Source organism: Klebsiella sp. K-Nf6, from assembly GCF_002806655.1.
GTDB lineage: Bacteria > Pseudomonadota > Gammaproteobacteria > Enterobacterales > Enterobacteriaceae > Klebsiella > Klebsiella variicola.
In genome coordinates, this window is the sequence record NZ_PIBN01000016.1 from 1 (window position 1) to 112,462 (window position 112,462).

At 55.4% G+C, this 112,462-nt stretch carries 119 protein-coding genes, 1 other RNA gene and 4 pseudogenes (1 of these 124 cut by a window edge); 61 read left to right on the plus strand and 63 right to left on the minus strand.

The features are described 5' to 3' along the window. The 4 genes from CWM61_RS21905 to CWM61_RS21920 form a co-directional block, all read right to left on the minus strand. On the minus strand, positions 1-151 hold a 151-nt coding region (locus tag CWM61_RS21905), incomplete at its 3' end, for a phage tail protein I (RefSeq protein ID WP_100631929.1). A 7-nt stretch (positions 152-158) separates the two neighbouring features. Beyond that, a complete protein-coding gene (locus tag CWM61_RS21910) occupies positions 159-1,067 on the minus strand; it encodes a baseplate assembly protein (protein WP_061891789.1) in 909 nt (302 codons plus the stop codon). Between the two features lie 4 nt (positions 1,068-1,071). Further along, a complete protein-coding gene (locus tag CWM61_RS21915) occupies positions 1,072-1,419 on the minus strand; it encodes a GPW/gp25 family protein (protein WP_004175173.1) in 348 nt (115 codons plus the stop codon). Next, a complete protein-coding gene (locus CWM61_RS21920) occupies positions 1,416-2,009 on the minus strand; it encodes a phage baseplate assembly protein V (protein ID WP_241780034.1) in 594 nt (197 codons plus the stop codon). Before CWM61_RS21920 ends, CWM61_RS21915 begins: the two co-directional genes overlap by 4 nt. 416 nt (positions 2,010-2,425) lie before the next feature. Here CWM61_RS21920 and CWM61_RS21925 point away from each other — a divergent pair, with 416 nt between their 5' ends. Next, the gene (locus CWM61_RS21925; RefSeq protein ID WP_061891787.1) at positions 2,426-3,589 is read left to right on the plus strand and encodes a RelA/SpoT domain-containing protein; all 1,164 of its coding nucleotides are present in this window, start codon (positions 2,426-2,428) and stop codon (positions 3,587-3,589) included. A gap of 557 nt (positions 3,590-4,146) precedes the next feature. Here the strand turns inward: CWM61_RS21925 and CWM61_RS21930 are convergent. From CWM61_RS21930 to CWM61_RS21980, 11 genes are all read right to left on the minus strand, one after another. Further along, entirely contained in the window at positions 4,147-4,596 is a 450-nt protein-coding gene (locus CWM61_RS21930; RefSeq protein ID WP_061891786.1) for a phage virion morphogenesis protein, read from the minus strand. After that, entirely contained in the window at positions 4,589-5,056 is a 468-nt protein-coding gene (locus CWM61_RS21935; protein WP_100631930.1) for a phage tail protein, read from the minus strand. Before CWM61_RS21935 ends, CWM61_RS21930 begins: the two co-directional genes overlap by 8 nt. After that, on the minus strand, positions 5,019-5,270 hold the full coding sequence (gene lysC, locus CWM61_RS29975; protein WP_227521396.1) for an Rz1-like lysis system protein LysC: 252 nt from the start codon (positions 5,268-5,270) through the stop codon (positions 5,019-5,021). Before lysC ends, CWM61_RS21935 begins: the two co-directional genes overlap by 38 nt. Further along, positions 5,152-5,583 carry an Rz-like lysis system protein LysB gene (gene lysB, locus CWM61_RS21945; protein ID WP_061891784.1) on the minus strand — a complete coding sequence of 144 codons (432 nt, stop codon included), beginning with the start codon at positions 5,581-5,583 and terminating at the stop codon, positions 5,152-5,154. The genes lysC and lysB overlap by 119 nt, the downstream gene beginning before the upstream one ends. Then, a complete protein-coding gene (locus CWM61_RS21950) occupies positions 5,580-6,077 on the minus strand; it encodes a glycoside hydrolase family 104 protein (protein ID WP_061891783.1) in 498 nt (165 codons plus the stop codon). Before CWM61_RS21950 ends, lysB begins: the two co-directional genes overlap by 4 nt. Then, positions 6,064-6,354, minus strand: a complete 291-nt coding sequence (locus CWM61_RS21955) for a phage holin family protein (protein ID WP_004195910.1) — start codon at positions 6,352-6,354, stop codon at positions 6,064-6,066. Before CWM61_RS21955 ends, CWM61_RS21950 begins: the two co-directional genes overlap by 14 nt. 4 nt (positions 6,355-6,358) lie before the next feature. Beyond that, positions 6,359-6,562 (minus strand): tail protein X, encoded by a 204-nt coding sequence (locus tag CWM61_RS21960; protein ID WP_061891782.1) that lies wholly within the window; start codon positions 6,560-6,562, stop codon positions 6,359-6,361. Continuing rightward, the gene (locus CWM61_RS21965; protein ID WP_061891781.1) at positions 6,562-7,068 is read right to left on the minus strand and encodes a head completion/stabilization protein; all 507 of its coding nucleotides are present in this window, start codon (positions 7,066-7,068) and stop codon (positions 6,562-6,564) included. Before CWM61_RS21965 ends, CWM61_RS21960 begins: the two co-directional genes overlap by 1 nt. Positions 7,069-7,163: 95 nt before the next feature. Continuing rightward, a complete protein-coding gene (locus CWM61_RS21970; protein ID WP_061891780.1) occupies positions 7,164-7,907 on the minus strand; it encodes a terminase endonuclease subunit in 744 nt (247 codons plus the stop codon). Between the two features lie 3 nt (positions 7,908-7,910). Next, positions 7,911-8,969 (minus strand): phage major capsid protein, P2 family, encoded by a 1,059-nt coding sequence (locus CWM61_RS21975; protein ID WP_061891779.1) that lies wholly within the window; start codon positions 8,967-8,969, stop codon positions 7,911-7,913. A gap of 73 nt (positions 8,970-9,042) precedes the next feature. Further along, complete coding sequence (locus CWM61_RS21980; RefSeq protein ID WP_061891778.1) at positions 9,043-9,897, minus strand: GPO family capsid scaffolding protein; 855 nt, start codon at positions 9,895-9,897, stop codon at positions 9,043-9,045. A 165-nt stretch (positions 9,898-10,062) separates the two neighbouring features. Between CWM61_RS21980 and CWM61_RS21985 the strand changes: the two genes are divergently transcribed. Together CWM61_RS21985 and CWM61_RS21990 are read left to right on the plus strand one after the other, a co-directional pair. Then, entirely contained in the window at positions 10,063-11,835 is a 1,773-nt protein-coding gene (locus CWM61_RS21985) for a terminase ATPase subunit family protein (RefSeq protein WP_100631931.1), read from the plus strand. Continuing rightward, positions 11,832-12,875, plus strand: a complete 1,044-nt coding sequence (locus CWM61_RS21990) for a phage portal protein (protein ID WP_061891776.1) — start codon at positions 11,832-11,834, stop codon at positions 12,873-12,875. The genes CWM61_RS21985 and CWM61_RS21990 overlap by 4 nt, the downstream gene beginning before the upstream one ends. 352 nt (positions 12,876-13,227) lie before the next feature. On the opposite strand, the gene CWM61_RS22000 is transcribed toward CWM61_RS21990, so the two are convergent. From CWM61_RS22000 to CWM61_RS22045, 10 genes and pseudogenes are all read right to left on the minus strand, one after another. Next, positions 13,228-14,121: a hypothetical protein gene (locus CWM61_RS22000; RefSeq protein ID WP_061891775.1), complete on the minus strand. Its 894-nt coding sequence runs from the start codon at positions 14,119-14,121 to the stop codon at positions 13,228-13,230. Between the two features lie 104 nt (positions 14,122-14,225). Then, positions 14,226-14,949 (minus strand): annotated as a pseudogene (locus CWM61_RS22005) (hypothetical protein). A gap of 81 nt (positions 14,950-15,030) precedes the next feature. Further along, positions 15,031-15,471 carry a DinI-like family protein gene (locus CWM61_RS22010; protein ID WP_009309685.1) on the minus strand — a complete coding sequence of 147 codons (441 nt, stop codon included), beginning with the start codon at positions 15,469-15,471 and terminating at the stop codon, positions 15,031-15,033. A 115-nt stretch (positions 15,472-15,586) separates the two neighbouring features. Further along, entirely contained in the window at positions 15,587-17,713 is a 2,127-nt protein-coding gene (locus CWM61_RS22015) for a replication endonuclease (protein WP_073972714.1), read from the minus strand. 94 nt (positions 17,714-17,807) lie between these two features. Beyond that, a complete protein-coding gene (locus tag CWM61_RS22020) occupies positions 17,808-18,029 on the minus strand; it encodes a TraR/DksA family transcriptional regulator (RefSeq protein ID WP_061891773.1) in 222 nt (73 codons plus the stop codon). Beyond that, positions 18,029-18,256: a DUF2732 domain-containing protein gene (locus CWM61_RS22025; RefSeq protein WP_032433641.1), complete on the minus strand. Its 228-nt coding sequence runs from the start codon at positions 18,254-18,256 to the stop codon at positions 18,029-18,031. Before CWM61_RS22025 ends, CWM61_RS22020 begins: the two co-directional genes overlap by 1 nt. Before the next feature lie 67 nt (positions 18,257-18,323). Further along, positions 18,324-18,662 (minus strand): DUF5347 domain-containing protein, encoded by a 339-nt coding sequence (locus tag CWM61_RS22030; protein WP_015959029.1) that lies wholly within the window; start codon positions 18,660-18,662, stop codon positions 18,324-18,326. Further along, complete coding sequence (locus tag CWM61_RS22035; protein WP_032433679.1) at positions 18,626-18,826, minus strand: phage filamentation protein Fil family protein; 201 nt, start codon at positions 18,824-18,826, stop codon at positions 18,626-18,628. The genes CWM61_RS22030 and CWM61_RS22035 overlap by 37 nt, the downstream gene beginning before the upstream one ends. A 7-nt stretch (positions 18,827-18,833) precedes the next feature. Beyond that, positions 18,834-19,343: a phage regulatory CII family protein gene (locus CWM61_RS22040; protein ID WP_047669828.1), complete on the minus strand. Its 510-nt coding sequence runs from the start codon at positions 19,341-19,343 to the stop codon at positions 18,834-18,836. 30 nt (positions 19,344-19,373) lie between these two features. After that, the gene (locus CWM61_RS22045; protein ID WP_001630878.1) at positions 19,374-19,637 is read right to left on the minus strand and encodes a hypothetical protein; all 264 of its coding nucleotides are present in this window, start codon (positions 19,635-19,637) and stop codon (positions 19,374-19,376) included. A 129-nt stretch (positions 19,638-19,766) separates the two neighbouring features. Here CWM61_RS22045 and CWM61_RS22050 point away from each other — a divergent pair, with 129 nt between their 5' ends. Then, positions 19,767-20,342, plus strand: coding sequence for a phage repressor protein CI (locus CWM61_RS22050; RefSeq protein ID WP_015959031.1), 576 nt, complete (start codon positions 19,767-19,769; stop codon positions 20,340-20,342). Continuing rightward, a complete protein-coding gene (locus CWM61_RS22055; protein WP_032440347.1) occupies positions 20,342-21,343 on the plus strand; it encodes a tyrosine-type recombinase/integrase in 1,002 nt (333 codons plus the stop codon). Before CWM61_RS22050 ends, CWM61_RS22055 begins: the two co-directional genes overlap by 1 nt. A gap of 2 nt (positions 21,344-21,345) precedes the next feature. Here the strand turns inward: CWM61_RS22055 and CWM61_RS22060 are convergent, their stop codons facing one another. Further along, positions 21,346-22,809 carry a hypothetical protein gene (locus CWM61_RS22060; protein WP_061891772.1) on the minus strand — a complete coding sequence of 488 codons (1,464 nt, stop codon included), beginning with the start codon at positions 22,807-22,809 and terminating at the stop codon, positions 21,346-21,348. Positions 22,810-23,395: 586 nt separating this feature from the next. Continuing rightward, positions 23,396-23,506: a phage head closure protein gene (locus tag CWM61_RS30225; RefSeq protein ID WP_100631969.1), complete on the minus strand. Its 111-nt coding sequence runs from the start codon at positions 23,504-23,506 to the stop codon at positions 23,396-23,398. A 1,058-nt stretch (positions 23,507-24,564) separates the two neighbouring features. On the opposite strand from CWM61_RS30225, the gene CWM61_RS22070 reads away from it, so the two are divergent. From CWM61_RS22070 to CWM61_RS22095, 6 genes are all read left to right on the plus strand, one after another. Beyond that, positions 24,565-25,122, plus strand: coding sequence for a fimbrial protein (locus CWM61_RS22070; RefSeq protein WP_100631932.1), 558 nt, complete (start codon positions 24,565-24,567; stop codon positions 25,120-25,122). A gap of 49 nt (positions 25,123-25,171) precedes the next feature. Beyond that, positions 25,172-25,918 carry a molecular chaperone gene (locus CWM61_RS22075; RefSeq protein ID WP_100631933.1) on the plus strand — a complete coding sequence of 249 codons (747 nt, stop codon included), beginning with the start codon at positions 25,172-25,174 and terminating at the stop codon, positions 25,916-25,918. Continuing rightward, positions 25,896-28,439, plus strand: a complete 2,544-nt coding sequence (locus CWM61_RS22080) for a fimbria/pilus outer membrane usher protein (RefSeq protein ID WP_100631934.1) — start codon at positions 25,896-25,898, stop codon at positions 28,437-28,439. The genes CWM61_RS22075 and CWM61_RS22080 overlap by 23 nt, the downstream gene beginning before the upstream one ends. Positions 28,440-28,454: 15 nt before the next feature. Continuing rightward, positions 28,455-29,540 (plus strand): fimbrial protein, encoded by a 1,086-nt coding sequence (locus tag CWM61_RS22085; RefSeq protein WP_100631935.1) that lies wholly within the window; start codon positions 28,455-28,457, stop codon positions 29,538-29,540. 24 nt (positions 29,541-29,564) lie between these two features. Further along, entirely contained in the window at positions 29,565-30,299 is a 735-nt protein-coding gene (locus CWM61_RS22090) for a molecular chaperone (RefSeq protein WP_100631936.1), read from the plus strand. Between the two features lie 159 nt (positions 30,300-30,458). After that, positions 30,459-30,935 (plus strand): GNAT family N-acetyltransferase, encoded by a 477-nt coding sequence (locus CWM61_RS22095; protein WP_100631970.1) that lies wholly within the window; start codon positions 30,459-30,461, stop codon positions 30,933-30,935. On the opposite strand, the gene CWM61_RS22100 is transcribed toward CWM61_RS22095, so the two are convergent. Both CWM61_RS22100 and CWM61_RS22105 read right to left on the minus strand, forming a co-directional pair. After that, a complete protein-coding gene (locus tag CWM61_RS22100; protein WP_100631937.1) occupies positions 30,932-31,393 on the minus strand; it encodes a FidL-like protein in 462 nt (153 codons plus the stop codon). The genes CWM61_RS22095 and CWM61_RS22100 overlap by 4 nt on opposite strands. After that, positions 31,386-32,243 (minus strand): winged helix-turn-helix domain-containing protein, encoded by an 858-nt coding sequence (locus CWM61_RS22105; protein WP_100631938.1) that lies wholly within the window; start codon positions 32,241-32,243, stop codon positions 31,386-31,388. The genes CWM61_RS22100 and CWM61_RS22105 overlap by 8 nt, the downstream gene beginning before the upstream one ends. Positions 32,244-32,755: 512 nt before the next feature. On the opposite strand from CWM61_RS22105, the gene CWM61_RS28865 reads away from it, so the two are divergent. Beyond that, positions 32,756-33,352 carry a hypothetical protein gene (locus CWM61_RS28865; protein WP_133122281.1) on the plus strand — a complete coding sequence of 199 codons (597 nt, stop codon included), beginning with the start codon at positions 32,756-32,758 and terminating at the stop codon, positions 33,350-33,352. A 47-nt stretch (positions 33,353-33,399) separates the two neighbouring features. Here CWM61_RS28865 and CWM61_RS22110 read toward each other — a convergent pair. Continuing rightward, a pseudogene (locus CWM61_RS22110) lies at positions 33,400-33,623 on the minus strand (IS3 family transposase); the annotation flags it as partial. Positions 33,624-34,239: 616 nt separating this feature from the next. Between CWM61_RS22110 and CWM61_RS22115 the strand changes: the two are divergent. Both CWM61_RS22115 and CWM61_RS22120 read left to right on the plus strand, forming a co-directional pair. Beyond that, complete coding sequence (locus tag CWM61_RS22115) at positions 34,240-35,100, plus strand: MBL fold metallo-hydrolase (RefSeq protein ID WP_100631940.1); 861 nt, start codon at positions 34,240-34,242, stop codon at positions 35,098-35,100. Between the two features lie 254 nt (positions 35,101-35,354). Next, positions 35,355-35,627 (plus strand): hypothetical protein, encoded by a 273-nt coding sequence (locus CWM61_RS22120; protein ID WP_032691249.1) that lies wholly within the window; start codon positions 35,355-35,357, stop codon positions 35,625-35,627. Between the two features lie 68 nt (positions 35,628-35,695). Here CWM61_RS22120 and CWM61_RS22125 read toward each other — a convergent pair whose 3' ends face one another. Then, a complete protein-coding gene (locus CWM61_RS22125; RefSeq protein ID WP_165784219.1) occupies positions 35,696-36,061 on the minus strand; it encodes an HdeA/HdeB family chaperone in 366 nt (121 codons plus the stop codon). A gap of 301 nt (positions 36,062-36,362) precedes the next feature. On the opposite strand from CWM61_RS22125, the gene evgA reads away from it, so the two are divergent. Both evgA and CWM61_RS22135 read left to right on the plus strand, forming a co-directional pair. After that, complete coding sequence (evgA, locus tag CWM61_RS22130; protein WP_074387553.1) at positions 36,363-36,977, plus strand: acid-sensing system DNA-binding response regulator EvgA; 615 nt, start codon at positions 36,363-36,365, stop codon at positions 36,975-36,977. 4 nt (positions 36,978-36,981) lie between these two features. Then, a complete protein-coding gene (locus CWM61_RS22135; protein WP_100631941.1) occupies positions 36,982-40,224 on the plus strand; it encodes an ATP-binding protein in 3,243 nt (1,080 codons plus the stop codon). An 89-nt stretch (positions 40,225-40,313) separates the two neighbouring features. Here CWM61_RS22135 and CWM61_RS22140 read toward each other — a convergent pair whose 3' ends face one another. Continuing rightward, positions 40,314-40,976: a YfdX family protein gene (locus CWM61_RS22140; RefSeq protein ID WP_165784224.1), complete on the minus strand. Its 663-nt coding sequence runs from the start codon at positions 40,974-40,976 to the stop codon at positions 40,314-40,316. A 237-nt stretch (positions 40,977-41,213) separates the two neighbouring features. On the opposite strand from CWM61_RS22140, the gene CWM61_RS22145 reads away from it, so the two are divergent. Then, positions 41,214-41,789, plus strand: coding sequence for an HdeD family acid-resistance protein (locus tag CWM61_RS22145; protein WP_061153259.1), 576 nt, complete (start codon positions 41,214-41,216; stop codon positions 41,787-41,789). Positions 41,790-41,815: 26 nt separating this feature from the next. Next, positions 41,816-42,121 carry an acid-activated periplasmic chaperone HdeB gene (gene hdeB, locus CWM61_RS22150; protein ID WP_100631943.1) on the plus strand — a complete coding sequence of 102 codons (306 nt, stop codon included), beginning with the start codon at positions 41,816-41,818 and terminating at the stop codon, positions 42,119-42,121. Positions 42,122-42,189: 68 nt separating this feature from the next. On the opposite strand, the gene CWM61_RS22155 is transcribed toward hdeB, so the two are convergent. The 5 genes from CWM61_RS22155 to CWM61_RS22175 are packed head-to-tail and all read right to left on the minus strand — an operon-like array spanning position 42,190 to position 47,575. After that, positions 42,190-42,993, minus strand: a complete 804-nt coding sequence (locus CWM61_RS22155; protein WP_100631944.1) for an MIP/aquaporin family protein — start codon at positions 42,991-42,993, stop codon at positions 42,190-42,192. Positions 42,994-43,046: 53 nt separating this feature from the next. After that, entirely contained in the window at positions 43,047-44,870 is a 1,824-nt protein-coding gene (locus tag CWM61_RS22160; RefSeq protein WP_100631945.1) for a diol dehydratase reactivase subunit alpha, read from the minus strand. Positions 44,871-44,882: 12 nt separating this feature from the next. Next, a complete protein-coding gene (locus tag CWM61_RS22165) occupies positions 44,883-45,308 on the minus strand; it encodes a glycerol dehydratase small subunit DhaB3 (RefSeq protein ID WP_100631946.1) in 426 nt (141 codons plus the stop codon). Between the two features lie 2 nt (positions 45,309-45,310). Next, positions 45,311-45,895, minus strand: a complete 585-nt coding sequence (locus tag CWM61_RS22170; protein ID WP_074387547.1) for a propanediol/glycerol family dehydratase medium subunit — start codon at positions 45,893-45,895, stop codon at positions 45,311-45,313. Positions 45,896-45,907: 12 nt separating this feature from the next. Continuing rightward, on the minus strand, positions 45,908-47,575 hold the full coding sequence (locus CWM61_RS22175) for a propanediol/glycerol family dehydratase large subunit (RefSeq protein WP_100631947.1): 1,668 nt from the start codon (positions 47,573-47,575) through the stop codon (positions 45,908-45,910). Between the two features lie 414 nt (positions 47,576-47,989). Between CWM61_RS22175 and CWM61_RS22180 the strand changes: the two genes are divergently transcribed. Genes CWM61_RS22180 through CWM61_RS22195 form a run of 4 tightly spaced genes read left to right on the plus strand, consistent with a single transcriptional unit; the run spans position 47,990 to position 50,508 of the window. Then, positions 47,990-48,418, plus strand: a complete 429-nt coding sequence (locus CWM61_RS22180; RefSeq protein WP_074387546.1) for a GlcG/HbpS family heme-binding protein — start codon at positions 47,990-47,992, stop codon at positions 48,416-48,418. Between the two features lie 21 nt (positions 48,419-48,439). Further along, positions 48,440-49,603 (plus strand): 1,3-propanediol dehydrogenase, encoded by a 1,164-nt coding sequence (gene dhaT / locus CWM61_RS22185; RefSeq protein WP_100631948.1) that lies wholly within the window; start codon positions 48,440-48,442, stop codon positions 49,601-49,603. A gap of 20 nt (positions 49,604-49,623) precedes the next feature. Further along, complete coding sequence (locus tag CWM61_RS22190) at positions 49,624-49,977, plus strand: glycerol dehydratase reactivase beta/small subunit family protein (RefSeq protein ID WP_061153252.1); 354 nt, start codon at positions 49,624-49,626, stop codon at positions 49,975-49,977. Further along, positions 49,978-50,508 (plus strand): cob(I)yrinic acid a,c-diamide adenosyltransferase, encoded by a 531-nt coding sequence (locus CWM61_RS22195; RefSeq protein WP_100631949.1) that lies wholly within the window; start codon positions 49,978-49,980, stop codon positions 50,506-50,508. On the opposite strand, the gene dhaR is transcribed toward CWM61_RS22195, so the two are convergent. After that, positions 50,486-52,411, minus strand: a complete 1,926-nt coding sequence (gene dhaR, locus CWM61_RS22200; protein ID WP_100631950.1) for a dihydroxyacetone kinase operon transcriptional regulator DhaR — start codon at positions 52,409-52,411, stop codon at positions 50,486-50,488. The genes CWM61_RS22195 and dhaR overlap by 23 nt on opposite strands. A gap of 101 nt (positions 52,412-52,512) precedes the next feature. Next, on the minus strand, positions 52,513-53,610 hold the full coding sequence (locus CWM61_RS22205; RefSeq protein WP_061153249.1) for a glycerol dehydrogenase: 1,098 nt from the start codon (positions 53,608-53,610) through the stop codon (positions 52,513-52,515). Positions 53,611-53,862: 252 nt separating this feature from the next. Here CWM61_RS22205 and CWM61_RS22210 point away from each other — a divergent pair. From CWM61_RS22210 to CWM61_RS22235, 5 genes and pseudogenes are all read left to right on the plus strand, one after another. After that, positions 53,863-54,067: pseudogene (locus CWM61_RS22210) on the plus strand (hypothetical protein). 155 nt (positions 54,068-54,222) lie between these two features. Next, positions 54,223-55,293: a dihydroxyacetone kinase subunit DhaK gene (gene dhaK, locus CWM61_RS22220; protein ID WP_061153248.1), complete on the plus strand. Its 1,071-nt coding sequence runs from the start codon at positions 54,223-54,225 to the stop codon at positions 55,291-55,293. Between the two features lie 10 nt (positions 55,294-55,303). Continuing rightward, complete coding sequence (dhaL, locus tag CWM61_RS22225; RefSeq protein ID WP_100631951.1) at positions 55,304-55,936, plus strand: dihydroxyacetone kinase subunit DhaL; 633 nt, start codon at positions 55,304-55,306, stop codon at positions 55,934-55,936. A gap of 10 nt (positions 55,937-55,946) precedes the next feature. Continuing rightward, entirely contained in the window at positions 55,947-57,368 is a 1,422-nt protein-coding gene (dhaM, locus tag CWM61_RS22230; protein WP_100631952.1) for a dihydroxyacetone kinase phosphoryl donor subunit DhaM, read from the plus strand. Positions 57,369-57,443: 75 nt separating this feature from the next. After that, on the plus strand, positions 57,444-59,093 hold the full coding sequence (locus CWM61_RS22235; RefSeq protein ID WP_074387540.1) for a glycerone kinase: 1,650 nt from the start codon (positions 57,444-57,446) through the stop codon (positions 59,091-59,093). 153 nt (positions 59,094-59,246) lie between these two features. On the opposite strand, the gene CWM61_RS22240 is transcribed toward CWM61_RS22235, so the two are convergent. After that, the gene (locus CWM61_RS22240) at positions 59,247-60,023 is read right to left on the minus strand and encodes a siderophore-interacting protein (protein ID WP_165784217.1); all 777 of its coding nucleotides are present in this window, start codon (positions 60,021-60,023) and stop codon (positions 59,247-59,249) included. Between the two features lie 237 nt (positions 60,024-60,260). Here CWM61_RS22240 and CWM61_RS22245 point away from each other — a divergent pair, with 237 nt between their 5' ends. Next, positions 60,261-60,815 (plus strand): PadR family transcriptional regulator, encoded by a 555-nt coding sequence (locus tag CWM61_RS22245; protein ID WP_004181384.1) that lies wholly within the window; start codon positions 60,261-60,263, stop codon positions 60,813-60,815. Positions 60,816-61,072: 257 nt separating this feature from the next. Further along, positions 61,073-62,452, plus strand: coding sequence for a putrescine aminotransferase (gene ygjG / locus CWM61_RS22255; protein ID WP_023291071.1), 1,380 nt, complete (start codon positions 61,073-61,075; stop codon positions 62,450-62,452). 53 nt (positions 62,453-62,505) lie between these two features. Here the strand turns inward: ygjG and lsrG are convergent, their stop codons facing one another. The 6 genes from lsrG to lsrA are packed head-to-tail and all read right to left on the minus strand — an operon-like array spanning position 62,506 to position 68,219. Then, entirely contained in the window at positions 62,506-62,802 is a 297-nt protein-coding gene (lsrG, locus tag CWM61_RS22260; RefSeq protein ID WP_002917723.1) for a (4S)-4-hydroxy-5-phosphonooxypentane-2,3-dione isomerase, read from the minus strand. Beyond that, entirely contained in the window at positions 62,799-63,686 is an 888-nt protein-coding gene (gene lsrF / locus CWM61_RS22265; RefSeq protein ID WP_002917724.1) for a 3-hydroxy-5-phosphonooxypentane-2,4-dione thiolase, read from the minus strand. Before lsrF ends, lsrG begins: the two co-directional genes overlap by 4 nt. A gap of 11 nt (positions 63,687-63,697) precedes the next feature. After that, complete coding sequence (gene lsrB / locus CWM61_RS22270) at positions 63,698-64,699, minus strand: autoinducer 2 ABC transporter substrate-binding protein LsrB (protein WP_074387537.1); 1,002 nt, start codon at positions 64,697-64,699, stop codon at positions 63,698-63,700. Positions 64,700-64,701: 2 nt separating this feature from the next. Further along, on the minus strand, positions 64,702-65,700 hold the full coding sequence (lsrD, locus tag CWM61_RS22275; protein WP_064149422.1) for an autoinducer 2 ABC transporter permease LsrD: 999 nt from the start codon (positions 65,698-65,700) through the stop codon (positions 64,702-64,704). Further along, entirely contained in the window at positions 65,701-66,735 is a 1,035-nt protein-coding gene (gene lsrC / locus CWM61_RS22280) for an autoinducer 2 ABC transporter permease LsrC (RefSeq protein ID WP_100631954.1), read from the minus strand. Further along, positions 66,732-68,219 carry an autoinducer 2 ABC transporter ATP-binding protein LsrA gene (lsrA, locus tag CWM61_RS22285; protein ID WP_100631955.1) on the minus strand — a complete coding sequence of 496 codons (1,488 nt, stop codon included), beginning with the start codon at positions 68,217-68,219 and terminating at the stop codon, positions 66,732-66,734. Before lsrA ends, lsrC begins: the two co-directional genes overlap by 4 nt. 218 nt (positions 68,220-68,437) lie before the next feature. Here lsrA and lsrR point away from each other — a divergent pair, with 218 nt between their 5' ends. The 3 genes from lsrR to CWM61_RS22300 all read left to right on the plus strand — a co-directional run bounded on the left by lsrR (position 68,438) and on the right by CWM61_RS22300 (position 73,291). Then, entirely contained in the window at positions 68,438-69,409 is a 972-nt protein-coding gene (gene lsrR, locus CWM61_RS22290) for a transcriptional regulator LsrR (protein WP_074387534.1), read from the plus strand. 37 nt (positions 69,410-69,446) lie between these two features. After that, positions 69,447-71,045 carry an autoinducer-2 kinase gene (lsrK, locus tag CWM61_RS22295; RefSeq protein WP_100631956.1) on the plus strand — a complete coding sequence of 533 codons (1,599 nt, stop codon included), beginning with the start codon at positions 69,447-69,449 and terminating at the stop codon, positions 71,043-71,045. A gap of 224 nt (positions 71,046-71,269) precedes the next feature. After that, positions 71,270-73,291 carry an NADPH-dependent 2,4-dienoyl-CoA reductase gene (locus tag CWM61_RS22300; protein WP_100631957.1) on the plus strand — a complete coding sequence of 674 codons (2,022 nt, stop codon included), beginning with the start codon at positions 71,270-71,272 and terminating at the stop codon, positions 73,289-73,291. A 274-nt stretch (positions 73,292-73,565) separates the two neighbouring features. Here CWM61_RS22300 and rlmG read toward each other — a convergent pair whose 3' ends face one another. Next, a complete protein-coding gene (gene rlmG, locus CWM61_RS22305; RefSeq protein ID WP_100631958.1) occupies positions 73,566-74,696 on the minus strand; it encodes a 23S rRNA (guanine(1835)-N(2))-methyltransferase RlmG in 1,131 nt (376 codons plus the stop codon). A gap of 85 nt (positions 74,697-74,781) precedes the next feature. Then, entirely contained in the window at positions 74,782-75,489 is a 708-nt protein-coding gene (locus CWM61_RS22310; protein WP_074387530.1) for a B3/4 domain-containing protein, read from the minus strand. A gap of 43 nt (positions 75,490-75,532) precedes the next feature. On the opposite strand from CWM61_RS22310, the gene CWM61_RS22315 reads away from it, so the two are divergent. The 5 genes from CWM61_RS22315 (at position 75,533) to sstT (ending at position 80,440) form a co-directional block, all read left to right on the plus strand. Continuing rightward, positions 75,533-76,135 carry a helix-turn-helix domain-containing protein gene (locus tag CWM61_RS22315; protein ID WP_074387529.1) on the plus strand — a complete coding sequence of 201 codons (603 nt, stop codon included), beginning with the start codon at positions 75,533-75,535 and terminating at the stop codon, positions 76,133-76,135. Between the two features lie 19 nt (positions 76,136-76,154). Further along, the gene (locus CWM61_RS22320; RefSeq protein WP_074387528.1) at positions 76,155-76,655 is read left to right on the plus strand and encodes a M48 family metallopeptidase; all 501 of its coding nucleotides are present in this window, start codon (positions 76,155-76,157) and stop codon (positions 76,653-76,655) included. A 73-nt stretch (positions 76,656-76,728) separates the two neighbouring features. Further along, positions 76,729-77,718 carry a Gfo/Idh/MocA family protein gene (locus tag CWM61_RS22325; RefSeq protein ID WP_100631959.1) on the plus strand — a complete coding sequence of 330 codons (990 nt, stop codon included), beginning with the start codon at positions 76,729-76,731 and terminating at the stop codon, positions 77,716-77,718. A 271-nt stretch (positions 77,719-77,989) separates the two neighbouring features. Beyond that, a complete protein-coding gene (locus CWM61_RS22330; protein WP_008806577.1) occupies positions 77,990-78,961 on the plus strand; it encodes a TerC family protein in 972 nt (323 codons plus the stop codon). A 231-nt stretch (positions 78,962-79,192) separates the two neighbouring features. Next, entirely contained in the window at positions 79,193-80,440 is a 1,248-nt protein-coding gene (gene sstT, locus CWM61_RS22335) for a serine/threonine transporter SstT (RefSeq protein WP_100631960.1), read from the plus strand. A gap of 15 nt (positions 80,441-80,455) precedes the next feature. Here sstT and CWM61_RS22340 read toward each other — a convergent pair whose 3' ends face one another. From CWM61_RS22340 to uxaC, 3 genes are all read right to left on the minus strand, one after another. After that, positions 80,456-81,010 carry a YgjV family protein gene (locus tag CWM61_RS22340; RefSeq protein ID WP_074387525.1) on the minus strand — a complete coding sequence of 185 codons (555 nt, stop codon included), beginning with the start codon at positions 81,008-81,010 and terminating at the stop codon, positions 80,456-80,458. A 129-nt stretch (positions 81,011-81,139) separates the two neighbouring features. Then, a complete protein-coding gene (locus CWM61_RS22345; protein ID WP_008806580.1) occupies positions 81,140-82,627 on the minus strand; it encodes a UxaA family hydrolase in 1,488 nt (495 codons plus the stop codon). Between the two features lie 18 nt (positions 82,628-82,645). Then, on the minus strand, positions 82,646-84,058 hold the full coding sequence (gene uxaC, locus CWM61_RS22350; RefSeq protein WP_100631961.1) for a glucuronate isomerase: 1,413 nt from the start codon (positions 84,056-84,058) through the stop codon (positions 82,646-82,648). A 480-nt stretch (positions 84,059-84,538) separates the two neighbouring features. Between uxaC and CWM61_RS22355 the strand changes: the two genes are divergently transcribed. The 11 genes from CWM61_RS22355 (at position 84,539) to CWM61_RS22405 (ending at position 92,011) form a co-directional block, all read left to right on the plus strand. Further along, on the plus strand, positions 84,539-85,840 hold the full coding sequence (locus CWM61_RS22355; protein WP_074387524.1) for an MFS transporter: 1,302 nt from the start codon (positions 84,539-84,541) through the stop codon (positions 85,838-85,840). A 127-nt stretch (positions 85,841-85,967) separates the two neighbouring features. Further along, entirely contained in the window at positions 85,968-86,744 is a 777-nt protein-coding gene (gene exuR / locus CWM61_RS22360; RefSeq protein WP_012967188.1) for a transcriptional regulator ExuR, read from the plus strand. Positions 86,745-87,085: 341 nt separating this feature from the next. Further along, a complete protein-coding gene (gene yqjA / locus CWM61_RS22365) occupies positions 87,086-87,748 on the plus strand; it encodes a DedA family general envelope maintenance protein YqjA (protein ID WP_004206121.1) in 663 nt (220 codons plus the stop codon). An 8-nt stretch (positions 87,749-87,756) separates the two neighbouring features. Next, positions 87,757-88,134, plus strand: coding sequence for an EnvZ/OmpR regulon moderator MzrA (gene mzrA / locus CWM61_RS22370; RefSeq protein ID WP_162493301.1), 378 nt, complete (start codon positions 87,757-87,759; stop codon positions 88,132-88,134). Between the two features lie 149 nt (positions 88,135-88,283). Continuing rightward, complete coding sequence (locus CWM61_RS22375; RefSeq protein WP_008806585.1) at positions 88,284-88,652, plus strand: DUF1090 domain-containing protein; 369 nt, start codon at positions 88,284-88,286, stop codon at positions 88,650-88,652. A gap of 45 nt (positions 88,653-88,697) precedes the next feature. Continuing rightward, on the plus strand, positions 88,698-89,003 hold the full coding sequence (locus CWM61_RS22380) for a DUF883 family protein (RefSeq protein ID WP_061153229.1): 306 nt from the start codon (positions 88,698-88,700) through the stop codon (positions 89,001-89,003). Between the two features lie 2 nt (positions 89,004-89,005). Next, entirely contained in the window at positions 89,006-89,404 is a 399-nt protein-coding gene (locus CWM61_RS22385) for a phage holin family protein (protein WP_061153228.1), read from the plus strand. Next, the gene (locus CWM61_RS22390; protein ID WP_074387523.1) at positions 89,401-89,697 is read left to right on the plus strand and encodes a YqjK-like family protein; all 297 of its coding nucleotides are present in this window, start codon (positions 89,401-89,403) and stop codon (positions 89,695-89,697) included. The genes CWM61_RS22385 and CWM61_RS22390 overlap by 4 nt, the downstream gene beginning before the upstream one ends. 360 nt (positions 89,698-90,057) lie before the next feature. Beyond that, complete coding sequence (locus CWM61_RS22395; RefSeq protein WP_015703571.1) at positions 90,058-90,450, plus strand: DoxX family protein; 393 nt, start codon at positions 90,058-90,060, stop codon at positions 90,448-90,450. Positions 90,451-90,529: 79 nt separating this feature from the next. Next, positions 90,530-91,516 (plus strand): glutathione S-transferase family protein, encoded by a 987-nt coding sequence (locus tag CWM61_RS22400; protein WP_074387521.1) that lies wholly within the window; start codon positions 90,530-90,532, stop codon positions 91,514-91,516. Between the two features lie 126 nt (positions 91,517-91,642). After that, positions 91,643-92,011: a DUF805 domain-containing protein gene (locus CWM61_RS22405; protein ID WP_008806590.1), complete on the plus strand. Its 369-nt coding sequence runs from the start codon at positions 91,643-91,645 to the stop codon at positions 92,009-92,011. 41 nt (positions 92,012-92,052) lie between these two features. On the opposite strand, the gene CWM61_RS22410 is transcribed toward CWM61_RS22405, so the two are convergent. Continuing rightward, positions 92,053-92,949 (minus strand): LysR family transcriptional regulator, encoded by an 897-nt coding sequence (locus CWM61_RS22410; protein WP_061153225.1) that lies wholly within the window; start codon positions 92,947-92,949, stop codon positions 92,053-92,055. 104 nt (positions 92,950-93,053) lie between these two features. On the opposite strand from CWM61_RS22410, the gene CWM61_RS22415 reads away from it, so the two are divergent. Beyond that, complete coding sequence (locus CWM61_RS22415; protein WP_100631962.1) at positions 93,054-93,755, plus strand: pirin family protein; 702 nt, start codon at positions 93,054-93,056, stop codon at positions 93,753-93,755. Between the two features lie 24 nt (positions 93,756-93,779). Next, on the plus strand, positions 93,780-93,947 hold the full coding sequence (locus CWM61_RS29445) for a hypothetical protein (protein ID WP_008806592.1): 168 nt from the start codon (positions 93,780-93,782) through the stop codon (positions 93,945-93,947). A 73-nt stretch (positions 93,948-94,020) separates the two neighbouring features. Here CWM61_RS29445 and CWM61_RS22420 read toward each other — a convergent pair whose 3' ends face one another. After that, a complete protein-coding gene (locus CWM61_RS22420) occupies positions 94,021-94,431 on the minus strand; it encodes a Spy/CpxP family protein refolding chaperone (RefSeq protein ID WP_074387519.1) in 411 nt (136 codons plus the stop codon). A 313-nt stretch (positions 94,432-94,744) separates the two neighbouring features. On the opposite strand from CWM61_RS22420, the gene CWM61_RS22425 reads away from it, so the two are divergent. After that, entirely contained in the window at positions 94,745-95,209 is a 465-nt protein-coding gene (locus tag CWM61_RS22425; protein WP_074387518.1) for an OB-fold putative lipoprotein, read from the plus strand. A gap of 113 nt (positions 95,210-95,322) precedes the next feature. Here the strand turns inward: CWM61_RS22425 and rnpB are convergent. From rnpB to garL, 4 genes and pseudogenes are all read right to left on the minus strand, one after another. After that, positions 95,323-95,705: RNase P RNA component class A (gene rnpB / locus CWM61_RS22430), an RNA gene on the minus strand. 32 nt (positions 95,706-95,737) lie between these two features. Continuing rightward, on the minus strand, positions 95,738-96,883 hold the full coding sequence (gene garK, locus CWM61_RS22435) for a glycerate 2-kinase (RefSeq protein WP_074387517.1): 1,146 nt from the start codon (positions 96,881-96,883) through the stop codon (positions 95,738-95,740). A 64-nt stretch (positions 96,884-96,947) separates the two neighbouring features. After that, positions 96,948-97,838, minus strand: a complete 891-nt coding sequence (gene garR, locus CWM61_RS22440) for a 2-hydroxy-3-oxopropionate reductase (RefSeq protein ID WP_061153220.1) — start codon at positions 97,836-97,838, stop codon at positions 96,948-96,950. Continuing rightward, positions 97,738-98,635, minus strand: a pseudogene (gene garL / locus CWM61_RS22445) (2-dehydro-3-deoxyglucarate aldolase). The gene garR and the pseudogene garL overlap by 101 nt, the downstream one beginning before the upstream one ends. A 523-nt stretch (positions 98,636-99,158) precedes the next feature. Between garL and garD the strand changes: the two are divergent. After that, positions 99,159-100,730, plus strand: a complete 1,572-nt coding sequence (garD, locus tag CWM61_RS22450; RefSeq protein ID WP_074387515.1) for a galactarate dehydratase — start codon at positions 99,159-99,161, stop codon at positions 100,728-100,730. A gap of 200 nt (positions 100,731-100,930) precedes the next feature. Here garD and rsmI read toward each other — a convergent pair whose 3' ends face one another. Next, a complete protein-coding gene (gene rsmI, locus CWM61_RS22455; RefSeq protein WP_074387506.1) occupies positions 100,931-101,794 on the minus strand; it encodes a 16S rRNA (cytidine(1402)-2'-O)-methyltransferase in 864 nt (287 codons plus the stop codon). Positions 101,795-101,857: 63 nt separating this feature from the next. Between rsmI and CWM61_RS22460 the strand changes: the two genes are divergently transcribed. Genes CWM61_RS22460 through dolP form a run of 4 tightly spaced genes read left to right on the plus strand, consistent with a single transcriptional unit; the run spans position 101,858 to position 105,511 of the window. Beyond that, positions 101,858-103,966: a penicillin-binding protein activator gene (locus CWM61_RS22460; RefSeq protein ID WP_100631964.1), complete on the plus strand. Its 2,109-nt coding sequence runs from the start codon at positions 101,858-101,860 to the stop codon at positions 103,964-103,966. Continuing rightward, entirely contained in the window at positions 103,924-104,310 is a 387-nt protein-coding gene (locus CWM61_RS22465; RefSeq protein WP_074387504.1) for a YraN family protein, read from the plus strand. The genes CWM61_RS22460 and CWM61_RS22465 overlap by 43 nt, the downstream gene beginning before the upstream one ends. Before the next feature lie 25 nt (positions 104,311-104,335). Continuing rightward, entirely contained in the window at positions 104,336-104,926 is a 591-nt protein-coding gene (gene diaA / locus CWM61_RS22470) for a DnaA initiator-associating protein DiaA (protein ID WP_002918211.1), read from the plus strand. Between the two features lie 9 nt (positions 104,927-104,935). After that, positions 104,936-105,511 carry a division/outer membrane stress-associated lipid-binding lipoprotein gene (gene dolP, locus CWM61_RS22475; RefSeq protein WP_002918214.1) on the plus strand — a complete coding sequence of 192 codons (576 nt, stop codon included), beginning with the start codon at positions 104,936-104,938 and terminating at the stop codon, positions 105,509-105,511. A gap of 121 nt (positions 105,512-105,632) precedes the next feature. Here dolP and CWM61_RS22480 read toward each other — a convergent pair whose 3' ends face one another. Next, a complete protein-coding gene (locus CWM61_RS22480) occupies positions 105,633-106,673 on the minus strand; it encodes a permease (protein WP_074387503.1) in 1,041 nt (346 codons plus the stop codon). Between the two features lie 75 nt (positions 106,674-106,748). Further along, positions 106,749-107,396 (minus strand): NAD(P)H-binding protein, encoded by a 648-nt coding sequence (locus tag CWM61_RS22485; RefSeq protein WP_100631965.1) that lies wholly within the window; start codon positions 107,394-107,396, stop codon positions 106,749-106,751. Between the two features lie 128 nt (positions 107,397-107,524). Here CWM61_RS22485 and CWM61_RS22490 point away from each other — a divergent pair, with 128 nt between their 5' ends. Continuing rightward, the gene (locus CWM61_RS22490; RefSeq protein ID WP_100631966.1) at positions 107,525-108,061 is read left to right on the plus strand and encodes a type 1 glutamine amidotransferase domain-containing protein; all 537 of its coding nucleotides are present in this window, start codon (positions 107,525-107,527) and stop codon (positions 108,059-108,061) included. Here CWM61_RS22490 and CWM61_RS22495 read toward each other — a convergent pair. Then, the gene (locus CWM61_RS22495) at positions 108,023-108,466 is read right to left on the minus strand and encodes a YhbP family protein (protein ID WP_008806619.1); all 444 of its coding nucleotides are present in this window, start codon (positions 108,464-108,466) and stop codon (positions 108,023-108,025) included. The two genes, CWM61_RS22490 and CWM61_RS22495, sit on opposite strands and share 39 nt — an antisense overlap. A gap of 49 nt (positions 108,467-108,515) precedes the next feature. Between CWM61_RS22495 and CWM61_RS22500 the strand changes: the two genes are divergently transcribed. Further along, on the plus strand, positions 108,516-108,806 hold the full coding sequence (locus CWM61_RS22500) for a GIY-YIG nuclease family protein (RefSeq protein WP_165784222.1): 291 nt from the start codon (positions 108,516-108,518) through the stop codon (positions 108,804-108,806). Here CWM61_RS22500 and CWM61_RS22505 read toward each other — a convergent pair. Both CWM61_RS22505 and ubiT read right to left on the minus strand, forming a co-directional pair. Beyond that, the gene (locus CWM61_RS22505; protein WP_061153211.1) at positions 108,793-109,296 is read right to left on the minus strand and encodes a GNAT family N-acetyltransferase; all 504 of its coding nucleotides are present in this window, start codon (positions 109,294-109,296) and stop codon (positions 108,793-108,795) included. The two genes, CWM61_RS22500 and CWM61_RS22505, sit on opposite strands and share 14 nt — an antisense overlap. Further along, positions 109,290-109,814 carry a ubiquinone anaerobic biosynthesis accessory factor UbiT gene (gene ubiT / locus CWM61_RS22510; protein ID WP_074387500.1) on the minus strand — a complete coding sequence of 175 codons (525 nt, stop codon included), beginning with the start codon at positions 109,812-109,814 and terminating at the stop codon, positions 109,290-109,292. Before ubiT ends, CWM61_RS22505 begins: the two co-directional genes overlap by 7 nt. Positions 109,815-110,035: 221 nt before the next feature. On the opposite strand from ubiT, the gene ubiU reads away from it, so the two are divergent. The 3 genes from ubiU to CWM61_RS22525 form a co-directional block, all read left to right on the plus strand. Then, the gene (gene ubiU / locus CWM61_RS22515) at positions 110,036-111,031 is read left to right on the plus strand and encodes a ubiquinone anaerobic biosynthesis protein UbiU (protein ID WP_004206164.1); all 996 of its coding nucleotides are present in this window, start codon (positions 110,036-110,038) and stop codon (positions 111,029-111,031) included. A 5-nt stretch (positions 111,032-111,036) separates the two neighbouring features. Next, positions 111,037-111,915 (plus strand): U32 family peptidase, encoded by an 879-nt coding sequence (locus CWM61_RS22520; RefSeq protein WP_100631967.1) that lies wholly within the window; start codon positions 111,037-111,039, stop codon positions 111,913-111,915. A 143-nt stretch (positions 111,916-112,058) separates the two neighbouring features. Next, positions 112,059-112,462 carry the start of a luciferase-like monooxygenase gene (locus CWM61_RS22525; protein ID WP_048268246.1) on the plus strand. Its footprint extends 604 nt past the window's final position, so the window shows 404 of its 1,008 coding nt (coding positions 1-404); the start codon lies at positions 112,059-112,061; its stop codon lies beyond the right edge, outside the window.

The window sequence follows — 112,462 nt, forward strand, 5'->3', positions numbered from 1 at the left end:
GGTCGACGGAAAACGCCCACGCCAGATACGGCAGGAATTTCACCGGGCATTTCCACGGATCCCACAGGTCACGCAAGGGGACATTCAGGTCACTGATGACGGCACACGCGGCGGCAGCGCGCTGTTCCAGCTGTGATGACCCGGTCGCCATCAGTGAATTACTCATCCGAGCCCCCAATCACCACGCGGGTGTCGGTGCAGTACGCGGCCTGAGTTTTATCGAGCACCACATCCGCCCGTGGCTGAAGCAGCTCAACGCGCTGGACACCCTGCACATGCAGCGCGGCGTATATCGCTGACATCCGGATGTCACGACCGAGGCGACGCTGCTCAGTGATATAGGCGGTTAACTGCGTTCTGGCGGCGGCCAGAATGGGCTCAGTCGCCGGACCGGGGTACACGTACAGCACGGCGTCGACCGCATAAGGGATAATCTCAGCCGAGACGACTGTCAGGCGGTCACCGACCGGGCGTACCGTCTCATCATTCAGCGCCGTACTGACGGCCAGCAGCAAATCATTCGATGCCGTGCCGTCACCTTCCCGCGACAACACCGCGACAGTGACTTCTGCGGGGGCGGGACTGTTCGCCGAGGCATCCGCCACACGACCATCGGCGCTCATGGCGTGAAATTCATAGGCACCGGCTGGCCCGGCAACGCTCATGCCTTCAAAGGCCGCCGGGATGCGCTGACGTAAATCGCTGTCGGACTCCATGACTGCCGCCACCGGCGGGATTTGGGTGTCGTCTGCGGCGGTGATGACCAGGCGTTCAACGTTATTATTTGCCGCAAGCTGGTCGAGGTCGTTTTTGATGGCATAGGCCACCATGCCGGCCTGTGCCGCCTCGTTAATACGCTGGCGTAAAATCACCTCCCGGTAGGCATTCTCTTCCAGATATTTCACAAGTGGCTCTGACTCCAGCGTCAGTGCTCTGGCGACCGCCTCCTGCTCATCCTCCGGGTAGAGCGAAACCAGCGTGGCCTTGCGCGCTGCGAGGATGGTTTCAAAGTCCAGCGTTTCCACCACATCAGGCGCGGGGAGCTGGCTCAGGTCGATAACTGCCATAGATTCAACTCACAGGAATGGTTAAGGAAAGGCTCTCGCCGGTATCGGTGATTTGTCCGGTCACCTCGACGACCATCTGCCCGTTAAACTGCCGCGCCGTGGTGATACTGGTCAGCCTGACGCGCGGTTCCCACTTCAGGATCGCCATGTAGCACGCCGCCATAATTTGCAGCTCAAGCGCCGGGGTCTGAGGCTGGTCAATCATCTGCGACAACAGCGAGCCGTATTCACGACGCATGACTCGGGAGCCGACGGGCGTGCGCAGAATATCCCCGATGCTCTGGCTGATATGGTCCACGTCTGAAATGCGCTCGCCGGTCGCGCGGTTCATACCGAGATAACGGGCCGTCATTGGGTCCCCTCCGTCCATTCATCACCGCGCCTGATGCCGCCGTGGCCGTGTTTATCCACCTGAACACCGTTGGAAGTGAAAGCGCCGCCGCTGTGTTCGATATCGCCGGACATCCTGCCGCCTTGCTTCACCTCCAGCGTACCGGTCGTCAGTTTGTTAGTGCAGACCACCTCCGGCGTATCGAGGGTGACGCGGGTGGAGGCTTTAACCAGCACCACCGGCACGCTGACGGCAACCGAACCGGATGCGGTCACATCGGCGGTTTTAATGCCGGTGACGGTCAGCGCACCGGTTTCCGGCTCATAACTCATGACGGCACCGTCGGGAAACTCAACATGCCAGGCATCCGCCGAGGCCGACGGCGCAGGGTGGTCGTCGGAATAAATGCCGGGCAGCACAAAAGCGGTATCGAGTTCGCCGCCCACGGACAGAATCATCACCTGCTCGCCAACAGAGGGAGCCCACCAGGTGCGCGAACGCCCGGCACGGTGGGTCAGCCACTGAAGCCAGTCGGTATAAATGCCGCCGGTCTGCACGCGACAGCGCCCGGCTTCGAGGTCAGTTTCGACGACGATGCCGGTGCGGATCATGTTGCGTATCGCGCGGGCAAGTTCCTGGATAGATGCAAGAGTATTCATAGGGGAAAGGATGCCGCTGGGGTGTTACGACAGCAATCAGTGGGCGTTTTGCCCTGGCTGGCACAACGGTATCTGTATCAGCCCGGATTTGAGCTGGCATATCCATGGCACAGAATCAAACCTAATCTGACGGAAAGCTCTGTGCCAACAACAGACATTAGAAACATCTGTTATGGCATCTAGCACAGAGTAAAGTAGAGTAGTTCCTAGGTATTCGGTTTGACTTCATCACAAGCCATATAGCCGGAAAACTACTTAGAGAGCTATAATCGTAAAGACTTAAGGGTTAATATACATACTGTTTTAACTTTACCTCATTAAGTTGCTAAGATGTAACTTGAATAAAATATCACAGTGGATAAATACAAATGAAAAATGATCCAGTTAATATTATCAACCTCACACTAGAAGTGTTCCTAGATAATAACCACCTGACAAAAGAACAGTTCCATAAAGCCAATTTTCCGTGGGAAGAGTTGAAGGAAATTGGATTGGCGCATTACAACAACATACCTGCATTATCTGAAACCGCTGGGCTTATATCATCAATATTACAGCAAGGGGAAAATGTTCACTCTGTTCGCTGGAGAATTAAAGACCCTGAACACCTAATGAGTAAAATAATCAGAAAAAGAAATGAGAATGAGGTCAGTGAAAAGTATATTTCAATAACAAAAGATAACTATACAGATGTAATAACTGATTTAATTGGCATCAGAGTACTGCATCTTTTCAAAGAAGACTGGAAGACAATTCATGAATACCTTGATTCAAAATGGGAATTTCAAGAAGCACCGATAGTTTATATTCGCAACGGTGATACTCACGATGTAAATATAGCAGGTAGCATTGAGAAAGTACATCCAGCCGGGTATAGGTCTGTTCATTATATAATCTCCACTCGATTACTGAAAAATAATATTTACTCCGAAATTCAGGTTAGGACAATTTTTGAAGAAGCATGGAGTGAAATAGACCATCATGTAAGATATCCAAATTTTAAAAATAATGAAGTATTAAATTATTTTTTATTGATTTTTAATCGATTCGCAGGTGGTGCAGATGAAATGGGTACATTCGTTCTTTCTTTAAAAAATGAACTTAAAGCATCGATTGAACGAAGCATTAAAATATTCGAAATTGAAAAAGAAAAAGAAACATATCTTGCAAAAATTGATGAATTAGTTAGTAATCTTAAAGATGGCCAAAAAATCACTTCAGAAACAACAAAAGAATTAAAACAAGTGAAGCAAAAACTTGAGTTGTTTCAACGAAAGGTGAATTCTGTTTACAACAACCCAGCACTCCAATCATTAAATACGAGCAGTTTGGTAGGTAACATTAAAGATTTGTCATCCAGTTCTCATACAGCATTCGGTGATTTTAAAATCACCCCCTCCAGACATATAGTATCAAAAGAATTAATTGACTCCATTTTGAATAATGAAGACGCACTCAAAAAAATTGGCATCCAACCCAATAGTCTTAACATAAGCATTAATGAAAGGCAAAAAAAACCACCAAAAAAATAACAAATCACCAAGCAAAAAAAATCAGGCGGGGTGATTTATGGCGTCACCCGCCAATTTGATTTTCAATTAAATATTTATGAGTGGCCCACTTATATATATTTTCTCATAAGGCATACACACACCACCAATCATTTATTAGCATAAATCTAATTTATATGAACCTGCATTTCACCTCAAAAAAACAAGATTTTGCGTACATTTAATTTTAATTATACTATATTCCGATAATAAAACAACCTACAACCTTAATTCCGATAATAAAACAACCTACAACCTTACCATCAAAATAAAAAAACAATATAAACAGCAATTACATGACGCAACATCAACCACCTAATCACATGCCAGAACATTTATTTATGGTGAAGCAAAGAAAAAGCAAGGCATTCCAGTACCACGTATATGGCAGGAGTAACACGGAGAGGATCAAACTGCTTACCGGTGACCTTAATCAGTTAGTAAAATATAATATTCTCACATTGTTCACAGCAGATTTTCAGATTTCATGATGAGCTCCCAGTAAAAACTGTATCAGCTCAAATCTGAGCTGATACAGTTCAGTCTGCGAGGTAGTCGATAATGACGCACTCCACAAGCTGCCGGTCATCTTCGGTAAAGCTCAGGAGCTGGCGCTGTGGGTACTCGACAGCGGCGCTTTTGGGGGATGGCTTATCCTTGAGCCCGAGCTGATGCACGCGGGCGATGCGCTGTACTTTTCCGGTGAATTCCACCACCGCCGCGCTGTCGTTACCGCTCGCTTTCATATAGCGATTGGTGCGCAGCTTCGCAAACATCTCGCGCTTAATCCGGCCTTGCTTTGCCCTGACAGGCGGGCGCTTACGCGGAGCGTACGGCGAGCCGTCCGGCGCTTTCTGCGATTTAATACGCTGCTGTTGCCGCTGGCGCAGTTTCTTCGCAATATCGGCGGTCATCCGACGCCGCCCGGCAGGGGAAAGCGCCGCTATCAATCCGGCAAGCTTGTCCTCAAAGGGTTTGAAGTCATTCATCCCATTTACTCACCCGCTCGCCATTACTCCACATCTCAACAGGGCGTGTCACCGGCTCCGGCGGTGGCGGCTCCGGGATGTTCTCAACGTGCAGTGCGCCGTCGGCCTCTTTGACCAGGGTTCGCTCAGTCAGCAACAGGCTGATGCTGACATCGAGGCTACTGTCGTTATTAATGTCGACATACCAGATAAAGCCCTTTTTTCTTCCTTCATCGGTTGTCATGATGTCCGGCTGATTGACGCGCAGCCAGGCCATAATCGGCACAAACAGCAGGTCAATATCGTCGGTGAAATCCATCACCACGATGTTAAGCGTGTACCGCTTTTCATACGACAGGGAGCGTGCCAGCGTTGCCACATTATTCCCGCTATCGATAAAGACGCGCAGCATATCGGGGTTGCTACGCAGTACCGGCACCGCATCAGTTAAGGCTTTTCGCAGACTGTTGGGCTTTAGCATCGATTTCATCCTGGCATTGTTTCACCGTATCAACCTGAATGGCGCAGCTTTTCAGGGCGTTCTCGAGCTGGCGTATATCTTCACTCAGGTCGCCATTAGTCAGCGGGTCGCTGCCCGGTATCGTGCAGGGGCTGACCTTCGGGCAGGCGTTGTAAACAATCACCGGCGGCGGCATTGGTGCAGGCGGCGCGCTGGTGCAACCGGCGCACAACATCAGGTAAATCAGCGCGGTACCAGCGGCGAAACACGTCATTTTCATTGAGTAACCTCGTGATAGTTTGTTCACGGCGGAAAGCCAGCAGGTTAGCGGCGGTGAGCTTGTCCCGCATAGCAACCTGCGCCCGCTCTTTACGCTGCGACTGCTCTGCGGCCACGTTGAGCTGATTTTTCAGCATGGTGATTGTCGTTTTGTGTTCAACGGCGACCCGGTTCGCACGCTCAAATGAGGTGCGCAAATTGCTGTTATCGTGGCGCATCCACAGCAGACCCGCGCAGGCCAGCGCCAGCAGGAGAATGACGGGTTTCATGCAGATACCCCTCCGGCCCTTCGCCACACGGCGACCAGTTTGTCGAGGCTGTGCTCACGCTGACCATACCCGGCCCCCGGCAATGAGGCCCATATGTTGCGACAACGGGAAATGGCGCGCTCAATGCGCCCCTGCTGTAAGTCTTCCAGCGCGCCGCGCTCACGGATCAGCTGAATGGCGAGTCTGTCCTGTGATGCCGGGCTGAAATCCGGCAAAACGAGCTGCTTTTTGTAATGCGGCCAGAACAGGTAAAGCTGCTGGTAACGCCCGGATGCCGTGGATTTTTCCCCGCGACGACTGAAGACTTTCGCCGGGCGCCCACCGGCAAACGGATGATCGCGATAGTCGGTAAAAATCTCCGGCTTACCATCGATACCGGTGACAATGACGTCGTATCCGTTGTTTTTCGTCAGCGGGTGCGTCGCCGTACCCTCTGAAAACGCCAGCGTGTCGAGGAATGCCGCGACGTTGGGGTGTGTCTTAATGACCGCCATCGCTTTCCCCTTTTTTAATCCTGCGCTGGATCGCAATCTCCACCGCCTGATAACCGGCGATACCCAGCATGGAGCCAAATCCGCACACGGCGGCGGGCGGCAGGTCGGGAAACTGCACCAGGGCCACCCCGGCCACCATCGAGACAAAGCCGCCCAGCAACATGCGACCAATAAAAAGCCGGGCGGTGATGGGCTCGCCACCGGCCAGCACTTTACCGACGACAATCAGCACGCCGATAACAAAGAGGGACAGGACGCTTTTTTCACCTTCCGTCATGTGTTTACTCCCAGAGATTAATTGTTTCAGTTACGGGGGATGACCGGACGTCGGGCAATTCGACCACCGTACCATGTGGCAGCACAGCGCCGAGTTCGGCCAGCCCCGGATTGGCGGCCAGCACCGACTCGAAGACCCCCTCAGTACGCCCGTAATAGCTGGCGCAAATCATGTCGAGCGTGTCGCCCTGTTGCGCGATGGCCTGCATCAGATTTGGCTCACGATGCAGCGGGGGTTGTCCTGGACGCGTGATACGGCCCAGCGCATGTCCCGCCACAGCTCGTCGACCGTGGTGTCGATACTGTCGGCCTTTTTATCGCCTCTGGCGCTGGCATCCATGCCGCGATAACGCTCGTAGAGCGTGGCGGTTGCCATTGAGGTCACGGCGCGCAGGTAGTAGAAAACACGCACGCTCTCGCCGTCGAGCTCATCCGCCGGCACACTGGCCAGCTTGCTAAAACCCCCGGCAATCTGCTGCTCGCGCCACAGATACAGCTCGGCATTGGTTTCAGCGATACCGGTTTTGATGGCCTCACGCAGCCGGGCCGGGGCAACGGTCTGCTCAAGGCGCATCCCTTCACGCACGCGTTTCGGGTCGATGTCAGGAAAGAAAAACGTATTTTTAATCACCGGCTCATCGCTGGCAGGCGGCGGGATGACCACCACGCCACCCGGCTGCGGCTCATTGTTTTTGTTAATAATCAGCGTCGTCATGACTACCTCTGAATAGGTGGGCGGTGGACGCCGGTCTCAGGTCGGGTAACCCCCCTCATCGACCGGCGTGCCGCCCTGGCGCGGGGCGCATTCTGTTAACCGGCGGTCTTTTTTGGTCGGCCACGTTTAGCCGGTGCCGTGGTTTTCACGGCGCGCGGCGCGCTTACCGGGGCTTTAACGACCATTGCCGGTCTGGGCTTCAGCTCTCGCTCAAGCCGTTCAATGTCTTTTTTGACGCCTGCCTGACAGTCGAGCTGCATTGCGCGTTTAAGGTGGGCCAGCGCATCGGCGGGCTGTTTGTTATCCCGCAACACCTGTCCGGTGATTTTGTGCAGCTTTGCGCGCACCTCGTCCGGCATATCGGCAGCAGCGGTCAGCGCCAGCGTGTCGAGTAGCTGGCTGATGACGACCGGTTCACCGGCGGCATGGGCGCGCATGGCGGCGAGTGCCACCTCTTCGGTGAACATGTACTGCGGCGGGCGGCGGTGCCTGCCTGGCATGGTCAGACCGTACTTGAAGGCGTAGCGGGCGATGTCCATCGCGCCGCCGATATCGCCGACATCAAGACGCCACAGCATGACGGTCATCACGATGTCATCCTGCGCGCCTTTGCCCTGTTCCAGTACGCCACTGATCCACGGCAGATAGAACGGCAGCAGCTCGCGCTTTTTCCTGGCTTTCAGCTCTTTACCAAAGATGGCTTTTAACGTGCGTTGGTCTGCGGCCAGCTTAACCAGCATCTGCTCGTAGGCAGTGGCATGCCGCAGCGGGTTATTTTCCCGCTGCGCGGTTTCAATGGCCGAGACCCGCATCATGTGACGCTGTGCGGGGCTCGTCATCGGTTAGCCCTCCGGTTGCGCGGCAGAGAAATCGCCCAGCTTGATATTTTCAATGAAGCACCCGGCGGCGTAGGTTTCGACCACGTAATCGATGTTCATCGATTCGTAGTTTTCCACCTGGTCGAGTCTCGGGTTTTCGATGATGGAGCGGCGGTGACTTTCGTCCATGAAATAGATGGACAGGTTATCGAGACGCGTCACCATAATCGCGTTCGGCGGGAAATACGGCACACGCACGGCAGGCAGGTTGCCGATGCGTTTCTGGCTGATGATGATGTCAGCCGCGAGCGCTTCACTGTTGGGCTGGTCTTTGTTGACAATCGGGAAATATTTGTCGGCCAGCAGCTTACGCCCCACAATCGCCACGAGCTCCGAATCTTCCTGATAAATTTCGTCAATCAGGTTGTCGGTGGCATCCATGACCAGTGCATCAAGGCTGACGTAATCGCCGTTTTTACCCACACGGATCACAGAGGAAACCGCGTTCCCTTCCTCGTCGACAACTTTGCTCATCACACGGGTCGCCGCTTCATTGCGGTATTTCTGCGGCCAGCCCACGGCGACATCCTGCAGCATCGGATGGGCTTTGCGGTCAGAGGTTTCGGCACGCTCAACGCCGTTGAACCCGGCCATGATGAAATCAAGCGCCTGTCGCTGGATGATGGCATCGCGAATACGGCGCTGGAAGTCCTGGAAGCGCGCCCACAAATCCAGCTTTTTATATTTGAAATGGAAGTCAAAGTTGACCTGGTCGCATTCGTATTTTTTGGATTCCAGCGCAGCGAAGTCGGCAGTTTTACGCTCCAGGCCGCTGTTGGTGTCCGTGGTGCTGGCGATGGTGCCATTGACGCCGACGCCAATTTTTTCACCCTTCAGCTCATCCACCGGCACGATATTAATTTTCTGCAAAAAGGCCGAGGACATCTGCACGGTGTTCATCATGGTTTGCGTGACGGACGGCTCGACGGAGAATTTTTTACTCACGTCGTCCGGGTCGATGCCGTTCAGCTCAGCAACGCGGGACAGATAGCCATTGAATTTAAAACGGGTTTCCTGACGCATAGTCTTTCCTGTTGGGTTAAATCGGGTTGTCTGACCGGGCAAAGCTGTTGCCCGGCGATAAATTCATGACCGTTTAGCAGTCAGTCAGCAGCTCATCACCTCCGCCACCGCTGGAGAGCTTGCGGCGGGGCTGCGTGGTGCTTTCGGTGTTATCCAGCGTGTTTTTTAACTGGCTGAATGCCTGGCGGGTCTGGTCGGCTTGACTGGTGACGTCCTGTTTCAGTGTCGCAAAGGCATTTTCCAGTTCGGCAAGACGTTGCCCGGTAGCGGTGAGGTTTTCCTGCACATGCTCACTGACGGTCGTCACGGCTTCATGCACATCCTGAAAACGGGCGTCATCACTGGCCTGTTTGCGGCTGAAAATCGACTTCACCTTGTCGCTCAGGGCGGTGAAAACATTTTCCGGCAGGTCTTCGAATTCCAGCTCGGCGATGGTGGCAACAGAAATCAGGTTGCCCGGTGCGGCTTTGAAGCGGTTAAGGGGGTTAAATTTGGCACCCCGGCAAAATTCGAGGTATTCGGTGCCGAGGCTGGCCGGGTCATCGGTCACGGCGAGGCCGACCAGGTAGCATTTACCGCTATTGGCAAAATTCGGCTGGATTTCCATGGAGGTGTAAACCTTCTGCAATTTTTTATTCATTGCGATCAGGTCATCGGTCGGGGTGATTTTAGCGAACAGCGCCAGCTTGCCTTTCAGTACCGAGTCGTCGTCAATTTTTTCAGACTTCAGCTCAACCACATCGCCGTAACGGCTGAACGGACCCTCCGGCAGGATGCCTTTCAGGTGTTCGAGGTTAATGCGGCAACCGTAGACGCGGGGGTCAAAGGTCTCAGCCATTTCCTGAATATCCATCGCGCTGATAACGCGGCCGTCACAGGTATCGCCTTCGACGCCGATGCGAAACCATTTTGAAACTTTTTTTGCCATTGTCAGGAGTCCTGATGTCGGGTTAACGGGTCGGGGCTAGTTTCCCGACGTCGCCACTCTCCCGCCATCAGTCCCGGATGGCTTATCCCTCACACAACAGCACCTTAGCGATTCACATCCCCCGTTTCTTTAGCCTTGCCCTGTATCAATCACGGCGAGGCATCCATGACCATCACCACTGACACCACTTTGTTAAACGACCCGCGACGCCAGGCGGCCTTGCTGTACTGGCAGGGGTTCTCCGTGCCGCAGATTGCCGACATGTTGCAGACCAAACGCCCCACGGTGCAGAGCTGGAAACAGCGCGACCACTGGGAGGAAACGGCACCGCTGAACCGGGTCGAAAGCACCCTGGAGGCCCGGCTGATCCAGCTTTATGCGAAACCCAGCCTGACGCCCCATGATTTCAAGGTCGCCGATTTTCTGGCCCGGCAGATGGAGCGCTTCGCGCGGATTAACCGCTATGGCCAGACCGGAAACGAGGCTGACCTGAATCCCCGCGTGGCCAACCGTAACAAAGGTGAACGTAAAAAGCCGACAAAGAACTTTTTCAGCGACGAGGCTATCGAAAAACTGGAAGAGATTTTTTTCGCGGAGTCTTTCGAATATCAGCTCCGCTGGCACCGCGCCGGGCTTGAGCACCGTATTCGCGACATTCTGAAATCGCGCCAGATTGGGGCGACGTTCTACTTTTCCCGCGAGGCGCTGCTGCACGCGCTGAAAACCGGCCATAACCAGATTTTTCTGTCAGCAAGTAAAACGCAGGCGTATGTATTCCGTGAGTACATCATCCAGTTTGCCCGCCGGGTTGATGTGGAGCTGACCGGCGACCCGATCGTCATCGGCAACAACGGCGCAAAGCTGATTTTTCTCGGCACCAACTCCAACACCGCGCAAAGTCATAACGGCGACCTGTATGTCGATGAGATATTCTGGATCCCCAACTTCCAGAAACTGCGCAAAGTGTCGTCGGGCATGGCGTCACAAAGCCACCTGCGTAGCACCTACTTTTCAACACCCTCCACCCTGGCGCACGGCGCTTACCCGTTCTGGTCCGGGGAATTATTTAACCGTGGCCGCGCCCGCGTCAGTGAACGCGTCGACATCGATATCAGTCATGATGCCCTCGCCGCTGGCGTGGCGTGTCCCGATGGTCAGTGGCGGCAGATTGTCACCATTGAGGATGCGCTCGCCGGGGGCTGTACGCTGTTTAACCTTGAGCAACTCCGGCAGGAAAACAGCGTCGACGACTTCCGTAACCTGTTTATGTGCGAGTTCGTTGACGACAAGGCGTCGGTGTTCCCGTTCGAGGATTTGCAACGCTGCATGGTCGACAGTCTGGAAGAGTGGGAAGACTTTGCGCCGTTCGCCGACAACCCGTTCGGCTCCCGCCCGGTCTGGGTGGGATACGACCCTTCGCACAGCGGCGACAGCGCCGGATGTGTGGTGCTCGCGCCGCCGGTTGTCGCCGGGGGCAAGTTTCGCATTCTGGAGCGCCATCAGTGGAAAGGCATGGACTTCGCGACTCAGGCCGAATCCATCCGCCAGCTCACCGAAAAATACAACGTCGAGTACATCGGTATCGATGCGACCGGCCTCGGTATTGGCGTCTTCCAGCTGGTTCGCTCGTTTTATCCCGCCGCCCGCGATATCCGCTACACGCCGGAAATGAAAACCGCAATGGTGCTGAAAGCAAAAGACGTTATCCGCCGTGGCTGTCTCGAATATGACGTCAGCGCCACCGACATTACCACCTCGTTTATGGCTATCCGCAAGACCATGACCAGCAGCGGGCGCAGCGCCACATATGAGGCCAGCCGCACCGAGGAAGCCAGCCACGCGGATGTCGCCTGGGCGACCATGCACGCGCTGTTAAACGAACCGCTGACCGCTGGCAGCGGCCAGGCCACATCATCCATTCTGGAGTTCAACTTATGAGTAAATACAAAGGCCGCAAGCCACAGCCACAAAAGCGCCCGCGCAACATGAAAGACACCGCCCCCCAAAAAATGGAGGCGTTTACCTTTGGCGAGCCGAGCGCCGTGCTCGACCGCCGCGATATTCTGGATTACGTGGAATGCGTCAATAACGGCAAATGGTTCGAACCGCCGGTCAGCTTTAACGGGCTGGCGAAAAGCCTGCGTGCCGCCGTTCATCACAGCTCGCCGATTTACGTTAAGCGCAATATTCTGGCCTCAACGTTTATTCCGCACCCGCTTTTATCACAACAGGATTTCAGCCGCTTCGCGCTCGATTTCCTGGTGTTTGGCAACGCCTTTTTAGAGCAACGAAAGAGCGTGACCGGTCGCCCGCTGAAGCTGGAAACGTCACCGGCAAAATACACGCGGCGTGGTATTGAGGAGGATATCTACTGGTGGGTGCCGTCATTCGACCAGCCGCACCCGTTCGCGCCTGGCTCCGTGTTTCACCTGCTGGAGCCTGACATCAATCAGGAGCTGTACGGTATGCCGGAATATCTCAGTGCGCTCAATTCCGCCTGGCTGAACGAGGCAGCAACGCTGTTCCGTCGCAAGTATTACCAGAACGGCGCACATGCCGGTTACATCATGTATGTGACAGACGCCGCGCAAAGCGGTACCGATGTTGAGGCGCTGCGTGATGCGATGCGCAGCTCAAAAGGTCTTGGGAACTTCAAAAATCTGTTTTTCTACGCACCGCACGGAAAACCGGACGGCATTAAAATTGTGCCGCTCAGCGAGGTAGCCACGAAAGACGACTTTTTCAACATCAAAAAAGTCAGCGCCGCCGACCTGCTCGACGCGCACCGCATCCCGTTCCAGCTGATGGGCGGCAAGCCTGAAAACGTCGGCTCGCTCGGTGACATCGAGAAGGTGGCAAAGGTATTTGTGCGTAACGAGCTCATCCCGCTACAGGACCGAATGCGCGAGGTCAACGCGTGGGCCGATCAGGAGGTGATCCGGTTCAAAAGTTACACCCTCGACACCGAAAGTGACTGATTTCCGCCGCCTCCGGGCGGCTTTTTCTGACCCCCACGCCTGACCGCCTCAGAAACCTGCCACGGCCTCGAACGCCTCGGCATCACCCACCGACACCCTCGCGAACCTGCGCGGCACAGCGACGCGCTCAGGCTGCGAAAATAAATGCGCAAAAGTACGCTGGCGCGCAGTGCTTTCCCCTCCTCGCCTGCCCGCTTCGTGGGGCGGTTTTATTGCAGTTGCCTGACCATTCGGGATCCGCGCCAACTCTGGCGGCGCACGGTCAGAACGGGCTATCTCGGCGCATGCAAAACCATGCACCAGATGCATGCATGGCTGAAAGTCTTATAGGGTAGCTAATTTTTATAAAAAACTATTGCTGCAATACCACCACTTTCCCCAAATCAACATTAAACTCAACATCCCCAGCATCTATGTTTTCATTCGTCACATGAGCATCAAAAAGCTCCTCCGTTTTATATCCCGCATGAAAAACTGGGCTAATGATAGATACTTTATTAAATGGCTCCTTATCATGAATAATATAATACCGACCGTAAACATATACAGTTTCATCGGAATTAATGCTAAGTGTTGTTTTTGCTTCAACCCCATCCATTAAAGAAAAGTCAATATTGTTCAACAAACAAATTAAAATGCCCGCCATCTTCATTCTGTTGATATCAAGTGGAGTTAAGTCCACATTGGGTATTTCTCTTTTTAGCAAATCCTTTAACTCATCAAACAAAACATCATATTCAATTGAGTCAGAACAATTTAATAGTGACAAGGCTTCTTGAATCATCCGCCTTTCATTTGCGCCAATATCTTGCGTTAGCTTACAGATATCGCCTTTTATTTCGTAAGATTTTTTATTGTTAAGCTTCTTTCGCGCAGTATTAATCTGCCCGCCTTTCAATCCTAATTTTTTTTTGAAATAATCATCATTAAACATTCTCAATTGCAGCTTAATTAATAATGGTAAGAACTTCGGATATTCATTCAACTCAGGTTTTACATCATGTTTATCCCGACCAAACCCCAAGCTTAATAACAAGTGATTTCTCAGCATCATATCATTTATTAAACCTTGATCCCTCTGATGGTTATGAGCAACAAAACTTCCAATTTCAAAAATATTTTTGGTCGCAGTCGGTAACTCACGAGCCGTCACAAAAAGCACATCTATATCACTGTCAGTAAAGGTTCCATCCTTTAACTTCCTCAATATTCTTTCTATTCTTGAGATTGCCTTACTTTTATTCATAGAATTTCATTTGCTCCAGTTATTATTAAATCAGAATGGATGCTAAAACAGAGGGGGTCCTTACAACTCACTTTGCAAGTTGTCCAACCCTGCCAGCACTGAAATCAATTTTCAGTACCGGCAGCGTTTGTCATTGTATTGGTTAATTGCGAAACGACCTCGCTTGTTCCCACATTGACGCGCGCCACTACAGTCCGTTTAACCACCCCATCATAAGCATTATTGCCTCGAAACGTTGTTTTTACAACAGCATGCGGGTCTTTATTCAAAAACAGATAGTAGACCGTTGAAATATGTTCATAAGAGGAATAATCATCGAGCCATCCCAACCTCTAAAACTACCCTGAAATGCATCAATATTGATTTTATTATTCAGAGATTGAGGATCCTTGTCGAAATCGTTGAAACACCATCCCAACACATCACCGAGCTTTACCGCATCATCTTTAGTAAAAGTGTACTCATTCATACAGGCATAAAAGGTATCAGCCACGCTGAACGGTACACCTTTGAAGCCGACATATTCTTCAACGATAAAGTGCCGAGTTTCTTTTTGCTCGTTGCGATATTCTTTGAGGGTTTTATCTGCATACTCAAACGTTGGTGTAGCCGGTTCCACTTTAACCGCCGGTACGTCATTTTTTGCTACTAGATGACTTTTTCAGTCGGCCATAAGATTGAACCGATAATGCCCAACGCCAGACATCCTCCAAGATAAACCGCAATGGATCGCTTACGGTTCGGCATCCGAATCAGCGACGGCTTGATTAAACCCAAGATGAAAGAAATAAAGAGTGCCAAAGATATAAATACTATTACGGTATCCATGATTTTCTTTATGTGTAATCCCCATACAAAACAACCCCATGCTATCAAACACGGGGCCGATGGTTGTACATTTTTCAGGAACTAACGCCAGCTCTCATCTTCCCATACTTCCTGAAGGATACCGTCCAACGCTTCACGGTCTGATTCCTGATCGAACCCAACCAGCTCTACGCCTGTCATTGCCCCTTTTGTTACCGTCACTCTCGTTGATGGGAAAATTGACTGTACGCGTCGAGTTAACTCGCACTGAAAAGCATCGACAACTTGCTGCCCAATTTTTGCGTCTTTATCCAACGTGATGTTAACCCTCACTTCTCCCCCTTTTTTTAATCGTTTTTCTACAGGGGCGGGAGTAAAAACAACAGAAAAATAATTGTTTTTCATCAAGTTACCTCTTGCTATCTCCGCGATTAAATTTAAAGCAATTTCACGATCCCTTTCCTGACACACACCCTCTGTTGTCAGACGCGCAATCATCTCGACCCGTTCAATCATGACTTGCTCGTTTAAATCTCTATCCACACAACCTCCAATACGGGATACTGTATAAATATACAGTATCATGTATCGATAAAAAGATGAAAGAAAAAAGTTACACACAAAGATAACGTATGTGCATGATATGGATATGAATTAGTTACAGTCTCAACTTAGTAACTGACGCTAACCCCGCGACTCGATTTAGGATTTGTCTGGCCTGCGCCCCGTGTGATGGTGCTGCTGGAAAAATTTCACCGGTTGCTGAACCACGGCACCACTTGCCATTTATGCAGCTTTTGCCACCGGACATCAGGTGCAGCGCCTCACCCCGGCTAATGGTTTCGCCGGTCGCTATCTGAATCTCGTCTATTGTTCTGTCAATGGTTGCGCTTTGTTTATCCGTTCCGTGGATAAACTCCTGCCTGGTCACCCTTCTTTTGTCCCTGAGTCTGGCCGTTAGCTTCCGCCTTTCACTTCGACTCAACGGTTTGGATAAATCCAGCTCCGGTGGATCGCTTTCGCTTCCCGTACAGTTATTGACAGAACTCCGAGAGGGCGCAGGAGCGCCCTTAACGTCAACGGCCAAATCAACGGCACGCTTCGGCACAATTTTCCACTGCGTTAGCCGGGTTAAAATCGGGGTGTCAGCGCCGACGGCGGAATCGTACACGCCGCGAATGCAGATAGTTTCCTCACCATACTGGTTAAACTCGGCGCGAGGCTCATACAGCGTGCGCACCTGCAAATCGTCACGACGGACAAACGGGCCACCCTGCGCATTAACGTAACCAGCCCAGTCACCGACGTCAGCGGCATCATGAACGGCGGCAAACTCAACGCTTAAACCGTGCGCGGTCTCGGTATCAGCGAGACGACGCAACTCACGGTAGACCGTCACCGGCGCACCACCAATAAACTGAAACTGACGGATGTGCCAGCGCGCCGCCCATGCTGAAACGGCGGGGGCTGTCTCTTTCAGCAGCTCACCGCTTTCGTCATCGGTTTCACCATCGAGAGCATAACCGTCGATATTTTTCGAAATGTATTTAGCAACATAGCCGGTAGCGCTGCCCTTTTCTGGGTCAATGGCCTCGGCATGAAAGCGCGCTTTTTTGGCTTTATCACTTCTCAGTTCGTGGCGGTCTTCCTCCCATGCATAATCACGGATGATAAGGCGCACGCGCTCGACGTCCTCCGGCAACATGAACATAAGCATGTGCCAGTGCGGCGTTCCGTCGTGATGAGGTTCGGCAACACGGATGCCGAAAATGCGTATTTCTTCCCGATGCAGCTTGGCGCGTATGCGCGCCCAAAGGCCAGTTAGATAGCTCTGCGTGTCCGATGGGCTGGCACCATTCCATTTGCTGTTACGGTATCCCGCTTTAGTCGTGGCGTGATATTTAGACGGTGCAGTCAGGGTGTAAAACTCCCCGACATAACCGAGTTCATTGCAGATATTTTCAAACCCACGGATGCGGGTCATCAGTTCGCAGCGGCGTATCGCAGGATTAGCGACCGAACCGTCGTATTTTTCAATCAGGCTGATGCGGTTGCCGTCTTCGTCTTCGAGATCCAGTCCCTTGAGAAACTCACGCGTTCGGCGCTTCTGTTCGCGCCAGTCTGTTACGCAGTTTTTACTCGCGTAGGCGTGCTTTTTCTTGCTGACGTTGCCGACTGCAATTTGTAGGTGTTCGCGCCATGCCGACGCGACACGACGCAGACGATTACGCCACCATGACTCAGTGAACATACGGATTATTGCAGGGGCGATATCATCTTTGTTGAAGTATTTATTTGCTACGCGCTCCCAATGGGGAGGGGTGACATTGAATTGCAGAGAAATAAAACCAGCGTGCATGTACCAGGTGTATAGAGTTTTGAGCTCACCAAAACCTGAATCATCAATATTTGCCAGCTCAGAACGAATGAAATTAGCGATGTCACATGCCAGCAAGTCAACATCGGCGCGCGACAAATCAGGGAGGCGGTTATATCTGGCGACAAGATTAACCATGCGAGATGCCAGATATTGCATGAGTCGGGTGTCAAAATGTCCACCGAAAACGGCGGTTGATACATTAGTGTTGATACCCGCGCTCTCATATTTTTTTGCGACCAGCTCAAGACGCGGCAATGCCTTTTTGCAGAAACTGATTAAAAAAGCATTGGCTCGTTGACTGCTCTGATTTTGCTCCAGCACCGCCGCAGTGCGATAAACGTCAAAACGTACGCACTCTGGCTGGAGAGAAAGTACCTTTTTTGCATGCAGCAAAGCCGCGAACATACGGTCGCGGCGATACTGTTGGTCATAGGTAAGATATGGGCTGGCTATTGCCGACCGTGGAACATTCCACGGATAAGCGAATTGAACCGCCAAGTCATACCCCCCGAAAATGTTTAGATTTCAATTCGGTGACCTCCTGACAGGTCACGCAAAAGGCCACACCCGGAATCGCAATGCGGCGAGCTTCCGGGATTGGTTCGTCACATTCTTCGCAGAGAAAACGGGAAGGTGAGGCGATACGGCTACGCGCGTTGCTGATGTGGCGTTCGTGGTCTTCCTGCTCGCGCAGTTGTGCTAAATCCATTGCGTCGGCCATTAGTGCAGCTCCTGTGATTCATTCTCAAAGCGAGTGGCTTCACGGCGCAGCAGTTCGGCGGCTTCGGTACAGCTCATCCCCTCTTTGATGATATGTATCGCCAGTGCCTCAAGACGGATTGAAACAGCGAGCGCGCGGTCTTTACGCTCTTCTTTTTTGGCATCAGTCAGCAATATGGCCAGCGCATCGCTATCTGTATTAAAACTACGGGTTACGGTATTACGCATAATTTATTCTCCTGATTTCGGGCAATAAGAAGCCCGGCGGATTTACGCCATTAAATTTCTGTTTGGATTAATTCGGCATTGTTAGCCGTTTTGGAAATAAGCTCACCACTGCGCGAAAATGATTCATCGCTGTAATAAGCGCTTTTTTCTCGTCAGTAGTCAGCTCACTTAATTGGAGCTCATGACGAGCCGCAGGGATTTTTGCCAGAAAGAAAATAGCGGCCAGCGCCCGATTATTTTCTTCAAATTGTGGGTCACGTTTATCACGCATATCATCGACAAAACGTTCAACCTCTTTCCAGCTATCGCCCCAATATCTTGCGCGCAATTCAGCCACATGATTGAGACCGGCCAGACGTTCACCCGCTTTTAGCGGAACAGTCGCGGAAACAGCTTCGATAGCCATGATTCCCCCTGCTTTTGAGTAGAGAGACCAGCCAGTAAATCAGCCTGTGAGTTGCTCGGGTGCCAGCGCTTGCCGTCCTTACCTGCGATCCAGCCGTGGCCGTAGTGCATGCCGGGACTTTGCTTTTTAAGCAGAGACGCGAATGACGGTTCATTATTCAACATAAGCACCTCACATCAGACCGAATGAGGCACCGAGGCCGCTCATGGTGTCTACAACGCTTGTCATTGCCGGGTTAGCCTGAATCCGCGCATGCAGCGCCAGAGCCGACAATGACAACATGCGAATGCCAGCATTTACGCTTTCAATCATGTTGTGCTTACGTGCAGAGGTCAGGCGCTCATTAGAGACCGCACCGCTTGCCAGCTCGCCGAGTTCACTCATTGCTCGCATGACATAAGACTGCAATTTGTCTTTAGCCAGCTCATTTACCGGCACGCACGGTAGACAGTGAATCTGCGCAAGAAAGCCATCTACGAGGGTTGAGTCTTCTGTCAGGTCAGTCAGCAGCCACAATTCAGGCGGCGTGAACTGGTGAGGCTGTTCCGGGTTGAGCTTGTTGCGTAACGTCTGAACATTCATACCCGCACGCTCGGCCAGCTTCGCCATGTTGTGACGTTGCGCAAAAGCCCGGCATGCTTCGTCATAGTGGGGATGTTTGGAAACCTGAAAATCAAACATGTTGCATCCTTACAATTCACATAAAGTGAATTAAGCGCCGATGACGAGTTGAAAACGGGAATGACCCAACGCCTTACGCAACTGCTCTTCTTTCCAGCGTGCGTAATAAATGCGAATCGGGCCACCTGCTTTCTTGCAGCCTTTACGGATGGTGCGTGGTTCGATTGGTACACAAGGGTTATCGCCGGTTGTCCAGCGGTAGGCGGTGCGTTCAGAAACACCCTCAAGCTCTGCGAATTGTTGCAAAGTAACGATTGGTGCGGGAACTTTGATGATTGCGATTTCAGAAGCCATGTTGCATGATTCCCCTTTTACTAAAGATTGCAATTAATAGCCATCTGTTTGCCAACGTTCGCCATTAATTGCCTAGGTTTAGGCTTAACATAACTCCCAAAGTGGAGTTTGTAAATAGGTTAAAGCTATATGAGAATTGAAGGTCTTGGTTTAAACAATGAAGAAGTGCTGGACAGGATTTGCGAGGCTTACGGATTTTCTCAGAAAATTCAATTAGCTAGACACTTCGAAATTGCATCAAGCTCTCTTGCTAACAGGTACAGTCGCGATTCCATTTCTTATGACTTTATTGTGCATTGCGCCCTAGAAACTGGCGCAAATCTCGCTTGGCTACTCACCGGCAAAGGGTCACCTACAACCGGCAATATGAATACCGATACCCAAAATGTGGAGAAATTCACATTAAGTGAAGAGTCTCTGGTTAGTGATGGCGATTTGAGTATTGCTGGCAAGTTCTTTAGCAAGCCGCTTACGAATCCAATTGCCGTCTACGCTGACGGAAAACTCCATTTCATCGAGCGAGACGCATCCCTATCAGATGGAGAATGGCTCGTCGATATTGAAGGTGCTATTAGCATTCGAGAATTAACAAAATTGCCAGGCAGAAGACTACATGTAGCAGGGGGCAAGGTTCCCTTCGAATGTGGATTTGATGACATTAAAGCATTAGGTCGCGTGATGGGTGTATACAGCGAGGTTAACTAATGACCGTGCGTAAAAATCCAACTGGCGGTTGGATTTGTGAGCTCTACCCAAACGGTGCAAAAGGCAAACGCATCAGAAAGAAATTCGCTACTAAAGGCGAGGCTCTGGCGTTTGAACAGTACACCGTTCAAAACCCGTGGCAGGAAGAAAAGGAAGACAGGCGCACGTTAAAAGAGCTGGTTGACTCATGGTATAGCGCTCATGGCATCACACTGAAAGATGGCTTGAAACGTCAGTTAGCCATGCACCATGCTTTTGAGTGTATGGGCGAGCCACTCGCACGCGATTTCGATGCACAGATGTTTTCCCGCTACCGAGAAAAACGGTTGAAAGGTGAGCATGCCCGTTCAAACAGAGTGAAAGAGGTATCGCCTCGCACGCTTAATCTTGAGCTGGCCTACTTCCGGGCAGTGTTCAATGAGCTAAACCGCCTCGGAGAATGGAAAGGTGAAAACCCACTGAAAAATATGCGCCCATTCCGCATTGAAGAAATGGAAATGGCCTGGCTAACTCACGACCAAATTTCGCAACTACTTGGAGAGTGTAAACGGCACGACCACCCTGATTTAGAAACAGTGGTAAGAATTTGTCTCGCCACTGGCGCACGGTGGTCAGAGGCCGAGAGTCTGAGAAAAAGCCAACTCGCGAAATACAAAATCACATACACCAACACGAAAGGCAGAAAAAACCGCACCGTCCCAATCAGCAAAGAACTCTATGAGTCTCTGCCTGATGATAAAAAAGGCCGGTTGTTTAGTGATTGTTATGGCGCATTCCGCTCAGCTCTGGAAAGAACAGGCATCGAACTACCGGCAGGGCAGCTTACCCACGTTTTGCGCCACACCTTCGCCAGTCACTTTATGATGAATGGTGGTAATATTTTAGTTTTACAACGCGTTTTGGGGCATACCGATATCAAAATGACAATGCGGTATGCACATTTTGCTCCAGACCACTTAGAAGACGCTGTTAAGCTTAATCCATTAAATACATTTAGTTAGGCTTATTTATTATTCATTTCTCGTAGATCTTGCTCCCAATGGGTATCGTTGGACTCAACAATACCCTCTCTTTCCAAAAGCATCATTCTCTTCAAAAGATACTTTTTGCTAACACCTCTTGTATAATACCTAACAGTTTCGGCAAAATCCCAATTGTTATCTGAAAATAGCCTTGGTTGGAACGAGTGGCAATATATAATCTCAATATCCTTACCCTCGCAATCAAAATTAGCTAACATATTAGTAATTTTTTTATCACGAAGCACCTCGACATGAGGGCCATGTAATGTTTCATATCCAATATGGATAACTGTTTTACCATCACTTGGGGCTTGCTTTACAGCTTTCACAAGTAACCCCTTAACATCTTTAGCTTTTTTGGAAATCGATTCATCTGCTATACATTCCCATTTAGCACAGAAAGGTCTCCTTATCTCATCGGCAAAAACATTAATTGTACTATATTCATCTTCGCTATAAGTGCAAAGTTTAGCCTGTAATGCCATCGTATAACTACCATGGGGTTCATAGTTATCATCTAAAAGATAGTTAAGTTGTGGCGAAGGATACTTTACTATCCATTTGGCAAAGTGTTCATTTACTCGGTCCATATCAATTAAATTTGCAACTACTGATATCTCATCATTTTCACAAGATACAACACCGCATTGCATCAAATCTCCTGAGGCGTATAATTGCCTAACAATATTCAAAAAAATATCAGGATTGGTGCTATTGACCTCACATTTGAACTTTACATTAAAAAAAACAGGATATGGGTAAGAAATTATGTAAGGTAGAGCTTTATGCCATCTTTTAACCCATTCCATACGTTCATTTTCTGAATATTGAGTTACCTTTGCAAGCCTTTTACATTCTACATATAGTTTATCATTTCCTTTCTTCACCAGAAGGTCTGGTGTTTTACCTGCACCTGACTCAGGTATAAACTCTACTTCCCAACCATTTTTTATATAACAGGCAGCAACTACTAATTCAAATAAGACAGAGTCTGGTTGATTCTCAGGTTTAATAAGTAAATCTTTAAGTTTATTTTCAATACCTTTTGTACGCTTTAACTCTTCGCTAAATTCTCCGATGGTGGCAAAGAACGGCAAAATTCTAGAGGATTGTGCAGGTTCATCAACTGTTGGGCGATCGGCAAGTGATTCTGCAAGGTACAAATACCAAGCGATCCAATCATCATAAAAGGCCATACGCGAATCTTTTTCATGTAAAGAAACATCTGTTTGACTGCTATATAACCTTTCAGTGAGGGTACGAAAATACCGCAGAACATTATCTCTTCGCTCAAACCATTTTTCTTCCCCCATAACCTCAACAAACCATCGATATGTTTTCTTTACATCTTTCACTAGTGGATCGTCATATCTCGCATTAAAATGCTTCCAAAATTCAGCGTACTCATCTTCAGTAACATTTTTATCATGGCTATTTTCGTTCACTTTATGTCCTCGGGTGGAAAAAAAAGATATGTCCAATTTACTATTTTTTAACCCATATGTATGTAACTGCATTCACAAACATAGCGCATTTTAGTGGCGATAAAGTGGCGGTAGAAATGGCTGATAATGGGTAATCATTGGCAAATGATGGCAATCTATGTCAATGATAAATAACGCAAACCATTGATTTTCGGTTGTTCAGGTAGGAACTCATAATCGCTTGGTCGTTGGTTCAAACCCAACAGGGGCCACCAAAAATCAAGGGTCTGCGAGCAATCGCAGGCCCTTTGTCTTTTCCAGGATAACAACACGATATCGCGCAGAAGTATGATCAGATAAACCACTGCAGCCTCTGCATGGCCATAGTCAAAACAACAACCACTCGCATAGTCTTTATTTCAGAAATAATTTTATCGCTCAGCCTCCCCGGATCCTTAATACTCTTATCTCTCTTCACGGCCAGGTCTGCCAGCTCTTTTGCGCTTTTCGGGGACCAGCCCTAATTGAACTGAGCAATACGATATGCATCAGGCAGAACCGCTTTCATTTCGAATGATGGGTGCAGGTATTCCTTTTTCTGTATAGGTCAGTCTGTTATGGGTGTGACGCTTTTGCGATAGCGAATCCAGATTCTGATTGTCATTTCTGACTGTTCAGCCAGGGCGGCAACAAGCCCCTGCCTGCTAACGCTGTCTATCTCTCCTCAAACGGTGACAACATTGCGCCACTCACCGTGACGTCAGTGACAGAAACTGAATCAACCGGACAACATGGTAGCCAGGATACTTTACCTCCGGCAGTTGATACTATAACGGTCGGTCATACTGCGGGTCGAAAACAGACAGTAGCAGGCCAATCAGATAACCCTTATGAAGTAACCAAAAATAGAGGAGCTAATCTGGTAACTGCCTTTTCAAAATAATACATGTTAATAAATAAGAATTTTCCCCTTTAAGGGGTCGGCAACATTCTCATTTATCAAAATGTCGTTTTGGAAAATAAATGAGTTTTAACATTTTTAATACATATAATTCACCACAAGCACCACAACCAACCAATAACACCATAAAAAAATGCCCGAACAATTAAAAACACAAGACTAATAAATTAAAACAAAATAAAAAACCAGAATAATGCAAACCTCAAGTGATTAATAAACACACCAGCATATCTCCCTCCCTGATAAAACACCCTGCGTCACAAATCATAACAACATAATTTTAAATAATATTTTTTAACACCCTCTCAATGTGTTACTAAATTGTGTTTACTAAGATTTGAGAACGAGCCCACATCAATAGGAAACGAAAATCAATACATCAATTTTGATTGCTTTAAACTATTGTAAATGGGCATCTATATACGTTAAAAATTAAACATGCAGCTGAACCCTGGCTGTATAAAAATAAAAAACAGCCAATAGATAGGTGCCAAAATCTCATGTTTACCATGGAGGCATAATTTACAAACATGTAATTTTATCTATTTGGCCCCCATCAACCACCAGAAAATTTAAAACGGAGCGATAACACACAGAGTCATACCAATCTAAAATGTGCCACCAGGGATTTCATACAAATACTGAAATAATTGCAAGAGCATCGTTGTCATTCATTAACAAGCACTTCCAATTGCTAATGAAAAATGATGCTATCGACGTTCTATGCTAATAAAACATGAGTTATTTATTAAAAATAACCTCGATAGCATTGTTATGTTTCTGATTATACCAATACAAATAAAGGAATTAAAATTATGCGTAACTCTAAACACACTCTTTCAGCGCTGATGCTGATCCTCTCTTCTGCAGCAGCAACTTCAGCAATTGCAGCTGACGGCACCATCACTATTAACGGCAAGATTACCGACACAACGTGTACTATTTCCGTTAATGGCGGAACGAATAGTGCAACCATAACCTTACCAACGGTTTCAGCTTCTACGCTGGCCGCTGCGGGCGCAACTGCCGGTGCAACGCCGTTCAATATCTCTTTGGGCGGCTGCTCCGGTACCGCTCTTGCTACGGCCAGCACCTATTTTGAACCAGGCGCCTATGTTGATAGCCAGAGCGGCCGTCTGAATATTGATTCTGGTGTAGCGGATGCGGCAAGCAATGTACAGGTTCAGCTGCTGAACTCTGCGCGTAACCCGATCGTCGCCGGCGCTTCCGTGGCCAATGGTCAAAACGATGTTCCGGTTGATATTTCTGGCGGTAGCGGCACCTTAAACTACTTCGCTCAGTACTACGCAACCGGCGCAGCAAATGCCGGTACCGTGACGACCCAGGTCGATTACACCATGGTTTACGAGTAACAAATCAGGGAGCAGGATTGCCTGCTCCCAATAATAATGAGGTTTTTTGATGTTTAAATATTTACTCTCCGGTTGCATCCTCATAGCCTCGAGTATTATTCCCTCAAGCGCTGTAGCGGACGTAGCAATTAACGGAACACGCATCATCTTTAATTCAAAAGATAAAGAAGCTGTTGTCCAGTTAAAAAACAATGGTAAGAATCCGTATTTGTTACAACTGTGGATTGATGATGGGAATCCTAAAGCTAAACCCGGTGAAGTAAAGGTTCCTTTTATTATTAATCCTCCAGTGGTACGCATCGACCCCACAAAAGGTCAGGCGGTGAGGATCATGTTCACTAATGCCGCCCTGCCCCAGGACCGGGAGACGCTGTACTGGTTCAATATGCTCGAGGTTCCGCCAAAACCCACTAGTTTAGTGGAGAGTGGCACTAACCTTTTACAGCTTGCCTTTCGAACGCGAATTAAATTGTTCTACCGTCCAACCAACCTTCAGCAAACTCCTCTGGAGGCTTATAAGAACCTTAAATTTACGTTGCACGGCAATACGTTAAATGTAAAAAATAAATCCCCCTATTTTGTTACATTCAGCAGCATCGAGCTCCGTAAATCAAAACATGCTGCGGTTGTCGCCACCGTTGATAATTTTCCGCGACGCATGCTGGCACCTCAGGGTGAAATGAGTCTCCCGCTGACAGCAAAAAGAGCTGAAAGCCTGAAAGGCCTCACACTTTTCTACAGTGTAATTAATGATTACGGAGGGGAAACCAAAAATGAGCAGGAATTGCCAAAATAATAACAAGAAAACTTCTTCAGTTCGTTTATCACGTATTGCACAACTGGTTATATTATCCATTGCCTTATCTCAAGCGGCATCAGCAAAAGAAAATGAAGAAGTTGTTTTTAATAGTGCATTTATGCGTTCAGCTATTGACGTTGGCGCATATTCCCAAGGTAATCCCATAGCCAGCGGGACTCATACGGTTGATATTTATGTTAATGATAAATGGAAAGGCCGTACGGACGTTAATTTTACCTATGACGAAGAGAACCCAATCGTTGCTAAGCCGTGTTTTAATATTAATTTGGTTTCCATGCTGGGTATGAACATTGATAAGTTAACCAGCGAAATATTACAAAAGCTACAATCGGCTAACGCTTGCCTCCGCGCTAAAGATATCGTCCCCGATCTGAGCGCCGAATATGATATTGGTACTCAGCGAATTAACATTCAGGCGCCACAGATTTATCTACTTCGCCATGCCCGGGGCTACGTCAGCCCTGAGCTATGGGATCACGGTATTCCCGCCGCGACGCTGCAGTATGATTATAACGCCTACCATTCCAGCATGTCCGGCGGCGACTCGCTGGAAACACAGTACCTGGGGCTACGCGGCGGCATCAACTGGGACGCCTGGCGTCTGCGCTACCGTGGCTCGTTTAACTGGAACAAAGGCCAGGGCTGGCAGTACGACAATACCAATACTTACCTTGAGCGTGCGATTATTCCACTGCGTAGCAGGCTGGTGATCGGCGAATCCTCCACCGACGGGAATGTGTTTGATAGCGTGGGCTTTCGCGGCGTGATGCTGTCGTCAGACGATCGGATGTATATGGATTCTCAGCGCGGATTTGCGCCGGTGGTCAACGGTATTGCCAACACCAATGCGCTGATCCAGGTGAGCCAGCGGGGCACACGTATCTATGAAACAACCGTGCCGCCGGGGCCATTTACGCTGGACGACCTGTATCCGACAGGGGTCGGGGGGGACCTGCTGGTAACGATTAAAGAAGCGGACGGCAGCGAGCGTCGCTTTACCGTTACCTACGCCTCTATTGCAGAACTTTTGCGCCCAGGCACCACCCGCTATACCTTAATGGGTGGACGCTACCATAATGCCTCCGTGGATGAAAAACCGGACATCATGCAGGGCACGCTGCGCCACGGCTTCAGCAACCTGATTACCGGCTACACCGGCATCCTGGGCGGCGAGAACTATCAATCGGTCGCAGGTGGCGTTGCCCTGAATACCTCTGCTGGCGCAATTTCGACGGATATCACCCACGCCCGCAGCACGTTGCGCGACGATATCAAGCGTGAAGGGCAAAGCTTACGCTTCTCTTTTGCCAAAATACTGCCGGTGGTGAATACCAACGTAACTCTCGCCAGCTACCGCTATTCTAGTTCGGGCTATTACGGTATTGACGACGCCATGAGGCTGCGCGCCGGGCAGTTACGCGACAGCAGCTGGTTCAACGATACCGCTAACCGCAAAAACCGCGTTCAGTTGAGTGCCACGCAAGATATCGACGATTCGTGGGGCAGCTTTAATATCAGCATCAGTAGCCAGGACTACTGGAACCGCAGTGGCCGCGATACGGAATACCAGTTCGGCTACACCAATGTATTCAAGCGTTTTAACCTCAACATTAACGGTAGCCGTACCTGGGACCTGATGAAGGACAAGTGGGATAATAAGATTGCGATCGGCATTTCGCTGCCGCTCGGCGACAGCGGCCGTTCGGCCTATCTCAACTCCACCTACATTCAGGAACGCGATCATCGGGGCATACAGAACTCGCTTGCAGGAACCGCTGGCGACAACCGCCAGTACAGCTATAGCGCCTTTGGTAGCGTAGACCGTTACAAGGATGTTGGGACCCGAACAACCGGCGGTCTGAGCGGCAACTGGACCTCGCCGTGGAGCAACATTGGCGGCAGCATGTCCGCAGGAAAGGGCTATCAGCAGTACGGGGTGAGTCTATCCGGCGGCGGTGTGGCATGGCAGAGCGGCGTGGCGCTGACGCCGGTGATGGGCGACACCATGGCCGTAATTGAAGCAGATCACGCTGCAGGAGCCAAAATTACCAATAACAACAGCCTGCGGCTAAACAGCTCGGGTAAGGCGGCTGTGCCGTATTTAACGCCGTACCGACAAAATACCATTGGGCTCGATCCGAAAGGCTTATCAAACGATATTTCACTGGAAGTTACCAGCCTGAATAGCGTCCCCACGGCGGGAGCGGTGGTCTTAATGAAGTATAAAACCGATGTCGGCCACTCTGCGCTTCTGACACTCAGACACCCGTCTACTGAACTGCCGTTTGGTGCATCCGTTCTTGATGAAGCTAACAATACCGTCGGATATGTCACCCAGGGAGGGCAGGCGTTTGTACGGGTGAAAAATGAGAACGGACAGCTTCACGTACGTTGGGGGAGTGGAGGAAACCAACGCTGCTCATTTAGCTACCGCCTGCCGAGCGGAAAATCAACGCCTGCCGGTGAGCTGCCGCAGCTTAACGCAGTTTGCCAGTAACAGGAGATGTGAATAATGAAAAGCATTTTGCGTATTATAGCCCCGTACCTGCTCGCTTTCAGCGGCTTATGTGGTTTCGCCCGGGCAGACGGAAGCTGGGTCGATTGCACCAGAACCAACGGCTATTATCAGTACTTTGACTCCGCTACTGTTCAGGTGGGCAAAGATGCGGAGGTGGGCGATTTACTCGGCAGTTGGTTCACCTCGTCGAATCCCACGGCGTGGACCTGCAACCATCGCACCGCCTATCAAGACTCGGATATCCCTGTTGCGGTACAGGCATATCCGCCCTATACCATCTGGAGTACTGCCCAGATCGATGGCCAGACCTACACGATTTACAACACTGCGGTAAAGGCCGGCCTGGGTTACGTCGCACGATGGCGTTATACGGTAAAGGGCCAGGTCAGCGACTGGTACCCGTTGACCGCCAAAAACGGCATTTACCAGACGCCCGCGCAGCTATTCAATGCCAGCGACAGCGGCAGTTCATGGAATGTTGGCGTCGATGTTCAGGTACGTTTTGTCAAGACCTCAACGTCGTTAACGGCGGGAAGTCTCAACATTTTTGACCCAGTTTATATGCGTCATTACCAAAGCTATCAGGGCAATACCTCCTTCGGTAGCGGCACCTATATGATCGCCCAGTTCCGCTCCGGCGGGCTGGTAATTTCAACCACCGGTGGAACCTGCACTACCCCCAATGTTACCGTCGATCTCCCCCCTGCGAGCCGGGCTGGCTTTACCGGCATCGGCTATACCACTTCGCGGACCGACTTTAACCTGGACTTTAAAAAGTGTCCTGCCGGCTTAGCCAGCATCAGCTATTTGTTTACCCCAAATTCGTCGATTATTGATAATACGCAGGGGGTCTTTGCCCTGAGCAGCGCCTCTACCGCCAGCGGGGTGGGCATTCAGTTGCTGAACGACCAGGATATACCCCTGTCGTTCAATACTGAGTATCTCCTGGACGATTATGATACCACCAAAAGTAATGCCAACTACTCGGTACCGCTGCGCGCGGGCCTTTACCAGACGGAAAATAACGTTACATCAGGCAGTATCAACGGGGCGGTAGTCTTTACCGTTCGCTACAGATAAATATCGCCACCGGGAGCGTACGTCATGGCCTTCATTACAAAATTGGCTTCACTTTTTCTGGTAATTTTTTTAACCGCCCCGGTAACGGCTGAAACCTATATTAACTTCACCCGCCTGGTGGTCAGCGAGCAGGATCGCGAGGTAACGTTTAGCATTATGAATGAGGGGAACAGTGCGGTCCTTATGCAGTTGTGGACCGACCGGGACAACTATCTGGATCGTCCGGAAATCATCAGAATGCCATTTCTTATCCAGCCGCCGGTTTTCCGCCTCAACGGACATGATTCCCGCATCGTGCGCCTACAGCTGGCTGGCGATCGCAGCACGTTGCCGACCGATCGCGAATCGTTATTCTGGCTTAACGCGCTGGAAATCCCGCCTGAGGCCGCTGGGGCCGGAAAAGGGGAAAAAATTCTGCTGCAGATGGCTTTCCGCACGCGCATCAAACTTTTTTACCGCCCCGCGGCACTGGCAAACATAACCCCCGAAAAGAACGTTAAGAAGATCGTCTCAACAACAACACGCTGCGATGGAAAAATATGCCTTAAGATGAGTAACCTCTCACCACTGCACTATACCCTGCTAAAAATTGTCCTCGATAACGGGGATGAGATCGGCAACCTGCCGGCCGACGGACTGCTCCAGCCATTTTCGTCGCTGAGTATTATGCTCCCGCAGTCGGCAACCCTCAGGACACAGCTGAAATCATTTACCTGGATTGACGATTATGGCATGGAGCGCAATCACTTAGGGCAGTAAAAGAAATCAGAAGCCACGAGATAAACACCATGCTGAGGGCTGTCCTTTGGAACTTGACTCATGTGCGACTCAGGAGGGCGGTATAGGTGAAGTCTTTTTGGCACTCCCTTTGATAGAAAACGGACAAAAACCAATAATCAGGAGGAAGGAATGGAACGAATGGAAGGATTCAGGATAGATGTGTCAGAAAATATTGCCCTGGAGGACCTGATATCAATTGAAAACGGTTTGAAAAATTTCACCGATCAAATTACCAATATTAGTGACAGAAAGCCTCTATCTGTGGTTATCCGCGAGACAAATAGTGGGAAGGTTCTTGGGGGAATACTCGGACGTTCTTCCCTGGGCTTACTGTTCATAGATTTTGTTTATCTACCACCAGAACTCAGATCAATGGGGATTGGGAAAGGGTTATTACAACGATTCGAAGATGAAGGCCGAAAACGAGGGTGTGTTGCCGGATTTCTGTACACCATGAATATCCACGCTCCAGGTTTCTACAAGAAAAGCGGCTGGGAGGAATTTGGAAAAATTGACTGTTTACCTGATGGCGCTTGCCGTATATTTATGAAAAAAAAGCTCCAGGCATGCTGGGATGAAGATTTTTTCATGGTGCCATACCATACCGATAATTAGCGTTTGATGCTGCTGCCATTACAATAAAAAAAAGGTGCATTGACAAAGCTCATAATAAAGTCACTTTTGTTCTCTCGTTTAATCCGAAAGGTTAAAGAGTTACCATTTTCGACAAAGAATGAGGGATAATGCTTCATGAGCAAGAAATCTGGAACATTGTCCAGCGGATTTTTGTGGATGATATCATTTATCAAAAAATAATCAGTGGCGCTTTTTTTATTATAAGTAAAACGGACCTCTCGGCTGATGATATATGCAGCCTTGTCATTATTAACCTTTCCATTTATTAATATCACCCCAGTTCCTTTAGATAGGATAAACCGGTAGAATGCCTTAATCACAAGATCATCGTGATACAAACTATGATTAACTTCACAAGTGACATCATCATTAGCATAGACACCCGATGGAAGAAACATCAGGAGCATGCATATAGCAGAAAAAACAGATCTAGTCATTTTTATCCACAATGTAGGTTACAGAATCACATTTGAGGGTAGCTTGAGGACCACAGATAAAAATAGTCAACCGTGGTGAAGTCGAAAAATAGGAAACAAAATATTTTTTCCCGGCACTGCAATTGTATCCGTGACGTTGTAAAAAACCAACAACAAAATCATTATTATCGTTTCGGTCGTTAAAATAAACACAGGATGGCTCCTTGGCAAAATTACGATAGCCATCGATGGTAAACTCGTTCTCTTTATTGATAATCGTCCATATAAAGAAAGCAATAGATAGCAGGCCACCAAGTAACAGTAGCAGATAGACTATACGTTGAGAAAATATTTTTTTTACCACAACCGGTTCGCTAGCGGTCTCCGGTTGCGCCTCTCGAGCGGGCAGAAATGCAGCCTCTGAGGTCAGAAAAGCCGGGGAAAGTTCTGCACGGCGTAAATTATGCTTAACCGGTTGTTCTGGTTTGGAAATATCCTGTTGACGAAGTGGCGAAATGGTAGCCCCATCCTCAACAACTTTTTTTATTCTAACATACTTATTGACACGAATTCCCTTCCCTCTGACCGTGGTGAGTATTTCCTTCTGATAACCTAATTCCCTGAAAACCTTACGCAAATTAACAAAACATTGATAGTAAGCTGCATTGGATACGGTACGCATAGCATTCGTCCCCCAACCCGCCACCATGAGTTCAGGCTGGGTTACCACCTCGCCATGTTTCTCAAGTAAAAGTGTCAAACAACTGGAGCTGGCGCTATGCATAGTAAATGTTGATGAATTCTTTAAAGATAACAGCTGTTTCTCCTGAGGGGAGAAAACAATCTCATTATCAATAATATATTTATCCATACGCCCCTCAACAAAATGAAAGTACTTTTAATACAAAACATATCAATACATTAGCATAACTCCGGATGTTTTAAACGAGCTGCGTTAACGTAATTAACGCTTTATTTTAAAAAAATACTTCCCAATAGTTCGCAGTCTGACTAACACACAACTTTCTGAGTATAAGCAAAACCTTAGTTTTACTTATCATCATAACCAGTTGTTAAATAACAAGTTTTACTTATGTTTTAACAAAAAAAATTCACCATTTAGGAAAATGACCTTACTCTGCATCTCATAAGCCAGTGTGATGAGACATCAAACCCTCCCAGCATGGCGCTATGTCATTACCAGATTTTATTTTCGTGCACCGAAAGAAATTTTAATCATCAGCTAATTGAGCGATTGTGAATCCAGATGCATAAAGGCATACAAATTAAACCTCTATTTGATGCTTACATTATTAATAAAGCATTTAATTTGAATGTAAAACAAACGCGAACAGCTTCCAACAAATAAACAAAGGGGTTTTAATGATCTATCATATCATTTCAGATGACATTTTTTTCTTATTAGGAGCTAGCGCAGCGTTGAAAGCAGTAATCAAAGAAGGGTTTATCATAAGTAATAACATTAATGTAAATAGCTGGAAACACACTCGAGATGAAATATTAAAGACCCCGCTACAAAAAATAATAATATATATACACTGTTTCCGAAAACGCCGTAGAGTATTAAGACTGGCAGCTTCACACGATCTTAGCGTGATAATATTGACACCATTAAAGCTCAACGAAAATGATACAAATAACAATTCAATGCTTATTTCACCACAATGCTCAACTCTTGATTTTTTGTTTTCATCACTTAACTCAACCTCAAACTACAGCTATAAAAACGGTTGGAAAAAATCGTACAAAATAATAAAAATGCTATCTTCAGGAGTCAGTACGCATGAGCTTTCAACGAAATTAGGCATAAGTAAAAAGATGGTCTACACTATCAAAAATGATACTATCCGCAAACTAGGTCTTACTACGGCTAAAATAGATGGATTGCTTCTCTGTCGAGATATACTTGAAATGAATCTTATCAACCTACGCTGTAATAATATTAGGAAAAGTCGATAAGATAACAGAAAAATACCCGACACAGTATAACCATCACGGATAATCCCGACATTTTCGGACCAGTGATGATATTGGTTTTCATATTCTGCTGGTGATATCTGAGCGCGCGAACCATGCCGGTGCTTACTCTTATAAAACATTTTGAAGTCATCAAAAACATCACTGAGAGCGACTTACCGCGTTTCTGTAGCGGGAAAAAACTGTCTGTAACTGCTTTATCGTGACAGTTACCACGACGACTCATACTGCCTTCCTGGCAGTTTGATGATAGCGGATAAAATCCAGACGATCTTTCTACCTTGCGAGCTGATTACAAACCTTTAAATTTTAACTACATGATTTTTTTATAAATTTCATCTTTCACACCAAGGCTGAATCAGTTCAACCAAATGCTGTCAATGATTCAGTAATAACAAATAGAAATAAGATATATCAATATTAGCAATGCTACTGGATACGACGTTTCTCAAGTCAGGTCAGCGATGTGGGCAATTGCGCATTTCCATCCCTGCGGCCCTCAGGATCGTTGATGTCGGACGGGCCGACTTGACGGTCGCGTTCATTCGGTCGACCACGAGGGCGTGGCGCAATGCCGGTATACTCATAGACTGGTTAAGTTGTCAGGGATGAAAGACAGCGATTGCCCTGCCACCGTCTTCATTGACATGATAATTGCGGCGCCTGTATTAATAGCTAACTCAAGCAAGAAGCGGGCTTTGCGAATTTTTTAGCGATGCGCATTCTTTTTCCTGCAGGTGGCTAGTCAGCATTAACCTGCAAGCCAAATGTTGGTGAATTGCTTATCCGCAATGAATGTGGCATAACACCGGTCCATAATAGAAAGAGTTTCCTTTTCATATTGTTGGCGCAACATCGAGGATTTGCTGATGCAATTAACGGTTCTGGTTGATAATAATACATTAATTGACAGGTATCTTGTCGGTGAGCCTGGTGTATCCTATCTGATTGAGCATGATGGTCAAAAAATCCTTTTCGATACCGGATATTCGGATGTTTTTTTGCAGAATGCGCAAACGTTGAAAATTGATTTAACCACTATCGATAGTATCGTTTTATCTCATGGGCATAACGATCATACCTGGGGCCTCAATCATTTAACCCAACATTATGATCGCCTAAATTTCACGCCTGAGAAAAAGATAAACTTGGTTTGCCATCCAGATGCATTAAACCCAAAGTATTTTGATGCAAAATCTATAGGGTTCAACTATAGATTCGATCAAAATGATCTCTTCTTCGACAAAATTTGCAGCAAAAAACCTTATCCACTCACTGAAAACATCATCTTCCTTGGTCAAATACCAAGGAACAATAAATTCGAGATGCTGACACCGGTAGGCCAAACGGTAGATGATAAAGGCGAAATCACTGATGATTACGTTATGGATGATTCTGCGTTGGCAATAAAGACAGAAGATGGACTGGTGGTAGTCACAGGCTGTTCTCACGCGGGAATAGCTAACATTATCGAATATGCAAAACAGGTTACCGGAGAAAATCACATTGTTTCGGTCATTGGTGGGTTCCATCTGCAAAATGCCGATGAAGATCGCCTCACGAAGACAGGGGATTACCTTAAAGCATTGTCCCCAGATTCCCTCTATCCATGCCATTGTACCGATCTTGCGGCTAAGGTTAGCCTGGCGCGTTTTATCAAAATTAATGAGGTCGGCGTTGGGCTAAAACTACATTTTTCTGCCGCCGGAAATGAATGCAAAAGAGGGTAGCCGGCACGCAGGAGAGCAAACGGCAGCGGCCGCAGCGACCAGGTTCGTTAAATTTCAGGTCAATATCTGAAAAATAACCATAGCCTGCGCCAGCTGATCAAAATCAATACTCCCCTCTCGCCCCTCTTATATATAACCCGTTGACTCACAAAAAGGATGAAATGATGAAAATACGGGATATATCAGTCAGTACTTGTCTGGCACTGTTATTAATGGGTTGCGTAGCTAAACCGCCAATGGCGACGGAAAGTGAAATGAAAGAGGCGGCCGCCTTTGCTTTTAATGTCGATGCTTCGCAGGTGACAATTTCCGATGCGAAGCAGCAGGATGTGAAAACCAACTTTGTGGCCACTATCGGCAAAACCAGCCATCGTTGCTATGTGACGAAAGCCGCCGAGCCGAAACTTTACGGGCTGATCCCACTGGGCGGCGGCAGCACTGTCTCGGATGCTATCTGCGCCGGCAGCAACCCGACGCCAGCGAGCAAAACCTGCGACGCCCTGTCGAAAAAAGCGGGCCGCTGCTGAGTCTTTGCGCAGGAGAAGGCCGCTGACTGCACACTTAGTCACTTTTTCTGCCGCTTTACCGCGGTCGCTTAATTCAGCGACCGCACCTGCTGGTAAGAGTTGAGCCGTTCACGCAGCGAAGTCAGCCACGCATCTGGTTCCTGGCGGCAGATTTCGGTGAGGATCGGCGTCAACACCAGTTCAGCTTCATGAAAGTCGGTCCACTCCGGCGGCTGCAGTGAAAAAGGATCGTTCATCAACCAGATCACCATCGGCGTCCAGGTGCGCGGGTCCAGCTGCAGATAATCCTGACAGCGCATCATATCGCGGGTCTGCACCACATCGGGCGCTACCTCCTTTCCCACCGCCGCGCTACTCATTGCCAATACGATGATTCCTGCCATCAGTCGTTTCCAAACCCATTTTCGCCAGAGTGTGTGCTTTTCTTTTGCCATTGTTATTATTTTACCTGCCAGCTGTCACCGGAGAGAATTCCCGGCAACTCACCTTAAAAAGAGCAGATTAATCGTTTGCATTTTTTTTAACAGCAGACAGCGCTGAAGTCAGTGAACGCCTGTTCCTACAACTGTCATCCAGATATGCAAATATATTCAACAAGCACTCATTCACAATATTTTCCCGGCCGAAAACGATTTGTGTTACAATTGCGCCTTATTCCGGCACCTATAAAAAATAATCCCCGCCGCACCTGCACCAGGCATCGCTATTCTTTTTTATATCAGGATTTACGCCCCCATGAATGCGATAATCATTGACGATCATCCATTGGCACGTATTGCCATTCGCAACCTTCTCGACACCAACGGCATTACCGTCGCGGCAGAACTCGACAGCGGCGCCCATGCGGTGCAGACCGCAGAAAGCATGCAGCCTGACCTGCTGATCGTCGACGTCGATATTCCCGAGCTCAGTGGCATCGACGTTCTGGAGCAGCTGCGCAAACGCCGCTACCAGGGAAAAATCATCGTCATTTCCGCAAAGAATGAACGATTCTACGGCAAACGCAGCGCCGACTGCGGGGCCAATGGTTTTGTGAGTAAAAAAGAGGGAATGAATAATATCCTCGCCGCGATCGACGCGGCCAATAATGGCTACAGCTATTTCCCTTTTTCACTGGAGCGCTTCTGCACACACGGCATCACCGATCAGGACCGGCTGGATACGCTGTCAACGCAGGAGATGAAGGTCTTCCGCTATATCCTCTGTGGCGTCGACTACACCACCATCGGCAGCAAAATGAATATCAGCAATAAAACGGTAAGTACCTATAAGGTCCGTCTGATGGATAAATTAGGCTGCAGCTCCCTGCTTGAGCTTTATGACTTTGCGCAACGCAATAAAATAGGGTGATGGCATGGTGGTTCGTCTTATTTTATCCGTCGTTGTCGGGCTGACGCTGAGCCTCTCTCCTGCCGCGTATGCCATGAAACAGCTGGAGCTGAAGAGCCATTCTCATATCGCGGCGATCGATATCCCGCTTAGCGTTAAGGAGAAAGCCTGGCTTGCCGGACAACCGACGTTAACCATCGGCACCTGGCTTCCCGAGATGACGCCCATCGTCTATGACGGCGATGAGGAAAGCTATCAGGGGATTAACGCCGACTATCTGGCGCTGATGAAGCGCAGCCTCGGACTGAAGGTGATTATCCGCCAGTATGACACCGAGCAGCAGGCGCTGGCCGCCCTGGACGATCGGCAGGTCGATACCTTGCTCACTCAGGTGGCGCACCGGGATGCGCTCACCGCGGGCCTGGAGCGAACCGCGCCGCTGATTAAAACCTGGCCGGCGCTGGTTACCTCGCTGAAATCCCCCCTGCCGCCGCTGACCACTGACCGCCGCGTTACGCTGGCCTGCACCCGCGAATGCGCCTTTTTCGATATTATTCAGCAGGCGTTTCCCAACGCCAAAATCACCCTTTACGATAGCGACTACCAGGCGCTTGCCTCGGTGGTCAGCGGTGAAAATCAGTATTTCATTGGCAACAACATCACTACTGGCCACTGTATCTCGAAGTATTTCTCGCAATCGTTGGTCATTGCGCACTATTTTCGTCAGCAGGAACAACACAACCGCTTCGTCACCCGCGACGATCGGCCGGAGTTACACCAGATCCTCGATCGTTTCATTCATGCCATCGACAGCGATACCGCGATGCGGATCATGCAAAACTGGCTCAACCGCGGCGATCTGTCGTTTCTCAATACCCCCCTCCCCTTTAGCGCCGAGGAGCAGCGCTGGCTGCAGAAGCATCGTCGCGTCCGCCTGCTGGTCAACCCCTACTTTCCGCCCTTTACCCTGGTGGATGACGAAGATGAGCTACGCGGCATCATGGCCGATATGCTGAATATTTTCTCACTGCAGACCGGACTACAGTTTGAACCCATCCTGGTGCGCAATCGCCACGATCTGGCAAAGCGCATGGAAAAAGAGGACTGGGCGATCATGCCCGCCGCCACCCTCAATTCGCAGCCGCAGGACTATGTCACCCTCAGCGATCCGCTCATTAACGTGGCTTTTGTGCTGGTCGCTCGCGGCAGCGCGCCTGACCAGCATCTGCTGACGCGAGCGGCGCGGATCGCCCTGCCAGTGGGGCCGCTTGCCGCCCACGACCTGAAAGCGCGCTTTCCACAGGTCAACTGGGTGGAGACAGATAACATTGGTATCGCCATGAAGATGGTGGAAGAGGGCGAAGTGGATGCCGCAGTGGCCTCGGAACTCTCCGCCCGCTATATGATCGATCATTACTATCCACAGGGTCTGCACTACACCCGCATCGACGGACTCCCGGTCGCCGCCATTCGGTTGGCCATCCCGCGCGATGAACCGGTGCTGGCCGCCATTCTTGGCAAAGCGCTGCAGGCGATTCCGCCACGGGATATTCTGCAGATGACCGAGAAGTGGTCGAAAATATCCAGCCAGCAAATTGAGAACTGGAGCCAGTACAGCCGACAGTTTTACCAGTTGATCGCCTTTGCGCTGGTGCTGATCGCCATCAGCCTCGGCTGGGGACTCTCCCTGTGCCGGGAAGTGCGCAAACGCAAAGACTCCCAACAGCGGCTGGAAGAAGAACTGGCGCAGAAGGAGGCGCTCTCCCGGGCGCTGGAGCACGAGAAAGATAAAGCGATTCAGGCGACAAAAGCGAAGAGCCGCTTTCTGGCCAGCATGAGCCACGAGCTGCGCACGCCGGTGAGCGCCATTGTCGGCTTTCTGGAACTGCTGGCGAACCCGGAGCTGAACATCGGCCAGCGTAAAGAAGCGATCGAGCTGGCGGGGTCAACGGCGCAAACCCTGCTGGGGCTTATCGGCAATATTCTTGATATCGACAAGATTGAATCGGGAAAATACCAGGTCACCCCGCAGTGGAGCGATGTCGCACAGTTAGTGTCGCAGCAGTGCCACACCTTCGGCGCGCTGGCGCAGCAAAAGGGCATCGTTCTGCACCACCATAACGCGCTGCAGGAAGGGACCATGCTGTGGCTCGACCCGCAGGCGCTACGGCAAATCCTCAATAATCTCATCGGCAATGCGCTGAAGTTCACCGCCGAGGGCGCGATTCAGGTCAGCTGCCGGCTGGTGCAAGCGGATGAGACGCAGGGGGAGCTGACCCTCACCGTCAGCGACAGCGGCTGCGGGATCAGTGAAGCAGAGCAGGCTACCCTCTTCCACCGCTATGCTCAGGCACGCCAGGGGCGCCAGCAGACCGGCTCCGGACTGGGGTTGGTCATTTGCAAAGAGCTGGTTGCGCTGATGCAGGGTCGGCTGGAGATGGTCAGTCACCCGGGTGTAGGAACAACTTTCACCCTCACTCTGCCGGTCAAGGCGAGTCGCTGCGCGATTCATGCGCCGCAGGCATTGCCCGCCAGGCCGCAGGCCCTGCCCGGGCTGGCGATTTTGATAGCGGACGACCATCCCACCAACCGGTTGCTGCTTAAACGCCAGCTCAGCACCATCGGCTATAGCGTCGATGAAGCCTGCGACGGTGAAGAGGCGGAGAATAAGCTCGCCAGCAAACATTACGATCTGCTGATAACGGACCTCAATATGCCGAAGAAAGATGGTCTGGCGCTGGCGGCCTCGTTACGCCGTCGCTATCCGGGCCTGGTCATTTGGGGCGTGACCGCCAGCGCACTCCCGCAGTCGCGTGAGGCATGTCTGACCAGCGGGATGAATATGTGTCTGTTTAAGCCGGTGTCGGTTCAGACGCTGAGCCATGAGCTCAGCCGTTTAGCGGAGGGCCGCGCATCTCCTAACGTCACCCGGCACCTGAAGCTCAGCGTGCTGACCGAAAATACCGGGGGAGACCAGGCGCTGATGACTGAAATGCTGGAGACGTTCCGCGATGCGTCGGCCACAGATTTGCAGGCCGCCGGACAGGCTATCGTCCGGCATGAACCGCAGATCTTTCTGCGGGCGCTGCACCGTCTGCACGGTTCAGCACAAATTCTGGGGATTACTGCGCTACAACAACTGTGCGCCCCTTTTGAGGCTAAGCGACCTGATTCGCTGACGCCGGCAAGCTGTCTGGAGGTGGTACAGCACATCACCGGCGTCATGCGCGAGATCGACGGCGAAATCAACGCCCTGATCGGCCGCTAGCCGTTCCGCTCGGGCAGTCCGCTGCCCGAGCGTTAAGGGGACATCCTTGTCAGTTTCTTCCTCTGCGCTCTCTCAGGGTGGAACGAGGATCAGTTACCTGCCACCAGCATCTCGCTATCCACCACAATGCCCTCTTCAGCGCCTTTCAGCACCAGATTCGCTTCGTAATACTTCCCGGCTTTCAGCAGTTTTTGCGCCTGCGCCACCGCTTTGCGGGTCTGGTTGAGCGGCATCAGATACTGGTTCTCGATCACGCCAATGCCGGCCAGGCGCAGGGTATCGATAGCCCCTTTCTGGTCACCTTTCGCCAGCTTTTCGTTGGCAGATTTAATGGCACTCTCTTTTTCCGGCGTGGCCACGTAGTCTTCAGACAGGGCGACGGTCGCGTTGATCACCACATAGCGATCGGCGATCATTTTTGCTGTGGCGTCAGTTTTCACGAACTTTGCCCAGCTGGCGTCATCGGCGGCCAGCAGCGCGGCGGCGTCGTCTGTCAGTTTTTTGGCGCTATCCGGCTGGCCGTGGAACAGCGCCAGACGGGCAAACTGGACGTCGCGCATTGCGTTCGCGCCCTGCACCGCCACCTGCAGCACATCGGCAGCTTCTTTCTGAACCTGTGCCGTGGCCGCCGTGGCTGGCGCTGCCGTCGCGCTGTCTGCCGCCCACACCGGAGAGGTACTCATCATGGTTGCCAGCAGGCTCGCCAGAATAACTTTTTTCATTGTTGACTCCTGATTAAAATCGGTAAGCATCACCAAACGCAGCCAGCTTAAAAAATATCGTGGTTATTGAGAATCAGAGCCCGGAAGCGATATTGCGGGCCTTGTCTGACAGCTGTCAGACAAGGCGTATAAAGTGACCTCGGCGCTCTTATTTACGCCAGGCGATAGCGCGGCCTACTATTTTCATTAGACATTTATTTTGGCCCGCTGAATAAACCATACATTTATTTCAGCGCCAGGCCGCCAACTGGGATCTGCGGAGCAATTATGTTTATGTTTAGCCATTACACCTTAAATGCGTTTAGCCCACGCGTCTTCTTACGATATAAACGGCATGCCGGCATGATGGCCGCCCTGCTGTTTATCTGCGGGGCTTGTTGCCTGGCCTGGCCGTTGGTCGCTGGTTGGTATCTCGCCGTCGTCACCGGCATGTTGTTGATGATCTGTGGTTTCTATTCGCTGTACAGCTTGATTGTCTTCCGTCAGCAGCACTGGAAATCGCGCCTGGTGGCGCTGATCTTCGCCATTGCCTGGATCGTGCTCGGCCTGAGCTTTGTCGTCAATCCCCTCAATGGCATGAGCAGTCTGGCCTTCTTATTCGGCTTTTTATTTGTTCTCGGCGGTATTTCCCGCATCGTCAGCGGATGTAAAACCCGAAAACAAAGCGGCGCTGGCTGGAATATTTTTATCGGTTTGCTGGATTTAATTATCGCCTGCCTGTGGCTGGCAATGAACCCGCAGCAAAGCTGGTTATTTATCACCGCTTTTATCGGCGTTGAAATGATATTTAGCGCCATCGGCTTTCTGGTCCTGCGCAATAAGATGAAGCATGCTCAGGCTTAAGCCGTATTTTATCACTGGAGAAGAAAATGAATTTACCTAAAGCACTCGTGTTGACCGCGGCGGCCACCACATTCTGTCTGATGACCAGCCCGGCGTTTGCGGTTCAGGAAACCACACCGCAGAATATGACCTGTCAGGAATTTATGGATATGAACCCGAAAAGCATGACCCCCGTGGCCTTCTGGGTCGTGAATCGCAACACCGACTTCAGCGGCGGCGACTATGTCGACTGGCATGAAGTCGAGACCGTCTCGGTGCCAAAAATGTTGCAGCAGTGCCACAAGAACCCCGCCGCTAAACTCGGCGACCTCAGCGCGGCCATCAAAAAATAATCCTGCTCCCCGGCGTCCCGCCGGGGAAAGTTAACCTCGTTACCCGCCGTGACGCGGCAGGCCCCGTCTCACTTATCGATACCGCATTCGCACGGCAGATGGTGGCCGATAAGCTTGCGGTATAAAAACGCCCCCATAATCGCCCCCACCACCGGCGCCAGCAGCGGCACCAGAAAGTAGGGGATCGCCAGCCCGCCGGTAAAGGCGATCGAGCCCCACCCGGCCAGACCGGTAAACAGTTTAGGGCCGAAATCGCGCGCCGGATTCAGCGCAAAGCCGGTTAGCGGTCCCATCGACGCGCCGATCACAGCGATCAGTAAGCCAATCAGCAACGGCGCCAGCGGCCCGCGCGGAATTCCGTTGCCGTCGTCGGTCAGGGCCATGATCATCGCCATCAGGATAGCCGTAATGGTGGTCTCCACGACAAACGCCTGTGTAAAGGTGATATGCGCATGCGGGTACGTGGAAAAGACCCCGGCCAGGTTAAGGCTGGCGGCAGTGCCGCGAACGATATGCTGACTCTGTTCAAGATCGAGAAACAGCTGACGATAGAGCCCATACACCAGCGCGGCGGCGCAGAAAGCCCCGGCCGTCTGCGCGACAATAAACGGCAGTACCTTGCGGCGTTCAAAACAGGCGAACAGCCACAGGGCAATGGTCACCGCCGGATTAAGGTGCGCGCCAGAGACGCCGGCCGTCAGGTAGATGGCCATGGCGACGCCAAGGCCCCAGATAATACTGATCTCCCACTGACCAAAGCTGGCCCCGGCGACCCGCAGCGCAGCGACACAGCCCGCGCCGAAGAAGATGAGCAGTCCGGTGCCAAGAAACTCGGCCACGCACTGCCCGGTTAAGGTAGAAGTCTGGTTCATTATCGGCATCCTGAAATAGCACGTTAAAGAGAGAGGCTGGCGCGAGCGCCCGTTTAATTCGCCTGACCGGCCAGTACCAGCCCGGTGGCGACCGCATTGCGCGGCCCTTCTGTTCCCCGAATATTGCCCTGCCCGGCGACCACGCCATAATGCGACAGGGCTTCCGTGATAAGCTGCGGGATCTCAAAGTCCAGCGATGAGCCGCCCACCAGCACCACAAAGGCGATATCGCGGATGGAACCGCCGGGTGAAACCTGGCGCAGCGCGCGCAGGCAGTTGGTGACAAAGACTTTCTCTTTCGCCTGGCGGCGCACGAGACGAATTTTTTCCAGCGGACTGGCGTTATCGATCGGCACCAGTTCGCCCTCCTTGATGTACACCACTTTGGCGAACACCGCCGGGCTAAGGGCTTGCCGAAAGAACTCCACCGCGCCATTCTCGTGGCGGATACTGAACAGACTTTCCACTTTGGCCAGCGGGTATTTTTTTATCGCTTCCGCCAGCGAAAGATCCTCGAGGCCCAGCTCGGTTTTAATCAGCAGGCTGACCATATTCCCCGCCCCGGCGAGATGCACCGCCGTTATCTGCCCCTCCGCGTTGACGATCGCCGCATCCGTCGAACCGGCACCAAGGTCGAGGATCGCCAGCGGCGCCGCACAGCCGGGAGTGGTTAACGCCCCGGCGATGGCCATGTTGGCTTCCACGCCGCCCACGACCACCTCCGTCTGCAGTCGGGCGCTCAGTTCGCGGGCGATAACCTGCATCTGCAGACGATCCGATTTCACCATCGCCGCCATCCCGACGGCATTCTCCATGGCGAACTCGCCAGCCATCCCGCCCTGCACCTTGCGCGGAATAAACGTATCCACCGCCAGCAGATCCTGGATGTATATCGTGCTCATCTCATGGCCGGTCAGGGACGCCATCACTTTGCGCACCCGCTCGAGCATACCGCCGGCATGGGTACCCGGTTCGCCGCGGATGTCGCGTACCGGAGCGCAGGCGCTCATCGCCTGCATGATCGCTTCCGCGCCCTCGGCGACATCGGCCTCTCCGCGGCGCTTTTCACCGCTAATGTAGAGGTTGCCCGCCGGGATCACCCGCGACTGCACATCGCCCTGCGGGGTCTTGAGCACCACCGCTGAACGGTTGCCAATCAGGGCGCGGGCGATGGGGACGATGGCCTGGGTCTCTTCCGGACTTAGCCCGAAGAAGGTGGCGATCCCGTAGGGATTCGACAGGATCCGCACCACCTGGCCCGGCGCAGCCACTTCCACCGCCGCCATCACCCCCTCGGGGACCTGCTCCAGCAGCGTCACTTCATCCACCACCGGCAGGGTTTTACGCAGGCGGTTGTTCACCAGCACGCCGTCGTCCTTTTTGAGGATCGCCGCCACGACGTTGATCCCCCGGTCAAGTGCCTCATTGAGCAACCACACTGCGTCAAGGAAATCGACGGCGTCGTCAATCAGTACGATCCACCCCTCGGCATACTGCGCCGCCGACAGCGTCGCCAGCCGCCCGAGGGCGATGGTCGTCCCCACGCCAACGCCCACCCCGCCCGGGGTTTGCGGGTTATGACCGATCATGGTCGACTCGGTGATAATGGTCTCGGTGATGGTCTCCATGGCCACATCGCCAATCACCGGCGCGGCTTCATTAAGGTAAATGCGAGCCACATCGGCCATTGACCACGGCGTCTTCGCCAGGGCCTGCTCCAGCGCGGCGAGGGTCCCGGCGATATTGTCCCGCGTCCCTTTCATGCCCGTCGTCGCGACGATCCCGCTGGCAACAAACGCCCTCGACTGCGGGTCGTCGGACGCCAGCGCCACCTCGGTGGTGGCGTTGCCGATATCAATCCCGGCTATTAACGGCATGCTGACCTCCGCTTAACTTCCTTTACGCAGCTTATGCCGCTGCTGATACACTTCCGCCGACTCCCGGACAAAGGCGGCATTCACCGTCGCATGCCAGGTGTGCTCCAGCTCGTCGGCGATCGCCAGCAGCTCCGCCCGTGAGGAGCGGAACGGGCGCAGCGCGTTATAGATAGCCAGAATGCGCTCGTCAGGAATGGCAATAAGCTCCGCCGCGCGGCGGAAATTGCGCGCCACCGCATGGCGCTGCATCTGCTCGGCAATCTGCGCCTGGTACTCAAGGGTCTGGCGGGAGATCCGCACATCCTGCGGGCCCACCTCGCCAGAGAGCACTTTCTCGAGGGTGATGTCGGTCAATGGTTTGCCGGTAGGCGTCAGGATATGCTCCGGGCAGCGGGTCGCTAACGGATAATCCTGCACGCGCATGGTTTTCTCGCTCATGGTCATTCCCTTACTAAGTCGACGTGCAGGGTGACGGGCTCGGCGTCCTGCACCACATGTTTGGTCTCTTTGATATGAAACAGGGCGGCTTTGGCCATAAATTTCGGCCGCACCATCTGGTCGTTCACCACCGGCACCGGCGAAGGTGACTCTTTGCGCGCATAGCGCGCGGCGTTTTTGCCAATCTGCCGGTAGGTCTCCAGCGTCAGCAGCGGCGCCTGGGAGAACAGCTCCAGGTTGCTGAGCGGCAGCAGATCGCGCTGATGGATGACCGTGGTCCCCTTCGACTGGATACCAATGCCGATCCCCGAGCCGCTCAGGTTCGCCGCATCCCAGGCCATAAAGGAGACATCGGACGTGCGCAGAATGCGCACCACCCGGGCGTGAAGCCCCTCTTCTTCCACACCGGCAATCAGCTCTTTGAGGATCGCGCCATGGGGCATATCGATCAGAGTGTGATGCTGGTGTTTATCGAAGGCAGGGCCGACACCAATCACCACTTCATCGGCGCGCTCATCGGCAGAAGCCGCCTCGCCCTCGCGGGTCTTCAGGGTAAAAGAGGGCTGATTTTGGGTTGTCTGTTGCACAGGAATACCGCCTTATTCAATGGTGTCGGGCTGAATCACGCCCGGAATATTTTTGATCTCCGCCCAGCGTTCGGCGGAGATGCGATAGCCGGTGCCCGGCCCCTGATAGTCATTGATGTCGTTGACCGCGCTCACCACCTCGAACTGCCGATCGAGAATGGCCGAGGTCTGCAGGTAATCGCCGGTGACCCGCTGGCGCAGCATATTGAGAATATTGCTGGCGATATCCTCAAAGCCGCTGCGGCTCAACGCACCGACAATATCGAGGCCGGTGATGTTGCGCTTCATCATCTCTTCCACCGCGTTCAGATCCTCCACCACGTTACGCGGCGGCATCTCGTTGCTGCCGTGCGCGTAGGTGGCGGCCTCCACCTCCTCGTCGGCGATCGGCGGCAGCCCCAGCTCGCGGAAAACCGCCTGGATCGCCCGCGCCGCTTTCTGACGAATGGCGATGGTTTCCGCCTCGGTCACCGGACGCAGACCGCCATCGACCATCAGGTCACGCTGCAGGATGTTGTAATCATCAAAATCTTCCGCATCGAAGTTCGAGCCGGCGAACATGTTGTCGTAGTTCGGCACCGCGCTGTAGCCGGAGAAAATAAAGTCGGTGCCCGGCAGCATCTGCATCAGGGTGCGCGCGGTGCGGCGGATATCCGAGTGGGAGAAGGTCTGGTCGTTGGCCGATGCCACCTCGAGATCGAGCATGGAGGCGATCAGGTTTTCCGCCAGCACCGCCCGAATGCCCGACGGCACGGCGCCGGTCATGCCGATGCAGCTCACCGCCCCGTTCTGCAGCCCCTGCACCCCAGCGCCTTTGGTAATAAAGATGCAGCGCGATTCGAGGTAGAGCATCGACTTGCTCTCCGAATAGCCCATCAGCGCTTCGGAGCCGGTGCCGGAGGTGTAGCGCATTTTCAACCCGCGGGAGGCGTAGGCCGAGGCGAGGAACGCCTTTGACCACGGCGTATCATCGCCGTCGGTAAATACCGCCTCGGTACCGTAGACCGACACCGTCTCGGCGTAGCTGGTTAAGCCACGCATGCCCAGCTCCAGCTCGGTGGCCTCTTCCACCGAGCATTGCGTCAACACGCCGGGGCGGCCGCACTGCGAACCGACCAACAGCGCCAGGGCGTTAAACGGCGCGTAGCGCGCGATACCGACCGTGGTCTCCTGCTCGGAGAAGCCGCGGATCCCGGCCTCGGCGGCGTCGGCGGCAATCTGAACCGGATTATCTTTGAGGTTGGTGACGTGGCATTGGTTGGAGGGGGTCCGACGGGCGCGCATCTTCTGCAGCGCCATCATCATCTCCACCACGTTCATCTGCGCCATCACTTCAACCGCTTTGGCCGGCGTGATGGCGGTGGTGATGGCAATGATCTCCTCCCGGCTGACGTGAATATCCACCAGCATGCGGGCTATTTCCAGCGCCTCCAGGCGCATCGCCTGCTCCGTGCGCTCAACGTTGATCGCGTAATCGGCGATAAACCGGTCGATCATGTCAAACTGGTCCCGGCGCTTGCCGTCCAGCTCGACGATCAGACCGTTTTCCACTTTTACCGACGAGACCGGGTCAAAGGGGCTTTCCATCGCGATCAGCCCCTCTTCAGGCCACTCGCCAATCAATCCGTCCTGATTAACAGGGCGCTGGGCCAGTACTGCAAATCGTTTTGATCTTTTCATTGTTCATGGGCTCAAAAGGTGAAATCCGCAGGCGGTAGCGAACACGCCGGGCCAGCGTCACCGCCCACCCGGCCATTACCGGCAATAGCGGAACTTTAAATGAGCCAGTGCTGAAAAAAATAAAATTAATTTCGTTTCAATTTGGCACGTTAAATCGGCAAACAGTTTCACTGTGAAACTCCATCCCCACGGCAAAAATAAAAAATGTGATCATCAGCAATGATATAAATCAATTAATTAAAAAAGCCTCCCCTCGCGTTTTTCCGAAGCCGTTTTAGACCTATTGACTAAATCATGGCGGGCGACAAAATAACGCTAACAAAAATAAAGCAAGCCAACCGACTGGTGATAGTTTTTTACTATCGCCCCCTACTGACTATGCGCGACAGCATTATCCTGGCGCGGGAGAGAATGATGGAAAAGAGCCAACAAGTTCAGACAATCACCCTGGCCGCCGCCCAGAAAATGGCGGCAGCGGTGCAACAAAAAGCCACTGAGATCAACGTACCTGTGGTATTTTCCGTGGTCGACCGCGGAGGTAATACGCTGCTTATCCAGCGGATGGACGAGGCCTTCGTCTCCAGCTGCGATATTTCCCTGAATAAAGCCTGGAGCGCCTGCAGCCTCAAACAAGGTACCCATGAAATTACGCCAGCGGTCCAGCCCGGACAATCTCTGTATGGTCTTCAGCTAACCAACCAACAGCGAATTATTATTTTTGGCGGTGGCCTGCCCGTTATTTTTAATGAGCAGGTGATTGGCGCCGTCGGCGTTAGCGGCGGTACGGTTGAGCAGGATCAATTATTAGCCCAGTGCGCCCTGGATTGTTTTTCCGCATTATAACCTGAAGCGAGAAGGTATATTATGAGCTATCGTATGTTTGATTATCTGGTGCCAAACGTTAATTTTTTCGGCCCCAACGCTATTTCCGTGGTCGGCGAACGCTGCCAGCTGCTGGGGGGGAAAAAAGCCCTGCTGGTCACCGACAAAGGCCTGCGGGCAATTAAAGATGGCGCGGTGGATAAAACCCTGCATTATCTGCGGGAGGCCGGTATAGAGGTGGCGATCTTTGACGGCGTCGAGCCCAACCCAAAAGACACCAACGTGCGTGACGGCCTCGCCGTATTTCGCCGCGAACAGTGCGACATCATCGTTACTGTGGGCGGCGGCAGCCCGCACGACTGCGGCAAAGGCATCGGCATCGCCGCCACCCATGAGGGCGATCTGTACCAGTATGCCGGAATCGAGACCCTGACCAACCCGCTGCCGCCCATCGTCGCGGTCAACACCACCGCCGGCACCGCCAGCGAGGTCACCCGCCACTGCGTCCTGACCAACACCCAAACCAAAGTGAAGTTTGTGATCGTCAGCTGGCGCAACCTGCCGTCGGTCTCCATCAACGATCCGCTGCTAATGATCGGCAAACCGGCCGCCCTGACCGCGGCGACCGGGATGGATGCCCTGACCCACGCCGTAGAGGCCTATATCTCCAAAGACGCCAACCCGGTCACTGACGCCGCCGCCATGCAGGCGATCCGCCTCATCGCCCGCAATCTGCGCCAGGCCGTGGCCCTCGGCAGCAACCTTCAGGCACGGGAAAATATGGCCTACGCCTCTCTGCTGGCCGGGATGGCCTTCAATAACGCCAACCTCGGCTACGTGCACGCCATGGCGCACCAGCTGGGCGGGCTGTACGACATGCCGCACGGCGTGGCCAACGCCGTCCTGCTGTCGCACGTGGCGCGCTATAACCTGATCGCCAACCCGGAAAAATTCGCTGATATCGCTGAACTGATGGGCGAAAACATAGCCGGACTGTCCACCCTCGACGCGGCGGAAAAAGCGATCGCCGCTATCACGCGTCTGTCGATGGATATCGGTATTCCGCAGCATCTGCGCGATCTGGGGGTAAAAGAGGCCGACTTCCCGTACATGGCGGAGATGGCCCTGAAAGACGGCAACGCGTTCTCGAACCCGCGTAAAGGCAACGAGCAGGAGATTGCCGCGATTTTCCGCCAGGCCTTCTAAGGGTTAACGAGGGGACCGTCATGACGCTTTCACCGCCAGGCGTACGCCTGTTTTACGATCCGCGCGGGCACCATGCCGGCGCCATCAATGAGCTGTGCTGGGGGCTGGAGGAGCAGGGGGTCCCCTGCCAGACCATAACCTATGACGGAGGCGGTGACGCCGGTACGCTGAGCGCGCTGGCGGCCAGAAGCTCGCCCCTGCGGGTAGGCATCGGGCTCAGCGCGTCCGGCGAGATAGCCCTAACCCATGCCCAATTGCCCGCGGACGCGCCGCTGGCCACCGGGCACATCACCGATAGCGGCGATCATCTGCGTACGCTCGGCGCCAACGCCGGGCAGCTGGTAAAAGTTCTACCGTTAAGTGAGAGAAACTGAATGTACCGTATCTATACCCGCACCGGGGATAAAGGCACCACCGCCCTGTACGGCGGCAGCCGCATCGAGAAAAACCATATTCGCGTCGAAGCTTACGGTACCGTCGATGAACTGATATCCCAGTTGGGCGTCTGCTACGCCACGACCCACGACGCCGGGCTGCGGGAAAGCCTGCATCAGATTCAGGAGACGCTGTTTGTGCTGGGGGCTGAACTGGCCAGCGATGAGCGGGGTCTGGCCCGCCTGAGCCAGACGATCGGCGAAGAGGAGATCACCGCCCTGGAGCGGCTTATCGACCGCAATATGGCCGAGAGCGGCCCGTTAAAACAGTTTGTGATCCCGGGGAAGAATCTCGCCTCCGCCCAGCTGCACGTGGCGCGCACGGTGGCCCGTCGGCTCGAACGCTTGCTGATGGCCATGGACCGCTCGCATCCGCTGCGCGACGCGCTCAAACGCTACAGCAATCGTCTGTCGGATGCCCTGTTCTCCATGGCGCGTATCGAGGAGACTAGGCCTGATGCTTGCGCTTGAACTGGCTGGCGTCAATATCGTACTGCTTCATTTTGCGCCACAGGGTAGTGCGGCCGATATTGAGCAGCTGCGACATCTCCTGCACCCGCCCGCTGGTCACCCGGGCGGCGTGAATGATGGCTTCCTTTTCGATGGCGCTAAAGGTCAGGCTGGCCGGCAGCAGCGATGACGCGCTATCCCCGCCCGGCCGCTCGGAAAAGAGATATTCCGGCAGATTACTCAGGCGAATGTGGCCGTTATCGCTGCTGATGGCGATGTTTTCAATGACGCTGTTGAGTTCAAAATCATTCCCCGGCCACGAGTAGGCCACCAGCTGCGCCAGCGCGTCATCGTCTACTTTCAGCCGCGAAGAGAAACGCTTCTCCAGGCTTTTCAGCCGGTTATGCACCAGCGACGGGATACTGTTGCGCCGGGCGCGCAGCGGCGGGATGACTATCTCGAACGAGTGCAGCGCATAGTACAGCTGGCGGCTAAAGCGGTTCTGTTCCACCAGGTTGGCCAGATCGACGGTGGTGGTGGCAATCACCTTCACATCCACCGGGATCAGGCGCCGGGCGTCGAGGCGAGTGAGCACCCCCTGCTTAATCACCTGCAGCAGGGCCGACTGCAGCTCCGGCGCCAGATACTCAATCTTTTCCAGAAACAGGGTGCCGCCGTTGGCCAGCTCAAGCCGGCTCAGGCGGCCATTCTCATCGTCAGTGGGGGCGCTGCCCATAAAGTCCTGGCCCAGCACGCTGTCGGCATACAGCTGGCAGTTGACGGCGATATAAGGGCCGCCCGCCCGTTCGCTTTCATTGTGGATGGCCTGGCTCAGCAGCTCTTTCCCAACCCCCTCTTCGCCGCATAGCAGCACCGGGAAGCCGCCGCGCGCCGCCTGACGGCCAAAGTGGATCAGGCGCCGGGTTTCCGGATCGTCGGCTGACATCTGCTCAAAGGTGTGGCTGACTTTACCCAGCTGGCTGGTCATCAGCTGTCGCATCTGCTCCACCGGGTGCAGGAGCAGGATAAAGCTGTTGCCTTGTGCTTCGACAATCGGTTTTAAGGTGATCACCGCGTCGACAAACTGATGCTGGCTTTCGAAAGTGACTTCAACGTGATTCAGGCCGCGGGCGTGCTTGATGGCGCGGCGCAACAGCGCCGGGAGGGTCACCAGATCGGCGATATTTTTTCCCTGGCTGGCCTGGGTATCAAGATGCAGCAGTCTTGCCGCCTGAACATTGAGAAACTGCAGGACGCCCTGCTCGTTCCACGCCATCACGCCATCGTCCATGCTCTCCAGCAGGCCATACATCTGATTGAGGTGGCGGTTGGACTCCGCCAGCAGGCTGTCGGTGAGCAGGGAATTCCCCACTTCGCGGGCGATGGCCAGCGTCAGGGAGAGGTCGGCGCTGGACTGCTGCTCCACCAGGCAGCCGAGGGAGATGGAGCCGAACAACCGCCCGTGGTTATCAAACACCGGCGTCGAACAGAAACTCCACGGCTGCAGCGCCTGCTTAAAATGCTGATCGCCGGCGGTGTTAATCGGCTGCCCCTGCATCGCGGCCAGTGACAGCGCGCAGCTGCCGATAATGCTCTCCGCGCAGTAGCTGCCGTCGCGAAATCCCAGTTCAGCCAGCTGCGCCAGGGTTTGCGGTTCACCGCAGCGACTCAGGATGCAGGCGGACTCATCAAGAATAAACAGCGCGCAGGGACGGCCGTCCATAAACTCCCAGGCGTCCTCCAGCGCCGCCTGACCAATGGTCAGCAGCGCAGTTTTACGCCGACAGATCGAGTCGAAGGTCAGGCCCTGGGCCTGGTGCGGCGTTTGCCAGGTTTCGCGCTGCATAAACTTGCTGCAGCGATGCCATGACTGGGCGATGACGGAAGAGACCGCCTTCCCGGTATCCTGAGTCTGAACAGTCATATCCTTTTCCGCGTTTTACCATAGAGAACCCCTCCGGCAGCAACTGCCAGAGGGGAGAAAGAAAAACCGCTGACCTGCGCCAGCGGTTTAGTCACAGCGAATTAACGCGCCAGCCACTGCTGGCCTAACAGATCGGCGGTGAGGATAGCGGCGTGAACGCTCTCCGGGGTCACTGCAAACGGCATATTGTGAATGGTTTCCCCTTCCGCGCAGGTGGCTTTCGCCACCGCGGCGATTTTCGCGTCGATCCCCTCTTTGACACCCATCTGCGCGAGCGTCACCGGCAGACCAACGCGCTGACAGAAGCCCAGCACGGTTTCAATCTCGTCCAGCGGGCTGTTCTGCAGCACCAGCTGCGCCAGGGTACCGAAGGCCACTTTCTCACCGTGATACAGGTGATGGCACTCTTCGAGGATAGTGAAGCCATTGTGGATCGCATGGGCGGCGGCGAGGCCGCTGCTTTCAAAACCAATGCCGCTGAGGTAGGTGTTCGCCTCGATGATGCGCTCCAGCGCTTCGGTCACCACCCCGGCCTGTGCCGCCAGACGCGCCTTTTCGCCCTCTGCCAGCAGCGTATCATAGCACAGGCGGGCGAGGCTCAGCGCCGCCTCGGTGGACTGCCCCCCGGCCATGCTGGTGGCGCGCGCATCGTAGCAGGCCTTGGCCTCAAACCAGGTGGAGAGCGCATCGCCCATGCCGGAGACCAGCAGACGCACCGGCGCTTTGGCAATAATCGCCGTGTCCATCACCACCATATCCGGGTTTTTCGGATAGATCAGATATTCTTCAAACTCGCCCGCTTCGGTGTAGATCACTGACAGCGCGCTGGTCGGCGCATCGGTTGAGGCGATGGTCGGGATCACCACCACCGGCAGCTTCTGGTAATAACCGATCGCCTTCGCGGTATCGAGGGTTTTACCGCCGCCGATGCCGACCACGCCGCGGCAGCCCTGTTTTTGCAAAATCGCCATCAGCCGGTTAATTTCCGCATGGCTGCATTCGCCGTTAAACCGTTCCGCATGGCAGCGAATATCGTGACTCTGCAGGCCATTCACCACTTTCTCCCCCGCCAGCTTCATCACGAAGTCGTCGGCGATGACGAAGAAGCTCTCCGCCAGGTTTTTGGCATATTGACCGAACAGGACAGCAGCATCAGGACCCTGAAGATATTTGGCTGGAGATTGAATAACTTTTAGCATTCCTTTCACCCTCAAATAAGTGCGCATGTAGACATGATGAGCCCTGGCGTTATCCGCGCCGGCCGGTAAAACGCGGCCTGAATGGAACGGTACCGGAGCAGTGCGATCACTGTAGGGCCGGCAGGGAACAAAAAAATCTTTCACCTTTTTGTTCTGATATGAAACACAGCTTAAATTTTTACGTTTCATATTGGAACAAAAAACCCTACTCTCCGTCAGGATTGCGATCGCGATCCGCTCCTCTGCCGCATAATGCCCTTACCATCCCCCTTTTTCGGCCGTCTTTTCTCCCACTGTCGGATGAAAATCAGCAAAAAATTTTTTCCCACCCGCTTCGTCAGCCCCCCCTGACCGGCGCCTATGGCAGGAGAAAAAAAGCGCGCCAGCTCGCATTTTCATCGTTTCCTCAGCAAAAACGTTCCATAAAGAAACAAAACCAGGAAGCAATGTTTCGTAATGGAACCTAATCGCAGGGGCATTCTTTTTTTCGCCCGCTCAGCCAGAATCATCATATCGCCAGGCACGCTGCACCGTCAGACGATACCCCTACACGATGACCGCCTCCGTCAGCAGAGAGGCTGCATCGAACCTTCTCCAACGGAGCACTGAATAATGAAAAAGCTGATTAACCGTGTTGAAGATGTACTGAATGAACAATTACAGGGGCTGGCTAAAGCCCATCCGCAATTGACCCTGCATCAGGACCCGCTGTATGTCACCCGCGCCGACGCGCCGGTGGCCGGCAAGGTTGCCCTGCTCTCCGGCGGCGGCAGCGGCCATGAGCCGATGCACTGCGGCTACATCGGCCAGGGGATGCTCTCTGGCGCCTGCCCGGGGGAAATCTTCACCTCGCCGACGCCGGACAAAATGTTCGAATGCGCGATGCAAATTGACGGCGGCGAAGGCGTTCTGCTGATTATCAAAAACTACACCGGCGACATCCTGAACTTCGAAACCGCCACCGAGCTGCTGCATGAGAGCGGCATTAAAGTCACCACCGTAGTGGTCGACGACGACGTGGCGGTGAAAGACAGCCTCTATACCGCCGGTCGCCGCGGCGTTGCCAATACCGTGTTGATCGAAAAACTGGTCGGCGCCGCCGCCGAGCGCGGCGACTCGCTGGAAGCCTGTGCTGAACTGGGCCGCCGCCTGAACAATCTCGGCCACTCGATTGGTATCGCCCTCGGCGCCTGCACTGTACCCGCCGCCGGGCAGCCCTCCTTTACGCTGAAAGATGACGAGATGGAGTTTGGCGTCGGCATTCACGGCGAGCCGGGCATCGACCGCCGCCGCTTCAGCTCGCTGGACCAAACCGTCGATGAGATGTTCGATACCCTGCTGGAAAACGGCGCCTACAGCCGCACGCTGCGCCAGTGGGATACCGTCAAGGGCGCGTGGCAGGAAGTGAAGCAGAGCAAAACCGCGTTGCAAAACGGCGACCGGGTTATCGCGCTGGTCAATAACCTCGGCGCCACCCCGCTTTCTGAACTGTATGGCGTGTATAACCGCCTCGCCCAGCGCTGCGAAGCGTCCGGCATCATCATCGAACGCAACCTCATCGGCAGCTACTGTACCTCACTGGATATGTCGGGCTTCTCCATCACTCTGCTGAAAGTGGATGATGAGACGCTGGCGCTATGGGACGCCCCGGTTCATACCCCGGCGCTGAACTGGGGAAACTAAGGAGCACACCATGTCACTGAACAGAACGCAAATCGTCGACTGGCTGTACCGCTGCGGCGATATCTTCACCAAACAGAGCGACTTTCTCACCGGCCTCGATAAAGAGATCGGCGATGCCGACCACGGCCTCAATATGCACCGCGGCTTCAGCAAGGTGGTGGAAAAGCTGCCGTCGATCGCAGATAAAGACATCGGCTTTATTCTCAAAAATACCGGTATGACGCTGCTCTCCAACGTTGGCGGCGCCAGCGGCCCGCTGTTCGGCACCTTCTTTATTCGCGCCGCGCAGGTCACCCAGGCCCACCAAAGCCTGACCCTCGACGAACTGTACCTGATGATCCGCGAAGGCGCGGACGGGGTGGTCAACCGCGGCAAAGCGGAGCCAGGGGATAAAACCATGTGCGACGTCTGGCTGCCGGTGGCGGACTCCCTGCGCCAGTCCAGCGAGCAGCACCTGTCGATCGCCGCCGCGCTGGATACCGCCTGCGAAGTGGCCGAGCGCGCCGCCCACGCCACCATCACTATGCAGGCGCGTAAAGGCCGCGCCAGCTATCTCGGCGAGCGCAGCATCGGACATCAGGATCCCGGCGCGACCTCGGTGCTGTTTATGGTTCAGATGCTGGCCGCCGCCGCCAAAGAGTAAGGAAATCGCGATGGTAAACCTGGTTATTGTTTCTCATAGCGCCCGGCTGGGCGAAGGTGTCGGAGAACTGGCCCGGCAGATGTTAATGAACGATGGCTGCAAGCTGGCGATCGCCGCCGGGATCGACGATCCCGACAGCCCGATCGGCACCGATCCAATAAAAGTCATGGAAGCGATTGAATCCGTCGCCGATACCGATCACGTGCTGGTGATGATGGATATCGGCAGCGCGTTGCTCAGCGCCGAAACCGCCCTCGATCTGCTCGATCCGGCGATAGCCGCGAAAGTACGGCTGTGCGCCGCGCCGCTGGTGGAGGGAACGCTGGCGGCCACCGTCAGCGCCGCCTCCGGCGCCGGGATCGACAAGGTGATCGCCGATGCCATGAGCGCTCTGGAAGCCAAGCGGATCCAACTGGGTTTACCTTCGCCAACCCCTGACGCCGCGCCAACGCCGACGCTTGCCGACGACGGCGACCGCAAATCGCTTGCGGTGATCATTCAGAACCACAACGGCCTGCACGTGCGACCGGCGTCGAAGCTGGTCGCCGCGCTGGCGGGTTTTAATGCCGATCTGCTGCTGGAGAAAAACGGGAAGTGCGTCAAACCGGACAGCCTCAACCAAATCGCGCTATTGCAGGTACGCCGCAACGATAAACTGCGCCTGCTGGCCCGCGGTCCGGATGCCGACGCGGCGCTGGCGGCGTTTCAGGCGCTGGCCGCCGATAACTTCGGTGAATCACCTGCGGGGCAACCGGCAGCGGCTCCGGCAACGCCCGAGCGCGTCGAAGGCGTTGCGCTGCGCTATCCGCTGGCCCTGATCCAGCCAGTCAGCCCGGCTGCCGCCGATGTCGCCCGCGAACAGCAGCGCCTGCGCCGGGCCATTGACCAGACGCTGGCGGATCTCACCGCCCTGACCGAGCTGGCAGAAAATAAATTGAACGCCGACATCGCGGCGATCTTCGCCGGGCACCAAACTCTGCTCGATGATGACGATCTGTTTGATGCCGCCAACGATCGTCTGCTCACCGAACAATGCTCGGCGGAATGGGCGTGGCATCAGGTGCTGATGGAGATCAGCCACCAGTACCGCCAGCTGGATGACCCCTATCTGCAGGCGCGCTACATCGATATCGAAGATATTCTGCAGCGCACCCTGCGCCATCTGCAGGGTATTCAGGAGACGCTGCCGACGCCCGGCGAGCCGACGATTATTATTGCCGACAACATTTATCCATCGACCGTCTTACAGCTGGATGCCAGCCTCGTCAAAGGCCTGTGCCTGCGCGACGGCAGCGAACAGGCCCACGGCGCGATTATCGCCCGCGCCGCGGGGATCGCCTGGCTGTGCCTGCAGGGCGAGGCGCTGAATGATATTCAGCCTGGCGAAGCCATCGCGCTCGATATGCGTAACCAACGCCTTATCCGTGACTAAAATTCACGTTGACCGTTACCGCTCCGGAGGCCTGCCTCCGGAGGGTGAGTTTTCGCTTATTCTTCAGGAACCACTATGTCTCAATTCTTTTTTAACCAGCGCGCCAGCCTCGTCAACGATGTGATTGAGGGAACCATTATCGCCAGCCCGTGGAATAACCTCGCCCGGCTGGAGAGCGACCCGGCGATCCGGGTAGTGGTCCGTCGCGACCTGAATAAAAACAACGTAGCGGTGATCTCCGGCGGCGGCGCCGGCCATGAACCGGCGCACGTCGGCTTTATTGGTAAAGGCATGCTGACCGCTGCAGTCTGCGGCGATCTGTTCGCCTCACCGAGCGTCGACGCGGTGCTTACCGCCATTCAGGCGGTGACCGGCGAGGCAGGTTGCCTGCTGGTCGTCAAAAACTACACCGGCGACCGGCTTAACTTCGGCCTGGCGGCGGAGAAAGCGCGCCGACTCGGCTATAACGTTGAAATGCTGATCGTTGGCGACGACATTTCGCTGCCGGATAACAAACAGCCGCGCGGCATCGCCGGGACCATCCTGGTACATAAAGTGGCGGGCTATTTCGCCGAGCGCGGCTTCAACCTCGCCACCGTCCTGCGTGAAGCGCAATACGCCGCCAACCATACCGCCAGTATCGGGGTGGCGCTGGCCAGCTGTCATCTGCCGCAGGAAGCGGAAAGCGCGCCGCGCCATCAGGCCGGTCACGCCGAGCTGGGAATGGGCATCCACGGTGAGCCCGGGGCCTCAACCATCGCCACGCATAACAGCGCGGAAATCGTCAACCTGATGGTGGAAAAACTGACTGACGCCCTGCCGGAAACCGGCCGCCTGGCGGTGATGCTTAATAACCTCGGCGGCGTGTCGGTGGCTGAGATGGCGATCCTCACCCACGAGCTGGCCAACACCCCGCTGCAGGCGCGCGTTGACTGGCTGATAGGCCCGGCCTCGCTGGTGACAGCGCTGGATATGAAAGGCTTCTCGCTGACCACCATCGTGCTGGAAGAGAGTATTGAGAAAGCCCTGCTGTCGGATGTGGAAACCGCCAGCTGGCAGAAGCCGGTGCAGCCGCGGGCAGTTAACATCATGCCGTCCACTCTCGCCAGCGCGCGCGTCGACTTTACGCCCTCAACCAACCCGCAGGTGGACGATTACGTCGCGCAGGTGACCAGCACCCTCTCCGGCCTTGAAGCCCATCTCAACGCGCTGGACGCCAAAGTGGGCGACGGCGATACCGGCTCCACCTTCGCCGCCGGGGCGCGTGAGATTGCCGACCTGCTGCAGCGCCAGCAGTTGCCGCTAAACGATCTGCCAACGCTGTTCGCGCTGATCGGCGAACGCCTGACGGTGGTGATGGGCGGCTCCAGCGGGGTATTGATGTCGATCTTCTTCACCGCTGCCGGGCAGAAGCTGGGGCAAGGCGCCAGCGTGGCCGAGGCGCTGAACGCCGGCCTGGAGCAGATGAAGTTTTACGGCGGAGCCGATGAGGGAGACCGGACGATGATCGACGCTCTGCAGCCGGCGCTGGCGGCGCTGCTCGCCGAACCGGATAATCTGCAGGCCGCTTTTGCCGCGGCGCAGGCCGGCGCGGATCGCACCTGCCAGTCGGGCAAAGCTGGCGCCGGACGAGCGTCCTATCTCAATAGCGATAGCCTGCTCGGCAATATGGACCCCGGCGCCCACGCGGTGGCGATGGTGTTTAAGGCGCTCGCGGAACGATAAGTCTCCCCCGGTGGCGCAGCGCTTACCGGGGCGACGTCACACCGCCGCATGATAGGTCGGGAAAGGCGTTAGCCGCCACCCGACAAAAAAACGGCACCGCCGGTAGCCCGGATAAGGCGCAAGCCGCTATCCGGGTTTTACCACGATGGCTGTTTACTTGCTGTGCCAGTACGCCTGGGAACGCACCAGTTGCTGATCGATACTCTCGTCTTCAAAGCGTGCCAGCAGCGATTTCACCACCGCGCCTTCGCCGGTCAGCCAGATGAAATAATCCTCCGCCGGCACCTTAACCTGCGCCAGACGCTCGGCAACGAACGCCGGATTGTGGCCCACCACCCACTCGATGTTAAAGCCGTCGAGATCCGCCAGATAATCTTTAAATGACGCATCGGCGATTGTGACGATGGCTGTCACCTGCGGCGTCACCGGCAGCTGGCGTAATCCCAGCAGACGACGACGCAGCGCCGGCATGCCGGACTCATCGCAGACATACAGTTGCCAGGCATAATCTTCCGGCACCACCAGCGAGCCGCGCGGCCCGCCGATCACCAGCTTATCGCCCACTTTTGCTTCCAGCGCCCAACGGCTGGCAATTCCGCCATCGTGGATATAGAAATCGTAAGCCAGCTCGTGACGTTCGGCATCGTACAGCGGCGTATAGTCGCGGGTGGCTGGCCGCACGCCCTCGCCCCAGTCAATCCCCTCCTCGGTCACCTGCGGCGGGGCAAATGCCGCGCCCGGCTCCGGGAAGAAAAGCTTGGTATGATCGTCAAAGCCGCGGGAAGCGAAGCCTTCCAGCGCCTCGCCTCCCAGCACGATGCGCTGGAACGCCGCGCCAACGCGCTCCACACGCAGGACCGTCAGCTCACGGAAACGCAGCTCATTGCGGACACGCTGCGGGTACTTGTCTGCTTTTGTTTTTGTCATCATCGATTGCCTTCGTGAACGGTAAATAGATATATCTAAACTTGATGCAAATGATAATGATTGCCAACTAAAAAGAATGCAAGTCTTTTTTTGATATAGTCAAAACAAACCGCATCAAAATCCACAACCATAAAATAATTACATATATATCAATATATTAAAAAATAAATAGCAACCAGCATTGCGAACATTCATTTTTTAGATATAAATTAGATATATCAAAAACAGCAGGAGGTAACCATGCGACATCATCATGAAGAAGGGCGTGGGCCACGCGGGCGCCACGGTGACCCCAGCGAACACGGCGACCATGGCCGCCGCGGCGGCGGACGTCGCCAGCGTTTCTTTGGCCACGGCGAGCTACGGTTGATCATTCTGGACATCCTCAGCCGCAGCGCCAGCCACGGCTATGAGCTGATCAAAGAGATCGAAACGCTTACCCAGGGGAACTACAGCCCCAGCCCGGGAGTGATCTACCCGACGCTGGATCTGCTCCAGGACCAGGGCCTTATCAGCGTGGAAGACGACAACGGACGCAAAAAAATCGTCATCAGCGAGGAGGGAAAACAGCTGCACGCGGAGAACCAGGAGCATCTGGCCCATATCCAGGAGCGCCTGCAGGCCCGGATGGTCGGCTGTGAGTTGCGAAGAGATCCGCAGATGAAGCGCGCGCTGGAAAACTTCAAAGCGGTCCTCGACCTGAAAGTGAACCAGCAGGCCAGCAGTGCCGCCCAGCTCAAGCAGATCATCGGCATTATCGACCGGGCGGCGATGGAGATCTCTCAGCTCGACTAAGCCTCTTTTTTCACCACCGGCTGCCCCGTGCCAGGGCAGCCCGCACCACGGCGGATCGCCCCGCTCACCGCAGCAAGGCAGAAAATCTTGTCGGCTCAGGAATAAAACGTGCCAATAGTGGCGCAATGAGATTAAATTTTACACATTTCGTCTTTTACCTTGCATTTATCCCGATTTTCACCGCTTCTGCCGAACTGGCGTAATCCCTGCAATACTTAATCCAGTATCGTGTGATACGTCCGCCCCAGGAGCACATTTTGAACAGGTTACCTTCCAGCGCATCGGCTCTGGCCTGCAGCGCACACGCACTGAATCTCATTGAAAAGCGCACGCTTGATCATGAGGAAATGAAAGCACTTAACCAGGAGGTCAGGGAATACTTTAAAGAGCATGTGAATCCGGGGTTTTTAGAGTATCGAAAATCGGTCACAGCCGGCGGGGATTACGGAGCCGTAGAGTGGCAAGCGGGAGGGTTAAATACGCTTGTCGACACCCAGGGACAGGAATTTATCGACTGCCTTGGTGGGTTTGGCATCTTCAATGTAGGGCACCGTAATCCAGTTGTGGTATCCGCCGTCGAGAATCAACTCGCGAAACAACCGCTTCACAGCCAGGAGCTGCTGGATCCGCTACGCGCGATGCTGGCGAAAACCCTGGCAGCGTTAACGCCCGGTAAACTGAAGTACAGTTTCTTCTGCAACAGCGGTACCGAATCGGTGGAAGCGGCCATCAAGCTGGCGAAAGCCTATCAGTCGCCGCGCGGTAAATTTACCTTCATCGCCACCAGCGGCGCCTTCCACGGTAAATCGCTGGGCGCGCTGTCGGCCACCGCGAAATCGACCTTCCGCAAACCCTTTATGCCGCTGCTGCCGGGCTTCCGCCACGTGCCGTTCGGCGATATCAACGCCATGCGCACCATGCTGAGCGAGTGCAAGAAAACCGGCGACGACGTGGCAGCGGTGATCCTCGAGCCGATTCAGGGCGAAGGGGGCGTGATCCTCCCGCCAACGGGATATTTGCCGGCGGTGCGTAAGCTGTGCGACGAGTTTGGCGCCCTGCTGATCCTCGACGAAGTGCAGACCGGCATGGGCCGCACCGGCAAGATGTTCGCCTGCGAGCATGAGAACGTTCAGCCCGACATTCTGTGTCTGGCGAAAGCGCTCGGCGGCGGTGTGATGCCGATCGGCGCGACGGTGGCGACGGAAGAGGTCTTCTCGGTGCTGTTCGACAACCCGTTCCTGCACACCACCACCTTCGGCGGCAACCCGCTGGCCTGTGCGGCGGCGCTGGCGACGATCAACGTGCTGTTGACGCAAAACCTGCCGGCGCAGGCGGCGCAGAAAGGCGATATGCTGCTGGACGGGTTCCGCCTGCTGGCGCAGGAGTATCCGGACCTGGTGAATGAAGTGCGCGGGAAAGGCATGCTGATGGCCATCGAGTTTGTCGATAACGAGATTGGCTACGACTTTGCCAGCGAGATGTTCAGACAGCGGGTGCTGGTCGCCGGGACGTTAAACAACGCCAAGACGATCCGCGTTGAACCGCCGCTGACCCTCACCCTGGAGCAGTGTGAGCAGGTGCTGAAAGCGGCGCGTAAGGCGCTGGCGGCCCTGCGCGTCTCGGTTGAAGAAGCGTAATAAGTGCCCCTCCCCCTCTCTCTCAGAGAGAGGGGGAGGGTGAATGAATACCCTCACACCTGCGGTAACAGGCCGATAAAGCTGCGCTTCTGCCGCGGCTGCGACATCATCTCCTCCAGCTTTTCGACGCAGGCTAAATAGTGCGGCGTCTTCTTATGCGCCAGCACCGCCTCATCGTCTTTATAGGCTTCGTAGATAAAAAAGCGGGTTTTCACCTCGGGATCCTGCAGGACATCAAAGCGCAGGTTACCCGGCTCCTGCAGCGCGCCTTCGTGGTTGGCGCGAAACACCTCGAGAAACTCATCCACCCGCTCGGGTTTAATATTGATCTCCACCAGCGTGACGTTCATTTCAGCTCTCCCTGTTTTTCTTCCTGCCAGAACTGATACGCTTCGCGCGCGTTCAGATTCTCATGCACCACCTTTTTCACCGCCTTCAGCATCGCGCGCGGGGCGCTGGACTGGAAGATATTGCGCCCCATATCCACCCCGGACGCCCCCTGATCGATCGCCCGCCAGCACATCTCCAGCGCCTCGTGCTCCGGCAGCTTTTTACCGCCGGCGATAACGATCGGTACCGGACAGCTGGCGGTCACTTTTTCAAAGCCTTCCTCAACGAAATAGGTCTTCACAAACTGCGCCCCCATTTCGGCGGCAATCCGGCTGGCCAGCGAGAAGTAGCGCGCGTCGCGGGTCATCTCTTTGCCAACCCCGGTGACCGCCAGGACCGGCATACCGTAGCGATTGCCGGCATCCACCAGCTTGATGATGTTATTGATCGACTGATGTTCGTATTCGCTGCCGATATAGACCTGCGCCGCCACCGCGCAAACGTTGAGACGCAGCGCGTCTTCCATCGCCACCGCCACGCATTCGTTGGAGAGTTCGCTCAAAATCGAATTGCCGCCGGAGGCGCGGAGCACCACCGGCTTATTGGTGGCCGCCGGTACCTGGCTGCGCAGTACGCCGCGGGTGCACATCAGCACGTCGGTGTCGGCAAACAGCGGCGCAATCGACAGGTCGATACGCTCCAGCCCGGTGGTTGGCCCCTGGAAGTAGCCGTGATCGAAGGCCAGCATCACCGTGCGGTTGCTGTGCGGATTAAAGATGCGCGCCAGCCGCGACTGCATCCCCCAGTCCAGTGAACCACAGCCTTTCAGGGTATACAGCGTGTTCTGCTGCGGGCGGTCGATACCGAAGTCCTTACCCTCTTTGATGTCGTCTAAATCAGCCATCTCATCCTCCGTCAGAAGTCGTAGTTGTTGATGTTCTCTTTGCTGAACACCACGCGCTCCGGCAGCAGCACAATACCGTTGCCCTTCGCCTCATACTGGTAGCCCTGCACGCTATTCGGTTCGACCTTCAGCGAGCCGATATCTTTCACCTCAACGCTGTCGCCGACGTTTAGATCGCCCTTTTTCAGCAATCGATCGGCGACGTTAACCGCAATTTTGCCCTGCTGAACCACATCCCACAGGCCGAACGCTTTCACCGTGCCGCGCTCAACGTACGGGCGCATCACGTTCGGTGTACTAAAGCCGACGATCGCCACGCCCTGACGCTTGAGGTTCTCCGCCGCCTGCGCCGCCGCCGGCAGCGCATTGGCATCCGGCGCGATAATGGCGTCGAGATCCGGATACGCTTTTAAGATCCCCTCGGCGGTTTGCAGCGATTTGGTGGCATCGTTATAGCCAAACTGGGTGGTGACGATTTGCCACTGCGGATGCTCTTTTTCGATTTTGGCTTTGGCTTCCTTCACCCACTGGTTCTGGTCGGTTACCGTCGGGCTGGAGTAGAAAAACGCGACCTTGGCGGCAGGTTTGGTCACCTGTTTTTCCGCCATCTCGACCAGCAGGCCGCCGAGCTGCTGCGGCGTGCCCTGGTTGATATAGATGCTGCGGCACTCCGGCTTGGTATCGGAATCCCAGGTCAGGACTTTCACCCCGCGCTGCATCGCCCGCTTCAGCGCCGGGCACAGGCCGTCCGGCGAGACGGCGGAGACGATAATCGCGTTGTAGCCCTGGTTGACGAAGTTGTTGATAAGCTGCACCTGGCCGGAGACGCTGGGCTCGGTGGGGCCGTCATAGGTGACATCCACGCCCAGCGCTTTCCCCGCCTCTTTCGCGCCGTTGCCGCCGCTGGTAAAGAAGCCGACGCCGACCAGCTTAGGAATAAAGGCGATGCGGTCCGCCGCCTGTGCGGTAACCACGCTCATCGCCAGCGCCAGCACGATCAGTTTTAATTTCATTGTTATGCTCCGATTGTTTTATGCGAGAAAAGACGCCGCCAGGTCGCGCGCACCCATTCACGGTGCAGGCTCAGCGAGCGCCCCATCACCACCACAACCAACAGCGCCCCTGACAGCGCGCTCGACACCTGGTTGGGGATGCCGACCATCTGTAAACCCTGTTGCAGATACCCCACCAGCAATGCCGCCAGCGCGGTACCCAGTATCGATCCCGAGCCGCCGTAAATATTGGCCCCGCCGAGTACCGCCGCGGTCAGCGCCGGCATCAGCAGGTCGCGGCCTAAATCCGAACGCGCCGAGCCGAAATAGGAGACCATCACCAGCGCCGCGACCGCCGAGGCGACGCCAACCAGGCCATACAGCACGTACGGGATGCCGTTCACCGACAGCGCGGCATAGCGCGCGGCGCGCGGGTTTTGCCCGAGTAAAAAGAGGTGGCGGCCAAAGCGCCCGCGATGGGCCAACAGCCAGAAGAAAAAGGTGATAATCGCGAATAGCACCAGCGGCAGCGGCAGTCCGGCGAGGGTTAAATTGGCGAAGGCGGTGAAGCTATCGGGAAAACCGCCAATCCCCTCGTAACCGGTCGCGCCGGCCATCCCGGAAAGCAGCAGCGCGCCGCCGCCGTACAGATACAGCGTACCGAGGGTGATCACCAGCGGGCTGATGCCGGTGTAGTGAATCAGCGCGGCGTTGAATAACCCGCACAGCAGCCCCAAGAGCAACGTCAGCGATACCGCCAGCCACAGCGGCCAGCCCGCCTGGGTCATCACCCCGAGGGCGATGGCGCACAGGCCGATGGTCGAGCCCAGCGAAATATCAATCCCGCCGCTGATGATGACCAGCGTCAGCGGCAGCGCGACGATGCCGATGCAGATAAAGTCGCTGGTGCTAAAGAGCAGCATATTGAGATCCAGCATGCGCGGATTCAGCGCGCCGAACAGCAGGATCTCCACGATCAGCAACGCCAGCAGCGCGCTTTCCCAGTTAAGCTTCAGCTTCATTTAAGCCACCTCTTTGCTTTTGCGTTCGGGAAAGCGGGCAATCTGTTTGCCCCCTTTGTTACCGGGCTGGAAACGGCTGTACTTCAGCGCCCGCTGATGGCGGGCCAGGGCCTGGCGCAGGCGGCCATCGAGCACCAGCACGCCGAGCAGCACCAGGCCGGCGATAAAGTCGTTCCACCAGGCGGGAAGACGGAACAGCACCAGTACGGTGTCGATTTGGGTGAGGAAAAAGGCGCCGAGAAACGCGCCGAGCAGCGTGCCGGTGCCGCCGAGCAGCGAGATCCCGCCCAGCACGCAGGCGGCGATGGCTTTCATCTCCAGGCCGCTGCCGGTCTGATTAGGTACAAAACCAATTTGCGCGGCGAAGACGATCCCAGCGCAGGCCGCCAGCATACCGTTGAGGGTAAAGGCCAGCATCCGCGTGCGGTTGACCGCCACGCCCAGCTGGCGCGCGGCGGCGAGGTTATCGCCAACGGCGTAAAAATCACGACCAAAGGCGGTACGCGACAGCAGCCAGGCGCCCGCCAGCAGCAGCGCCAGCACCAGCCAGCCCAGCGGCGACACGCCGATAAACGCGGGCTCCGAGAGCGATTTCAGGCTGTCGGGCAAGCCCTCGATCCATTTCCCGCCGGTCCACAGCAGCATCACTCCGCGATACAACCCCAGCGTACCGAGCGTCGCGACGATCGCCGGGATGCGCAGCCCCACCACCAGCAGGCCGTTAAACGCCCCGGCCAGCGCGCCAATCGTCAGCGCGAAGGCGATAGCCGTCGCCAGCCCGTAACCGTTGTTCAGCGCCACGCCAACGGCGATGGCGCACAGCCCGACGGTCGAGCCTACCGACACATCAATATTGCGGGTCAGCATCACCAGCGTCGCGCCCAATGCCAGCAGGCAGAGGATCTGCGAGCTGGCGAAAATCATCGCCAGGGTCTGCAGGCTGAAATAGGCGGGATTGAGCGCCACCAGCACAACAAAGAGCGCCACGATGGCAAAGAAGGCGCTCAGTTCGCGATTCTTCAGTAACGTTTTCATGCCTGCCCTCCGAAGGCCAGGGTCATCATGCGATCGACGGTCACCGCCTGCCGCGCCAGTTCGCCGCTGTAGCGGCCCTGATGCATCACCAGCACCCGGTCGGCCAGGCCAACGAACTCATCCAGATCGCTGGAGATCATCAACACCGCCACATTTTGCGCGGCAACGCTTTTTAGCAGTTGATAGATATCGGCGCGGGCGGAGACATCCACGCCGCGCGTCGGCTCATCGACAATCAGCAGTAACGGATTGGCTTCCAGACAGCGCGCCAGCAGTACCTTCTGCTGGTTACCGCCAGAGAGAGTGCGCACCGGCTGATCGCCATCGGCCAGCTTGATCCCCAGCGCCCGGTGATAGCGCTCAACCACCGCTGCCTCCCGTTTCCCCTGCTGCCACCACGACGGCTGATTGAACATCACCGTGTTCCAGCGCACCGGCGCATCGAGAAACAGCCCCGAGACCTGGCGGTCTTCCGGCAGATAGACCAGCCCGCTGGCCAACCTGGCGCGGATGCTGTCGCGGCTAATCTCGCGGTTCTCCAGCCAGATCCGCCCGGCGCGCGGTGGGCGCAGGCCGTATAGGGTTTCGGCAAATTCGGTGCGCCCGGATCCCACCAGCCCGGCCAGACCGACGATCTCTCCGGCGCGGATCTCCAGATTGAGATCGATAAAACCTTCTCCGGTGAGATCTTCCACCCGTAGCACGGGAAAGTCCTGCGGTTGAGTACGCCGGTTTCCCGGTAGCGCCAGCCACAGCTTTTGCGTGTCGCTCAGCGCATGGTCGCGGCTGGCCGGCGTCATCGCGTTAATCAGTTGCTCATCGCGATAAGCCGCGGTCTCGCCGCTCAGCACCACCGCGCCATCGCGCATCACCGAAATATGGCTGGCAAGCTGGCGGATTTCGGGCAATTTGTGTGAGATAAAGACGATCCCAACCTCCAGCGCCTGTAACGCGCGGATCTGGCGAAACAACCTCTCGGTTTCACCCGGCGTTAAAGAGGCGGTGGGTTCATCCAGGATCAGGATCCTGGCCTCGCGCATCAGTCCGCGCAGGATCTCGACCATCTGTTGATCGGCTACCTCGAGCGTGCTGGCGCTGGCGTCGAGGTTGATCTGGCAGTTCAGCTGCTGCAGTTTGTCCTGCAACCGCGCGGCGATGTCCGCCCGCTTCGGCAGGCGGAAGAGAATGTTCTCGCGCACGCTGAGGTTGGGAAACAGCATCGGCTCCTGCGGCACCAGATAGATGCCTAACTGATGAGCCAGCGCCGGATTGAGGCGCGCAAACGCGCGTTCGCCGATCGTCAGTTCACCGCTATCCGGCGTTTCGACGCCGGCGATGATCTTCATCAGCGTCGATTTACCCGCGCCGTTGCCGCCCATCAGCGCATGCACCTGGCCCGCGCCTAGCGTGAAATCGATGCCCTTCAGCACCGCAACGCCGGAGAACTGTTTGCAAATCTGACGAGCTTCAAACAGTGGCTTCATCATCGCGCCTCGATTGAACAAATGATTTTTAAATTTAATAATGTTCAAAAGCGTAGACGGTGAACTATATTTACAACCGTGCGAAGATCACACTTTGGTGCTTTAGATCGTCAGGAATAAATGCGCCAGCGATGAAAGATCCGTTTTGCCAGTCGGCTCACACTTTCCGACCGCGCAATAGCGAACATATGATCTAAATTTTTATAAGAGTTCAATTTATGAGCGAAAAACGCATTACGGAAGAGAACCGCTACGCCGGGCTGGCGTTAGCCGAGGAAGAGCTGGTGGCGCGGGTGGCGTGGTGCTACTACCACGACGGCCTGACGCAAAATGACATCGGCGAGCGTTTGGGACTGCCACGGCTGAAGATTTCCCGCCTGCTGGAGAAAGGCCGCCAGTCCGGAGTGATCCGCGTGCAGATCAACTCGCGCTATGAGGGCTGCCTGGCGCTGGAAAGCGAACTCCAGCAGCGTTTTGGCCTCAAGCTTGCCCGCGTGCTGCCGGCGCTCAATACCCCGCCGATGAATACCCGGCTGGGGATCGGCGCGGCGCAGTCGCTGATGGGCATTCTGCAGCCGGGTCAACTACTGGCGGTCGGGTTCGGCGAAGCCACCATGAGCTGCCTGCAGCATCTCAGCGGATTTATTGGCTCGCAGCAGGTGCGGCTGGTGACCCTCTCCGGCGGCGTCGGCCCTTATATGACCGGCATCGGCCAGCTTGATGCCGCCTGCAGCGTCAGCATTATTCCGGCGCCGCTGCGGGTCTCTTCGGCGGAGGTCGCCGAGATCCTGCGCCGCGAGTCGAGCGTGCGCGACGTGATGCTGGCGGCGATGGCGGCTGACGCGGCGGTGGTTGGCATTGGCGCCATCGATCAGCGGCGCGACGCCACCATTTTACGCTCCGGCTATATCAGCGAGGGCGAACAGCTGATGTACGCGCGCAAAGGCGCGGTCGGCGACATTTTAGGTTATTTCCTGCAGGCCGACGGCCGGCCGGTTGAAGGACTGGAGATCCATCGGGAACTCCTTGGCGTAACCCTTGATGAACTGGCGCAGCTGCCAACCATCGTCGGCGTCGCCGGGGGAGAAGAAAAAGCGCAGGCGATTTATGCCGCTCTGACTGGCAAGCGCATCAATGGCCTGGTAACGGAAGAGACAACAGCACGCGCGGTGCTTACCCTGGCCTCCTGATGGTCATACGCCGCGCGACAACAGCGAGGCGCATGTCATGAGTTACCTGTTAGCGTTAGATGCCGGGACCGGCAGCATTCGGGCGGTTATTTTCGATCTTAATGGCCACCAACTGGCGGTAGGCCAGGCCGAATGGAAACACCTGAGCGTCGATAACGTCCCAGGCTCGATGGAGTTCGACCTTACCACCAACTGGCAGCTGGCCTGCCAGTGCATTCGCCAGGCGCTCGACGCCGCCCGGCTCTCTGCCGCCGATATTCAATCCGTTGCCTGCTGTTCGATGCGCGAAGGGATCGTCCTCTATGATCGCGACGGCGAAGCCATCTGGGCCTGCGCCAACGTTGATGCCCGCGCCAGCCGCGAAGTGGCGGAGCTTAAGGAGATCCACGACTATCGTTTTGAATCCGAGGTATACGAGGTCTCGGGACAAACCCTGGCGCTAAGCGCCATGCCGCGCCTGCTGTGGCTGGCGCACCACCGCCCCGATATCTACCGCAAAGCGGCGACCATCACCATGATCAGCGACTGGCTGGCGGCGAAGCTTTCCGGCGAGCTGGCGGTCGACCCGTCAAACGCGGGCACCACCGGCATGCTCGATCTGTTCAGCCGCGACTGGCGCCCGGCGCTGCTGGATATGGCCGGACTGCGCGCCGATATGCTGTCGCCGGTCAAAGAGACCGGTACCCTGCTGGGCGCCGTCACCGAAGCGGCGGCCCAGCAGAGCGGCCTGCGCGCCGGGACGCCGGTGGTAATGGGCGGCGGCGACGTCCAGCTCGGCTGCCTGGGCCTTGGGGTAGTGCGTGCCGGGCAAACCGCAGTACTCGGCGGCACTTTCTGGCAGCAGGTGGTCAACCTGCCGCAGGTGCGCACCGATCCGCAGATGAACATTCGCGTGAATCCGCATGTCATTCCCGGCATGGCGCAGGCGGAATCGATCAGTTTCTTTACCGGCCTGACCATGCGCTGGTTTCGCGACGCCTTCTGCGCGGAAGAAAAACTGATTGCCGAGCGGCTCGGCGTCGATGCCTATTCACTGCTGGAGGAGATGGCCAGCCGCGTGCCCGCCGGTTCCCACGGCGTGATGCCTATTTTTTCCGACGCCATGCACTTTAAGCAGTGGTACCACGCCGCGCCGTCGTTTATTAACCTCTCCATCGATCCGGAGAAGTGCAACAAAGCGACCCTGTTCCGCGCGCTGGAGGAAAACGCGGCGATTGTCTCCGCCTGCAACCTCGCGCAGATCTCCCAGTTCTCCGGGGTGACATTCGAGAGTCTGGTGTTTGCCGGCGGCGGCTCTAAAGGCGCGCTGTGGAGCCAGATCCTCAGCGACGTCACCGGTCTGCCGGTGCGGGTGCCGGTGGTCCGCGAAGCCACCGCGCTGGGCTGCGCCATCGCCGCCGGTACCGGCGCCGGACTGTATGGCGATATGGCCAGTACAGGAGAACAGTTAGTGAGCTGGCACCGCGAGTTCACCCCTAATCCGCAGCATCGCGAGCTGTATCAGGAGATGATGAGCAAATGGCAGACGGTATACGCCGATCAGCTTGGCCTTGTCGATAGCGGGCTGACCACCTCAATGTGGCAGGCGCCGGGCCTGGAGCGCCGCCAGCGCATAATGTCTTCCCCGTCACCCTAATCCTCTCCCGGAGGGAGAGGGAACCGTCCGGCGCTAGCCTTGAATATTGGTGCCGGTCCCCCTTTCCCCCTCTCCCTTTGGGAGAGGGCCGGGGTGAGGGACAACGAGTTCCGTTCTTTGAATCCCATCACAATCACTGCACTCCCCTTTTCCCTTTTTCTCTGCGACGGCTAAATTAGTAACTCATCCGACCACATAACAATAATTTTACATTGGAAGCCATTATGAGCCGCTATCCGTCGCTTTTCGCCCCGCTTGAGCTGGGCTTCACAACGCTCAAAAACCGCGTGTTGATGGGCTCCATGCATACCGGGCTGGAAGAACTGCCGGACGGCGCGCAGCGGCTGGCAGCCTTCTACGCCGAGCGCGCCCGCCACGGCGTGGCGCTGATCGTCACCGGCGGCATCGCTCCGGCCCCCTCTGGCGTTACCATGGCCGGCGGCGCGGTACTCAACGATGCCAGCCATCTGGCGCACCATCGCCATATTACCGACGCGGTACACCAGGAAGGCGGCAAAATCGCCCTGCAGATCCTGCATACCGGGCGCTACAGCTATCAGCCCGCGCTGGTGGCCCCCTCGGCGCTACAGGCGCCGATTAACCGCTTTACGCCCCATGAACTGAGCCACGATGAGATCCTGACGCTGATCGATGATTTTGCCCACTGCGCCCAACTGGCGCGCGAAGCGGGCTATGACGGCGTTGAAGTGATGGGCTCTGAGGGCTATCTGATTAACGAATTCCTCGCCGCGCGTACCAACCAGCGCGACGATCAATGGGGCGGCGATTACACCCGCCGCATGCGTTTCGCCATTGAAGTGGTTAAGGCGGTGCGCCAGCGCGCCGGCCACGATTTCATTATCATCTACCGCCTGTCGATGCTCGATCTGGTCAACGACGGCAGCACGCTGGCGGAAGTCACCGAACTGGCCAAAGCGATTGAAGCGGCGGGAGCGACCATCATCAACACCGGGATTGGCTGGCACGAAGCGCGCATTCCGACCATCGCCACGCCGGTACCGCGCGGAGCGTTCAGCTGGGTCACCCGCAAGCTGAAAGGCGCGGTGTCGATCCCGCTGATCACCACCAACCGCATCAACGATCCGCAGGTCGCGGAGGATATTCTCGCCCGCGGCGATGCCGATATGGTATCGATGGCCCGCCCGTTCCTCGCCGACGCCGAATTTATGTCGAAAGCGCAGAACGATCGTGCCGATCAGATCCATACCTGCATCGGCTGTAACCAGGCGTGTCTCGATCGGATCTTCGCCGGCAAAGTCACCTCTTGTCTGGTCAACCCGCGCGCCTGTCATGAAACCCTGATGCCGGTCCTGCCTGCCAACGCGCCTAAACGGCTGGCGGTCGTCGGCGCCGGGCCGGCCGGTCTAGCCTTCTCCGTTAACGCCGCCGCCCGCGGTCATCATGTCACGTTGTTCGATGCGCTCCCGGAGATCGGCGGCCAGTTTAATATCGCCAAACAGATCCCCGGCAAAGAAGAGTTTCACGAGACGTTGCGTTACTACCGCACCATGCTCGATCTTCATGATGTCGATCTACGCCTGAACACCCGCGTCACGACAGACGATCTGCTGGCGTTCGATGAGACGATCCTCGCCACCGGCATCGCCCCGCGCCTGCCGGCGATCGACGGGATCGATCATCCCAACGTGCTGAGCTACCTTGATGTCTTGCGCGATAAAGCGCCGGTTGGCGCGAAGGTGGCGATTATCGGCTGCGGCGGCATCGGCTTCGACACCGCGATGTATTTAAGCCAGTCGGGCGCGGCCACCAGCCAGAATATCGGCGAGTTCTGCCGTGAATGGGGTATCGATACCAGCCTGCAAACGGCGGGGGGGCTGAGTGCTGAAGGTCCGCAACTGAGTAAAAGCCCACGACAGATTGTGATGCTGCAGCGCAAAGCCAGTAAACCGGGCGAAGGGCTCGGCAAAACCACCGGTTGGATCCACCGCGCGACGCTGCTGGCGCGCGGCGTGAAAATGATCCCGGCGGTTAGCTATGAAAAGATCGATGATGAAGGATTACACGTCACTATCGGCGGCGAGCGCCAACTGTTGGCGGTCGATCAGGTAATTATCTGCGCCGGTCAGGAGCCGCGCCGCGAGCTGGCGGAACCGCTGCGCGCGGCGGGGAAAACGGTGCATCTAATCGGTGGTTGTGACGTGGCGGCAGAGCTGGATGCGCGCCGGGCGATTGCCCAGGGCACTAAACTGGCGCTGGCGATTTAGCGCTGTCCCGGGGGCGGCGCGATGCGCCTTCCCCGGGCTACCACGATAATCCCGGACGGTAGCCCGGCTAAGGCGACAGTCGGTAGCCCGGCTAAGGCGACAGCCGCGAGCCGGGGAAACAGCGACAAGAATCAGCGCTGCTTACGCACCTTGGTTGCTTTCAAAATGACAAACTTATTGTTCGTCGCAATCGTCGTGCAATTACCAAACGCGCGCTTCAGTCGGTAGCCCGGCTAAGGCGACAGCCGCAAGCCGGGGGAAACAGCGACACGAATCAGCGCTGTTTACGCACCTTGGTTGCTTTCAAAACCACGAACTTATTGTTGGTCGCAATGGTAGTGCAGTTGCCGAAAGCGCGCTTCAGTTTACGGAAGTAATCAAGATGGCGGTTGCCGACGACGTACAGCTCGCCGCCGTATTTCAGGCTGCGGCGGGCGTCGTTAAACATCTGCCAGGCGATATGGTCGGTAATCGCGTGCTGCTGATGGAACGGCGGATTGCACAGAATCGCCGTAAAGCGATCCGGCTCAATGCCGGAGAGCGAGTTGTTGACCATAAATTCGCAGCGCTCGATATCATCCGGCAGGTTGCGCTCGACGTTCAACCGGCTGGAAGCCACCGCCATGTGCGACTCATCGGTGAACATCACGCTGGCGTTCGGGTTCTGCGCCAGCGCCTGCAGGCCAATCACCCCATTGCCGCAGCCGAGATCGGCGATCTCGCCTTCCAGATCGGACGGCAAATGTTCGAGGAAGAAGCGCGCGCCGATATCCAGGCCGCTGCGGGCAAAAACGTTGGCATGGTTATGGATGGTCCACGGCGTGCCGTCCAGCTTCCAGCTGTAGGTTTGCGGCGCATCGGCAAGCTTAGGCGCGGTGAAAACGCAGTGGATCAGACGCGCTTTTTTCCACGCCAGCGAGGTGGTGGTGGTGCCAAGGATTTTCTCAAATAGCGCCAGCGTCGAGTTGTGCACATCACGGGCTTTCGCCGCGGCGATAATGCGGGTTTCCGGCGTCACCACTTCGCGCAGGGCGCGCAGCTGCTGTTCGAGTAGCGCCAGCTGTTTTGGCACCTTAATCAGCACCAGCGCCGGCGCTGCCGGCAGCGGGCTCAGGCTATCCTGAAAGCGCACGCTCTCTTCATCGATACCGTTCATCCGCAGGTTGTGGCGGGTCGCCAGCTCGGAAATAAAGGAATCGTTGATGCTGACCGGGTTGCGCTCCGCCAGCGCGCAGGCGAGCGCGCCGAAGCCGTCGTTGAAGATGAGCGTCAGGCCGTCGACGTCATTCACCTGTTGCAGCAGATATTCATCCGCCGCTTCCCATGCCTGTAGCGCTTCTTCTTCAGCGTTAGGTGGGAACCGCTCTAATGTGAATAACTCACCGTTTAACTCTGCCTGGCTCATCGCCTCTCCGCCTCCGGAATACTAAAACCCGCGAGTTTATACGCAAATCCTGTCCAGTTGAAGAGAGATCGCTGATCATCGCCGCTCAGCGTAGATCGCCCTCGTCATCAGCTCGCAGCAGCGTTATCGACGCGCGGGCGCCGGGCATCAGCTGCTGCAGATAGCCTACCAGCTGCTCTCCCGCCTCATGCAGGACCGACAACGGCATCGCCGGCAGGCTTTCGAGAATAAACCACATCGTCTTCGCGCCGCTGTCCAGCCGGGTGCGTACGCCCTGTCGCCAGTTCCAGCGTCGGCAGGTTACGCCTATATCATCCCGCCAGATGACTTCGCCCGGCTCCGGATATTCCACCACCGGCTCTGCCGATTTTAGCGTATCGAATGGCTCATCGCCGTGGGCAATGGTCAGCCGCGGTTCGCCACGGTAGGCGGCCAGATTTTCCCCACCGACCGGGACGGCATAGCGAATGCTGATCGCGTTGTAGATATCCACCACCGGATCGATGGCCGGCAGGCTCCCCTCTTTCAGCACTCGCTTGCGCAGCGCCTGCGCCGAACAGGGGGTACGTTTCGCCTTCGCGCCGAAGGCGCTGAACGCTTCATCCCATGCCGCCAGGTGCGCTTGCGCCCAGGGCACATCATCCTGCTGCACCGCCAGGCAGGCCTCGGCCAGTGCCTGCTCCGCGACGCCGGGATCGGCCACCGGCGCGCTTTCCACCACAATACTTAATGCCCGAAAGCCCGGCACCAGGCGGCTGACCGCAGATTCGATTGACGGCGTTACGCTACGCATTCGATAATCCTGTAATGACCAATTTGTTTCATCATAGTGACCAATGAACGTAAAAGTCAATATAACGACCGATTCAGGATCTAATGTCGACCATGTAAGTCGGGCCGTCGCCACGCGGCTGAAGGCCTACCGTAAAGCGAAAAAAATGTCGCTGGACGAGCTGTCGCGCCGGGCCAGCATCAGCAAAGGTATGCTGGTCGAGATGGAAAAAGAGGCTGCCAACCCCAGCATTGCGATCCTCTGCAAACTCGCCGCCGCGCTGGGCGTATCGGTGGCGGATATTGTCAATGTGGCAAGCGAACCCGCGTTGCATCTTATTCCCGCCGAGCAGATCCCCACCCTCTGGCAAGGCCCGCTGGGGGGCAGCGCCAAGCTCCTCGCCGGCACCGCCGGGCCGAATATGATTGAGCTCTGGCGCTGGGAGATGCAGCCCGGCGAAGCCTTTACCTCGCCCGGCCACCCGGCGACGACCTTCGAGCTGCTGCACGTGGAAGCCGGCGCGCTGACGCTGACGCTTGGCGAGACCTGCCGCACGGTGGCGGCCGGGGAATCCGCGGTGGCCCGCACCGAAACGGAGCACGGGTACCGGAATGCGGGGCCCGCGCCGCTGGTCTTTACCATGACCGTGGCTGAACTGCCCTCCTGACAGACATAATGATAAGACGATGACAAAACTCATTTATTTACAGGGCTATCCTGAATCACTGCTGTCGCAGGTGACGGCTTTAATCGAGCAAGACCGCCTCGGCGAGGTGCTGCAAAAGCGTTATCCGCAGGGGCATGATGTTAACAGCGATAAAGCGCTGTATCAGTATACCCAGGATCTGAAGGCCCGCTTTCTGCGCGGGGCGGCGCCGATCAACAAAGTGATGTACGACAGTAAAATCCACGTGCTGAACAATGCGCTCGGCCTGCATACCGCGATTTCCCGCGTTCAGGGCGGCAAGCTGAAAGCCAAAGCGGAGATCCGCGTAGCGACAGTGTTTCGCGACGCGCCGGAGGCCTTTCTGCGCATGATCGTGGTCCATGAACTGGCGCATTTGAAAGAGAAGGATCACAACAAAGCTTTCTACCAACTGTGCTGCCATATGGAGCCGCAGTACCATCAACTGGAGTTCGATACCCGCCTGTGGCTGACGCACCTTTCGTTAAATCGTTCTGCGTAGTGACGCACTGGTTTTGTCATGATGGCATGATAGAGTGACGACAGGTTCCCTTTAATGGAGTTCGTCAACGTTTATGATACGTTTCGCAGTTGTTGGCACAAACTGGATCACCAAGCAGTTTGTCGATGCCGCCCATGAAACCGGCAAATATAAACTTACCGCCATCTACTCCCGCAGCCTCGAACAGGCGCAAGCCTTCGCCAATGACTATCCGGTCGAGCATCTCTTTACCTCGCTCGATGAACTGGCACAGAGCCCTGACGTTGACGCGGTCTATATTGCCAGCCCGAACTCGCTGCACTTCCCGCAGACCCGGCTGTTCCTGAGTCACAAGAAGCACGTCATTTGCGAAAAGCCGCTGGCATCGAACCTGCAGGAAGTCGAGGCGGCGATAGCGCTGGCGAAAGAAAATAACGTTGTGCTGTTTGAAGCCTTTAAAACCGCCAGTCTACCTAACTTTCTGCTACTGAAAGAGACGCTCGCTAAAGTGGGCAAACTGCGCAAAGCCTTCATCAACTACTGTCAGTACTCCTCGCGCTATCAGCGCTACCTTGACGGCGAAAACCCCAACACCTTCAACCCGGCGTTCTCTAACGGTTCGATTATGGATATCGGCTTCTATTGCCTCGCGTCTGCCGTGGCGCTGTGGGGCGAACCGCGGTCCGTTCTTGCCACCGCCAGCCTGCTGGACAGCGGCGTAGACGCCCAGGGCACCGTGGTGCTGAACTATGGCGACTTCGACGTGACGCTGCATCACTCCAAAGTTAGCGATTCCGTGATCCCCAGTGAAATTCAGGGCGAAGACGGCGCGTTAGTGATCGAAAAAATCTCCGAATGTCAGAAGCTGGCGTTTGTGCCGCGCGGCGGCAAAGCCCAGGACCTGACGCAGCCCCAGCACATTAATACTATGCTGTATGAGGCGGAGACCTTTGCGCGCCTGGTGGAGACACAGGATATTGATCACCCGGGCCTGGCAGTGAGCCGGATCACGGCCAAACTGTCGAGCGAAATTCGTCGCCAGACCGGAGTGATCTTCCCGGCCGATACGCAGCCGCTGGCGTAAAAGAGTGTAAAGGCCGGACCGGCCGCCATTGACGAAAACCGCCCTGTGACATATTTTGTTACGTGCAAAGGGGAGTAACTTCCTTGCCGGTTGATCGTCATTACGATGCGTGCAATACCGCATCCGGTCGCCGGGCAATAACCAAAGCCCATCGCGATGTACTTTGGTTGTTGTAAGTGAGACCTTGCCGGAAGGCGAGGTCTATGCATAAAAGCGCAGCGGCTGCCGTCTTCCGACGTCAGCCGTTTTGTTTTTATGTAAGGAATATCAAATGAATACTGTCGGCACGCCGTTGCTATGGGGTGGGTTCGCTGTCGTCGTCGCGATCATGTTGGCGATCGACTTGCTGCTTCAGGGACGACGCGGTTCGCATAGCATGACCATGAAGCAGGCCGCGGGCTGGTCAATCCTCTGGGTCACACTTTCTCTGCTGTTCAACGCCGCGTTCTGGTGGTATCTGGTACAAACCCAGGGCCGGGCCGTCGCCGATCCGCAGGCCTTAGCCTTCCTCACCGGTTATTTGATTGAAAAAGCGCTGGCGGTCGATAACGTCTTCGTCTGGTTGATGCTGTTCAGCTATTTCGCCGTACCGCCTGCTCTGCAGCGCCGGGTGCTGGTGTATGGCGTGCTGGGCGCGATTGTTCTGCGTACCATCATGATCTTCGCCGGCAGCTGGCTGATTTCGCAGTTCGACTGGCTGCTGTATGTCTTCGGCGCCTTCCTGCTGTTTACCGGCGTGAAGATGGCGCTGGCGAAAGAAGATGATTCCGGCATCGGCGATAAACCGCTGGTGCGCTGGATCCGCAGCCATCTGCGAATGACGGATAAAATCGAGAGCGAGCGCTTCTTCACCCGTAAAAACGGGGTGCTGTTCGCCACGCCGCTGCTGCTGGTGCTGATCCTGGTGGAACTGAGCGATGTGATTTTCGCCGTCGATAGTATCCCGGCGATCTTCGCGGTGACCACCGATCCGTTCATCGTCCTGACCTCAAACCTGTTCGCGATCCTCGGCCTGCGCGCCATGTACTTCCTGCTGGCGGGGGTCGCCGAGCGCTTCTCGATGCTCAAATACGGTCTGTCGGTGATCCTGGTGTTTATTGGCGTGAAGATGCTCATCGTCGACTTCTACCATATCCCGGTCGCCATCTCGCTGGGCGTGGTGGGGGGCATCCTGGCCGTCACGCTGCTGATTAACGCCTGGGTCAACAAGCAACACGACAAGCAGCGCAAACTGCCTGAGTAATCTGCACAACGCGCCGTCGGCCATCGCCGACGGCAATCTCTGCTCATGTCACAGTTATGTTACTACATAGTTAAAAAACAAGATCAAGATTAAAATCACAGCATTTTACGCTTCCCGCCCGCCGTTCTTTCCGTATACTCGACTATGCAAACATCTACTTACATCCTGACATAAACGTAACAAATAATACGTGGCTGGGATGGCTTGCTACATCACTGGAAGGAATGAATTATGACCACACGCACTCCCCCATCGGGGTGGATCGCACGCCTGGCGCAAGGCAGCCTGGTGAAACAAATTTTAATCGGTCTGGTGCTTGGCGTGCTGCTGGCGCTGGTCTCTAAGCCAGCGGCCATTGCCGTCGGTCTGCTGGGGACCCTGTTCGTCGGCGCGTTAAAGGCGGTGGCGCCGGTGCTGGTATTGATGCTGGTGATGGCCTCCATCGCCAACCATCAGCACGGACAAAAAACCAGTATTCGCCCCATTCTGTTTCTCTATCTGCTGGGCACCTTCAGCGCAGCCCTGACCGCGGTGTTGTTTAGTTTTGTCTTTCCGTCATCACTGCATTTAACCACCGCCGCCGACAGCATCACGCCGCCATCGGGGATTGTCGAAGTGCTGCGCGGCCTGCTGATGAGTATGGTATCCAACCCGATCGACGCCCTGCTGAACGCCAACTATATCGGCATTCTGGTGTGGGCGGTGGGGCTGGGCTTCGCCCTGCGTCACGGTAACGACACCACCAAAAACCTGATCAACGATGTCTCCCACGCGGTGACCTTCATCGTCAAAGTGGTGATCCGCTTTGCGCCGCTGGGGATCTTCGGTCTGGTCTCTTCCACCCTGGCGACCACCGGTTTCGAGACCCTATGGGGCTACGCCCAGCTACTGCTGGTGCTGGTCGGCTGTATGCTGCTGGTAGCGCTGGTGATTAACCCGCTGCTGGTGTTCTGGAAAATCCGCCGTAACCCCTATCCGCTGGTGCTGACCTGCCTGCGCGAAAGCGGCGTCTACGCGTTCTTCACCCGCAGCTCCGCCGCCAACATTCCGGTGAATATGGCGCTGTGTGAAAAGCTGAATCTGGATCGCGATACCTATTCGGTCTCCATTCCACTGGGGGCGACCATTAATATGGCGGGCGCGGCGATCACGATCACCGTGCTGACGCTGGCGGCGGTGCATACGCTGAATATTCCGGTGGATCTGCCGACGGCGCTACTGCTGAGCGTGGTCGCTTCGCTGTGCGCCTGCGGCGCCTCCGGCGTGGCGGGCGGTTCGCTGCTGCTGATCCCGCTGGCCTGTAATATGTTTGGGATCCCGAACGATGTCGCGATGCAGGTGGTTGCCGTCGGCTTTATTATCGGCGTGCTGCAGGATTCCTGCGAAACCGCGCTGAACTCCTCCACCGACGCCCTGTTTACCGCCGCGGCCTGCATAGCGGAAGACGACCAGCTGGCGAAAAACGCCCTTCGCAGCTAATGCCTTTCCCCTCCGCTATCGGGCGGAGGGGCTCTTTTCCTGGACTGCGTTTTCAACCTTAAACGGATCGATGCCGCGCTTTTGCATCCGGCGGAAGCGAATGATATTCAGCCCGTTGACGATCAGAAAACTGCCTTCAATCAGCGTCCCGCCAATCGAACCCAGCCACAGATTATGCGTGACCCAGCAGGCAGTGGAGCACCACATCACGCAGCGCACGGTCAGCCCTTTGCAGCGAAACAGCGCCCAGGTGCTGGCAACGGTGCCAATGATCGGCAGCAGCTCCATGGCATGCTGCAGCTTGCCAAGGCCGAGGATCAGCGTCAGGAGAATGAATACCGTCATCACCCACAGGCTGCGGGTGCGCAGGGAAATGACCGTACGTAGCGCATTGAGCCCGGCGCTCATCCCGGCCGGCGCGGCGCCCATCAGGAAAAAATGGACGCCGATAATGGCGCTATAGCCCGCCAGCTGAAGCCTGAAGCGACGTTCGTCGCGGTTGATAAAGGTGGTAATACCGATAAGAAAGGCGATGACGCCGACACCCTGGGCCAGCCAATACGCGGTCATGAAAGCTCCCTGACTGAAAAAAACAAACGGCGCTTCACTGGCTGAAACGCCGCTGTTACGAGCCCGATGGCGCTACGCTATCAGGCCGATACACGATCCACGCCCCTGGGCGCCAATGTGAATCCCCCTTTACAGGGTAACACCGCTTTTAAAGATGGCCAGCTCGCGGAAGTCATTCTGTTCATTACAGGTCGGTTTACCGTTGGCGAAAGCCACAATGGCATCCACAAACTCCTCCAGCAGCTGCGGCATCGCTTTGCCGTGGATCAGCTGCCCGGCATCAAAGTCGATCCAGTGCTTTTTCTTTGCCGCCAGTTCGCTGTTGGTGGCGATCTTCACCGTCGGCACAAAGCCACCGTACGGCGTGCCGCGTCCGGTGCTAAACAACACCATATGACAGCCGGCACCGGCCAGCGCGCTGGTGGCGACCGCGTCGTTGCCCGGCGCGCTCAGCAAATTCAGACCATGAACCTTCAGGCGCTCGCCGTAGCGCAGGACATCCACCACCTGGCTGGAACCCGCTTTCTGAGTACAGCCCAGCGACTTATCTTCCAGGGTGGTGATCCCCCCGGCTTTGTTACCCGGGGAAGGGTTTTCGTAAATAGGCTGGTCGTGGGCGATAAAGTACTGCTTAAAGTCATTGACCATGGTCACCAGCTTGTCGAAGGTCGCTTCGTCGCGGCAGTGGCTCATCAGCAGCTGTTCAGCACCGAACATCTCCGGCACTTCGGTCAGCACGGTGGTGCCGCCGTTGGCGATCACATAGTCTGAGAAGCGGCCCAGCATAGGGTTAGCGGTAATGCCCGACAGGCCGTCCGATCCCCCGCACTCGAGGCCAAACTTCAGCTCGCTCAGTTTGCCCGGCTGGCGTTTATCCTGACGCATCACTTCATACAGCTGATGCAGATGCGCAACCCCCGCTTCCACTTCATCGTCCTGGTGCTGGCAAACCATAAAGTGCACACGCTGCGGGTCAAACTCGCCCAGCGTCTCGCGAAAGGCATCAACCTGGTTGTTTTCACAGCCAAGGCCAACCACCAGCACCGCCCCGGCGTTCGGGTGGCGAACCATATTTTGCAGCATGGTGCGAGTGTTGATGTGGTCATCCCCAAGCTGCGAGCAGCCATAGGTGTGGCTGAAGAGATGCACCCCATCAATATCCTCAGCGCCATACGTCTCTTTCAGGAAACGGTTCTGCATTTGTCTGGCCATGGCGTTGACGCAGCCGACGGTCGGCAGGATCCACAGCTCATTGCGCACGCCGACGTCACCGTTGGCGCGACGATAAATCTGCACTTCGCGATCCGCAGGCTGTGGCGGTTGGGCAACCCGGTCCGGTTGATAGCGATACGCGTCAAGGTCGCTGAGATTGGTGCGCGTATTGTGCGCATGAACATGCTCGCCCGGCGCGATATCCGCCAGCGCATGGCCAATCGGCAACCCGTACTTAACGACGTTTTCCCCTTTCGCGATAGCGCGCAGTGCAAACTTGTGGCCGCGAACGATATCCTGGCCGAGGGTGACCGAGTCCTTATCAATCGTCACCACGCTACCGGCAGCGATATCCGCCAGCGCGACCGCGACGTTATCCTGCGAATGGATTTTAATGTATTGCATATCAACCGACCTCTGGCCTTAGTTCAGTTCAATGGCGAAATAGTCACGCGCATTGTTAAAGCAAATGTTTTTCACCATCTCGCCCAGCAGCGCGATATCCGCAGGCGCTTCGCCGGCTGCCACCCAACGGCCGATCATCTGGCACAGAATGCGGCGGAAGTATTCGTGGCGCGTGTAGGAGAGGAAGCTGCGGCTGTCGGTCAGCATCCCGACAAAGCGGCTCAGCAGGCCGAGCTGCGCCAGTTGGGTCATCTGCCGCTCCATGCCGTCTTTCTGATCGTTGAACCACCAGCCGGAGCCGAACTGCATCTTGCCCGGCATGCCTTCCCCCTGGAAGTTACCGATCATGGTGCCCAGCACTTCGTTATCGCGCGGGTTCAGGCAGTAGAGAATGGTTTTCGGCAGCAGGTTCTCTTCGTTCTGCTTGCTCAGCAGCTTAGACAGCTCTTCCGCCATCGGGCGATCGTTGATCGAGTCGAAGCCCACATCCGGGCCTAACAGTTTGAACTGACGCAGGTTGTTGTTACGCAGCGCACCGATATGGTACTGCTGCACCCAACCGCGACGGGCATATTCTGCGCCGAGGAACACCAGCACCGCGGTTTTGAACTGCGCCACTTCGTGTTCGCTGAGGGTCTCGCCAGCCAGACGGCGCGCCAGAATGGCGTCCAGCTCGGCGTCGGTCGCTTCCGCAAACAGCACCACGTCCAGCGCGTGGTCGGAGACCTTGCAGCCATGTGCGGCAAAGTGGTCCAGACGTTTGGTCAGAGCGCTTTGCAGGTCCGCGAAACGGCGAATATCGGTATCGGACACCTCACCCAGCTTAGCCATGTAGTCGTTAAAGGTCGCCTGCTCGATGTTGAACGCTTTATCCGGGCGCCAGCTCGGCAGCACTTTGATATCAAAGGAGGTATCTTTGGCGACAACCGCATGGTGCTCGAGAGAATCAATCGGATCGTCGGTGGTACCGACCATCTTCACATTCATCTGCTTCATGATCCCGCGGGCGGAGAAAGCGTCCTGAGCCAGTAAATCACTGCACTGGTCCCAGATCTCATCGGCGGTGGAAGGCGACAGCAGCTTACCTGTAATACCAAATGGACGACGCAGTTCTAAATGCGTCCAGTGGTATAACGGGTTGCCGATAGTGTGGGGTACGGTGGCTGCCCAGGCGTCAAATTTCTCGCGATCGGACGCATCACCGGTACACAGACGCTCCGGTACGCCGTTAGTGCGCATGGCGCGCCATTTGTAGTGATCGCCTTTCAGCCAGATGTCATACAGATTCTTGAAGCGATAGTTTTCGGCAACCTGCTGCGGCGGAAGGTGGCAATGGTAGTCGAAAATGGGCTGATCTTTGGCGTAATCGTGGTACAGACGGCGGGCAAATTCGGTATCGAGTAGAAAATCTTCAGTCATAAACGGTGTCATTCGCGTGTCCTCTTCGCTCCGTAGCGGGAGCCTTTCAGATGATTGACTACAATGCTGACAAAGTTATCACACCAATTTCTACAGACCGAGCTGTTTTTCGTGAGTTAGATCAATAAACGTCGATAAAAAAACGACCGCCTCATCGGAAATCACCCCGGCAGAGCGCGCCATCTCTAGCTTTCCCGGTAAGGACTAAAGACCACACTAACTTTCCCACTTTTGTGACAGCACTCAACTTTTAAAGTTGTATGACAAGTTATCTTTCTGCCGTCGCAACATATAAACCGACGGAATGCATTACCGGTGTTTATGGCATCGGCTTATACGGAATGGACACCGACTTTCAACATAACAACTGATGGTAAGGTTCGGGCCAGAGGGGATCGCCCTCCTGAACCCCCCGTTTCGCTTTCCCGATCGCTTATCGCGCTCGGGAAAGGCCGCACCTGGTGCGGAAAGATAACAGACGATGAGGTTTACATGCGTAAAATTAAAGGGTTACGTTGGTACATGATTGCGCTGGTGACGCTGGGCACCGTGCTGGGCTACCTGACTCGTAACACCGTGGCGGCGGCCGCACCGACGCTGATGGAAGAGTTACACATCTCGACTCAACAATACTCCTATATCATTGCAGCCTATTCCGCTGCCTACACCGTCATGCAGCCTGTCGCGGGTTATGTCCTCGATATTCTCGGGACTAAAATCGGCTATGCCTTCTTCGCTATCGCCTGGGCGATATTCTGCGGCTCAACCGCACTGGCAGGCAGCTGGGGCGGCCTGGCGCTGGCTCGCGGCGCGGTCGGCGCAGCGGAAGCCGCAATGATCCCCGCCGGGCTGAAAGCCAGTTCCGAATGGTTCCCGGCAAAAGAGCGCTCTATTGCGGTGGGCTACTTCAATGTCGGTTCCTCTATTGGTGCCATGATCGCGCCGCCGCTGGTGGTGTGGGCGATAGTCATGCACAGCTGGCAGATGGCGTTCATCATCTCCGGGGTACTGAGCTTCGCCTGGGCCATCGCCTGGCTTATCTTCTACAAACACCCGCGCGACCAGAAAAAATTATCTGACGAAGAACGCGACTACATCATTGGCGGCCAGGAATCTCAGCATCAGACCAATAACGCGAAGAAAATGTCGCCGTGGCAAATCCTGCGCAACCGTCAGTTCTGGGGCATCGCCCTGCCGCGCTTCCTCGCTGAGCCGGCCTGGGGGACCTTTAACGCCTGGATCCCGCTGTTCATGTTCAAGGTTTACGGCTTTAACCTGAAAGAGATCGCGATGTTCGCCTGGATGCCGATGCTGTTCGCCGACCTCGGCTGCATCGTTGGCGGTTACCTGCCGCCGCTGTTCCAGCGCTGGTTTGGCGTCAACCTGATCGTTTCGCGTAAAATGGTCGTGACCATGGGCGCCCTGCTGATGATTGGCCCAGGCATGATCGGCCTGTTCACCAGCCCATATATCGCCATCGCGCTGCTGTGCGTCGGCGGGTTTGCTCACCAGGCGCTGTCCGGGGCGCTGATCACCCTCTCTTCCGACGTCTTTGGCCGTAACGAAGTCGCCACCGCCAACGGCCTGACCGGGATGGCCGCCTGGCTGGCCAGCACCATGTTCGCCCTGGTCGTCGGCGCGCTGGCGGATACCATCGGCTTTAGCCCGCTGTTTGCGGTACTGGCCGTCTTTGACCTGCTGGGCGCGTTGGTTATCTGGACGGTGCTGAAAAACAAACCGGCTGACGATGACTCAACACCGCTTAGCAGCCGCAAACCGGCCACGCAGAGTTAGATCTTGTACTGATATGACCGCTTATCGAGCCGCCTTCTCAGGCGGCTTTTTCATGCCTGCCAGTGGTGGAAAGCGTGTAAAAGTGGTATAACAAATCGAATATTGTCGCCATCTTCCGGGAGCGAATATGGAAATCATTGAACCACGCCGTCTGTATCAGCAGCTTGCCGCTGAGCTGAAGACGCGCATCGAACAAGGTGTCTACCTTGTAGGGGATAAGCTGCCCGCCGAGCGCTTTATCGCCGATGAAAAAAACGTCAGCCGCACCGTGGTTCGTGAAGCCATTATCATGCTGGAAGTGGAAGGGTATGTCGAAGTCCGCAAAGGGTCGGGTATTCACGTCATCTCCAACCATCCCAAGTACCAGCAGGTGGCCGATGAAAGCCTTGAGTTTGCCAACTATGGTCCCTTTGAACTGCTGCAGGCGCGGCAGCTGATTGAAAGCAATATTGCCGAATTCGCGGCGACTCAGGTGACCAAACAGGACATCATGAAGCTGATGGAGATTCAGGAGAAAGCGCGCAACGAGAAATGTTTCCGCGACTCCGAGTGGGATCTCCAGTTTCACGTCCAGGTGGCGCTGGCCACGCAGAACAGCGCGCTGGCGGCAATCGTTGAAAAAATGTGGACCCAGCGCGTGCATAACCCATACTGGAAAAAACTGCATGAGCATATCGACCTGCGCACGGTCGATAACTGGTGTGACGATCACGATCAGATCCTGAAAGCCCTGCTGCGTAAAGATCCGAACGCCGCCAAGCTGGCGATGTGGCAGCATCTGGAAAATACCAAGCAAATGCTGTTTAACGAAACCAGCGATGACTTTGAATTTAATGCCGATCGCTACTTATTTGCCGACAATCCGGTGGTTCATCTCGATACGGCGGCCAACAGCGCAAAATAATCACTTTTCCTGAGGGCGCGCGGTCCCTGCGCGCCTGCCCGCCAGGCCGGCTGGAGTAAGCAAAACATATATAGTGTCAGCCTGTGTAAATCCTCTCGCCTCCCATCGCCGCAATCAGCAAAATCAACGAGCAACACCTTGCAATTTCTCTGACGTAAAGTCAGCTGATTTGTTACAATTAGATGCATTTTGCCGTTCTGGGGGTAGGTGTTTACTTACTTCAGTCTTATACAGGGAAGCGTTCAGAGCGCCTAAGCAGCGACCAAAATCTCATAAAAATCTTGTCGCCCAACATGCCACGCGCTCAGACGTGCCGTTAACCGATGTACCAGGAATCGTGAATGGAACTTTTAACCCAGTTATTGAATGCCTTGTGGGCTCAGGATTACGAAACGCTCGCGAATCCCTCCATGATTGGCATGCTGTATTTTGTCTTGTTTATGATTTTGTTCCTTGAGAACGGGTTGCTGCCTGCCGCGTTTTTACCGGGGGATAGTCTGCTTGTGCTCGTGGGCGTGCTGATCGCCAAAGGGGCGATGGGCTTTCCGGAAACCTTGCTGCTGCTCACCGCCGCCGCCAGCCTCGGCTGCTGGCTGAGCTATATTCAGGGGCGCTGGCTGGGCAATACGCGGATCGTGCAAAACTGGCTGTCGCATCTGCCCTCTCACTACCATCAGCGCGCGCATCACCTGTTTCATAAGCATGGACTCTCCGCGCTGTTGATCGGCCGCTTTATCGCCTTCGTGCGTACGCTGTTGCCGACGATTGCCGGCCTTTCAGGCCTCAATAACGCTCGCTTTCAGTTCTTTAACTGGATGAGCGGACTGCTATGGGTACTCATCCTGACCTCGCTGGGCTATCTGCTGGGCAAAACCCCGGTATTCCTCAAGTATGAAGATCAGCTGATGTCCTGCCTGATGCTCCTTCCGGTTGCGCTGCTGGTCTTCGGACTGATCGGCTCGCTGGTGGTGCTGTGGAAGAAAAAATACAGAAGCCGGGGCTGAAGATGGTCATAAAACGCCCCTCCCTGCGCCAGCTGAGCTGGCTGCTGGGTGGCTCTCTTGTGCTCTGCGCGCTGTTCTGGCTCTGGCTGGCGGTGCAGCAGCAGGAGGCCACACTGGCGATCCGTCCGGTTGGCCAGGGCGTCAGCATGCCGGACGGCTTCTCCGTCTGGCATCACCTCGACGCCAACGGTATCCGCTTCAAGAGCATTACGCCGCAAAAAGATGGTCTGCTGATTAAGTTCGACTCCACCGCCCAGGGTGCGGCGGCGAAAGAGGTTCTCGGTCGCGCTCTGCCACATGGTTATATTATTGCCCTGCTGGAGGACGATAACTCGGCCACCGCCTGGTTATCCCGTCTGCGCGACGCGCCTCACCGGCTCGGGTAAACTACCGCCGTACTGCGTTTTTTACGCAGTCTGGTGGTTTCCTGCATTTGTTACTATGCTTAAACCTGCGGGAATCAACACATTCCCGTTCACCATCGGGAACGGGTATATCCTCCGGGTATACCCTCAGACAATGGAAGGTACTATCCATGAAACACCGCATCGCTCTGCTTCTGGCCCTGACTTCACTTAGCGCCAGCGCCATAGCAGCCTCTCCCTGCCAGGAAAAAGAGCAGGATATTCAACGAGAGATCAGCTATGCCGAAAAGCATCATAATCAAAGTCGCATTGATGGGCTAAATACCGCGCTACGTCAGGTACGGGAGAACTGCAGCGACAGTAAACTCAAAGCCGATCATCAGCAAAAAATTGCCAAACAACGGGAAGAGATCGCCGAACGTCAGCGCGATCTGCAGGAAGCCCGGAAGAAAGGCGATGCGGACAAAATCAATAAACGCCAGCATAAACTCAATGAAGCGCAACAGGAGTTAAAAACGCTGGAGTCTCGGGACTACTAATAACAGTTAACTTTCGCAACACGGACCACGCTACAGGAGAACGACATGGCTAAAGAGAATGTGACTGAAGACCTTCGTGCAGAACTGAAAACGCTGGCGGATACCCTGGAGGAAGTTCTGAATTCCTCGGCGGACAAGTCGAAAGAAGAGATTGGTAAACTGCGTAGTAAAGCAGAGAGCGCGCTAAAAGAGAGTCGTGCCCGCCTGGGTGAAACCAGCGATGCGATTTTGCGTCAAACGCGTGAGACCGCCGCGCGGGCGGATGATTATGTTCGCGAAAACCCGTGGACAGGAGTCGGGATTGGTGCCGCCGTCGGGCTGGTACTGGGTGTCCTGCTGTCGCGTCGCTGATTATGGCGAACACTCAACACTCGCAGGGGCCGGGTCAGCGCGTGTTCTCCATTGGCCAGCGCATTGTCACGCTGCTGGTCGAAATGGTGGAAACACGGCTGCGCCTGGTCGTCGTGGAGCTGGAGGAGGAGAAAGCCAACCTCTTCCAGTTGCTGATCATGACCGGACTGACGCTGCTGTTTGCCGCGTTTGGCCTCATGAGTCTGCTGGTGCTGGTTATCTGGGCCGTTGACGCCCAGTATCGCCTGCACGTCATGATCGCCACCACCGTCGTTCTGCTCCTCGCCGCCGCGATCGTGGGTATCCTTACCCTACGTAAGGCGCGCCGCTCCACGCTGCTGCGCCTGACGCGTAAAGAGCTGGAGAACGACCGTGCCCTTCTGGAGGACGATAAACCGTGAATGGCCGACAGGAGCGTGAACGGCAAAAGGCGCTGCTACTGCGCCAGATCCAGCAGCAACGACTGGAGCTTAGTGCCTGTCGTCGCCACTGGCTGGAGGCGACAGCGCCCCTCGATCGCGGCTGGAATACGCTGCTGAGTTTACGTTCGTGGCTGATGGTTGGCAGCGGTCTGATGGCCGTCTGGTCCATACGCCACCCGCACTTTTTAATGCGCTGGACCAAACGCGGTCTCGGACTGTGGAGCACCTGGCGGATGGTCCGCGGGATCCTGCGCCAGTCGTCAATACGCTAGCAGCCCGGAGCGCGGGCGCTTATCCCGGCGCCCCGCTCTGCCATTTCCCCACCCGATACAATACGCCGTTCGCGGCAACCTGTGCCCTCGCCGCCAATCACGGTTAGCCCGCCCTCTTATCTCAGTCCATTCCGCTCACCCCACCCGATACCGGGACAGGTGGTAACCCCTCGCGGCCCGAAAAATTTCACCTCACCGCACTTATTGCTCAGAAACTTTGAAGAAGAACTACAGTTTTCCTTGCTAACAATTCTTTCTCCGCCTCGTTACTATCCTCTCCATCGACAGCAATACTGCGTAACCACGCGGGATTGCGCTAAAAAACAAAACTGCCGCCCTTTGGGTTTTCTGGAGTAAGAAATGAAAAAATTAGAAGATGTTGGTGTACTGGTAGCGCGTATTCTGATGCCGATTCTGTTTATCACTGCAGGATGGGGCAAAATCACCGGTTACGCCGGAACCCAGCAGTATATGGAAGCCATGGGCGTGCCGGGAGCACTGCTGCCGCTGACCATCCTTCTTGAGTTCGGCGGCGGTCTGGCGATTCTGTTCGGTTTCCTGACCCGTACCACCGCGCTGTTCACCGCAGGCTTTACGCTGCTGACCGCGTTCCTGTTCCACAGCAACTTTGCGGAAGGTGTGAACTCGCTGATGTTCATGAAAAACCTGACCATCGCTGGCGGTTACCTGCTGCTGGCCGTGACCGGTCCGGGCGCATTCAGCATCGACCGCGTGCTGAATAAAAAGTGGTAAGCGCACTATACTGAACTGAGTAAAAATCTAAAAAAGCGAGGGGATATCTCCTCGCTTTTGCTATCTGCAGGAGGAAGTAATGGGACAATTAGTCGACGGCGTCTGGCAAGATACCTGGTATGACACCAAATCCACCGGAGGACGATTCAAGCGTTCCGTTTCGGCCTTCCGTAACTGGCTCACGGCCGATGGCACGCCGGGACCTGCGGGTGAAGGCGGCTTTGCCGCAGAAAAAGACCGTTATCATCTGTATGTTTCTCTGGCCTGCCCGTGGGCGCACCGCACTTTGATTCTGCGCAAGCTGAAAGGACTGGAACCCTTTATATCCGTCTCCGTGGTCAATCCGCTGATGCTGGAAAACGGCTGGACCTTCGCCGATGATTTCCCTGATGCTACCGGCGACCAGCTCTATCATCATCAGTTCCTTTATCAGCTCTATCTGCAGGCTGACCCGCACTATACCGGTCGCGTCACCGTCCCGGTGCTGTGGGACAAAAAACAGCAGACCATCGTCAGCAATGAGTCGGCAGAAATCATCCGCATGTTTAATACCGCCTTCGATGGTTTGGGTGCCAGAGCCGGGGATTATTATCCGCCGGCGCTACGGGAAAAAATCGATGAGCTGAACGGCTGGATCTACGACAACGTCAACAACGGCGTGTATAAGGCCGGCTTTGCCACCAGCCAGCAGGCTTACGACGAAGCGGTCGATGCGGTCTTTACCTCACTGGAGCGGCTCGAGCAGATCCTCGGTCAGCATCGTTACCTGACGGGAAATCAGCTGACGGAAGCCGATATTCGCCTGTGGACGACGCTGGTACGGTTCGACCCGGTGTATGTAACGCATTTTAAATGCGATAAACGGCGCATCAGCGATTATCTCAACCTGTACGGTTTTCTGCGCGACATCTACCAGATACCCGGCATCGCAGAGACGGTGAGTATTCCGCATATCCGCCACCACTATTACCGCAGCCATAAAACCATTAATCCAACCGGCATTATCTCCATTGGACCGCAGCAGGATCTCAACGAACCCCACGGTCGCGATCAGCGCTTCCGTTGATCTGTCGGGCGCCAGTGATGGCGCCCAATAATTCAGAAAACAGATATTTACCCACCATTCATTCACGTCTATTCTTATTACGATCGCTTAAAAAACAAGTGATTGACGGTTAATTGAGGCGTAGAAATGGACTGGTATCTCAAGGCATTAAAAAACTATATAGGATTTGGCGGCCGTGCGCGGCGCAAAGAGTACTGGATGTTTATTCTGGTCAACCTCATCCTGACCGGCGTATTGAGCATCATCGATAAAATGCTGGGCTGGCAGCGGGCGGGCGGCGAAGGCATTCTAACGACCATCTATGGCGTACTGGTCTTTTTACCGTGGTGGGCGGTGCAGTTTCGACGTCTTCACGACACCGACCGTTCAGCCTGGTGGCTGCTGCTGCTGTTGATCCCGGTCATCGGCTGGCTGGTGATCTTGATCTTTAACTGCCAACGCGGCACCGAAGGCAACAATCGCTTCGGACCCGATCCGAAACCCTTCTCCTATTAATCTTCCCGCTCCTCCCGCTAGCGGGAGGAGCGTCTTCTCGACTAGCGTCCCGCAAACAGCTTAGGGATTTCGCGCAGACACCAGGACTTCGCCTCGCCCATGCTGTCCCGTCGCCAGGCCATGATTATGTCAATTTCATTGGTGTATTCCGGGCTGACGACCCGCAGACGCCCTTCGGCAATATCTTTCTCCACCAGCGGATAGGGCATGGTTGCCACGCCTAATCCGGCCAGCAGCGCCTGACGCTTATCTTCAATGGTGCTCACCGTTAAGCGCGGCTGTTTATCCAGCAACTGAACGGTAAGGACGGGACGCTCGCGTGCGGTATCCGCTACTGCGACGCCGCGGTATTTCACGCGGGTCACTTCCGAGAGCGGTTCCGGCTCCTGGTGGATCGGGTGATCCGGCGCCGCGACGTACACGCTGAGCACCGAATAGAGTTTGCGCGAGTTTATCTCCGAGGAGGAACGAAAATGCATATCCGGCGCGACAACAATATCCGCCCGCCCCTGCTCCAGTCGCTCCCAGGCGCCGGCCAGCACTTCGGTGATAATCGACAACTGCGTGTTGGATTTGGTCGCCAGTTTTTCAATCAGCGGAAACAGATCCGCGGTCGGAACCAGCGCTTCGGTGACGATTGTCAGATGAGTTTCCCAGCCACGCGACAGCGCTTCCGCATCGGTGGTGAGTTTATCCGCCGCTTCGAGCAGCACGCGCCCACGCTCAAGCAGCATCCGTCCCACGTTGGTGAACTTCGTGCGATGACCTGAGCGGTCAAACAGCACCACGTCCAGCTCCTCTTCCAGTTTTTGCATGGTATAGCTCAGGGCGGAAGGCACGCGTCCCAGCTCATCAGCCGCGGCAGCAAAGCTCCCACGGCGGTCGATCGCATCCATCACGCGCAACGCTTCCAGCGTTAATGCTCTCTCTTTGGCCATCGCTTTCTCATTCAGGAAATTTGAACATACCGGGCAGAATATCTGGCTAACAATACAGCGTCCATACCTTTACCATTGATTTAGTGTAAAGAGAGGTCAAGAACATGATTACTACCCGAACAGCCAAACAATGCGGACAAGCAGACTTCGGCTGGCTGCAGGCCCGCTACACCTTCTCCTTTGGCCACTACTTCGACCCGAAATTACTGGGCTTCGCGTCCTTACGCGTGCTCAATCAGGAAGTGCTGGCACCCGGCGCCTCGTTCCAGGCCAGGACGTACCCAAAAGTCGATATCCTGAACCTGATTCTGGAAGGCGAAGCAGAGTATCGCGACAGCGACGGCAACCATATGCAGGCCAAAGCCGGTGAAGCGCTGCTTATCGCCACCCAGCCTGGCGTGAGCTATAGCGAGCATAATCTGAGCAAAGAGCAGTCGTTAACGCGGATGCAACTGTGGCTCGACGCTTGCCCGCAGCGGGAAAACCCGCTGCAGCAGAAAATAGAAGTGGCGAGCGCACCGCTGCAGCTGCTGGCCTCGCCGGAGGGAGGGAATGGCAGTCTCCAGCTTCGCCAGCAGGCCTGGGTCTACCATATCGCACTGGAGGAAGGGGAGCAGATTAGCGTGCAGCTCCATGGCCCACGCGCTTACCTGCAGTCGATCCACGGCACCGTTCATGCCGTTGCGCAGGAGCAACAAAAACAGGCTCTCACCTGTGGTGATGGGGCATTTATTCGTGACGAAGCTAACATTACCCTCGTCGCCGATACGCCGCTGCGCGCTTTGCTGATAGATTTACCGGTGTAACAACGGAAGTGATGGAGTCTGTCAGTGAGTAAAAAGAAAAACAGAAAAAAGGCGTCCCCGACGCCATCAGCCCCGACGCAGCCGGAAACCGCTGGGGTCGTCAGCTTTGGTTATGATGAGATGCTGAGCGAACTGGAAGCCATTGTTGTCGAAGCGGAAATTCGTCTGCGGGATGAAGAAAGTCTCGCCTGAAAAGGCAACATCAATGATTCGATTTTCGTTTATGGCCTGAAGATAATATCGGCCCCGAAAGGGGCCGATGGCATTATTCACTCAGCGCGTCGGCAAGATCTTTTTTCACCTGGGTACGCTGCTCTGGCGTCAGCACCTGATTCACATCGAAATAGTACTTCACGCGGTAATAACGCACCTGCTGATCGATCTTACTGAAGGCTGCCAGCTGATCCTTGACCGCTTTCTCATCCCATTTTCCGGAATCAATCACGTTAATCAATGCGCCATCTTTAATATCTTGCTGTGAAATCTGCTGAACATTATTTTCCAGTTGCTGATGCAGGCTTTTAATTTTCGCGACCTGATCGCTGGAGAGTTTTAAGTGCTGGACAATGGGATCCTGCGCTGGCGCCGGCGCCGCCTTAACGTCTGCGGCCTGTGCCGTCAGAGAGAAACCGGTAGTCAGAAGGGCTGCAAACGCAATACGGGTCATTAATTTCATTGTTTTATCCTGAAGTGAAAGTGCCTGAAATAGCGGTTTATTATTTTACAGTTGGTAGTGAATAAATGTAAAAAATAATACCTAAAGATTATTCATAGCGTGCAACTGATCACAAACCGCTCAATACATAAGAAATCAAAATATTTTCCTTCAATAAATTCACACGGAGAATACATGTTTATATAAAATAACTTTAACGCTCATGAAGGGAAATTGATTGACAGAAGTGACGGTTACTTCATTTAATTAGCGAGAAAGATGCCATACATAAAAAGCAGGGATATCATGTTTTAAAATATATAAGGAGATAGTTATGTTATTACGCACTCACGTATTACCGCTGGTTTTTGTCGTCTCGCTGTTAAGCGGCTGTGGCCTGGCCTCGAAAGCCTTTTATTCCGCAGGCGATAAATTATTTCAACCGGGAGATGACGCCGTCGCGTCGATGCAGACGTATTCAGTTGCGCAGTTCCTGCAACCGTTTACCCTCAACCCGGCAAAAGCCAGCAGCGATTATCTAGGCAAATGGGTCAAGGTGCGCGGCGTGATTGTCGACATTCGTCGGATGAGCGGTATCGCCGGCAGCTACTATTTTACCGTGACCATGAGAGACGAGCAGAATAAAACGGATAAACGTCTGACCTTTAATTTTGGCTCACATAACAGCGCAGATGTTGAGGCCTTAAGCAATGGCAGCGTCGCCACAATCATCGGCCAGGTTCATCAGGTGCAAGATTCCACGATCCCGACGCTACAGAATCCTAAGGTGGTTAAATAACGGTAACTGACCGATAAGCCGCGTTCTTTTGGTATAGCGTCGGGGACAGTCATTCATCCGCTTCACGGATTCAGATAGCAAAAACCCCGCCGGAGCGGGGTTTTTGCATAAAGAGGTGAAACTGACCGATAAGCCGGGTTCTGTCGTGGACAGTCATTCATCTAGGCCAGCAATCGCTCACTGGCTCAAGCAGCCTACCCGGGTTCAGTACGGGCCGTACCTTATGAACCCCTATTTGGCCTTGCTCCGGGTGGAGTTTACCGTGCCGCGGACTGTTACCAGCCGCGCGGTGCGCTCTTACCGCACCCTTTCACCCTTACCTGATCCCGCTTGCGCGGGCCATCGGCGGTTTGCTCTCTGTTGCACTGGTCGTGGGCTGTGACACCCCCCAGGCGTTACCTGGCACCTTGCCCTATGGAGCCCGGACTTTCCTCCCCTCCGCCCGTCTCCCCCCGAAGGAGGACGACGACGAAGCGGCGACTGTCTGGTCAGCTTCGGCGCGCAGTATAGAGGGTTTACCGCCCGTTGTCATCCCTCTGTCGTCATCCCAACCTGCAGGGTGGCGGCGATATTGCGCGACGCGCGGTAAATGTTATCAAACGCCCCGCGAAATGCCTCTTCCAGCGTCGAAACTGTGGTTAACACGCTGAAAACAGCATCGATGCCGTGATGGTGAACCACGCCGACGTCGTGGGTCAGGCTGCCGGCTATACCGATCACCGGCTTGCGATATTTTTTCGCCACCCGGGCTACCCCCACCGGCACCTTACCGTGAATGGACTGGCTATCGATCCGCCCTTCTCCGGTGACCACCAATGAGCAGTCGAGGATTTGCTCCTCCAGATTCAACGCCTCGGTGACGATATCAATGCCGCTACGCAATTCCGCATTAAGCAAGGCCATCAGCGCGGCACCCATGCCGCCTGCCGCCCCCGCGCCGGGGATCGCCTTAACGTCCACTTGCAGCAAGGCCTTAATGACATCGGCGTAATGCCCCAGATTACGATCCAGCTCAACGATCATCGTCTCGGTCGCCCCTTTCTGCGGGCCAAAGATCCGCGACGCGCCGCGCTCGCCCACCAGCGGGTTAGTGACGTCGCAGGCCACACGGATCATCCCGTCGCGTAAGCGTGGATCGATGGCGGAAAGATCGATCCGGCTCAGACGGCTCAAACTGCCGCCGCCATGGCCGATCTCCTGCCCCTCGGCGTCGCAAAGGCGGGCGCCTAACGCCTGCATCATGCCCGCCCCACCGTCGTTGGTCGCGCTGCCGCCGATGCCGATAATGATCCGCTTCGCGCCATGCGCCAGCGCCTGTAATATCAGCTCACCGGTACCGCGTGAAGTGGTGATGAGAGGGTTGCGTTTTTCGGGCGGAACGAGTCCCAGACCGCTGGCTGCCGCCATCTCAATAAACGCGGTGACGCCATCGCCGGACATGCCCCAGCAGGCCTCTACTTTCTCGCCCAGCGGGCCCGTCACCCATGCGGAATGTTCCGTTCCCTGCGTCGCGGCAATCATCGCCTCCACCGTTCCCTCGCCGCCGTCGGCGACGGGCATGGAAACATACTGCGCGTCGGGGAAAATTTCACGGAATCCTTTTTCTATCGCCTGCGCTACCTCGGCGGCAGACAGGCTTTCTTTGTAAGAGTCTGGGGCAATGACGATTTTCATAAGTTTGTAGCCTGACAGTGCCGCGCAAGGCAAGAATAACAGGGCGCGTGGTGCGCCCTTCTTGTTAGCGAGTGACTTCCACTTTCGCCAGTTTTTCGTAATAGCACGCCAGCGCGCTATGGTCCGCAGTGCCCAGACCGTCCGCACGCAGCGCCTGCATCATCTCCATTACCGCCGCCGTCAGCGGCAGCTGGGCGCCCACGCCGTGTGAGGTATCCAACGCATTGGCCAGATCTTTAATATGCAGGTCGATACGGAAGCCCGGCTTAAAGTTACGATCCATCACCATCGGCGCTTTGGCATCCAGCACGGTACTGCCCGCCAGGCCGCCACGGATCGCCTGATATACCAGATCCGGATTGACGCCAGCTTTGGTCGCGAGAGTCAGCGCTTCAGACATCGCTGCGATGTTCAGGGCGACAATCACCTGGTTAGCCAGTTTGGTGACGTTGCCCGCGCCGATGTCGCCGGTATGCACCACGGAGCCCGCCATCGCTTTCATCAGATCGTAGTATTTATCAAAGATCGCCTTATCGCCGCCGACCATCACCGACAGGGTGCCGTCGATGGCTTTCGGTTCACCGCCGCTCACCGGCGCATCCAGCATATCAATACCTTTGGCCTTCAGCGCTTCGCTGATTTCCCGGCTCGCCAGCGGCGCGATAGAGCTCATATCAATCACCACAGTGCCCGGCTTTGCGCCTTCGATAATGCCGTTTTCACCCAGTGCCACCTCTTTCACATGCGGAGAGTTTGGCAGCATGGTAATGATCACGTCACATTGCTCGGCAATCGCCTTCGCCGTCGTCGCGGTCTCAGCACCCGCGGCAATCACATCGGCAATCGCTTCCGGGTTACGGTCCGACACCACCAGCGAATAACCGGCTTTCAGCAAATTTTTGCTCATCGGTTTGCCCATAATGCCAAGACCGATAAAACCCACTTTGATTGTCATAATGTTCTCTCTCTTCATCCTGGTGATTATTTTTTAAACGCATCAGCAAGTTTCTGGGTTGCTGAGCGGAAGACGCCCAGATCGCTGCCGACGGCGACGAAAGTCGCGCCCCATTCCAGATAGCGGCGCGCATCGGCTTCCACTGGCGCCAGAATACCGCTTGGCTTACCGTGCTTCTTCGCGCTGGCGAAGATATGCTGAATGGCGCGCTGTACCTCAGGATGGGCGGCATTGCCCAGATGACCTAAGGCCGCGGCCAGGTCGCTCGGGCCGACGAACAGGCCGTCGACGCCGTCGGTCGCGGCAATCGCCTCGACGTTGTCCACCCCGGTCTGACTCTCAATCTGCACCAGAACGGAAATGTTCTTATTGGACTGGGCGAAGTAGTCCGCCACGGTGCCGAACATATTGCCGCGATGGGAAACGGAAACCCCGCGGATCCCTTCCGGCGGATAGCGGGTCGACGCCACCGCCTGTGCCGCCTGCTCAGCCGTCTCGACGAACGGCACCAGGAAGTTGTAGAAGCCGATGTCCAGCATGCGCTTGATAATGATCGGCTCATTGGTCGGCACGCGCACCACCTGGGCGCTGGGGCTGCCCTTCAGCGCCATCAGCTGTGGGATAAGCGTGGTCACGTCGTTCGGCGCGTGTTCCGCATCCAGCACCAGCCAGTCGAAACCGGCCAGACCCAGCACCTCGGTGCTGATCGGGTTAGCCAGCGCGCACCAGCAGCCAATCTGCACCTGATGAGCCGCCAGCGCGGCCTTAAATTTGTTCGGGAAAATTGCGTTATCCATGATGTTTACCTTGCGTTAATCGTTGCTTACTTCTGCAATTCCAGGCGTTTAATCTCGCGAACCATAAATATAATCAGCAGAATAAAATAGCGAGTTGATATTCCTTTTTTCTCATCCCATCCAGGATCATGAAGATATTCATCAAACACAGAACACCTTTTATTATTTTTTTAATCGGGCTCTTTATTTGTTAAATAGACGATATCAACGCTCTCTGATTGCCTATCGGCTACCTCAAAAACATGACACAGTATAATCAGCCTGCCATCGCCAGACACCATGCATAATCACAATATAAACATCTTATCTGACGCTTTAGTTAGGCAAATGCCACAAGTCATGGGCGCTAATCCACAGTTCTCATGATTGCCTGTCAGTGCGTGAGCGTCGTCGCAGAGAGGGGTGACACAGATCACATTTTAAAGCCATTACTCCTGACATTCTTTATTTCATTATTCTTTTCTACAGCACCAGAATGACCATTTCATTCTTTTTTTAGCACCTGTTTGGAGATGACTGGACAATGGCTGACATTGCAATTCGACAACAATCGCCAACCGCGTTTTATATTAAAGTTGACCCGACAGATAACGTGGCGATTATTGTTAACGATCGGGGATTGACCGCCGGAACACGTTTCCCGGACGGCCTGACGCTCGTCGAACACATCCCACAGGGTCATAAAGTAGCCCTGGTGGATATCCCTGCCCGCGGTGAAATCATTCGCTACGGGGAAGTGATTGGCTTCGCCGTGCGCGACATCCCACAGGGAAGCTGGATTGACGAATCGCTGGTGGAACTGCCTACCGCCCCGCCGTTGAACACCCTGCCGCTGGCGACCAAAGTGCCTGAACCGCTACCGCCGCTGGAAGGCTATACCTTTGAAGGCTACCGCAATGCCGATGGCAGCGTGGGCACCAAGAACCTGCTGGGCATCACTACCAGCGTGCACTGTGTCGCCGGCGTGGTCGATTATGTGGTGAAAATCATTGAGCGCGACCTGCTGCCGAACTATCCCAACGTCGATGGCGTGGTGGGCCTGAATCATCTCTACGGCTGCGGCGTGGCGATCAACGCCCCAGCGGCGGTAGTGCCGATTCGCACCATCCACAATATCGCTCTCAACCCGAACTTCGGCGGCGAGGTGATGGTTATTGGCCTCGGCTGTGAAAAGCTGCAACCGGAACGCCTGCTGCAGGGCACGGAAGACGTCCAAAGTATCCCGGTGGACAGCGCCAGCATCGTCAGCCTGCAGGATGAAAAGCATGTTGGTTTTAAATCGATGGTCGATGATATTCTGCAGATCGCCGAGCGCCACCTGGCGAAACTGAACCAGCGCCAGCGGGAAACCTGCCCGGCCTCTGAGCTGGTGGTCGGGATGCAGTGCGGCGGCAGCGACGCCTTCTCCGGCGTGACCGCCAACCCGGCGGTGGGTTATGCATCCGACCTGCTGGTGCGCTGCGGTGCGACGGTGATGTTCTCGGAAGTAACCGAAGTCCGCGACGCCATCCATCTGTTAACCCCGCGGGCGATTAACGAAGAGGTCGGCAAACGCCTGCTGGAAGAGATGGCCTGGTACGATAACTATCTCGACATGGGCAAAACCGACCGCAGCGCCAACCCCTCCCCCGGCAACAAAAAAGGCGGCCTGGCCAACGTGGTGGAAAAAGCGCTGGGTTCTATTGCTAAATCAGGTAAAAGCGCCATCGTCGAGGTGCTCTCTCCAGGCCAGCGCCCGACCAAACGCGGCCTGATTTATGCCGCTACCCCCGCCAGCGATTTTGTCTGCGGCACCCAGCAGGTCGCCTCTGGCATCACCGTGCAGGTGTTCACCACCGGCCGCGGCACGCCGTATGGCCTGATGGCGGTACCCGTAATAAAAATGGCGACCCGGACCGAGCTGGCCAACCGCTGGTATGACTTAATGGATATTAACGCCGGGACCATCGCCACTGGCGAAGAGACGATTGAGGATGTCGGGCGGAAGCTGTTCGAATTTATTCTCGATGTCGCCAGCGGACGCAAGAAAACCTTCTCCGATCAATGGGGCTTGCACAACCAGCTGGCGGTGTTTAACCCGGCGCCGGTGACCTGATCGAGAGCGGGAGAATTTAAACACTTTTAGCCCGGATTTATCCGGGCTTGTTGGTTAGGGATGCTGTGCGGCAAGAAAAGCGATTCTGCCCTTTTCTTCCGACATTTCTTCCGACATTTCTTCCGACATATCAGATGACGTTCAAGCCGCCCTTCAATTTCTGAAGAGCGGCTTGCTGATCCCAAAGTCAATTTACAGGCTTACTCCCCCTGCTGCTCCAGGGCGTACTTATACAACGCATTTTTCTTCACGCCGTGGATCTCCGCGGCCAGCGCAGCGGCTTTCTTCAGCGGCAGCTCTGCTTGCAGCAGCGCCAGGGTACGCAGCGCGGCCGCCGGCAGCGCCTCTTCCTGGGCCTTGAAGCCTTCGACGATCAGTACCATCTCGCCTTTACGACGGTTTTCGTCTTCCTTCACCCAGGCCACCAGCTCGCCGATCGGCGCGCCGTGGATCGATTCCCAGGTTTTGGTCAGCTCGCGGGCCAGCACCACGTAGCGGGATTCCCCCAGTACTGCGCAGATATCTTCCAGACTCTCCACCAGGCGGTGCGTCGACTCATAGAAGATAATAGTGCGCGGCTCTTCTTCCAGCGCCTTCAGGGTATCGCGGCGGCCTTTCGATTTCGCCGGCAGGAAGCCTTCATAGCAGAAACGGTCGGAAGGCAGACCGGCAGCGCTCAGGGCGGCGATGGCCGCGCAGGGGCCCGGCAGCGGTACGACGCGAATATTCGCTTCGCGGCAGGTGCGCACCAGATGGTAGCCAGGGTCATTAATCAGCGGCGTGCCGGCATCGGAGACCAGCGCAATGTTTTGGCCTGCCTTCAGTTTAGCAAGAAGTGTTTCCGCCTTTTGCTGCTCGTTATGGTCGTGAAGCGCAAATAAGCGGGCGTTAATCGCAAAATGTTGCAGCAGCAAACCGGTGTGGCGGGTATCTTCCGCAGCAATTAAATCAACAGCTTGCAACACTTCCAGTGCGCGCTGCGTGATATCAGACAGATTCCCTATCGGAGTGGGCACAATATAGAGCTGCCCCTGAGAATTATCCGCTGATTCGTGTTGTTTCATTGTCTCGTCCGTATTGCCGATTTAATATTGAGCATTGAGCCAAAAAAATATCACTGGACACTTATGGTACCGTCAACATTTCTTCGTTCTAAGCCCGCGCGCTGTCTGCCCGTATTGCTGGCGACGCTTCTTTTTGCTGGCTGCGGCACCCACACGCAGGATCAAAGCACGGCGTTTATGCAGGGTACATCGCAGGCCAACTCCAGTTTCTACCTACAGCAGATGCAGCAAAGCACGAATGATAGCAAGACCAACTGGCAATTACTCGCCATTCGTGCACTGCTGCAGGAAGGGAAGAAACAACAGGCCATCGACCTGTACAACCAGTTGCCGTCGAACCTGAACAGCACCCAGGCCCGCGAACAGTCGCTGCTGGCAGTGGAAGTGAAGCTGGCGCAAAACGACTATCAGGGCGCTCGTACTCTGCTGGCAAAACTCGACCCGGCAAGCCTGGATCAACCCCAGCAGGCGCGCTACTGGCAGGCACAAATTGATGCCAGCCAGGGTAAGCCATCAGTTACGTTACTGCGTGCGTTAATCGCCCAGCAGCCGCTGCTGAGTGATGCCAAACAACGCCAGCAAAACATTGACGCGACCTGGCAAGCGCTCACCTCGATGACCCAAGATCAGGCCAATGCGCTGGTGATCAATGCCGATGAAAATACCCTCCAGGGCTGGCTGGATCTGCAGCGGATGTGGTTTGACAATCGCAACGATCCGACGCTGCTGAAGGCGGGCGTTAAAGACTGGCAGACGCGCTATCCGCAAAACCCGGGCGCAAAAATGCTGCCGACGGCGCTGGTGAACATGCAAAACTATAAGCCCGCGTCCACCAACAAGATTGCGCTTTTTCTGCCGCTGAACGGCCAGGCGTCGATCTTCGGCCGCACTATCCAGCAGGGCTTTGAAGCCGCCAAAAATGGTGCGCCGTCGGTGACGGGTAGCGCCGTTCCCGCGCAGGTTGCCCAGGCGGCGAATGTCTCCGGGAATGATGACGTGGTGAGTCCGTCGCAGGCAGAAATCAGCGATCTTACCGCCACCGGAAGCCGCGCTGAACCGGTGCAGGCGCCGGCACAAGACCAGGCGGCGCCTGCCGCGGAACCTGCAGCCCAGGCGCCGGCAGCGGCCGCCACGCCGCAGACCACCGCTTCCCCGGCCACCCAGCCGGTCACCGCCCCGACCGCGCAGCCTCAACCCGTGGTCGCCACCGCCGCCAACCCCTCTGCGGAACTAAAAATTTACGACACCACCAGCCAGCCCATCAGTCAGTTGCTTGCCCAGGCTCAGCAGGACGGCGCCACTTTAGTCGTCGGACCGCTGCTGAAAGAGAACGTGGATGATGTGATTAAGAGCAACACGCCGCTCAACGTGCTGGCCCTCAACCAGCCGGAAAAAGTCGAAAGCCGCGCTAACATCTGCTATTTCGCCCTTTCTCCGGAAGACGAAGCGCGTGACGCCGCCCGACATATCCACCAACAGGGCAAACAGACGCCGCTGCTGCTGGTTCCGCGCGGTGCGCTGGGCGATCGCGTGGTTAGCGCTTTTGCCGACGAATGGCTGAAGCTGGGCGGCGCCAGCGTCCTGCAGCAGCGCTTTGGCTCCACGGCTGAGCTGCGCGCCGGCGTCAACGGCGGAGGGGGCATTGCGCTGAGCGGCACGCCGGTCTCCACCCTGCCTTCGGCCCAGAACAGTTCCCTCGGCGGTGCGGATGAGATGCCGGTGAGCAGCGGCGGCAGCGTAGACGCCGCCTATATCCTCGCCACCCCGGAACAGATTGCCTATATCAAACCCATGATCGCTATGCGCAACGGCAGTCAAAACAATGTCACCCTGTACGCCAGCTCACGCAGCGCTCAGGGCACCGCAGGGCCGGATTTCCGTCTGGAGATGGAAGGCCTGCAGTATAGTGAAATCCCGATGCTGGCCGGCAGCAACCCGGCGCTGATGCAGCAGGCGCTGTCCGCTGTACGTAATGACTACTCGCTGGCGCGCCTGTATGCCATGGGCGCTGACGCCTGGTCACTGGCGAACCACTTCACGCAAATGCGCCAAACGCCGGGCTTCGAGCTGAACGGGAATACCGGCGATCTGACGGCCACCCAGGATTGTGTGATTAACAGGAAACTGTCATGGCTCAAATACCAGCAGGGAAAAATCGTTCCGGCCAGCTAAGCAAACAGACTGGCGATGCCTGGGAAAACCAGGCTCGCCGCTGGCTGGAAGGCCAGGGCCTGCGTTTTATCGCCGCCAATGCCCGCGAGCGTGGCGGCGAAATTGACCTCATCATGCGCGACGGCACCGTCACCGTTTTTGTCGAGGTGCGCTACCGCCGGAGCGCCCAGTACGGTGACGCGGCAGCCAGCGTCACCCCGCAAAAACAACAACGACTGCTTAAAGCCGCCCGTTTGTGGCTCTGCCGACAGAATGGGAGCTTTGAGACTGTGGATTGCCGTTTCGATGTGGTAGCCTTCACCGGAAACGACATCCAATGGCTAAAAAACGCCTTTGGCGAATAGCGTAATACCAGAAGTAAGGGATCCCGTGCTCGACAGAATCAAAGCCTGCTTTACCGAAAGCATTCAAACCCAAATTGCCGCAGCAGAAGCACTCCCGGACGCGATTTCCCGGGCGGCGATGACGCTCGTGCAGTCCCTGCTCAACGGCAACAAAATCCTCTGTTGTGGTAATGGCACCTCCGCCGCCAACGCACAGCATTTTGCTGCCAGCATGATTAATCGTTTTGAAACGGAACGCCCTGGTTTACCCGCCATTGCACTAAATACCGATAATGTGGTCTTAACCGCGATCGCCAACGATCGCCTGCATGACGAGATCTACGCCAAGCAGGTGCGCGCCCTGGGACACGCCGGCGATGTGCTGCTGGCGATCTCTACGCGCGGTAACAGCCGGGATATCGTCAAGGCGGTGGAAGCCGCCGTGACCCGCGACATGACTATCGTCGCGTTAACCGGCTATGACGGCGGTGAGCTGGCTGGCCTCTTAGGTCAGCAGGATGTCGAAATCCGCATCCCCTCGCATCGCAGCGCGCGTATTCAGGAGATGCATATGCTGACCGTCAACTGTCTGTGCGATTTGATAGATAACACCCTTTTTCCACACCAGGACGATTAAGGAGAACACATGAAGGCTCTCTCGCCCCTCGCCATCCTGCTTTCTGCACTACTGCTGCAGGGCTGTGTTGCCGCCGCGGTAGTCGGAACGGCAGCTGTCGGCACCAAAGCCGCAACGGACCCGCGTACGGTGGGAACCCAGGTCGATGACAGCACCCTGGAACTGCGCGTCAATAGCGCCTTGTCGAAAGATGAACAGATTAAAAAACAGGCCCGCATCAACGTCACGGCTTATCAGGGCAAAGTCCTGCTGACCGGCCAGTCGCCAACGCCGGATCTCTCTGCCCGCGCCAAGCAAATCGCCATGGGCGTGGAAGGGACCACGGAAGTGTTTAATGAAGTGCGCCAGGGCCAGCCGATTGGTTTAGGGACCGCCTCGTCTGATACCTGGATTACCACCAAGGTGCGTTCGCAGCTGCTGAGCACCGATCAGGTCAAATCCTCGAACGTGAAGGTGACCACGGAAAACAGTGAAGTCTTCCTGATGGGGCTGGTGACCGATCGTGAAGGCCGGGCGGCCGCGGATATTGCCAGCCGGGTGAGCGGCGTGTCCCGCGTGACCACCGCCTTTACCTACATCAAATAAAGCTGCAGTCTCCCGGCTGGCGCTGCGCTTAGCCGGGCTACCGTCCCCTATGCGTTGGGTGCCGGGTAAGGCGTAGCCGCCGCCCGACACCCAATCCGGCTATCCTTACGTTTACGGCAAACTACACCAGTGCCAGCGCACCGACAATCGCCCCGCACAGCGCCACCAGTCCGCCAGTCAGCCACAGCGCTTTGGCCGGGAAGGCTTTGCGCAGCATAATCAGCGACGGTACGCTCACCGCCGGCAGAGTGATGAGCAGCACCAGCGCTGGCGCCGTCCCCATGCCAGCCAGCATCATCGTCTGCACAATCGGAATTTCCGCCGCGGTAGGGATCACAAACAGGCAGCCGGCTATCGCCATCGCGATGACCCAGAATAACGTGTTATCCACCGCGCCATCGGCGTGCGGGAACAGCCAGACGCGCGCCGCTCCCAGCACCAGTACCGCAAGGATATAAACCGGGATCGTATTCCAGAACAGCGTCCACAGCGCCCGCAGCCAGCGGCTAAAGAAGCTGTCTCTGGCCGCTTCAGACGGTGCAGCAGGCACTGCTACCGGCTGCGTCGCCGCCTCTTTCACCCATTTCTGCACCAGGGTCGCGACAATCAGCACCGTCGCCAGGCCAGCGACCAGGCGAACCAGCGCAAACTGCCAGCCCAGGACAAAGCCCATAAACACCAGCGTCGCCGGGTTGAGCAGCGGGTTACCCATCCAGAACGCCAGCGCCCCGCCCATCGACACCTGCTGTTTGCGCATGCCGGCCGCGACCGGCGCGGCGCAGCAGGTGCACATCATGCCGGGCAACGAGAAAATCGCCCCCAGAAGCGTGCCCTGAAAACGCGATTGTCCCAGGGTGCGCAGCAGCCAGTCGCGCGGGATCAGCACCTGAATCAGCGACCCGAGCAGCACGCCGAGCACTGCCGCTTTCCAGACGGCAAGGAAGTAAACTATCGCGTAGTCCCACGCGGCTTTCAACGGGTTAGCGTCGGCCTGGGCCAGAATGGATTTACCGATACTGTGGGTTTCCGCGGCGGTGAAGGCTTTCCCGTAATAGGGCTGCCATTTGACAAACCACAGGCCGACAATCACGACGAGAAAGAAAAGCGCGGGTTTCCACCATTGAAACGGTGACGCCGCCTGAGATGAAGACTGACCAGTCATAGCATTCCCCAGCAAGAAATGTGGATATGAATTGAAGCCGTGAATAGTACGCCGGATGTTTGCGTTTGCAAAACGCTATTCAGCCTGCTGCGCGGCGCGCTCCCGCAGTTGGGATGACGTCAGAATTTGCACGCCTTCCTGGGTGGGCGACAGCGCCTCCGCCAGCAGGGCAATCGCCACGTCACGCGCCGGAATCGCCTTCCAGTTTCCCGGCAGCAGCCGGAACAGCGGTTCGAGGAAAGTCTCATTGGCCCGCTTCTTTTCCCGCTCGCCTGACAGCATCGACGGCCGGGCAATGGTCAGCCGCGGCCAGGCCTGTTCGATCAACGCCGCCTCCATTTCCCCCTTCACCCGATTGTAGAAAAACGGCGAGTGGGCATTGGCGCCCATCGCGCTGACCACCAGCATATGCTGCGCGCCAAGCCGTTTTCCGGCCAGTGCCGTATCGATAACCAGCGTGTAATCAGCATGGACAAAGGCCTCTTTGCTTCCCGCTTCCCGACGCGTCGTCCCCAGGCAACAGAAGACGATATCGACCGGGTCGACCACCTGCGCCAGGGCATCGGTCAGCTGGGGATCGTGAGGATTAAAGACACCTTCCGCCGGCGCCAGCGGGCGACGCGTCGGCGCGGCGATGGCGCTGATGCTCGGCTCATTCTGCAGCATCCGGAGTAAGTGACCGCCAACTAACCCGGTCGCGCCGGTTAATAATACCTGACTCATTGATTCTCCTTTACAGAATTCTCCGCCTTGCACTTTCGGGCTCATGTTCCAGGCTTAATACCTTACAAGGTAAGTATCCACCATCATCATGGAATTACCTCATTGACCATCCAGATAGCGGAGGAAGCATGAGTAAAAAGATAGCCGTGCTCATTACCGACGACTTTGAAGATTCTGAATTTACCTCTCCCGCCGACGCGTTCAAGCTCGCCGGGCATCAGGTCGTCACGATCGAAAAGCAGGCTGGCAAGACGGTGAAGGGTAAACAGGGAGAAGCGGAGGTCGCCATCGACAGAGCCATCGATGACGTCACACCGGGTGAATTTGATGCCTTGCTGCTGCCCGGGGGCTATTCCCCTGATCAGCTGCGCGGGGATGAACGCTTCGTCACCTTTACCCGCGATTTCGTCAACAGCGGGAAGCCGGTCTTCGCCATCTGCCACGGCCCACAGCTGCTGATCAGCGCCGATGTGGTCCGCGGGCGTAAGCTCACGGCGGTGAAGCCTATCGTGGTGGATGTGAAAAACGCCGGGGGCGAGTTTTACGACCAGGAGGTGGTGGTCGATAACGAACAGCTGGTCACCAGCAGAACGCCGGACGATCTGCCGGCCTTCAATCGCGAAGCGCTACGCCTGCTCGGCGCCGGCATCACGCCGCCAGTGTAACTTTTTCCCGAAGCCCAGCGTGTTATCGGTAAACTTGATTTCGTCCGGACGAATCTCCCATACCGGCGCCGACAACATGCGGGCCACCGGAAAGCGCTTGACGTAGCGCTGGCGCATCCGCGCCTCTTCGTCACCGCTCAGACGACGGATCTCGCCTTTGAACTGCACGCCGCGGATCAGGGCCACGGTTTTTGGCTGGCCATTGACCGTACCGGCCACTTTCGCCCGTTCACCGGTCATCTGACCGTGGCGGGTGTGCTCATCGCTGAGCAGATAAAAGGCCACGGTATCCGGGTCATAGACGTAAAAGGCATTCGCACACCACAGCTCGTCGTCGCGGGAGACGCACCAGGTGACGACGTGCTGTTTACTCAGCCAGCGACCAATGGCAGCAAGGGTTTCCATCTTTCTTCTCCATTATGCTATGGTGCACACACCTTACCATAGCGACTTTGTGACCGTGTGCTGGTTTCTGTATCTCATTCGAACCGCGGATAATCGCCTTTATACCGGCATCACCACCGATGTGCCGCGCCGCTTTCGCCAGCATCAGGCGGGAAAAGGCGCGAAGGCGTTGCGCGGTAAAGGCGACCTGCTGCTGGCCTTTAGCCACGAGGTTGGTGAACACTCACTTGCGTTGCGACTGGAATACCGCGTTAAGCAGCTAACGAAGCGCGAAAAAGAGCGCCTCGTTGCCGGAGAGGATGCCTTCGAAACCCTGCTGGCGAGGCTCAAAGACGATTAAAATGGTCGCTGTATTCTACCTGGCCATGGACGCCTTCGAGAGCGTCATCCGCCAGACGGTGAACCTGGAACGCCTCCGCGCTGTCCGGCCAGCGGCAGCGGAGATCGAAGCGCGCGGCCGGCTCAAAACCGAAGCGACGGTATAAATTCGGGTCGCCCAGCGTCACCACCGCGGCATAGCCAAACTCATTCAGCGAATCCAGCCCTTCATAGACCAGTTGCCGGCCGATGCCCTGTCCACGATAGTGTTCATCCACCGCCAGCGGCGCCAGACCGACCCACTGCAGCTCTTCACCTTCCACCGCAACCGGGCTGAAGGCAACGTAGCCGATCACCTGGCCTTCATCATCCGTTGCCACCACCCCCAGCGTGATCAGTCCATCTTCACGCAGATCGTGCACCAGCTGCGCTTCGGCATCGCGGCCGAAGGTACGACGCAGCAGCGCGTCGATTCCCGGTGCATCAATCCCAATTTCCACTCGAATCAGCATGCCTCACCTACCGATGTCTGTTCAGGTTTCTGCGGGCTCTTCAGTCCAGCTTCGACAAAATCCGCCAGTTGCAGCAACATCACGCGCAGCGCTTTTGGCATCTGCTCGAGCTCAATGGCGTCCATCAAATTTTTTACGTACAGCCCCAGCTCCGTATCGCCTTCAATCACCAGACGACGCTGGAAGAATAGCGTATCCGGATCCTGCTTGCGCGCGGCAATCATTAACAGATCGCTGGCATCGGCACTGAAGCTGACGTCGGCGTCGGCCTGTTGGCTGACCACCAGGCGACCATCGACTACCGAGGTATACCACAGCAGACCGATGTCACGCACATGAATACTTAACCAGCGCCCCTCGAGAAACTCCAGTTCTCCCTCTGCCAGCGCCTGATGGAACTGCCAGCTTAGCACCTGCTCCAGCACCTGGCGCTTGAGGGCAAAAGGCGCCAGCTTAACCGGCACGCTCAGTAAAGACGGGCCAAAGTGGACCAGCCGGGAACGCAGTTTATCCAACACAAGCTTTACTCCATGAATGCAATTGTTCCGCTATTGTGCCATATCACATAAACAACATAGCGGCGTAAATCAACAAAAACGCGATGACGGCCGCCAGTTATTGGCGCCACCAATACACTTTTAACTGCCTCAAATCAAAAATTGTCACCAGAAGGTTAACTAAAATCCCTGCTCGTTAACCATTCAGCGTCCCTGACGGGCCGCATTTTTCAGGAAAAATTATGGAGCTGCTCTGCCCAGCCGGTAACCTTCCGGCGCTTAAGGCGGCCATCGAAAACGGCGCCGATGCCGTCTATATCGGGCTGAAAGATGACACCAACGCCCGCCACTTTGCCGGCCTTAATTTCACCGAAAAAAAACTGCAGGAAGCCGTCAGCTTTGTGCATCAGCACCGTCGTAAGCTGCATATTGCGATCAACACCTTCGCCCATCCCGACGGCTACGCCCGCTGGCAGCGCGCAGTGGACATGGCCGCACAACTGGGCGCCGATGCGCTCATCCTGGCCGATATTGCCATGCTGGAGTACGCCGCGGAGCGTTATCCACACATTGAGCGCCACGTTTCGGTGCAGGCTTCCGCCACCAATGAAGAGGCCATTCGCTTCTATCATCGCAACTTTGACGTGGCGCGTGTCGTACTGCCACGAGTGTTATCTATTCACCAGGTAAAACAATTGGCCCGCGCCACGCCGGTGCCGCTGGAAGTCTTCGCCTTCGGCAGCCTGTGCATCATGGCGGAAGGCCGCTGCTATCTCTCTTCTTACCTGACCGGCGAATCGCCGAATACCGTCGGCGCCTGTTCGCCTGCCCGCTTCGTGCGTTGGCAACAAACGCCGCAGGGGCTGGAATCGCGCCTTAATGAGGTGCTGATCGACCGCTATCAGGATGGCGAAAACGCCGGTTATCCGACGCTGTGCAAAGGCCGCTACCTGGTCGATGGCGAGCGCTACCATGCGCTGGAGGAACCCACCAGCCTCAACACCCTGGAGCTGTTGCCGGAATTGATGGCCGCCAATATCGCCTCGGTGAAAATCGAAGGCCGTCAGCGCAGCCCGGCGTACGTCACCCAGGTGGCGAAAGTCTGGCGCCAGGCGATCGACCGCTGCAAAGCCGATCCGCAGAATTTTGTGCCGCAATCCGCCTGGATGGAAACCCTTGGTTCGATGTCTGAAGGGACACAAACCACCCTTGGCGCCTATCACCGTAAATGGCAGTGAGAAACATGAAATATTCATTAGGGCCGGTGCTGTACTACTGGCCAAAAGAAACGCTGGAAGATTTTTACCAGCAGGCGGCAAACAGTTGCGCCGACACCATTTATCTCGGCGAAGCCGTGTGCAGCAAACGCCGCGCCACCAAAGTTGGCGACTGGATCGAGATGGCAAAAGCGCTGGCCGGCAGCGGCAAACAGGTGGTGCTGTCTACCCTCGCGCTGGTGCAGGCCTCCTCCGAACTGGGCGAACTGAAGCGCTATGTCGATAACGGCGAGTTCCTGATTGAGGCCAGCGACCTTGGCGTGGTGAACCTCTGCGCCGAACGCAAGCTGCCGTTCGTCGCCGGTCATGCGCTGAACTGCTATAACGCCGTCACTCTGCGCCTGCTGCTGAAACAAGGCATGATGCGTTGGTGCATGCCGGTAGAGCTTTCCCGCGACTGGCTGGCAAATTTACTGACCCAGTGCGAAGAGCTGGGTATTCGCAACCAGTTTGAAGTGGAAGTGCTGAGCTACGGCCATCTGCCGCTGGCCTATTCCGCGCGCTGCTTTACCGCCCGCTCGGAAGACCGGCCAAAGGACGAATGCGAAACCTGCTGCATCAAGTACCCGACCGGGCGCAGCATGCTGTCGCAGGAGAACCAGCAGGTGTTCGTGCTCAACGGTATCCAGACCATGAGCGGCTACGTCTATAACCTGGGCAACGAGTTAACCTCGATGCACGGCCTGGTGGATATGGTGCGCCTGTCGCCGATGGGCAACGAAACCTTCGCCATGCTCGAGGCCTTCCGCGCTAACGAAAACGGCGCTGCACCACTGGATCTTACCAGCAATAGTGATTGCAACGGCTACTGGAAACGGCTGCCCGGGCTGGTGCTTCAGGCCTGATAAACCGCTCACTTTGTTAACAACAGTGCTCAGATTTTAATGCATTATTAAAGATGCAGCTTTTCTGGCTGGCGCGTCCAGGATGCGCCAGGCTGGAAGAAGACCTTCAATCTGATGACGATGCTGTAGCAAAGTGAGCCTTTATGACTGACAAATCTGTTCCGTTCTCGGTGCTCGACCTGGCGCCGATCCCGCAAGGATCTTCTGCCAAAGAAGCCTTTACCCACTCTCTGGATCTCGCCAGGCTGGCCGAATCGCGCGGCTATCACCGCTACTGGCTGGCGGAGCACCATAATATGGTCGGCATTGCCAGCGCGGCGACCTCGGTGCTGATAGGCTATCTCGCCGCCAATACCACCACTCTGCATCTCGGTTCCGGCGGGGTGATGCTGCCCAACCACTCACCGCTGGTGATCGCCGAACAGTTCGGCACCCTGAATACCCTTTATCCCGGGCGTATCGATCTCGGGCTTGGCCGCGCGCCAGGTAGCGATCAGCCGACCATGCGAGCCCTGCGCCGCCATATGAGCGGCGATGTCGATAACTT

Excerpts from the sequence above, each read along its gene's own strand:
- CWM61_RS21910 (WP_061891789.1), bottom strand. The coding sequence starts at position 1,067 with ATGGCAGTTATCGACCTGAGCCAGCTCCCCGCGCCTGATGTGGTGGAA.
- CWM61_RS21915 (WP_004175173.1), bottom strand. The coding sequence starts at position 1,419 with ATGACGGCCCGTTATCTCGGTATGAACCGCGCGACCGGCGAGCGCATT.
- CWM61_RS21920 (WP_241780034.1), bottom strand. The coding sequence starts at position 2,009 with ATGATCCGCACCGGCATCGTCGTCGAAACTGACCTCGAAGCCGGGCGC.
- CWM61_RS21925 (WP_061891787.1), top strand. The coding sequence starts at position 2,426 with ATGAAAAATGATCCAGTTAATATTATCAACCTCACACTAGAAGTGTTC.
- CWM61_RS21930 (WP_061891786.1), bottom strand. The coding sequence starts at position 4,596 with ATGAATGACTTCAAACCCTTTGAGGACAAGCTTGCCGGATTGATAGCG.
- CWM61_RS21935 (WP_100631930.1), bottom strand. The coding sequence starts at position 5,056 with ATGCTAAAGCCCAACAGTCTGCGAAAAGCCTTAACTGATGCGGTGCCG.
- lysC (WP_227521396.1), bottom strand. The coding sequence starts at position 5,270 with ATGTTGTGCGCCGGTTGCACCAGCGCGCCGCCTGCACCAATGCCGCCG.
- lysB (WP_061891784.1), bottom strand. The coding sequence starts at position 5,583 with ATGAAACCCGTCATTCTCCTGCTGGCGCTGGCCTGCGCGGGTCTGCTG.
- CWM61_RS21950 (WP_061891783.1), bottom strand. The coding sequence starts at position 6,077 with ATGGCGGTCATTAAGACACACCCCAACGTCGCGGCATTCCTCGACACG.
- CWM61_RS21955 (WP_004195910.1), bottom strand. The coding sequence starts at position 6,354 with ATGACGGAAGGTGAAAAAAGCGTCCTGTCCCTCTTTGTTATCGGCGTG.
- CWM61_RS21960 (WP_061891782.1), bottom strand. The coding sequence starts at position 6,562 with ATGCAGGCCATCGCGCAACAGGGCGACACGCTCGACATGATTTGCGCC.
- CWM61_RS21965 (WP_061891781.1), bottom strand. The coding sequence starts at position 7,068 with ATGACGACGCTGATTATTAACAAAAACAATGAGCCGCAGCCGGGTGGC.
- CWM61_RS21970 (WP_061891780.1), bottom strand. The coding sequence starts at position 7,907 with ATGACGAGCCCCGCACAGCGTCACATGATGCGGGTCTCGGCCATTGAA.
- CWM61_RS21975 (WP_061891779.1), bottom strand. The coding sequence starts at position 8,969 with ATGCGTCAGGAAACCCGTTTTAAATTCAATGGCTATCTGTCCCGCGTT.
- CWM61_RS21980 (WP_061891778.1), bottom strand. The coding sequence starts at position 9,897 with ATGGCAAAAAAAGTTTCAAAATGGTTTCGCATCGGCGTCGAAGGCGAT.
- CWM61_RS21985 (WP_100631931.1), top strand. The coding sequence starts at position 10,063 with ATGACCATCACCACTGACACCACTTTGTTAAACGACCCGCGACGCCAG.
- CWM61_RS21990 (WP_061891776.1), top strand. The coding sequence starts at position 11,832 with ATGAGTAAATACAAAGGCCGCAAGCCACAGCCACAAAAGCGCCCGCGC.
- CWM61_RS22000 (WP_061891775.1), bottom strand. The coding sequence starts at position 14,121 with ATGAATAAAAGTAAGGCAATCTCAAGAATAGAAAGAATATTGAGGAAG.
- CWM61_RS22015 (WP_073972714.1), bottom strand. The coding sequence starts at position 17,713 with ATGTTCGCGGCTTTGCTGCATGCAAAAAAGGTACTTTCTCTCCAGCCA.
- CWM61_RS22020 (WP_061891773.1), bottom strand. The coding sequence starts at position 18,029 with ATGGCCGACGCAATGGATTTAGCACAACTGCGCGAGCAGGAAGACCAC.
- CWM61_RS22025 (WP_032433641.1), bottom strand. The coding sequence starts at position 18,256 with ATGCGTAATACCGTAACCCGTAGTTTTAATACAGATAGCGATGCGCTG.
- CWM61_RS22030 (WP_015959029.1), bottom strand. The coding sequence starts at position 18,662 with ATGGCTATCGAAGCTGTTTCCGCGACTGTTCCGCTAAAAGCGGGTGAA.
- CWM61_RS22035 (WP_032433679.1), bottom strand. The coding sequence starts at position 18,826 with ATGTTGAATAATGAACCGTCATTCGCGTCTCTGCTTAAAAAGCAAAGT.
- CWM61_RS22040 (WP_047669828.1), bottom strand. The coding sequence starts at position 19,343 with ATGTTTGATTTTCAGGTTTCCAAACATCCCCACTATGACGAAGCATGC.
- CWM61_RS22045 (WP_001630878.1), bottom strand. The coding sequence starts at position 19,637 with ATGGCTTCTGAAATCGCAATCATCAAAGTTCCCGCACCAATCGTTACT.
- CWM61_RS22050 (WP_015959031.1), top strand. The coding sequence starts at position 19,767 with ATGAGAATTGAAGGTCTTGGTTTAAACAATGAAGAAGTGCTGGACAGG.
- CWM61_RS22055 (WP_032440347.1), top strand. The coding sequence starts at position 20,342 with ATGACCGTGCGTAAAAATCCAACTGGCGGTTGGATTTGTGAGCTCTAC.
- CWM61_RS22070 (WP_100631932.1), top strand. The coding sequence starts at position 24,565 with ATGCGTAACTCTAAACACACTCTTTCAGCGCTGATGCTGATCCTCTCT.
- CWM61_RS22075 (WP_100631933.1), top strand. The coding sequence starts at position 25,172 with ATGTTTAAATATTTACTCTCCGGTTGCATCCTCATAGCCTCGAGTATT.
- CWM61_RS22080 (WP_100631934.1), top strand. The coding sequence starts at position 25,896 with ATGAGCAGGAATTGCCAAAATAATAACAAGAAAACTTCTTCAGTTCGT.
- CWM61_RS22085 (WP_100631935.1), top strand. The coding sequence starts at position 28,455 with ATGAAAAGCATTTTGCGTATTATAGCCCCGTACCTGCTCGCTTTCAGC.
- CWM61_RS22090 (WP_100631936.1), top strand. The coding sequence starts at position 29,565 with ATGGCCTTCATTACAAAATTGGCTTCACTTTTTCTGGTAATTTTTTTA.
- CWM61_RS22095 (WP_100631970.1), top strand. The coding sequence starts at position 30,459 with ATGGAAGGATTCAGGATAGATGTGTCAGAAAATATTGCCCTGGAGGAC.
- CWM61_RS22100 (WP_100631937.1), bottom strand. The coding sequence starts at position 31,393 with ATGACTAGATCTGTTTTTTCTGCTATATGCATGCTCCTGATGTTTCTT.
- CWM61_RS22105 (WP_100631938.1), bottom strand. The coding sequence starts at position 32,243 with ATGGATAAATATATTATTGATAATGAGATTGTTTTCTCCCCTCAGGAG.
- CWM61_RS28865 (WP_133122281.1), top strand. The coding sequence starts at position 32,756 with ATGATCTATCATATCATTTCAGATGACATTTTTTTCTTATTAGGAGCT.
- CWM61_RS22115 (WP_100631940.1), top strand. The coding sequence starts at position 34,240 with ATGCAATTAACGGTTCTGGTTGATAATAATACATTAATTGACAGGTAT.
- CWM61_RS22120 (WP_032691249.1), top strand. The coding sequence starts at position 35,355 with ATGAAAGAGGCGGCCGCCTTTGCTTTTAATGTCGATGCTTCGCAGGTG.
- CWM61_RS22125 (WP_165784219.1), bottom strand. The coding sequence starts at position 36,061 with ATGGCAAAAGAAAAGCACACACTCTGGCGAAAATGGGTTTGGAAACGA.
- evgA (WP_074387553.1), top strand. The coding sequence starts at position 36,363 with ATGAATGCGATAATCATTGACGATCATCCATTGGCACGTATTGCCATT.
- CWM61_RS22135 (WP_100631941.1), top strand. The coding sequence starts at position 36,982 with ATGGTGGTTCGTCTTATTTTATCCGTCGTTGTCGGGCTGACGCTGAGC.
- CWM61_RS22140 (WP_165784224.1), bottom strand. The coding sequence starts at position 40,976 with ATGCTTACCGATTTTAATCAGGAGTCAACAATGAAAAAAGTTATTCTG.
- CWM61_RS22145 (WP_061153259.1), top strand. The coding sequence starts at position 41,214 with ATGTTTATGTTTAGCCATTACACCTTAAATGCGTTTAGCCCACGCGTC.
- hdeB (WP_100631943.1), top strand. The coding sequence starts at position 41,816 with ATGAATTTACCTAAAGCACTCGTGTTGACCGCGGCGGCCACCACATTC.
- CWM61_RS22155 (WP_100631944.1), bottom strand. The coding sequence starts at position 42,993 with ATGAACCAGACTTCTACCTTAACCGGGCAGTGCGTGGCCGAGTTTCTT.
- CWM61_RS22160 (WP_100631945.1), bottom strand. The coding sequence starts at position 44,870 with ATGCCGTTAATAGCCGGGATTGATATCGGCAACGCCACCACCGAGGTG.
- CWM61_RS22165 (WP_100631946.1), bottom strand. The coding sequence starts at position 45,308 with ATGAGCGAGAAAACCATGCGCGTGCAGGATTATCCGTTAGCGACCCGC.
- CWM61_RS22175 (WP_100631947.1), bottom strand. The coding sequence starts at position 47,575 with ATGAAAAGATCAAAACGATTTGCAGTACTGGCCCAGCGCCCTGTTAAT.
- CWM61_RS22180 (WP_074387546.1), top strand. The coding sequence starts at position 47,990 with ATGGAAAAGAGCCAACAAGTTCAGACAATCACCCTGGCCGCCGCCCAG.
- dhaT (WP_100631948.1), top strand. The coding sequence starts at position 48,440 with ATGAGCTATCGTATGTTTGATTATCTGGTGCCAAACGTTAATTTTTTC.
- CWM61_RS22190 (WP_061153252.1), top strand. The coding sequence starts at position 49,624 with ATGACGCTTTCACCGCCAGGCGTACGCCTGTTTTACGATCCGCGCGGG.
- CWM61_RS22195 (WP_100631949.1), top strand. The coding sequence starts at position 49,978 with ATGTACCGTATCTATACCCGCACCGGGGATAAAGGCACCACCGCCCTG.
- dhaR (WP_100631950.1), bottom strand. The coding sequence starts at position 52,411 with ATGACTGTTCAGACTCAGGATACCGGGAAGGCGGTCTCTTCCGTCATC.
- CWM61_RS22205 (WP_061153249.1), bottom strand. The coding sequence starts at position 53,610 with ATGCTAAAAGTTATTCAATCTCCAGCCAAATATCTTCAGGGTCCTGAT.
- dhaK (WP_061153248.1), top strand. The coding sequence starts at position 54,223 with ATGAAAAAGCTGATTAACCGTGTTGAAGATGTACTGAATGAACAATTA.
- dhaL (WP_100631951.1), top strand. The coding sequence starts at position 55,304 with ATGTCACTGAACAGAACGCAAATCGTCGACTGGCTGTACCGCTGCGGC.
- dhaM (WP_100631952.1), top strand. The coding sequence starts at position 55,947 with ATGGTAAACCTGGTTATTGTTTCTCATAGCGCCCGGCTGGGCGAAGGT.
- CWM61_RS22235 (WP_074387540.1), top strand. The coding sequence starts at position 57,444 with ATGTCTCAATTCTTTTTTAACCAGCGCGCCAGCCTCGTCAACGATGTG.
- CWM61_RS22240 (WP_165784217.1), bottom strand. The coding sequence starts at position 60,023 with ATGATGACAAAAACAAAAGCAGACAAGTACCCGCAGCGTGTCCGCAAT.
- CWM61_RS22245 (WP_004181384.1), top strand. The coding sequence starts at position 60,261 with ATGCGACATCATCATGAAGAAGGGCGTGGGCCACGCGGGCGCCACGGT.
- lsrG (WP_002917723.1), bottom strand. The coding sequence starts at position 62,802 with ATGAACGTCACGCTGGTGGAGATCAATATTAAACCCGAGCGGGTGGAT.
- lsrF (WP_002917724.1), bottom strand. The coding sequence starts at position 63,686 with ATGGCTGATTTAGACGACATCAAAGAGGGTAAGGACTTCGGTATCGAC.
- lsrB (WP_074387537.1), bottom strand. The coding sequence starts at position 64,699 with ATGAAATTAAAACTGATCGTGCTGGCGCTGGCGATGAGCGTGGTTACC.
- lsrD (WP_064149422.1), bottom strand. The coding sequence starts at position 65,700 with ATGAAGCTGAAGCTTAACTGGGAAAGCGCGCTGCTGGCGTTGCTGATC.
- lsrC (WP_100631954.1), bottom strand. The coding sequence starts at position 66,735 with ATGAAAACGTTACTGAAGAATCGCGAACTGAGCGCCTTCTTTGCCATC.
- lsrA (WP_100631955.1), bottom strand. The coding sequence starts at position 68,219 with ATGAAGCCACTGTTTGAAGCTCGTCAGATTTGCAAACAGTTCTCCGGC.
- lsrR (WP_074387534.1), top strand. The coding sequence starts at position 68,438 with ATGAGCGAAAAACGCATTACGGAAGAGAACCGCTACGCCGGGCTGGCG.
- lsrK (WP_100631956.1), top strand. The coding sequence starts at position 69,447 with ATGAGTTACCTGTTAGCGTTAGATGCCGGGACCGGCAGCATTCGGGCG.
- CWM61_RS22300 (WP_100631957.1), top strand. The coding sequence starts at position 71,270 with ATGAGCCGCTATCCGTCGCTTTTCGCCCCGCTTGAGCTGGGCTTCACA.
- rlmG (WP_100631958.1), bottom strand. The coding sequence starts at position 74,696 with ATGAGCCAGGCAGAGTTAAACGGTGAGTTATTCACATTAGAGCGGTTC.
- CWM61_RS22310 (WP_074387530.1), bottom strand. The coding sequence starts at position 75,489 with ATGCGTAGCGTAACGCCGTCAATCGAATCTGCGGTCAGCCGCCTGGTG.
- CWM61_RS22315 (WP_074387529.1), top strand. The coding sequence starts at position 75,533 with ATGAACGTAAAAGTCAATATAACGACCGATTCAGGATCTAATGTCGAC.
- CWM61_RS22320 (WP_074387528.1), top strand. The coding sequence starts at position 76,155 with ATGACAAAACTCATTTATTTACAGGGCTATCCTGAATCACTGCTGTCG.
- CWM61_RS22325 (WP_100631959.1), top strand. The coding sequence starts at position 76,729 with ATGATACGTTTCGCAGTTGTTGGCACAAACTGGATCACCAAGCAGTTT.
- CWM61_RS22330 (WP_008806577.1), top strand. The coding sequence starts at position 77,990 with ATGAATACTGTCGGCACGCCGTTGCTATGGGGTGGGTTCGCTGTCGTC.
- sstT (WP_100631960.1), top strand. The coding sequence starts at position 79,193 with ATGACCACACGCACTCCCCCATCGGGGTGGATCGCACGCCTGGCGCAA.
- CWM61_RS22340 (WP_074387525.1), bottom strand. The coding sequence starts at position 81,010 with ATGACCGCGTATTGGCTGGCCCAGGGTGTCGGCGTCATCGCCTTTCTT.
- CWM61_RS22345 (WP_008806580.1), bottom strand. The coding sequence starts at position 82,627 with ATGCAATACATTAAAATCCATTCGCAGGATAACGTCGCGGTCGCGCTG.
- uxaC (WP_100631961.1), bottom strand. The coding sequence starts at position 84,058 with ATGACACCGTTTATGACTGAAGATTTTCTACTCGATACCGAATTTGCC.
- CWM61_RS22355 (WP_074387524.1), top strand. The coding sequence starts at position 84,539 with ATGCGTAAAATTAAAGGGTTACGTTGGTACATGATTGCGCTGGTGACG.
- exuR (WP_012967188.1), top strand. The coding sequence starts at position 85,968 with ATGGAAATCATTGAACCACGCCGTCTGTATCAGCAGCTTGCCGCTGAG.
- yqjA (WP_004206121.1), top strand. The coding sequence starts at position 87,086 with ATGGAACTTTTAACCCAGTTATTGAATGCCTTGTGGGCTCAGGATTAC.
- CWM61_RS22375 (WP_008806585.1), top strand. The coding sequence starts at position 88,284 with ATGAAACACCGCATCGCTCTGCTTCTGGCCCTGACTTCACTTAGCGCC.
- CWM61_RS22380 (WP_061153229.1), top strand. The coding sequence starts at position 88,698 with ATGGCTAAAGAGAATGTGACTGAAGACCTTCGTGCAGAACTGAAAACG.
- CWM61_RS22385 (WP_061153228.1), top strand. The coding sequence starts at position 89,006 with ATGGCGAACACTCAACACTCGCAGGGGCCGGGTCAGCGCGTGTTCTCC.
- CWM61_RS22395 (WP_015703571.1), top strand. The coding sequence starts at position 90,058 with ATGAAAAAATTAGAAGATGTTGGTGTACTGGTAGCGCGTATTCTGATG.
- CWM61_RS22400 (WP_074387521.1), top strand. The coding sequence starts at position 90,530 with ATGGGACAATTAGTCGACGGCGTCTGGCAAGATACCTGGTATGACACC.
- CWM61_RS22405 (WP_008806590.1), top strand. The coding sequence starts at position 91,643 with ATGGACTGGTATCTCAAGGCATTAAAAAACTATATAGGATTTGGCGGC.
- CWM61_RS22410 (WP_061153225.1), bottom strand. The coding sequence starts at position 92,949 with ATGGCCAAAGAGAGAGCATTAACGCTGGAAGCGTTGCGCGTGATGGAT.
- CWM61_RS22415 (WP_100631962.1), top strand. The coding sequence starts at position 93,054 with ATGATTACTACCCGAACAGCCAAACAATGCGGACAAGCAGACTTCGGC.
- CWM61_RS22420 (WP_074387519.1), bottom strand. The coding sequence starts at position 94,431 with ATGAAATTAATGACCCGTATTGCGTTTGCAGCCCTTCTGACTACCGGT.
- CWM61_RS22425 (WP_074387518.1), top strand. The coding sequence starts at position 94,745 with ATGTTATTACGCACTCACGTATTACCGCTGGTTTTTGTCGTCTCGCTG.
- garK (WP_074387517.1), bottom strand. The coding sequence starts at position 96,883 with ATGAAAATCGTCATTGCCCCAGACTCTTACAAAGAAAGCCTGTCTGCC.
- garR (WP_061153220.1), bottom strand. The coding sequence starts at position 97,838 with ATGACAATCAAAGTGGGTTTTATCGGTCTTGGCATTATGGGCAAACCG.
- garD (WP_074387515.1), top strand. The coding sequence starts at position 99,159 with ATGGCTGACATTGCAATTCGACAACAATCGCCAACCGCGTTTTATATT.
- rsmI (WP_074387506.1), bottom strand. The coding sequence starts at position 101,794 with ATGAAACAACACGAATCAGCGGATAATTCTCAGGGGCAGCTCTATATT.
- CWM61_RS22460 (WP_100631964.1), top strand. The coding sequence starts at position 101,858 with ATGGTACCGTCAACATTTCTTCGTTCTAAGCCCGCGCGCTGTCTGCCC.
- CWM61_RS22465 (WP_074387504.1), top strand. The coding sequence starts at position 103,924 with ATGGCTCAAATACCAGCAGGGAAAAATCGTTCCGGCCAGCTAAGCAAA.
- dolP (WP_002918214.1), top strand. The coding sequence starts at position 104,936 with ATGAAGGCTCTCTCGCCCCTCGCCATCCTGCTTTCTGCACTACTGCTG.
- CWM61_RS22480 (WP_074387503.1), bottom strand. The coding sequence starts at position 106,673 with ATGACTGGTCAGTCTTCATCTCAGGCGGCGTCACCGTTTCAATGGTGG.
- CWM61_RS22485 (WP_100631965.1), bottom strand. The coding sequence starts at position 107,396 with ATGAGTCAGGTATTATTAACCGGCGCGACCGGGTTAGTTGGCGGTCAC.
- CWM61_RS22490 (WP_100631966.1), top strand. The coding sequence starts at position 107,525 with ATGAGTAAAAAGATAGCCGTGCTCATTACCGACGACTTTGAAGATTCT.
- CWM61_RS22495 (WP_008806619.1), bottom strand. The coding sequence starts at position 108,466 with ATGGAAACCCTTGCTGCCATTGGTCGCTGGCTGAGTAAACAGCACGTC.
- CWM61_RS22505 (WP_061153211.1), bottom strand. The coding sequence starts at position 109,296 with ATGCTGATTCGAGTGGAAATTGGGATTGATGCACCGGGAATCGACGCG.
- ubiU (WP_004206164.1), top strand. The coding sequence starts at position 110,036 with ATGGAGCTGCTCTGCCCAGCCGGTAACCTTCCGGCGCTTAAGGCGGCC.
- CWM61_RS22520 (WP_100631967.1), top strand. The coding sequence starts at position 111,037 with ATGAAATATTCATTAGGGCCGGTGCTGTACTACTGGCCAAAAGAAACG.